The sequence below is a fragment of the Amphritea sp. HPY genome, assembly GCF_050870985.1.
Classification (GTDB): Bacteria; Pseudomonadota; Gammaproteobacteria; order Pseudomonadales; family Balneatricaceae; genus Amphritea.
Window position 1 is genome coordinate 1,087,097 of the sequence record NZ_CP194015.1, and the last position, 113,624, is coordinate 1,200,720.

At 49.5% G+C, this 113,624-nt stretch carries 117 protein-coding genes, 1 pseudogene and 2 riboswitches (2 of these 120 running past the window's edge); of the genes and pseudogenes, 88 read left to right on the forward strand and 30 right to left on the reverse strand.

Annotation, left to right across the window (positions count from 1 at the left end; all coding sequences use genetic code 11):
• The 20 genes from ACQUQM_RS04700 to ACQUQM_RS04795 form a co-directional block, all read left to right on the forward strand.
• Positions 1-37: the 3' portion of a S49 family peptidase gene (locus ACQUQM_RS04700; RefSeq protein ID WP_432473328.1), read on the forward strand. Its footprint begins 926 nt before the window's first position; only the last 37 of its 963 coding nucleotides appear in the window; the start codon falls outside the window, past its left edge; the stop codon is at positions 35-37.
• 79 nt (positions 38-116) lie between these two features.
• Positions 117-1,394, forward strand: coding sequence for a phage major capsid protein (locus tag ACQUQM_RS04705; protein WP_432473329.1), 1,278 nt, complete (start codon positions 117-119; stop codon positions 1,392-1,394).
• Between the two features lie 68 nt (positions 1,395-1,462).
• On the forward strand, positions 1,463-1,642 hold the full coding sequence (locus tag ACQUQM_RS04710) for a hypothetical protein (RefSeq protein WP_432473330.1): 180 nt from the start codon (positions 1,463-1,465) through the stop codon (positions 1,640-1,642).
• A gap of 57 nt (positions 1,643-1,699) precedes the next feature.
• On the forward strand, positions 1,700-2,260 hold the full coding sequence (locus ACQUQM_RS04715) for a head-tail connector protein (protein WP_432473331.1): 561 nt from the start codon (positions 1,700-1,702) through the stop codon (positions 2,258-2,260).
• A gap of 1 nt (position 2,261) precedes the next feature.
• On the forward strand, positions 2,262-2,579 hold the full coding sequence (locus ACQUQM_RS04720; RefSeq protein ID WP_432473332.1) for a phage head closure protein: 318 nt from the start codon (positions 2,262-2,264) through the stop codon (positions 2,577-2,579).
• Positions 2,572-2,997 carry an HK97-gp10 family putative phage morphogenesis protein gene (locus ACQUQM_RS04725; protein ID WP_432473333.1) on the forward strand — a complete coding sequence of 142 codons (426 nt, stop codon included), beginning with the start codon at positions 2,572-2,574 and terminating at the stop codon, positions 2,995-2,997. Before ACQUQM_RS04720 ends, ACQUQM_RS04725 begins: the two co-directional genes overlap by 8 nt.
• Positions 2,994-3,854 (forward strand): hypothetical protein, encoded by an 861-nt coding sequence (locus ACQUQM_RS04730; RefSeq protein ID WP_432473334.1) that lies wholly within the window; start codon positions 2,994-2,996, stop codon positions 3,852-3,854. The genes ACQUQM_RS04725 and ACQUQM_RS04730 overlap by 4 nt, the downstream gene beginning before the upstream one ends.
• 3 nt (positions 3,855-3,857) lie before the next feature.
• On the forward strand, positions 3,858-4,022 hold the full coding sequence (locus ACQUQM_RS04735) for a hypothetical protein (RefSeq protein ID WP_432473335.1): 165 nt from the start codon (positions 3,858-3,860) through the stop codon (positions 4,020-4,022).
• Entirely contained in the window at positions 4,019-5,479 is a 1,461-nt protein-coding gene (locus tag ACQUQM_RS04740; RefSeq protein WP_432473336.1) for a phage tail sheath subtilisin-like domain-containing protein, read from the forward strand. Before ACQUQM_RS04735 ends, ACQUQM_RS04740 begins: the two co-directional genes overlap by 4 nt.
• 11 nt (positions 5,480-5,490) lie before the next feature.
• Positions 5,491-5,856, forward strand: coding sequence for a phage tail tube protein (locus ACQUQM_RS04745; RefSeq protein WP_432473337.1), 366 nt, complete (start codon positions 5,491-5,493; stop codon positions 5,854-5,856).
• Positions 5,857-5,858: 2 nt separating this feature from the next.
• Entirely contained in the window at positions 5,859-6,155 is a 297-nt protein-coding gene (locus ACQUQM_RS04750) for a phage tail assembly protein (RefSeq protein WP_432473338.1), read from the forward strand.
• Positions 6,156-6,272: 117 nt separating this feature from the next.
• A complete protein-coding gene (locus ACQUQM_RS04755; protein WP_432473339.1) occupies positions 6,273-7,754 on the forward strand; it encodes a hypothetical protein in 1,482 nt (493 codons plus the stop codon).
• Position 7,755: 1 nt separating this feature from the next.
• Complete coding sequence (locus ACQUQM_RS04760) at positions 7,756-8,877, forward strand: DNA circularization protein (protein ID WP_432473340.1); 1,122 nt, start codon at positions 7,756-7,758, stop codon at positions 8,875-8,877.
• Entirely contained in the window at positions 8,870-9,931 is a 1,062-nt protein-coding gene (locus ACQUQM_RS04765) for a phage baseplate assembly protein (RefSeq protein WP_432473341.1), read from the forward strand. Before ACQUQM_RS04760 ends, ACQUQM_RS04765 begins: the two co-directional genes overlap by 8 nt.
• The gene (locus ACQUQM_RS04770) at positions 9,918-10,448 is read left to right on the forward strand and encodes a phage baseplate assembly protein V (protein WP_432473342.1); all 531 of its coding nucleotides are present in this window, start codon (positions 9,918-9,920) and stop codon (positions 10,446-10,448) included. Before ACQUQM_RS04765 ends, ACQUQM_RS04770 begins: the two co-directional genes overlap by 14 nt.
• The gene (locus ACQUQM_RS04775) at positions 10,448-10,849 is read left to right on the forward strand and encodes a phage GP46 family protein (RefSeq protein WP_432473343.1); all 402 of its coding nucleotides are present in this window, start codon (positions 10,448-10,450) and stop codon (positions 10,847-10,849) included. The genes ACQUQM_RS04770 and ACQUQM_RS04775 overlap by 1 nt, the downstream gene beginning before the upstream one ends.
• Entirely contained in the window at positions 10,850-11,926 is a 1,077-nt protein-coding gene (locus tag ACQUQM_RS04780) for a baseplate J/gp47 family protein (RefSeq protein WP_432473344.1), read from the forward strand. It begins immediately after the preceding gene.
• Positions 11,917-12,501, forward strand: coding sequence for a YmfQ family protein (locus ACQUQM_RS04785; RefSeq protein ID WP_432473345.1), 585 nt, complete (start codon positions 11,917-11,919; stop codon positions 12,499-12,501). Before ACQUQM_RS04780 ends, ACQUQM_RS04785 begins: the two co-directional genes overlap by 10 nt.
• A gap of 8 nt (positions 12,502-12,509) precedes the next feature.
• On the forward strand, positions 12,510-13,319 hold the full coding sequence (locus ACQUQM_RS04790) for a hypothetical protein (RefSeq protein ID WP_432473346.1): 810 nt from the start codon (positions 12,510-12,512) through the stop codon (positions 13,317-13,319).
• A gap of 1 nt (position 13,320) precedes the next feature.
• Positions 13,321-13,755 (forward strand): hypothetical protein, encoded by a 435-nt coding sequence (locus ACQUQM_RS04795; protein ID WP_432473347.1) that lies wholly within the window; start codon positions 13,321-13,323, stop codon positions 13,753-13,755.
• A 311-nt stretch (positions 13,756-14,066) separates the two neighbouring features.
• Here the strand turns inward: ACQUQM_RS04795 and ACQUQM_RS04800 are convergent, their stop codons facing one another.
• The 11 genes from ACQUQM_RS04800 to ACQUQM_RS04850 all read right to left on the reverse strand — a co-directional run bounded on the left by ACQUQM_RS04800 (position 14,067) and on the right by ACQUQM_RS04850 (position 21,567).
• On the reverse strand, positions 14,067-15,026 hold the full coding sequence (locus ACQUQM_RS04800; protein WP_432473348.1) for a trypsin-like serine protease: 960 nt from the start codon (positions 15,024-15,026) through the stop codon (positions 14,067-14,069).
• Positions 15,027-15,181: 155 nt separating this feature from the next.
• Positions 15,182-15,415, reverse strand: a complete 234-nt coding sequence (locus ACQUQM_RS04805) for a hypothetical protein (RefSeq protein ID WP_432473349.1) — start codon at positions 15,413-15,415, stop codon at positions 15,182-15,184.
• A gap of 24 nt (positions 15,416-15,439) precedes the next feature.
• Positions 15,440-15,646 (reverse strand): cold-shock protein, encoded by a 207-nt coding sequence (locus tag ACQUQM_RS04810; protein WP_432473350.1) that lies wholly within the window; start codon positions 15,644-15,646, stop codon positions 15,440-15,442.
• Positions 15,647-16,123: 477 nt separating this feature from the next.
• Entirely contained in the window at positions 16,124-16,726 is a 603-nt protein-coding gene (locus ACQUQM_RS04815) for a hypothetical protein (protein ID WP_432473351.1), read from the reverse strand.
• A gap of 466 nt (positions 16,727-17,192) precedes the next feature.
• Positions 17,193-17,822 (reverse strand): hypothetical protein, encoded by a 630-nt coding sequence (locus tag ACQUQM_RS04820; protein WP_432473352.1) that lies wholly within the window; start codon positions 17,820-17,822, stop codon positions 17,193-17,195.
• Positions 17,823-18,191: 369 nt separating this feature from the next.
• On the reverse strand, positions 18,192-18,536 hold the full coding sequence (locus tag ACQUQM_RS04825) for a hypothetical protein (RefSeq protein WP_432473353.1): 345 nt from the start codon (positions 18,534-18,536) through the stop codon (positions 18,192-18,194).
• 316 nt (positions 18,537-18,852) lie between these two features.
• Positions 18,853-19,545: an endonuclease gene (locus ACQUQM_RS04830; RefSeq protein WP_432473354.1), complete on the reverse strand. Its 693-nt coding sequence runs from the start codon at positions 19,543-19,545 to the stop codon at positions 18,853-18,855.
• Positions 19,546-19,621: 76 nt separating this feature from the next.
• Positions 19,622-19,795, reverse strand: a complete 174-nt coding sequence (locus tag ACQUQM_RS04835; RefSeq protein WP_432473355.1) for a hypothetical protein — start codon at positions 19,793-19,795, stop codon at positions 19,622-19,624.
• Positions 19,796-19,970: 175 nt separating this feature from the next.
• Complete coding sequence (locus tag ACQUQM_RS04840) at positions 19,971-20,309, reverse strand: hypothetical protein (protein WP_432473356.1); 339 nt, start codon at positions 20,307-20,309, stop codon at positions 19,971-19,973.
• Positions 20,310-20,320: 11 nt separating this feature from the next.
• Positions 20,321-20,698, reverse strand: coding sequence for a hypothetical protein (locus tag ACQUQM_RS04845; protein WP_432473357.1), 378 nt, complete (start codon positions 20,696-20,698; stop codon positions 20,321-20,323).
• Between the two features lie 116 nt (positions 20,699-20,814).
• A complete protein-coding gene (locus tag ACQUQM_RS04850; RefSeq protein WP_432473358.1) occupies positions 20,815-21,567 on the reverse strand; it encodes a hypothetical protein in 753 nt (250 codons plus the stop codon).
• A gap of 231 nt (positions 21,568-21,798) precedes the next feature.
• On the opposite strand from ACQUQM_RS04850, the gene ACQUQM_RS04855 reads away from it, so the two are divergent.
• Positions 21,799-22,086 (forward strand): hypothetical protein, encoded by a 288-nt coding sequence (locus ACQUQM_RS04855; protein ID WP_432473359.1) that lies wholly within the window; start codon positions 21,799-21,801, stop codon positions 22,084-22,086.
• A 4-nt stretch (positions 22,087-22,090) separates the two neighbouring features.
• On the opposite strand, the gene ACQUQM_RS04860 is transcribed toward ACQUQM_RS04855, so the two are convergent.
• On the reverse strand, positions 22,091-22,468 hold the full coding sequence (locus ACQUQM_RS04860) for a Lar family restriction alleviation protein (RefSeq protein WP_432473360.1): 378 nt from the start codon (positions 22,466-22,468) through the stop codon (positions 22,091-22,093).
• Positions 22,469-22,649: 181 nt separating this feature from the next.
• A complete protein-coding gene (locus tag ACQUQM_RS04865; RefSeq protein ID WP_432473361.1) occupies positions 22,650-22,898 on the reverse strand; it encodes a hypothetical protein in 249 nt (82 codons plus the stop codon).
• Positions 22,899-23,017: 119 nt separating this feature from the next.
• Between ACQUQM_RS04865 and ACQUQM_RS04870 the strand changes: the two genes are divergently transcribed.
• Both ACQUQM_RS04870 and murB read left to right on the forward strand, forming a co-directional pair.
• The gene (locus tag ACQUQM_RS04870; protein ID WP_432473362.1) at positions 23,018-23,509 is read left to right on the forward strand and encodes a low molecular weight protein-tyrosine-phosphatase; all 492 of its coding nucleotides are present in this window, start codon (positions 23,018-23,020) and stop codon (positions 23,507-23,509) included.
• A gap of 13 nt (positions 23,510-23,522) precedes the next feature.
• Positions 23,523-24,542 (forward strand): UDP-N-acetylmuramate dehydrogenase, encoded by a 1,020-nt coding sequence (murB, locus tag ACQUQM_RS04875; RefSeq protein WP_432473363.1) that lies wholly within the window; start codon positions 23,523-23,525, stop codon positions 24,540-24,542.
• A gap of 257 nt (positions 24,543-24,799) precedes the next feature.
• Here the strand turns inward: murB and rne are convergent, their stop codons facing one another.
• The gene (gene rne, locus ACQUQM_RS04880) at positions 24,800-27,937 is read right to left on the reverse strand and encodes a ribonuclease E (RefSeq protein WP_432473364.1); all 3,138 of its coding nucleotides are present in this window, start codon (positions 27,935-27,937) and stop codon (positions 24,800-24,802) included.
• A gap of 478 nt (positions 27,938-28,415) precedes the next feature.
• Between rne and rluC the strand changes: the two genes are divergently transcribed.
• From rluC to ACQUQM_RS04900, 4 genes are all read left to right on the forward strand, one after another.
• A complete protein-coding gene (gene rluC, locus ACQUQM_RS04885) occupies positions 28,416-29,396 on the forward strand; it encodes a 23S rRNA pseudouridine(955/2504/2580) synthase RluC (protein ID WP_432473365.1) in 981 nt (326 codons plus the stop codon).
• A 29-nt stretch (positions 29,397-29,425) separates the two neighbouring features.
• On the forward strand, positions 29,426-30,529 hold the full coding sequence (locus ACQUQM_RS04890; protein ID WP_432473366.1) for a DNA-binding protein: 1,104 nt from the start codon (positions 29,426-29,428) through the stop codon (positions 30,527-30,529).
• A gap of 131 nt (positions 30,530-30,660) precedes the next feature.
• Complete coding sequence (cysB, locus tag ACQUQM_RS04895; RefSeq protein ID WP_432473367.1) at positions 30,661-31,635, forward strand: HTH-type transcriptional regulator CysB; 975 nt, start codon at positions 30,661-30,663, stop codon at positions 31,633-31,635.
• Between the two features lie 82 nt (positions 31,636-31,717).
• Positions 31,718-32,698, forward strand: a complete 981-nt coding sequence (locus tag ACQUQM_RS04900) for an RluA family pseudouridine synthase (RefSeq protein WP_432473368.1) — start codon at positions 31,718-31,720, stop codon at positions 32,696-32,698.
• Positions 32,699-32,731: 33 nt separating this feature from the next.
• Here ACQUQM_RS04900 and ACQUQM_RS04905 read toward each other — a convergent pair whose 3' ends face one another.
• The 3 genes from ACQUQM_RS04905 to ACQUQM_RS04915 are packed head-to-tail and all read right to left on the reverse strand — an operon-like array spanning position 32,732 to position 35,909.
• A complete protein-coding gene (locus ACQUQM_RS04905) occupies positions 32,732-33,748 on the reverse strand; it encodes an LLM class flavin-dependent oxidoreductase (RefSeq protein ID WP_432473369.1) in 1,017 nt (338 codons plus the stop codon).
• Complete coding sequence (locus ACQUQM_RS04910) at positions 33,745-34,200, reverse strand: GlcG/HbpS family heme-binding protein (RefSeq protein ID WP_432473370.1); 456 nt, start codon at positions 34,198-34,200, stop codon at positions 33,745-33,747. The genes ACQUQM_RS04905 and ACQUQM_RS04910 overlap by 4 nt, the downstream gene beginning before the upstream one ends.
• A 2-nt stretch (positions 34,201-34,202) precedes the next feature.
• Positions 34,203-35,909, reverse strand: a complete 1,707-nt coding sequence (locus tag ACQUQM_RS04915; protein ID WP_432473371.1) for a sigma 54-interacting transcriptional regulator — start codon at positions 35,907-35,909, stop codon at positions 34,203-34,205.
• A gap of 139 nt (positions 35,910-36,048) precedes the next feature.
• Between ACQUQM_RS04915 and ACQUQM_RS04920 the strand changes: the two genes are divergently transcribed.
• Positions 36,049-36,945, forward strand: a complete 897-nt coding sequence (locus ACQUQM_RS04920; protein WP_432473372.1) for a LysR family transcriptional regulator — start codon at positions 36,049-36,051, stop codon at positions 36,943-36,945.
• 5 nt (positions 36,946-36,950) lie between these two features.
• Here ACQUQM_RS04920 and ACQUQM_RS04925 read toward each other — a convergent pair whose 3' ends face one another.
• From ACQUQM_RS04925 to paaX, 3 genes are all read right to left on the reverse strand, one after another.
• Positions 36,951-37,538, reverse strand: a complete 588-nt coding sequence (locus ACQUQM_RS04925) for a DUF2889 domain-containing protein (RefSeq protein WP_432473373.1) — start codon at positions 37,536-37,538, stop codon at positions 36,951-36,953.
• Positions 37,539-37,656: 118 nt separating this feature from the next.
• Positions 37,657-38,970: an NAD(P)-binding protein gene (locus tag ACQUQM_RS04930; RefSeq protein WP_432473374.1), complete on the reverse strand. Its 1,314-nt coding sequence runs from the start codon at positions 38,968-38,970 to the stop codon at positions 37,657-37,659.
• 106 nt (positions 38,971-39,076) lie between these two features.
• On the reverse strand, positions 39,077-39,997 hold the full coding sequence (gene paaX, locus ACQUQM_RS04935; RefSeq protein WP_432473375.1) for a phenylacetic acid degradation operon negative regulatory protein PaaX: 921 nt from the start codon (positions 39,995-39,997) through the stop codon (positions 39,077-39,079).
• Between the two features lie 277 nt (positions 39,998-40,274).
• On the opposite strand from paaX, the gene ACQUQM_RS04940 reads away from it, so the two are divergent.
• The 12 genes from ACQUQM_RS04940 to maiA all read left to right on the forward strand — a co-directional run bounded on the left by ACQUQM_RS04940 (position 40,275) and on the right by maiA (position 51,947).
• Positions 40,275-41,057 carry a Phenylacetic acid catabolic protein gene (locus ACQUQM_RS04940; protein WP_432473376.1) on the forward strand — a complete coding sequence of 261 codons (783 nt, stop codon included), beginning with the start codon at positions 40,275-40,277 and terminating at the stop codon, positions 41,055-41,057.
• Positions 41,058-41,073: 16 nt separating this feature from the next.
• Entirely contained in the window at positions 41,074-41,469 is a 396-nt protein-coding gene (locus ACQUQM_RS04945) for a hypothetical protein (RefSeq protein ID WP_432473377.1), read from the forward strand.
• Positions 41,470-41,870: 401 nt separating this feature from the next.
• Positions 41,871-42,893 carry a TRAP transporter substrate-binding protein gene (locus ACQUQM_RS04950; RefSeq protein ID WP_432473378.1) on the forward strand — a complete coding sequence of 341 codons (1,023 nt, stop codon included), beginning with the start codon at positions 41,871-41,873 and terminating at the stop codon, positions 42,891-42,893.
• Positions 42,894-42,929: 36 nt separating this feature from the next.
• Positions 42,930-43,445 (forward strand): TRAP transporter small permease, encoded by a 516-nt coding sequence (locus ACQUQM_RS04955; protein WP_432473379.1) that lies wholly within the window; start codon positions 42,930-42,932, stop codon positions 43,443-43,445.
• Positions 43,446-43,512: 67 nt separating this feature from the next.
• Complete coding sequence (locus ACQUQM_RS04960) at positions 43,513-44,841, forward strand: TRAP transporter large permease (RefSeq protein ID WP_432473380.1); 1,329 nt, start codon at positions 43,513-43,515, stop codon at positions 44,839-44,841.
• Between the two features lie 90 nt (positions 44,842-44,931).
• Positions 44,932-45,417: a universal stress protein gene (locus ACQUQM_RS04965; protein WP_432473381.1), complete on the forward strand. Its 486-nt coding sequence runs from the start codon at positions 44,932-44,934 to the stop codon at positions 45,415-45,417.
• Positions 45,418-45,787: 370 nt separating this feature from the next.
• Positions 45,788-46,750, forward strand: a complete 963-nt coding sequence (locus ACQUQM_RS04970) for an MBL fold metallo-hydrolase (protein WP_432473382.1) — start codon at positions 45,788-45,790, stop codon at positions 46,748-46,750.
• 284 nt (positions 46,751-47,034) lie between these two features.
• Positions 47,035-47,949 (forward strand): LysR family transcriptional regulator, encoded by a 915-nt coding sequence (locus tag ACQUQM_RS04975; RefSeq protein ID WP_432473383.1) that lies wholly within the window; start codon positions 47,035-47,037, stop codon positions 47,947-47,949.
• A gap of 269 nt (positions 47,950-48,218) precedes the next feature.
• On the forward strand, positions 48,219-49,895 hold the full coding sequence (locus ACQUQM_RS04980) for an FAD-dependent oxidoreductase (protein ID WP_432473384.1): 1,677 nt from the start codon (positions 48,219-48,221) through the stop codon (positions 49,893-49,895).
• 24 nt (positions 49,896-49,919) lie between these two features.
• Positions 49,920-50,126 (forward strand): DUF2783 domain-containing protein, encoded by a 207-nt coding sequence (locus ACQUQM_RS04985; protein WP_432473385.1) that lies wholly within the window; start codon positions 49,920-49,922, stop codon positions 50,124-50,126.
• A gap of 102 nt (positions 50,127-50,228) precedes the next feature.
• Positions 50,229-51,248 (forward strand): fumarylacetoacetate hydrolase family protein, encoded by a 1,020-nt coding sequence (locus tag ACQUQM_RS04990; protein WP_432473386.1) that lies wholly within the window; start codon positions 50,229-50,231, stop codon positions 51,246-51,248.
• Between the two features lie 60 nt (positions 51,249-51,308).
• On the forward strand, positions 51,309-51,947 hold the full coding sequence (gene maiA, locus ACQUQM_RS04995) for a maleylacetoacetate isomerase (protein ID WP_432473387.1): 639 nt from the start codon (positions 51,309-51,311) through the stop codon (positions 51,945-51,947).
• 61 nt (positions 51,948-52,008) lie between these two features.
• Here the strand turns inward: maiA and ACQUQM_RS05000 are convergent, their stop codons facing one another.
• Positions 52,009-53,235 (reverse strand): EAL and HDOD domain-containing protein, encoded by a 1,227-nt coding sequence (locus tag ACQUQM_RS05000; protein ID WP_432473388.1) that lies wholly within the window; start codon positions 53,233-53,235, stop codon positions 52,009-52,011.
• Positions 53,236-53,515: 280 nt separating this feature from the next.
• Between ACQUQM_RS05000 and ylqF the strand changes: the two genes are divergently transcribed.
• From ylqF to ACQUQM_RS05025, 5 genes are all read left to right on the forward strand, one after another.
• The gene (gene ylqF / locus ACQUQM_RS05005) at positions 53,516-54,475 is read left to right on the forward strand and encodes a ribosome biogenesis GTPase YlqF (protein WP_432473389.1); all 960 of its coding nucleotides are present in this window, start codon (positions 53,516-53,518) and stop codon (positions 54,473-54,475) included.
• Positions 54,476-54,485: 10 nt separating this feature from the next.
• Entirely contained in the window at positions 54,486-54,770 is a 285-nt protein-coding gene (locus ACQUQM_RS05010) for a hypothetical protein (RefSeq protein ID WP_432473390.1), read from the forward strand.
• Positions 54,771-55,207: 437 nt separating this feature from the next.
• Positions 55,208-55,654 carry a hypothetical protein gene (locus ACQUQM_RS05015; RefSeq protein ID WP_432473391.1) on the forward strand — a complete coding sequence of 149 codons (447 nt, stop codon included), beginning with the start codon at positions 55,208-55,210 and terminating at the stop codon, positions 55,652-55,654.
• Positions 55,655-56,024: 370 nt separating this feature from the next.
• Positions 56,025-56,273, forward strand: coding sequence for a CDGSH iron-sulfur domain-containing protein (locus ACQUQM_RS05020; RefSeq protein WP_432473392.1), 249 nt, complete (start codon positions 56,025-56,027; stop codon positions 56,271-56,273).
• A 73-nt stretch (positions 56,274-56,346) separates the two neighbouring features.
• Positions 56,347-57,534, forward strand: coding sequence for an NAD(P)/FAD-dependent oxidoreductase (locus tag ACQUQM_RS05025; protein WP_432474798.1), 1,188 nt, complete (start codon positions 56,347-56,349; stop codon positions 57,532-57,534).
• 336 nt (positions 57,535-57,870) lie between these two features.
• Here ACQUQM_RS05025 and ACQUQM_RS05030 read toward each other — a convergent pair whose 3' ends face one another.
• Positions 57,871-58,803, reverse strand: a complete 933-nt coding sequence (locus ACQUQM_RS05030) for a LysR substrate-binding domain-containing protein (protein ID WP_432473393.1) — start codon at positions 58,801-58,803, stop codon at positions 57,871-57,873.
• Positions 58,804-59,132: 329 nt separating this feature from the next.
• On the opposite strand from ACQUQM_RS05030, the gene ACQUQM_RS05035 reads away from it, so the two are divergent.
• The 13 genes from ACQUQM_RS05035 to ACQUQM_RS05095 all read left to right on the forward strand — a co-directional run bounded on the left by ACQUQM_RS05035 (position 59,133) and on the right by ACQUQM_RS05095 (position 71,965).
• Entirely contained in the window at positions 59,133-59,609 is a 477-nt protein-coding gene (locus ACQUQM_RS05035; RefSeq protein ID WP_432473394.1) for a Na+/H+ antiporter subunit E, read from the forward strand.
• Positions 59,606-59,872, forward strand: coding sequence for a monovalent cation/H+ antiporter complex subunit F (locus ACQUQM_RS05040; protein WP_432473395.1), 267 nt, complete (start codon positions 59,606-59,608; stop codon positions 59,870-59,872). The genes ACQUQM_RS05035 and ACQUQM_RS05040 overlap by 4 nt, the downstream gene beginning before the upstream one ends.
• Before the next feature lie 23 nt (positions 59,873-59,895).
• A complete protein-coding gene (mnhG, locus tag ACQUQM_RS05045) occupies positions 59,896-60,228 on the forward strand; it encodes a monovalent cation/H(+) antiporter subunit G (RefSeq protein ID WP_432473396.1) in 333 nt (110 codons plus the stop codon).
• On the forward strand, positions 60,228-61,205 hold the full coding sequence (locus tag ACQUQM_RS05050) for a DUF4040 domain-containing protein (protein WP_432473397.1): 978 nt from the start codon (positions 60,228-60,230) through the stop codon (positions 61,203-61,205). The genes mnhG and ACQUQM_RS05050 overlap by 1 nt, the downstream gene beginning before the upstream one ends.
• Entirely contained in the window at positions 61,202-61,558 is a 357-nt protein-coding gene (locus tag ACQUQM_RS05055; RefSeq protein ID WP_432473398.1) for a cation:proton antiporter subunit C, read from the forward strand. Before ACQUQM_RS05050 ends, ACQUQM_RS05055 begins: the two co-directional genes overlap by 4 nt.
• The gene (locus ACQUQM_RS05060; RefSeq protein ID WP_432473399.1) at positions 61,558-63,093 is read left to right on the forward strand and encodes a monovalent cation/H+ antiporter subunit D family protein; all 1,536 of its coding nucleotides are present in this window, start codon (positions 61,558-61,560) and stop codon (positions 63,091-63,093) included. Before ACQUQM_RS05055 ends, ACQUQM_RS05060 begins: the two co-directional genes overlap by 1 nt.
• Positions 63,090-64,619 (forward strand): monovalent cation/H+ antiporter subunit D family protein, encoded by a 1,530-nt coding sequence (locus ACQUQM_RS05065; RefSeq protein WP_432473400.1) that lies wholly within the window; start codon positions 63,090-63,092, stop codon positions 64,617-64,619. Before ACQUQM_RS05060 ends, ACQUQM_RS05065 begins: the two co-directional genes overlap by 4 nt.
• Entirely contained in the window at positions 64,620-64,874 is a 255-nt protein-coding gene (locus ACQUQM_RS05070) for a hypothetical protein (protein WP_432473401.1), read from the forward strand.
• Positions 64,867-66,591 (forward strand): Na(+)/H(+) antiporter subunit D, encoded by a 1,725-nt coding sequence (locus tag ACQUQM_RS05075; protein WP_432473402.1) that lies wholly within the window; start codon positions 64,867-64,869, stop codon positions 66,589-66,591. The genes ACQUQM_RS05070 and ACQUQM_RS05075 overlap by 8 nt, the downstream gene beginning before the upstream one ends.
• Positions 66,592-67,626: 1,035 nt before the next feature.
• A complete protein-coding gene (locus tag ACQUQM_RS05080; RefSeq protein ID WP_432473403.1) occupies positions 67,627-68,034 on the forward strand; it encodes a PilZ domain-containing protein in 408 nt (135 codons plus the stop codon).
• Complete coding sequence (locus tag ACQUQM_RS05085) at positions 68,027-68,344, forward strand: hypothetical protein (protein ID WP_432473404.1); 318 nt, start codon at positions 68,027-68,029, stop codon at positions 68,342-68,344. Before ACQUQM_RS05080 ends, ACQUQM_RS05085 begins: the two co-directional genes overlap by 8 nt.
• Positions 68,341-69,324: an AAA family ATPase gene (locus ACQUQM_RS05090; protein ID WP_432473405.1), complete on the forward strand. Its 984-nt coding sequence runs from the start codon at positions 68,341-68,343 to the stop codon at positions 69,322-69,324. The genes ACQUQM_RS05085 and ACQUQM_RS05090 overlap by 4 nt, the downstream gene beginning before the upstream one ends.
• A gap of 454 nt (positions 69,325-69,778) precedes the next feature.
• Entirely contained in the window at positions 69,779-71,965 is a 2,187-nt protein-coding gene (locus ACQUQM_RS05095; RefSeq protein WP_432473406.1) for an OsmC domain/YcaO domain-containing protein, read from the forward strand.
• Between the two features lie 155 nt (positions 71,966-72,120).
• Here ACQUQM_RS05095 and ACQUQM_RS05100 read toward each other — a convergent pair.
• Positions 72,121-72,219: pseudogene (locus ACQUQM_RS05100) on the reverse strand (IS5/IS1182 family transposase); the annotation flags it as partial.
• A gap of 387 nt (positions 72,220-72,606) precedes the next feature.
• On the opposite strand from ACQUQM_RS05100, the gene ACQUQM_RS05105 reads away from it, so the two are divergent.
• Both ACQUQM_RS05105 and ACQUQM_RS05110 read left to right on the forward strand, forming a co-directional pair.
• Positions 72,607-74,172, forward strand: a complete 1,566-nt coding sequence (locus tag ACQUQM_RS05105; protein ID WP_432473407.1) for a Re/Si-specific NAD(P)(+) transhydrogenase subunit alpha — start codon at positions 72,607-72,609, stop codon at positions 74,170-74,172.
• A gap of 11 nt (positions 74,173-74,183) precedes the next feature.
• Positions 74,184-75,584 (forward strand): NAD(P)(+) transhydrogenase (Re/Si-specific) subunit beta, encoded by a 1,401-nt coding sequence (locus tag ACQUQM_RS05110; protein WP_432473408.1) that lies wholly within the window; start codon positions 74,184-74,186, stop codon positions 75,582-75,584.
• A gap of 290 nt (positions 75,585-75,874) precedes the next feature.
• Here ACQUQM_RS05110 and ACQUQM_RS05115 read toward each other — a convergent pair whose 3' ends face one another.
• On the reverse strand, positions 75,875-76,573 hold the full coding sequence (locus ACQUQM_RS05115) for a phosphoribosyltransferase (RefSeq protein WP_432473409.1): 699 nt from the start codon (positions 76,571-76,573) through the stop codon (positions 75,875-75,877).
• Positions 76,574-76,961: 388 nt separating this feature from the next.
• Between ACQUQM_RS05115 and ACQUQM_RS05120 the strand changes: the two genes are divergently transcribed.
• The 3 genes from ACQUQM_RS05120 to ACQUQM_RS05130 are packed head-to-tail and all read left to right on the forward strand — an operon-like array spanning position 76,962 to position 78,511.
• Positions 76,962-77,579: a TetR/AcrR family transcriptional regulator gene (locus ACQUQM_RS05120; protein WP_432473410.1), complete on the forward strand. Its 618-nt coding sequence runs from the start codon at positions 76,962-76,964 to the stop codon at positions 77,577-77,579.
• A complete protein-coding gene (locus ACQUQM_RS05125; protein WP_432473411.1) occupies positions 77,579-77,866 on the forward strand; it encodes a YciI family protein in 288 nt (95 codons plus the stop codon). Before ACQUQM_RS05120 ends, ACQUQM_RS05125 begins: the two co-directional genes overlap by 1 nt.
• A 36-nt stretch (positions 77,867-77,902) precedes the next feature.
• The gene (locus tag ACQUQM_RS05130; RefSeq protein ID WP_432473412.1) at positions 77,903-78,511 is read left to right on the forward strand and encodes a DNA-3-methyladenine glycosylase I; all 609 of its coding nucleotides are present in this window, start codon (positions 77,903-77,905) and stop codon (positions 78,509-78,511) included.
• Positions 78,512-79,073: 562 nt separating this feature from the next.
• Here ACQUQM_RS05130 and bmt read toward each other — a convergent pair.
• Both bmt and bluB (ACQUQM_RS05140) read right to left on the reverse strand, forming a co-directional pair.
• Positions 79,074-80,135 (reverse strand): betaine--homocysteine S-methyltransferase, encoded by a 1,062-nt coding sequence (gene bmt, locus ACQUQM_RS05135; RefSeq protein WP_432473413.1) that lies wholly within the window; start codon positions 80,133-80,135, stop codon positions 79,074-79,076.
• 220 nt (positions 80,136-80,355) lie between these two features.
• Positions 80,356-81,114 (reverse strand): 5,6-dimethylbenzimidazole synthase, encoded by a 759-nt coding sequence (bluB, locus tag ACQUQM_RS05140; protein ID WP_432473414.1) that lies wholly within the window; start codon positions 81,112-81,114, stop codon positions 80,356-80,358.
• Between the two features lie 43 nt (positions 81,115-81,157).
• Positions 81,158-81,348, reverse strand: a riboswitch (cobalamin riboswitch).
• Positions 81,349-81,645: 297 nt separating this feature from the next.
• Positions 81,646-81,812: riboswitch (cobalamin riboswitch) on the forward strand.
• Positions 81,813-81,906: 94 nt separating this feature from the next.
• Between bluB (ACQUQM_RS05140) and ACQUQM_RS05145 the strand changes: the two genes are divergently transcribed.
• The 24 genes from ACQUQM_RS05145 to ACQUQM_RS05260 all read left to right on the forward strand — a co-directional run bounded on the left by ACQUQM_RS05145 (position 81,907) and on the right by ACQUQM_RS05260 (position 108,678).
• On the forward strand, positions 81,907-82,707 hold the full coding sequence (locus ACQUQM_RS05145) for a DUF4198 domain-containing protein (protein WP_432473415.1): 801 nt from the start codon (positions 81,907-81,909) through the stop codon (positions 82,705-82,707).
• Positions 82,708-82,718: 11 nt separating this feature from the next.
• Positions 82,719-83,339 (forward strand): cobalt transporter CbiM, encoded by a 621-nt coding sequence (gene cbiM / locus ACQUQM_RS05150; RefSeq protein ID WP_432473416.1) that lies wholly within the window; start codon positions 82,719-82,721, stop codon positions 83,337-83,339.
• Positions 83,332-83,919, forward strand: coding sequence for a hypothetical protein (locus ACQUQM_RS05155; protein ID WP_432473417.1), 588 nt, complete (start codon positions 83,332-83,334; stop codon positions 83,917-83,919). Before cbiM ends, ACQUQM_RS05155 begins: the two co-directional genes overlap by 8 nt.
• 73 nt (positions 83,920-83,992) lie before the next feature.
• Positions 83,993-84,775, forward strand: coding sequence for a cobalt ECF transporter T component CbiQ (gene cbiQ, locus ACQUQM_RS05160; RefSeq protein WP_432473418.1), 783 nt, complete (start codon positions 83,993-83,995; stop codon positions 84,773-84,775).
• A complete protein-coding gene (locus tag ACQUQM_RS05165; protein WP_432473419.1) occupies positions 84,772-85,464 on the forward strand; it encodes an energy-coupling factor ABC transporter ATP-binding protein in 693 nt (230 codons plus the stop codon). The genes cbiQ and ACQUQM_RS05165 overlap by 4 nt, the downstream gene beginning before the upstream one ends.
• The gene (locus tag ACQUQM_RS05170) at positions 85,464-86,843 is read left to right on the forward strand and encodes an MFS transporter (protein ID WP_432473420.1); all 1,380 of its coding nucleotides are present in this window, start codon (positions 85,464-85,466) and stop codon (positions 86,841-86,843) included. Before ACQUQM_RS05165 ends, ACQUQM_RS05170 begins: the two co-directional genes overlap by 1 nt.
• Positions 86,844-87,031: 188 nt before the next feature.
• Positions 87,032-88,825 (forward strand): ATP-binding protein, encoded by a 1,794-nt coding sequence (locus tag ACQUQM_RS05175; protein WP_432473421.1) that lies wholly within the window; start codon positions 87,032-87,034, stop codon positions 88,823-88,825.
• A complete protein-coding gene (cobO, locus tag ACQUQM_RS05180) occupies positions 88,822-89,409 on the forward strand; it encodes a cob(I)yrinic acid a,c-diamide adenosyltransferase (RefSeq protein ID WP_432473422.1) in 588 nt (195 codons plus the stop codon). Before ACQUQM_RS05175 ends, cobO begins: the two co-directional genes overlap by 4 nt.
• Entirely contained in the window at positions 89,409-90,776 is a 1,368-nt protein-coding gene (locus tag ACQUQM_RS05185; protein WP_432473423.1) for a cobyrinate a,c-diamide synthase, read from the forward strand. The genes cobO and ACQUQM_RS05185 overlap by 1 nt, the downstream gene beginning before the upstream one ends.
• 3 nt (positions 90,777-90,779) lie before the next feature.
• Positions 90,780-91,880 (forward strand): cobalt-precorrin-5B (C(1))-methyltransferase, encoded by a 1,101-nt coding sequence (locus tag ACQUQM_RS05190; protein ID WP_432473424.1) that lies wholly within the window; start codon positions 90,780-90,782, stop codon positions 91,878-91,880.
• Positions 91,877-92,668 (forward strand): precorrin-6A/cobalt-precorrin-6A reductase, encoded by a 792-nt coding sequence (locus tag ACQUQM_RS05195; RefSeq protein WP_432473425.1) that lies wholly within the window; start codon positions 91,877-91,879, stop codon positions 92,666-92,668. Before ACQUQM_RS05190 ends, ACQUQM_RS05195 begins: the two co-directional genes overlap by 4 nt.
• A gap of 58 nt (positions 92,669-92,726) precedes the next feature.
• Positions 92,727-93,368 (forward strand): precorrin-8X methylmutase, encoded by a 642-nt coding sequence (locus ACQUQM_RS05200; RefSeq protein WP_432473426.1) that lies wholly within the window; start codon positions 92,727-92,729, stop codon positions 93,366-93,368.
• Complete coding sequence (gene cbiE, locus ACQUQM_RS05205) at positions 93,368-94,696, forward strand: precorrin-6y C5,15-methyltransferase (decarboxylating) subunit CbiE (RefSeq protein ID WP_432473427.1); 1,329 nt, start codon at positions 93,368-93,370, stop codon at positions 94,694-94,696. Before ACQUQM_RS05200 ends, cbiE begins: the two co-directional genes overlap by 1 nt.
• Complete coding sequence (gene cobI, locus ACQUQM_RS05210; RefSeq protein ID WP_432473428.1) at positions 94,689-95,462, forward strand: precorrin-2 C(20)-methyltransferase; 774 nt, start codon at positions 94,689-94,691, stop codon at positions 95,460-95,462. Before cbiE ends, cobI begins: the two co-directional genes overlap by 8 nt.
• The gene (locus tag ACQUQM_RS05215; RefSeq protein ID WP_432473429.1) at positions 95,459-96,271 is read left to right on the forward strand and encodes a cobalamin biosynthesis protein; all 813 of its coding nucleotides are present in this window, start codon (positions 95,459-95,461) and stop codon (positions 96,269-96,271) included. The genes cobI and ACQUQM_RS05215 overlap by 4 nt, the downstream gene beginning before the upstream one ends.
• Complete coding sequence (gene cobJ / locus ACQUQM_RS05220; protein ID WP_432473430.1) at positions 96,268-97,047, forward strand: precorrin-3B C(17)-methyltransferase; 780 nt, start codon at positions 96,268-96,270, stop codon at positions 97,045-97,047. Before ACQUQM_RS05215 ends, cobJ begins: the two co-directional genes overlap by 4 nt.
• Before the next feature lie 36 nt (positions 97,048-97,083).
• Positions 97,084-97,875, forward strand: coding sequence for a precorrin-4 C(11)-methyltransferase (gene cobM, locus ACQUQM_RS05225; protein WP_432473431.1), 792 nt, complete (start codon positions 97,084-97,086; stop codon positions 97,873-97,875).
• 88 nt (positions 97,876-97,963) lie between these two features.
• On the forward strand, positions 97,964-99,049 hold the full coding sequence (gene cobW, locus ACQUQM_RS05230) for a cobalamin biosynthesis protein CobW (protein WP_432473432.1): 1,086 nt from the start codon (positions 97,964-97,966) through the stop codon (positions 99,047-99,049).
• Position 99,050: 1 nt separating this feature from the next.
• Complete coding sequence (cobN, locus tag ACQUQM_RS05235; RefSeq protein WP_432473433.1) at positions 99,051-103,022, forward strand: cobaltochelatase subunit CobN; 3,972 nt, start codon at positions 99,051-99,053, stop codon at positions 103,020-103,022.
• A gap of 73 nt (positions 103,023-103,095) precedes the next feature.
• Positions 103,096-104,655, forward strand: a complete 1,560-nt coding sequence (locus tag ACQUQM_RS05240) for a cobyric acid synthase (RefSeq protein ID WP_432473434.1) — start codon at positions 103,096-103,098, stop codon at positions 104,653-104,655.
• A gap of 3 nt (positions 104,656-104,658) precedes the next feature.
• The gene (gene cbiB / locus ACQUQM_RS05245) at positions 104,659-105,642 is read left to right on the forward strand and encodes an adenosylcobinamide-phosphate synthase CbiB (protein WP_432473435.1); all 984 of its coding nucleotides are present in this window, start codon (positions 104,659-104,661) and stop codon (positions 105,640-105,642) included.
• On the forward strand, positions 105,639-106,844 hold the full coding sequence (locus tag ACQUQM_RS05250) for an aminotransferase class I/II-fold pyridoxal phosphate-dependent enzyme (protein WP_432473436.1): 1,206 nt from the start codon (positions 105,639-105,641) through the stop codon (positions 106,842-106,844). Before cbiB ends, ACQUQM_RS05250 begins: the two co-directional genes overlap by 4 nt.
• Positions 106,834-107,514: a 5,6-dimethylbenzimidazole synthase gene (gene bluB / locus ACQUQM_RS05255; RefSeq protein WP_432473437.1), complete on the forward strand. Its 681-nt coding sequence runs from the start codon at positions 106,834-106,836 to the stop codon at positions 107,512-107,514. The genes ACQUQM_RS05250 and bluB (ACQUQM_RS05255) overlap by 11 nt, the downstream gene beginning before the upstream one ends.
• Before the next feature lie 42 nt (positions 107,515-107,556).
• On the forward strand, positions 107,557-108,678 hold the full coding sequence (locus ACQUQM_RS05260) for a sirohydrochlorin chelatase (RefSeq protein ID WP_432474799.1): 1,122 nt from the start codon (positions 107,557-107,559) through the stop codon (positions 108,676-108,678).
• Between the two features lie 176 nt (positions 108,679-108,854).
• Here the strand turns inward: ACQUQM_RS05260 and ACQUQM_RS05265 are convergent, their stop codons facing one another.
• Positions 108,855-109,064 (reverse strand): hypothetical protein, encoded by a 210-nt coding sequence (locus ACQUQM_RS05265; RefSeq protein WP_432473438.1) that lies wholly within the window; start codon positions 109,062-109,064, stop codon positions 108,855-108,857.
• Positions 109,065-109,478: 414 nt separating this feature from the next.
• Positions 109,479-111,413, reverse strand: a complete 1,935-nt coding sequence (locus tag ACQUQM_RS05270) for an FAD-dependent monooxygenase (RefSeq protein WP_432473439.1) — start codon at positions 111,411-111,413, stop codon at positions 109,479-109,481.
• Between the two features lie 244 nt (positions 111,414-111,657).
• On the opposite strand from ACQUQM_RS05270, the gene ACQUQM_RS05275 reads away from it, so the two are divergent.
• Positions 111,658-112,047, forward strand: a complete 390-nt coding sequence (locus tag ACQUQM_RS05275; RefSeq protein WP_432473440.1) for a TetR/AcrR family transcriptional regulator C-terminal domain-containing protein — start codon at positions 111,658-111,660, stop codon at positions 112,045-112,047.
• Positions 112,048-112,112: 65 nt separating this feature from the next.
• On the opposite strand, the gene ACQUQM_RS05280 is transcribed toward ACQUQM_RS05275, so the two are convergent.
• Together ACQUQM_RS05280 and fusA are read right to left on the reverse strand one after the other, a co-directional pair.
• Positions 112,113-113,273: an IS30 family transposase gene (locus tag ACQUQM_RS05280; protein WP_432473441.1), complete on the reverse strand. Its 1,161-nt coding sequence runs from the start codon at positions 113,271-113,273 to the stop codon at positions 112,113-112,115.
• A gap of 211 nt (positions 113,274-113,484) precedes the next feature.
• Positions 113,485-113,624, reverse strand: the final stretch of a protein-coding gene (gene fusA, locus ACQUQM_RS05285; RefSeq protein WP_432473442.1) for an elongation factor G. 1,924 nt of this gene lie beyond the right edge of the window; the window shows 140 of its 2,064 coding nt (coding positions 1,925-2,064); its start codon lies beyond the right edge, outside the window; the stop codon is at positions 113,485-113,487.

The following is a 113,624-nucleotide window of genomic DNA, read 5'->3' on the forward strand; positions in this document are numbered from 1 at the left end:
GCGAGCCGCTGCAATTGATAAAGAATCTCAGCTTTAGCCCTGCGGCGGAGCTGAACTAACAAGCGACTTCGGTCGCTTTTTTTATGTCCTACCATCACTAACTAAAGGTGAATACGATGAGTAAAATTGACCAACTCCGCCGCGAGCGTGCAAGCGTAAACGACAAGATTCAGGTGCTGGCTTCTGCAGAAGCAGATGGCACTATTTCAGCTGAACAGGTCCAGGAGTTCGAAACGCTGTCAGCTGAATTTGATCAACTGACAGCATCTATTAGTCGTCTTGAAAGCGCTGAGAAAATGGCGGCATCTGCTGCTCAACCTATCACTGCATACCAGGGTGCACCTGCAGTGCATATTAAGCCTGAGCTGAAGCAGTATGTTGGCGCTACCTTTGCGCGGACGGCAATGGCTATTGCGGCAGGTAAGGGTGATCTGAGTCTGGCAGTTAACTTTGCCAATGCTGAAATCGGTGACCCAAGCATTGCTATGGCAATCGAAACCAGTGCGGGGAGTGGCGGTTCTCTGATCCCCAGCAATGTTCACAGCGAAGTAATCGAGTTGTTACGCCCTAAGACTGTTTGCCGTAATTTGGGCGCCCGTTCAGTTCCGCTGCCAAACGGCAATATGGGACTGCCACGCATGTCTTCCGGTGCAACTTCAGGATATACAGGGGAAGGTGCTGACGTTCTGGCAACAGAAGGCGCTACTGATGATGTTCAGCTGTCTGCCAAGACGATGATTACCCTGGTTCCGATCTCCAATCAGCTGATTGGTCGTGCCGGCTACGATGTCGAGCAATTATTCCTGAATGACATGCTGAACTCTATGGCGGTCCGTGAAGACAAGGCATTCCTTCGAGATGACGGAACCAATAATACGCCTACGGGTTTTAAGACAGTCGCAACGACCGCAAGCCGTACTGTGGCATGGTCTGGCAACGTTGATCTGGCGGGTATTGATACCTATCTCGACAGCCTGATCCTGAAGTTGATGAACAGCGATAGCATGCTGATCAACCCGGGCTGGGCGCTATCTCCCCGTACCTATATGAAGCTGTTTGGTCTGCGCGATGGTAACGGCAACAAAGTGTATCCAGAAATGGCTCAAGGTCAGTTGAAAGGCTGGCCTATCAAGCACACCACAACTATTCCGACGAACCTAGGTGTTGGCTCAAATGAGTCCGAGATTTACTTTGCAGATTGGAATGATGTTGTGATCGGTGAAGAAGGCAATATGAGCGTCGACTTTTCCAAAGAAGCCACCTACAAAGATTCAGGCAACAATCTGGTGTCTGCATTTGCTCGTAACCAGTCGCTTATTCGAGTGGTGACCGAGCACGATGTTGGCTTCCGTCATCCTGAAGGCTTGGTCCTGGGTACCGGCGTTATCTGGTAAATACAATTAGGGCGCAGTTCTCACTGCGCTCTATTTCAGAACATAACAAGATCAGGGGATTTTAAGTTATGGCTAAGCAAAAAGCAGAAGAGAAACTGGTAAGCGTCGAATTTGTAAAGCCCTGGGGACGTTACAGCAAAGGTGATATTGCTGGTTTTGATGCTAAGAAAGCTGGGAAGTTAATTGCCAGCAAGGCCGCAGTTGAGCCAGGGAAAGCTAAGGCTGAAGAAGCAAAGGCTGCTGAATAAGCGATCTTACTAAAGAGCATCTTTGGTGCTCTTCGTTAAGAGTGTTTAGGTGATGATATGCCAATAGTTACAGTAACAAGCCCCGTTGAAGATCCAATTACACTGCCTGATGCAAGAGTTCAATGTCAGATGGATGTTGATCTGATAGATGAAAATCCGCTCATTGAAAGTTTGATTAAGGCGGCAGTGGATTTCTGTGAGAAGCATACGAATCGGCCTCTAATAACGCAGGAAAAGCAATACATTGGTACCTTTAGCTCACTTGTTGAGTTGGTGCCTAATCTCCTGTCAGTTGAGACAATCTCTTACATCGATGATGCAGGTAATCCTAAAACGCTGGACCCCAGCACATATCACGTCGATATTGCTTCAATTGTAGGGCAGGTGATACCGCTGGAGCCATGGCCCGGAGTTAAATCAAACCATCCTCAACCGGTAACTGTCAGCTTTACCTGTGGCTATGGTGATGCGGAAAGCGTACCTGAAAGCATTAAGCAATGTATTCGTTTGTTAGTAGGGCATTGGTTTAGGAATCGTGAGGCTGTTGGCCAATCTAGCTCTGAGATAGATTTATCTGTTCATAGCTTGCTTCAACCCTACAAAGTTGAGCAGGTGTGATATGCAACAGTTCCCGCACCGTGTGACGTTGCAAACTAAAACCAGCGTTAAAAATGAAGTCTCAGAAGATATTGAGTCTTGGGGCGATACCTTCACCAAGATATACGCGAACGTAAAAAACCTATCTGGTCGTGAATCGAAGGATTCTGATCAAACCCAGAACTTTATTACTGTATCAGTGCGGATCCGGAAGCGTCCGGGTGTTCATGATGATATGCGTGTAATCCATGGCGCCCGGAAACTCCGGATTTTGGCGATACTTCCTGATCCTACCGGTGCTTATCTCGATCTTAAATGTGAAGAGTGGACCGATGGCTGAAGAATACGGCGTTGATCTTGCGGATACAGTTGAGGCACTGGAGAAGTTCTCCAACAACATCCGGATAAAGGTTACTCGCCGCGCCAGCCGAAAAGCTGCAAAGCTAGTTGAAGATGCAATGATCCTGATGACGCCCCGGCGTACAGGTGATCTGCTGCAATCGGTTAAGACAAAAACCAAAGTGGATCAGGGCGGTGGTAGGGCCTATGCGCTTATCGGGCCGTTCGGCAAGGTGATGTCGGTCGATCATCACGGAATAGCCAAGAAGCGATCCCAATCCTATAAGGCTTGGTTCCTTGAATACGGCACCGAGAATATGAAAGCCCAGCCTTTTATTCAGCCCGCATTGGACAGAAAACGCCGTGATGTAGAGCGGGTATTTGAAGACGAAGTTGAAAAAGAGCTTAAGAAACTATGATCGAGGCAACGCTTACAACCTGGCTGATCGGGATATCGGTCGAGCTTTACCCTGTGGCTATTCCGGATGATAAGAATGCACCGGGTGTTGTGTACCGTATCGAGAGTGAATTTACTCCGGAAGACGGTCGTGCACCTTATGGCGCCAAAGGTTACCGGGTAAGGGTTACGGTATGGCATACAGGCTACAAGGGCGCAATGGATGTTACCGCTGAAGTTCGGAATGCTCTGGTCAGTGCTCACCCGGGATACTTGGTTTCGGTTGAGGATCGGGGCGATTACCTGGACGGCGATACTGGGATATACGGGATCTCACTCGATGTTGAGATCACGGATCTGCAATCAGTTACTGAGTCTGCTCAGGCTGGGATCAGAGGGGCGGTTAAATCGCTTCTTCTGTCTGGCACGAATGCCGCTGCCAATGTATTTGCCACTCGTATCGGCTTTGCTAACTGCGATAGCCTGCCTTCTATTGGTGTCCGGTTACAGGATACGGATGTTGAAACCGGTAATTCAGATCAGAAACGGAAAGCCCGGGTTGAGGTAAACATCAAAACTCAATCCTCAGTTACATCTGAGAATGAGCTTGAGGCGATTGTTGGTCAGGTTGAGGCTCTGTTACACCCTGATCTGAACATTATCACTGAGTCCCGGCATGATCTGTCTGGCATCAGTACACAGTATTCATCTGTTGGCCGGCTGCATTATGAACACCGCGTTATGACGTTCGATGTTGAATACTACACCGTCATTCCTGATGTTGCGCTGGTACCGCTGAATACGGTCCACGCCGATTGGAACATTGATCAGGACGCTGATCCAGAAGCTGAAGACACCCTTACCATCCCGCAGGAATAACCCATGAAGATAAAAGTTAAAGCCCAGCCGGGGCAGGTGTGCCGGCTGTCTGATTCTGTGTGCGTCACAGAAAAGGAAAAGTCGGTTGAACTGACAACCACTGTCCGCCGCCGTATCAAAGACGGCTCCCTGATTGACTGCTCAAAGAAGCGAGGTAAATCCAAATGACCCAGATCAGTTTTGAGCTGGTACCCAATAATCTGCGTGTGCCAGGCGCTTACGGTGAATTCAATAACGATTTCGCTGTTCAGGGGTTGGTAGGCCAGCCCTATACAGTGCTGATCATTGGTCAGATGCTGGCAGTTGGTACAGCTACTGCGCTTGAGCAGGTTCAGGTAACTTCTCCGCCGCAGGCGGATTCTCTGTTTGGTAAAGGGTCAATGCTGGCCAAGATGGTGAAGCGTTATAAGGATAACGACCTGTTCACCAAGACCATCTGTATTCCGGTGGTTGATGATGTCGCAGGATCTGCCGCAACCGGTACAGTTACCGTTACAGGCACCGCTACTGCAGCCGGTACGCTGTACCTGTATGTTGCGGGCACTCAGGTGAAAGTAGGCGTTGCTAAAGACGACTCTGCAACCACGACTGCAGCTGCTATTGCTGCAGCGATTACCGCTGATAGTTCGTTGTCTGTTACGGCTTCCGCTTCTACTGGTACCGTTACTGTTACCGCTCGCCATAAAGGTGAGAATGGTAACGCTATCGATATCCGGACTAACTACTTTGCTGGTCAGGCTCTGCCTGCTGGTGTAACCGTAGCAATTTCGGCCATGAGTGGCGGCACCGGGAACCCTGATGTTGCTGATGTAATTACAGCAATGGGTGATACCTGGTTCAATGTGCCGGTAATGCCCTGGACTGATGCGGCCAACTTGGCTGCATTGGAAGCTGAGCTGGCTGATAGATTTGGGCCAATGCGGGCGATTGATGGTGTCGCGATTGCGGCTCACCGGGCAAATCATGCTGGTCTGACTACTCTAGGTCAGAGCAGGAATAGCCCGCACGTATCGGTATTTGAGTCATACGGCTATCCAGTCAGCCCTGAAGAGCGTGCTGCAATGATAGCTGCTCAAATTGCATTCTCAGCGCAAAATGATCCGGCTCGCCCGTTTCAGACTCTGGGCCTGAAAGGCGATCTGGCGCCAAAAGAGTCTGACCGATTCATTCTGTCAGAACGTAACCTGCTGCTGTTTGACGGTATCAGCACAACTGCGGTGGATGCCGGCGGTGTGGTTCGCATTGAGCGTGCAATTACGACCTATACCGAAAATGAATTTGGCGCGCCTGACCCAAGCTATTTGGATACGGAGTCGCTTTTTACTCTCAGTTATCTGCGATACACCTGGCGTACTCGCATGCTGCTGAAATTCCCGCGTTTCAAGCTGGGTAAAGATGGATCCCGGGGCGATAACGTTATGACACCAAAGCTGATGAAATCAGAGATGGTGGCGTTGGCTGGTGATTGGGCAGATCTTGGCCTGATTGAGAGCGTGGCCCAGTTTAAAGCGGATCTGGTAGTTGCCATTGATCCTGTAGACCCTAACCGCCTGAATATGATTTTGCCGCCTGATCTGGTTAATCAGCTGCGCATTATGGCATCCCGTATCGATTTCCGTCTGTGAGGTAACGAACCATGAGTAAAAATCGCGTAGCCGGTCGCCTGTATTTCAAGGTAGACGGCCAACAGCACAACGTTAAGGCAGGCCTAACCTATAACTTGGGTAAGCCGAAGCGGGAGGCTATCTCCACTGCTTCCCATAAGCATCTCTACAAGGAAACGCCTAAGGTTCCGTTCATTGCTGGTGAGTTGATCGACACAGGCGATCTTGATCTGGGCGTTTTTCAGGAGCTGGATGGCGTAACAATCACTGCCGAACTGGCAAATGGAAAAACCATTGTGCTGCGTAATGCATGGTACGCGGATGATGGCGATGCTAACTCAGAAGAGGCAACTGTTGGATTCCGTTTTGAAGGCGAATCAGCAGAGGAGGTTAAATAATCATGGCAGATCAAGCAACCGAGTGGCCTAAAAGGATCACTCTAACCAAGCCGGTTCAGGCTCACGAAGACGAAGTGACAGTGCTGATTCTAAATGAGCCAACCGGTGGCGATCTGATGACACTTCCTATGGAAGTTGAAGATGGCACTAAGATGGTTCTTCCAACACTGGAGCTGGCTTCCAGAATGGCGCGGGTACCACCTTCCACAATCAAGTCCCTGAACTATCAGGACGCAATGTTGGTAATGAAAGTGGTAAACCCCTTAGCCGGTCAGTTCCTGGAAACATTGGGGACCTGATCGGCAACATCGCGTACACCTTCAAATTTCCTCCCTCTGAACTCAAATCGTTGACGATGCCGGACATTCTATTCTGGTGTCGTCAATGCGAACGACTTAAATCGGAGCTTTCAAACGATGGCGAATAACAAACGGCTTTCGGTCATTATCGGTGCAATCGATAAGCTGAGCGGTCCTGTCATGCGTATCAATAGCCGTATTGAGAAGCTGAGAGCCCCGGTTGACCGGGTTAACCGATCTTTGAATAAGCTTGGGCGTCAGTCGGGGCTTAAGAAATTTAATCGAGATCTGAAGAAATCAGCCCGCCAGGCTAAGGCAGCTGGCCGAGCAGTAGCGGGGCTGGCAAAAATCGGTGCTGGAATTGGTTTGGCTGGCATTGGTCTAGCTAGCTCATACGCTAATGCTGGTGACAATATTGCAAAAACCTCCCAGCGTTTGGGTTTTGGTGTTGAGGCGCTGCAAGAGTATCGCTTTGCCGCAGACCGCTCTGGGATTGCCGCAGAAACTTTCGATATGGCTGTGCAGCGTTTTGGTCGCAGGGCCGGTGAAGCTGCAAATGGAATGGGGGAAGCTCGAACGGCTCTAAAGGCTCTGGGAGTTGAGCTTAAAGATTCCGGCGGGAATATAAAAGGGACAGAGGAGCTTCTGATAGATGCTCTCAATAAGCTTGGAAAGGTTAAAGATCCTCTTACTCGTAATGCCCTAGCTATGAAGCTGTTCGACTCCGAAGGGGTCAAGATGGTTCAGATGGCTGCGGAAGGGGCTGAAGGGATATCGAAACTGAGAGAAGAGGCTCGACAGCTGGGGTTGGTGATGTCAGAGGCCGCCACAAAAGATGCGGAGGCGTTTAAGGATAAGTTGACCAATCTGACCGGAGTTATGACGGGGTTGAAGAATGTCGTTGGCGGCCAGGTTCTACCGATTATGGCCAGCATGATCGAAAGATTTACAGTGATGGCCAAAGCGAATATTCCACTGTTTAAGGAAGAAGCCAAAAAACTTTCTGCAATATTAAGCAGAATGGGCAATGCCGCTATGTGGATCTCCGAAAACTTTGGGCTAATGAATACTGTGTTCACGGTCCTCGGGGCGGTCATCGCTGGTAAGTTGATAATCGGTGTCGTAGCACTTGCCGGGGCATTTAAGACCCTCGGCATTACTATGATGACAACGCCTATCGGCTGGATTGTTGCCGGTATCGCTGCAGTGGTGGCTGGTGCAGTCCTGTTATACAAGCACTGGGATAAGGTGAAAGACGCTGTAGTCAGCTTTGCCAAGGTGGCGTTTAAATACAGCCCGTTTGCTCCGCTAATTCAGGGAGCTGCTCAGCTAATCAAGATGCTTTCCGGCTTCAATATTCTCGACAGCCTTCAATCAAAGTTGCAAGGCCTGTTGCCCAAGTGGGCTATTGACCTACTGGCTCTGGGAGGTTCTTCCAAACCGGTAACCGCTGCTGTTCCGAACGCTCAGGCACAAGTCGGCGGTAGTCTTCATATCAAGATCGATTCTGAGGGGCGCCCTCGGGTTCAGGATATCCAGAGTGATAATTCAAACATGGGCCTCTCTGTGGATGCCGGCATGATGATGGCAGGGCCTTAGTATGTCTGACTGGTTGAATAAACTTCTGCCCGCTTCTTTTCGAGGGCTTCAGTTCCATCTGATTGAAATCCCTGAAACTGAAGTTGGGCGGCGTACTGCAGACCATGAGTATGCCGGCAGGGATGATCCATACAGCGAAGATACCGGGCGGAAGCAGCGTGTTTACACTGTGCCCGGCGGCGTTGATGGCGCTGACTTTCTCCAGAAAGCTCACGCTTTGCAGGATGCTTTTGAAGCTGAAGGGCCGGGGTTGTTGATTCACCCTTACTATGGTGAGCTCTATGTTACCGTCCAGGCGCGGATCCGGTTCGAGGGCCGCTTTGCATCCTTCATTCTTACCTGCAAGGAATCAGGGCATAACGATCACCCGGTAAAGTCCATCGATAGCCGCCAGGCGATAACTGACAAAGCGATAGCTGCGGAAGCTGCTGCTATTCAATCATTCAATGCCGGCTTTGATGTTAAGGGGCCTGCCTTTATTGGTACTGCGGCGGTAGATCAGATAGCCGGCGTTCTGGATTCGATCAGTACGGGAGCGGCTGGGTCTTCCGGTGAGGTGTCCGGGCTTATCCGGCAGCCGCTGGACTTGGCTAAAAAAGTGTTTGGCTCTGTCAGCAGCATTAGCCAGGTAGCAACAAAGCCGATGGATTCATTGCGGGCCTACGAATCTTTGATAACTGACAATCCTGTAAAGAGTGTTAGCGGCGCTACACCTTCTCAAATACTGATATCAAAGAACCAGGCTGCTTCAGCTTTAGTATTTCAACAGGCCGCGGCTATTGAGTCGGCCAAGACTCTCGTGGATGTAGATTTTGAACATCAGGCGGAAGCTGAGCAAGCAGCTACTGCGGCATATGAGATGCTGGAACAAGTCAGCTGGCAATCTGATGACGCGGGATTTCGTACCTTGTCAGATCTTCGGGTGGCGGTTCAACAGGACATGCAGCTACGAATGCCTGAACTGCCTAAGTTGCAGCAAGTTTCTTTGGCGCAAACTACGCCGTCGCTGGTTGCTTCGTATAAATATACGGGCTCTGCCGATAATGAGCAGCAACTGATCACCCGGAATTCGGTAAGGCATCCAGGCTTTGTTCAGGGTGAGATTGAGGTGATCAATGTCTGACGTCAGGCTCTATGTTAATGGCGCTATATATGACGGATGGAAGGAAGTAACGGTTACCCGATCTATTGAGCAGGCGGCGCCGACGTTCAGTATAGGCTTATCGAGCTATTTTGATGGCGGTAACCGGGTGTTGCCGGTTAGTCCTGGTTCTAGTTGCAAGCTGGAACTGAATAATGAGCTTGTGATTACCGGTCATGTTGATGGTGTTCAGGGCTCATACGGGGTTAAGCAACATAACTATTCCATTGCTGGCCGGTCGGCTATCGGTGATTTAGTCGATTGCACGGCGATTATCGCGGGCGGGGAGTTCAAAGACCAAACCGTTGCTGCCATCGCTTCAGTGCTCTGCAAACCGTTTGGCATTAAGGCTGTCGTTGAGTCAGGCGTAGATGTTGGCGCACCGCTAAGTAAGCATAGATCGGATGATGGTTCTGTTCACGAAGTCATTGAAAGAGCCTGTCGCCGCCGGGGCCTTCTGCTGACCAGTTCAGCTGAGGGTGATCTGGTTATAACGACCGTTGGTTCAGGATCTATCAGTACGCCGCTTGTTTCTGGCGAAAACATCAAAAAGGGTTCGGGCAAGTTCTCACAGCACGAACGGTTCAGTGAGTACCGGGTAAAAGGTCAGGTTGATGACGGCGGTCAGGGCTGGGAGCTTGAGCAGCAAGTTCAGGCTCTGGGCGTTGCGAAGGATCCGAATGTTAAGCGCTACCGGCCACTGGTCATCGATGCTGAGGAGGGTGATACCGACCTCAGTAAGCGTGCGCAGTTCGAAGCGACTACCCGGCTAGGCCGTAGCGTCCAGGTGACGTATTCCGTTCAGGGTTGGGAGCACGATGGCGGGCTCTGGGAACCGAATAAGCTGGTGAGAGTAGTTGATTATTATTTTGATATCGATGGCTGGTTCCTGATCAGCAAAGTTGTTTACCGCTACGGTAAAGGCGGCACGGAAGCCGATATCACTGTAGTGCCAAAGGAAGCGTTCAGTCTTCAGGTTCTCAAGGAGAAGAGTTCGAGTTCATCAGGCTGGGAGAATATCAATGTCTATGATTAAAACCCTGGTGCGCCGGCTGGCCCGTAAGGTTTTGCGGGGCATTGTTACGCTCAGCTATGACGATACTGGCATTCAGCGCCTGCAGGTCAAAACACTCAGTGGTGATGTGTATGAACTGCCCCGGGTCCAGCAGTACGGTTATACCTCTAATCCTCATGCAGGTGCTGAAGGCATTGTGCTTACGCTGGATGATGCTCATGGCGTGGTAGTCGCGGTTGATGATCGTCGCTATCGAATGAAGGGCCTAAAGAATGGAGAAGTGGCTTTGTACGATGACACCGGTAATAAGGTTCATCTGCAGCGCTCCGGGAAAATGCATGTGACGGCCCCGACCCAGATCACCTTTGATAGTCCTTTGGCTCACTTCACCGGCAACCTGACAGCGTTAGGGCAGATCACGGATCTGTCTGCATCAGGCGGCGTGAGTATGGAGGGCATGCGGTCAACCTACAACACTCATGATCATGATGAAAACAACACCAGCGGGGCAACCGATGCTCCTAATCAGGAAATGTAATGAGTGATTTCAAAACGATCTTCACCGATCTGACGAGCGGCACCCAGTACAACATTACTGATCTTGGCATAGAGGAAGACGGCACCCTGGCAACGGCGGTGATTATTTCTCTGTTTACCAATAAGCGGGATCCGAATGCTGAACCGGATGATGCGCAGGGCTGGTGGGCTGATGACATCGGCTCTTTGCGTTGGACGCTTGCCCGGGAAAAACAGCTGCCTGAAGTCGCTCGAAAGCTTGAGCAGTATGATTCTGATGCTTTGCTGTGGGTTGTTAGTACCGGCCTGGCTAAGACCGTTCAAGTTGCTGCTGAATGGGTGGCAATGGGCGTGCTGAAAGAAACTATTTCTATAACGCTGGCTGATGGCCAGTTGATGCAGTATCAGATCGAGGAATCCTAAATGCCCTATGATCGTCCGACTGTTGCTGAATTGATGGAGCAGCAGACAGTAGACCTGTCTTCCATGTTAAAAGTGCCTAAGTCGCAGGTTGCCTGGTCCAATGCTGGGGTGCTTGCTAAGGTGCAGGCTGGTGGCTTACACGGCCTTCACGGCCACCTGAGTTACATCATTGATCAGTCATTTGAAGATACAGCAGAAGCTGAATTTCTTAAGCGGCGCGCTGATGTTCGGGGCATCCCGGCCAAAGCGGAAACAAAGGCGTCAGGCAATCGCGTTATTGCCGGCACTGATGGTGCGGCAGTAGTAGCAAACACATTGCTTCAGAGAGTGGATGGCGTTCAATTCACCGTCACCACCGGAGCCACAATAGTTGCAGGGGCTGCTTCTATCGCTGTTGAGGCGGTTGAGGCAGGTGTAACCGGTAATACCGCTGAAGATGAACCGCTGACATTCGTAACCCCTGTACCCGGTATTAACTCCACCTCTGCAGCAGGAGTGCTGGCAGGCGGTGTAGATGCTGAAACAGATGAGTCTCTGCGAGCTCGCACTCTTGAGGTTATCCGGGAGCCTCCCCATGGTGGCGCAGACCGCGATTATGTGAAATGGGTAAAGGAAACACCAAGCGTAAATATTCACCGTATATGGGTTGAGCGGAAGTGGATGGGCGCCGGAACTGTCGGTGTGTTCTTTACGGTGGATGGTGGGGTTGTGCCGGATGCCGCAACCGTACAGCTGGTTCAGGATTATGTTGCTGATGCCGATGATGGTCAGGCGCCAATAACTGCGGATGTTTATGTTATTGCGCCAACTGCTGTTGCGGTACCTATCACAATATCGGGTCTTTCCCCTGACACCCCGACGGTTCGAACAGCAGCAGAGGCTGAACTGTCTGATTTGTTTGCGAGATCGGCTAATGTTGAAAATGGTAGTGGATCTGGTTTGTTGCCAGTGTCTCATATCCGGGAAGCGGTCTCGATTGCGTCCGGCGAGTACGATCATGTTATTACAGCCCCAGCTGCTGATGTGACATTTAACCCGGGTGAATTACCAGTGCTGGGGGCTGTGACATGGACATAACAGCATATCGGCAACAGCTAGTGGCTTTATCCCCTCCGGGGCTTGCTTGGAATACTGAGCCTAACAGCGACTACAGTGCATGCCTTGATGTCTTTGCCTCTGCGTTGGCGAGGTTCGATAACAATATCGCTATCGCGTTGGAAGAGCTGGACCCGCGGACCGCTACTGCATTGCTGCCAGAGTGGGAGCGGCTACTTGCTTTACCGGATACGTGCACTCCGGCCGCTCAAACGATTCAGCAGCGAAGAGAAGCGGCTCACGCTAAGTACGTGATGAAAGGAGGCCAGAGCAAGGCTTACTTCATCGCACTCGCCGCCAAGCTCGGCTACTCAATCACCATCGATACTTTCAAGCCTTTTATCTGCGGAATATCTCAGTGCGGCTATGAGCTCAATCCTGCAGATATGCGTTTTGTCTGGCGCGTGAACGTGCCGGGTGAAAGATCAATCTATTTTCGAGCTGGTGTATCTGCGCCAGGTGAAGAGCTGCTTCATATTGTTTCGGCTGCTGAATTGGAATGCGTTTTCCGCAAGCTGCAGCCATCCCATACCGACTTATTTTTCAATTACCAGTGAGGTGATTAATGGAATACCAAGCACCTATCGGCGCCGCCGATCCGAATGATCCGTATGTAGATGGCAATCCGGGTACCGGTACTCCGGGCTCCCCTGTGCCGGCTGCTGCAATTGAAGGCCCGATGCGGGAGATAGTCAATGCTATCTCAGCTGGTGGGTTAACCCCTGATCCTAACGACCTTACTCAGCTTTCTACGCTTTTCTCTGCTTTGGTTAAAAAGACTTCTGGAACTGGCGCAATGCAGGTGCCAGTCGGCACCACGGCTCAGCGAGATGGATCCCCATCGGTAGGCGACTGGCGGGAAAATACTACTACAGGCCAGCCTGAGCGATGGAGCGGCACTGAGTGGGCCGCTTTCGGGGCTGCAGACGCACTCCTCCATGTTAGGGATGAGAAGGCTGGCGGCACAGACGCTGGAACATTTACATCGGGCGCTTGGAGAACTCGCACTTTAAATACGGTTGCTACGAATACCATTGCGGGGGCGAGCCTTTCTGCTAATCAGATTACACTTCCCCCAGGAACATATTGGATTCACGTAAGAGTTCCGGCAGCTAAATGTGATTTTCATAAGGCGAAACTTCGAAATATTACTGATGGCACAGACTTATTAATTGGTTCATCTGCGGATACGGCAACCACTGTGGGAGAGCAGTCAGATTCTGTTATCCAGGGGCAGGTAGTTCTAGCTGCAACAAAAACAATAGAGTTGCAGCATAGATGCGCTACAACAAACTCGGGGGATGGGTTTGGCGTTGCCTCGGGATTTGGCGTGGTTGAGGTGTATGCAGAGATTAATGTACGGATGAGGGGTTAGCATGCGATACGCGAAAATCGAAAATGGCACTGTAATCCAGATTCAGCCGAATAAAGAGACTGGGTTTATTGAGGTAGAGGATTCAGTTGTATGCGGGATGCAGCAGGAGGGTGATGATTTTGTTGCGCCCGCTATTGTTGAGCCGATGAAGGATGCAAAGACCATTCGGGCGGAGGCTCTCTCGGGTCTTGTTCATGACTTCGGCGATGGTCGCATTATTCAGGTTCGCCCCCCAGAGTTTGCCGCTGATGAATCTAATATTCGGAACGCTATTGAGCGAATGAAACGGCTAAGTATTGCTGAGCGGGGTTGGTTTATGGCCGACAATACTTGGCATAATGTGACTGCCGCAGAACTGCAGGTAGCGCTGAACTCAGCACAGGATCAGGGCGCTGTTATCTGGGATCAGTTCTTTGCGGATATCGCTACAGCTTAATGGTCTTAACAAACCGCACCCAGGAGTTAGCAATAGCTAAGGGGCGGTCCGGGCTAGACCGGTAGCGCCCCGGGCTGTATAGGAAAAGCTTCATTGTCAGGTCGGCTTTCGACGCAGAGGTGACAGTCAAGTTTGAACAACCAGCCCTATGGCGCATAGAGCAACAAGCAGTATTCCAACCTTGCAACCTGTGCTTGGGCTTCTGTCTGTTTTGATTAGCACGCCGATGTTTCTTTTAGCCGTTTAACTCCACCTTCAGCGGAGCAGACGTACGAGAGACTGCGTCCGCTGGAAGGCTTTGATAGGGTGTTTTAACTATTCGATATTGCAATTTCCAGGTCAGAAAAATCTGGATCTTCTGATAGCCGACCTGGGTTTACTAATGTCCAAAAATATCCCCTTGGACTATTATCACAAGGGATAGAGTCGCCCCATGACAAAACGCCAATGAGGTCATTGTTTGAAGCGACCACGGCAGACCCGGAGTCTCCAGGACAACTAAATCCTCCAGTTGTTGAGAAAACTCTACGGTAGGTATATGCACCTACTCTTATGTTGGTCTGGCCTGTGACTCTACCGGTAGTGTATCCAGTTCTAGCACCATGTTTCTTGATGGATTCCCCGATATTGGGCCTTCTTAGATTATTGAGACGACCTATCGTACGAACCGTCCAATTTGATATGCCAGCTGTATTATGTACCCTAGCGAGGGCGACATCTGTATCAGACCTACATGAAAACGGGATAAGGCATTCAAGCCTTGCCGTATCAGCGCGAAAAGGAGTCCATATAACTTCTCCCTTTCGCCCTGCATCGCTACGACCAATAACATGGTTGTTGCTCATTAATGCCGGCGCAGCACTACATGTTAAATTGCAGCGGCCACTTGCTTCAAGCGTAATACTTTTTGCATAAAGGGTTATTGTTCCATAAGAACCCATGCTATTTGAATTTCTACACTGATCACCACCCATCTCGCCAACTAGCATGTTAGCTTGCTCATAAGGGGGGTGTTCTTCTATGTTGCCAAAAGCTGGAATGATTTCTGGGCCTGATTCATAAGTTATAGGGACTTTGTGAAGTATATTGTCTTTGCTTGAATATACTTCTATATCATTTGGCGCACTTGCAATAAGATAATGCATGTCACGATATCTAACCACAAACTTTTCTTCTGTATATTCTACAGCTATAAACCCGTTGTTTTGGTTATGAGCTTCGGTTATCTCATCGAGCGCTTTCTGAATCTCGTCGCTGGTAAACTTTTTCATCTAGTTCTCCTTCGAGCTTCATTGAGTGATTTTGTGTAATTCAACTTGAGCCTTCTCGCCACATTCCAACACTCCATCGTTAGTTATAAGAAAACGTGTTGCGTCAATCAGTTGAGCCCGCAGCACAAACCGGATAATGTTATATAGGCAAAACCTTAAAGCAGCATCACCTCTATATTGCCATCAGGCAGGGGCTTCCCAATCATGTTAATTGCTTGGACTGTCGAAGTTATCAGAAAGTGATGCTCAGGATAATGCGCCATCCATGGAATTAAATCAGCATCGGCTGGGCATTGGTCAGCGACTATGCCTTCTTCGGTGATCGCGATATACGAGTCTTGGTCTGGCCCGTAGCTATATGATTCAGCTGTACTTGAAAAAGCATTCATTGGACGATCCTTATCCGGTTGAGGTCACGCTATGGGTTTGATGTTTATCGCGTGTATGCCGTTATCCTGTGGCTTTGCTTCGAACTCGACTTCCTGACCGGCTTTCAGGGTTTTATACCCCTCAACCACAATTGCAGAATAGTGCGCAAACAGATCTTCGTTATGGTCCTGGGAAATGATAAAGCCAAATCCTTTCACGTTATTGAACCACTTCACTGTTCCAGTAGGCATAGCCTTGCTCCTGTTCCTTAAGGTACAAAATTTTCCTTGAAGCTAAGTGTTGACGTGCTACTGAAATCTGTAAATAGGAAAAAGTCTTAATTTGGGTCTGAGAGGCCGGCACTGCGAATCCGGCTATAAGAACCGCCCCTGGTGCACTAGGAGGGCTGCGAGGGGCGGTTCGGGCCGAAGCCAGATTCAGTGTAGGCTGGATCTGGTTAAGGCGGTATAGGAAAAGCTTTATTGTCGGGTCGGCTTTCGACACAAAGCGAACATGTCACCAAGGCGGCTTGGACTTCAGCTAACGGTACGAAGCAGTCTTTGGAGGCCGTAACCCTGCGCTCTAGTTAATGGCAGTTTCTGACACTTTGCAGAAGCATATAAACTGAAACAAGTTGGTCGCTCATAGCTATACAGTGGACAGTGTCTGTAAGGTTAAGTCTAAATTTCTACATTTAAACAACACGAAGTGATCAAGGCCAACAATAATTACTGTTCAGCGCTGAAGGGGGCTGAGTCACCCAGCGGCCCTAAGTGGTGCGCACAATACGTCGTGGTCGGGGTATTACTGCCACCCCAGCAATAGCCGCCACTCTTGCGGGTCCATTGCACCTGATACAGAGCTTTAAACACCTGTTGTGCGAACCAGTCAGCATGGGCATCGGTGACCGCGTTTTCATTCGCATGCACCTGCCACTCCAGTATTCGCGCCTCACTGTCTACTCCCACATAATAATACGGACTCCCCAGCGATATTCTAGGACGGTTGATCGTCGTCCAACGAGGGATTTCCTTTTGGAGGGGTACTCGAGGCCGGTAACCTCGGAGCCCAAGACTATAGGGGAAGTAATCGGTCAGCCGATCCATCTCATAGGCACTGAGTTGAAGTGGACGCAGGGCCTCAAGTACCGAGTCCTGCCAGCTGTCCGCCTGCATATGCTCGGAGACCAGTACGGAGTTTACGGCCCACGTGACCTGCTTGGCTAGCCATTGGATGCGCTCATTATAGGCCTGTATAACGGCGCGCCGGAACCGCACAGCCTCTTTGCGGGGCAATACATAATGTCCTTCTTCCCACTGAATCTCACTCATCTACAATCTCCTCCTTGTTGAGTGTAGGTGACGGCCTATCTTTAGGAGTACTGTCCATGACCGCTTTTGGCACAAACTGGACTTGAATTGATCTTGGTAGGCTCAGAGCCTGTTAGGCCAGCTACCGACACGTAGCAGACCATCAGACTGCCTGAAACTTGATTCAGGTCGCCTTTCAACACAAAGCGGACATATACCATTAGAAAAGTATGATCTGCCCCATTTATTCATACCTTGGGATATATCGTGGCAACCTAACCGAACATTTACCATCAAGGTAGCAAATCAGGCAGAAGCAACTACAAAAGTAAATTCGGGAAATATGGCGGGATATTCAAGGGCGTCTAGCGCCAAAGGGAAAATTCATCACTATTAAGCAATTAACAAGACGCACAAGCAAGGACAAAGCTAAGTTTCGCCTCTTTGCTTGGCGTTAGGTTTGGCGTAAACGTTACTCACTCTGTAATTATGCTTCGTTGAACTTTTTGATTAGTGCATCGCCTTGCTCGGTGTTTAGAGAAACCATTGTCATTCTGAAGTTGAAGTTTGATTTGGTTGTATCTTTACAACCTTTTGCTGTCAAAGGTGTCTGCAAGCGTACAAAGTCATTTAGCTTTCGAGCATACCATTCATTTTCGTGACCACAGTGTTCTCTTTTAATTAGCTCTCGGTCCGCTTTACCGTAACCCACAATTCCAACACCGCTCTGGTATAAAAATACAACGTCACCTTCATTTAGGTGAGCTATACTTTCCTTCCAGCCTTGATAGAAAGCGGATGCTTCACCGTTTTCTAGCATTGTGTAGTGGTCTTCAGGTGAGTTGTTATAGTTTGTATTTAACAGGAAGTAGCGAGCTTCAGATGTTGGTGCATCGTTTTCTGAAGGTAGATCTTCGCTTCTCAATTCATCTAACTGTTTTTCTAATTCAACTAAACCTCCTTCAATGAAGGTACTGATAAGTTCAGTGCGAGTTTTGTCCAACACTTGCGCTAACTCTTCCAGCTGGTTTACGGTTGTTGTTGGCAGTCGAATAGACTGTAATTGAGAATCCGTAGGGGTGTTAATCATTTTTTTGATGTGGGTAGCTAAAGACATAGTGAACCTTCTGTAGTTTATTTTGTACTCCAAGATGTAATACAAAATGTATTACACGGCTCTTTCTATGTCAAATTGTATTTCAAAATGTATTACAAGATGGCTGACTCATTGAACCCACAGCACAAAGCGGACGCTGCAGAAGCAGAGAGACTTACTTGCCGAAGCCAGAGACAGTGTAGGCGGGATCTGGTGGCTCCGGTATAGGAAAAAGTCTGATTCTTAGTACGGCTTTCGACACAAACCAGAGACTCGCAGCTCAGGATAACGCCAAAATAACCGGCGGCTGAAAGCGTCTTACTTGATTATCCTATTAGAGCTTTTTTAATTTTTGAGTCCATAGGCTTTTTACCACTTTTTAGTTAGATTCTAATTGTAGTAAGGAGGGTGATCTGAAGGAGGTAAACCGTCTGGATGGTTATGGTACGGATTGTACCCATCTTCGTCAGATTTATCCCTACCGTAACGATCAGCTTTCCGATACTTTTTATTATTGAAATCAATTATTTTCTTGATGGCTTTACCTACCCACCACCAAGCAGCTTCAGATGGTTGCGGGGTAGCGCTTAAGGTGAGGGCAGCTTCGGATGGTTGCGGGGTAGCGCTTAAGGTGAGGGTTAATGCAAAAATAAGTACATTCCGAAATCGGTTCTTACCAGCAGTAGGTCTGCTTTTAACTATTGGGCTACTAGTTTCATTAAGTGAATAGAACATACAAAACTCCTAGCGTACTATGCGCCATTTTGTCGTTTTGTAGTGATTCTGAATATGGTATTAAAGCAGTATAGCCTACAAGCGTTTCAAGTTTCGGGGTGATTGTGGCTGTATAGCCTCCTCCCTCAAAGGACTTTCCCCTTTATTGATTCGAAAAGCCGGTACTGCAGATTCGGCCATAGGAAAAAGTCTGATTATTTCTGCGGCATAAAAAAGCCCTGGGACAATGCGAGCCGGGGCTAAAACCGATGAATCATTACGAAAATCTATTACAGCGTAGACCAGGTTTTCTGATCTGGATGTAGGAAAAGTCGGATTATTTAACGTAAGGGTTTGCGTTACCCTGGATATCAGCCACACGCTGGCTTTTCTCTAGTTCCCACTGATCAATTGGATCTGCTTTGTCCCAGGCTTCAAACAGCATTCTCTGCTGCTTGCTGAGGCTAACTTTGTACTTATCGGACATATAGAAGTAGGTGCGAGCTATATCGCCTCTGACCGCTGGCGCAGGCTCAAAGCGCTTTGCTTTGAAATTGACTTCAGCGTCACACTTTCCGTATACCCTGGCTTCGCCTTCAAGCATCCCGTATTTGAAGTTAGATCGATCCCCGTTTACCTCACCAATCGCCGGTACCAGGTTGTGCATATCGCCTTCCATTGCTCTGAATGTCGGGTCTTTCTTGCAGTTCTTTCGGCCACCGTCGCGCCAGCATTGTAGGTGCTGCCCGAAGTGGTGCGCTGGCATAACGTGTTCCCACTCAATGCGTGATGCGCGTTTTTCTTGCTTACGTGGAGTAAAGCCGCAGGTAGACCAGTCCGGCGCCAGCTTTTTACCCTTGCCTGATTCTTTGGTTACAGAGCTATAGTCGCAGCCGCAGTAAAAAGAGGACTGGTTGTCGCTGTAGAGCTTAGCTAGCCTTTTCTTTGCGCTGCTGAAGGATAGTGGATCAGCATTCGCACTGGCGGTAGCCAGTAGAAGGGCGGCGGTTAAGGATATTAGGCGTTTCATCGATAACGTTCCTTGTTAAAAATAGTGATCTTACCTGCTATAGATTTGCAGGCAAGACCCGGCCTAGATAAAAGTCTTAATAATCTCTCAATTCCATATCGATGCTTTCATAGTCAGCATCGTCGTAGCCTTTATCAGTCAGCTTATCGACGGCTTTCTCGGCTTTCTTTTCAGAATGGAAATTTTGATTCAGATATTCCCTGTCGCCGTCGTCATTGGTGAAGTAAGCCTGATATGTAATGTCGCCCATAGCCTGCTCTCCTATTTAGTCAGTGTCCGAGGACAATAATTAGCAAATATCCATTGCTACTCCCTGACCATTATCAACATTTCCTGTTTAGTCCCTGTTTTTTTCTTACCGGGCTATTGCTGTGAACATAGCCACCCCCTTAAGGGGTGCACCCCTTTTTCACATAATTCCAATATCAAGCCACTAAATCTGGATTACCGATATTCGGCATATCTTCTTTAGGCACAATGTCTGATACGCTGAGGTGGATTGCATCGACCGTGCTCCAGTCGATTGTAACTGCCAGGTTCCCGCCGATCTGCTCAATCAATTTATCATACTGCCAGACAGTGAAATCAAGCTCAGTGCCTTGCCATTCTCCGTCTTTAACGCCAACTTTCAGCTTACGGCCTACCATGCCCTGACTCTGCAGCTGCAAGCAAAAACCCCGTGCTATCGGGTCGAATGTCTGTTTCAGCAATTCGATCTCTGAAACAGGCTCTATATTGATTGTCTTGGATAAAGTCGGTGGCATTTTTTGTTGGCCTAGATTGTTGAACACTTGCCTTGGGAAACTACTGCTATACGCTCATTGCTAACAATTACCGTGAAGAAGATTGTGAAGAAGTTGTTCGTCTGACGAGTGAAGGTGCCGCGATAGCCATCAGAATATTCACAGAAATACTCTGATTTGCACTTATCCAATAGGGGGGGCTCGGTTCCGAAAATCTTTAAGGAGAGCTCACCGTTGTTATCAGACAAGAGAAATCTCTGTTCTTCAATATCCATTTGGGTTGTACCAAGAACTTTTCCGTTTGCGCTACGAATCCCTGTGGATGCATCAGCTAAGCAGAGATAAGACTCTGCATAAGCTGTAGCAGAGGTCATTAAGCCTATAAGTAATAGTGTAATTGCGGTTTTCATGATCCTTTCTTCCTCCATAGATCCATAATCCATCCGTTGTACTCGATATAAGCCCAAGGGTATCCGGCCACTTTATCATAAGCCTCAACCGGCTGAATTCATCTGAACTAATCCAGCTAAGCCCAGTTAAAATTAACAACATGAGATATTTTATTACCATGCTTGGCTTGTATTTGTTTGAATTTCCTAGATAAGAATACATTTTTCCATTCGTCCTGAGTCCCAGGTATGTCTTCAAATGGTACATTCATACCATCAGGAGAAATATCCATAAAAAGAAGAATCCCTCGAAACGAAAACTTAGCGCCATAAATAAATTTATTGTCTTTTATGACTGGAGCGAACTGGACTGCGTCATGTGAATTTATGGTTCCACCTTCTTTATAAGCCACGCGCATACCGTTATTCTCAGAAAATGACTCAAGCCCATAAGCAGCCTTTACGAGATGATCACTAGCGCGGCCAGGATGATCGCTATCATGGCCAATGTAGTATTCCCCACCATAGGAGAAATTGATAAGTGTTTTAAGAAGCCACCTCTCCAGAGCTGTTGCATTAATTGAGAAGGTAACTTTTTTAAATTTTTTATTCGGTTCTTTCGCCCTATCATCGATAAGCTTTGCTTGTTTTCTTAGTACATCAAAGGCATGACTCCCCGCTTGATCTAGAGGAGACAATAATGAGTTATGCTCCTTGCATAGGCATTTTTTTGTTAGGTTAGCTAGCCCTATAAGTTTTGGTTCGTCTTTGCACCAAGAAAAACCTTGCACATTTATTTTTGTGCCAATGAACAAGCTTTTGGAAACGATATGCTCACGACTAATGCCGCCGTCGCAATCGTTAAGTATATTTGCCCAGCAATTATCCATTATGTATCCCTAACAAATTAATAGTATTTCCTTGAGGGACTAAGGGTACTGCCGCAATTTGCTCTCGTAAATTGTATGGTGGCGGAAACAGCTTAAATATTTTTGGCGTCGAGTATTGCCGCGAATATCAACGCTGCCTCCGTATCTTCCGCTTGCCTTTGTTTTGACTTCGGAAAGGGCATAGGGCCAGCACTATAGTGTTATTACATTCTCTATATTTGGAGGCTGGTAATGAACACCAAATCTCTTTTGTTTGTAGCTTTGATCCCCTTGATATCTGTGGCTGCCCCTCCTGAACCAACGGCAACGGAAGTCGTAGTCATCAACTGTGTAGTTAATCCTCCGCATTTAAATATCACAGCATCGGAATCATCGACAGAATTGGATCCCTCTATCTTGGCTACGGGAAACTGTGCTGATGGTCTTTATAATCTGATGATTGAAGGATATGAGTTAGTTAGCTCTACTGGCAGTGGCTATGGCAACACTCTTTTTACGTTGTTTAAACCGGGTAAGTGAAGCTTCATTCTCCCTGAAGCGCTCTAAGCTTCTGCTCAAGGTTGTTGATGCGCTGTTTTAGCAGGCTGATAGTTTCTTTGTCTTTCAGCATTACGCGTTCATAGCCATCAGCCAGAACATGCCAGGCATCGATTGTCTGCGGCATTGGTTCGCCTTTAGGCAACAGGGTAGGCTTCTTAACCAGCACCATGCCTTCCGGAACGTGGCGGGCGTTCCATATCTCAACTGCTTTCTTTGCTGTCCAGTTTTTGTGGCGATTGCTTATATCGCAATCAAGCGACGAGCAACACACATATGCACCTATTGAGGTTTCTGTTAATTCTGCGTCGCTGCCACAGCAAGGGCAGGGTAGTAGCTGATCAGTGTTCGCAACATTATCCATTTGTCATTCCCCAAAGCTAAACACTAAGTAATTGATTTATAAGGGCAGGAATAGGGCGTTTTTGCCCCTGTTTTCGGCCCTGATTTATAGGTTAACCAGTTGATATATTGGAGGAATTAGAGTTATATAAAACGCTGTATGGTGTGCACAGTTCATTGACATTCCTCCTGTGTAGCAGCAATCATTCCTTCCCATAGATTAATAGTATTTCTACAGGTGTCGAGCAGCTCTCCGAATTTTTATGGTGCTGTAAGCTTGGAGTCTTAGGCACTAAAGCCAACCCATCAGGAATACCCATCACCCGATTCCAGTCCTGCTTGCGCAATGAAACGTGACAGTCACGACATTGAACAGATTCAATTCCGTAGGGCTTCAGCTCTTTAAGGTTGGTGCTGCCGCAGCAGCAATTACTCAATTCTTCAGAGTTCATATCTTCCCTATATTCCCTATTTTTCTTTCTGAAAACCATTTGGTAAGTATTTGTTTTATAATGCTCCAAACGACCTATTTTGTTATGGTCAAAAGTACTGTGAATTAAGGTTTAACCTTTTGATAAATAAAGAAAAAACATCTGTTCTATTCGTATGCCTTGGAAATATCTGCCGGTCACCTACTGCGCATGGTGTCTTCAGGGCGCAGGTTGAACGCGCGGGCCTGATTGCTGAGATCGAAATAGATTCAGCGGGTACGGCGGCTTATCATGTTGGTAATGCGCCTGATCAGCGCTCAGCAAGTACGGCCTTGCAGCGTGGCTATGATCTGAGTGATTTGCGGGCGCGGCAGGCGGTGAGGGCGGATTTTAATCAATATGATTATATTCTGGCGATGGATAAGCAAAATCTGAGCGATCTGCGTGATATCTGTCCGGCGAATTATTCCGGCTATCTTGGGCTGTTTCTGGAGTTGGTGCCGGGTAATATTATTGAGGTTCCTGATCCCTATTATGGCGGTGCTGACGGTTTTGATCATGTGCTTGACCTGGTCGAGGATGCTTCGCTGGCGCTGTTACAGCGTATTCAGAATGAGTTGGCGCAGAACTAAATAGGGGGGGGTCATGCAATTATCGCGTAAAGCCTCGCTGAAGGCGTACAACAGTTTTGGTTTTGACGTCAGTGCCGAATATCTGGTGATAGTTAAGACGCTCGATGAGTTGAAGGGTGCGTTAGGCTTTTGTGCTGAAAACAAGTTGTCGCTGCTGGTGATCGGAGGCGGTAGTAACCTTATTCTGACGCAAGATATTTCCGGATTGGTGGTTATTAACAGAATTGTCCTGAAGCAGGTTGAGTCAACCTCTGATGGTGATTTTCTGGTTACTGCGGGTGCTGGTGAAAACTGGCATGAGTTTGTGCGCTGGACTTTGATGCAGGGTTATAACGGGCTTGAAAACCTTTCGTTGATTCCCGGTACTGTCGGTGCGGCGCCGATGCAAAATATCGGTGCCTACGGTGTCGAAATTAAAGATCGGATGGAGTATCTGGATGCTCTGGATCGTGAGTCCGGTGAGCTTTGCCGGTTTGCCGCAGGCGAATGTGGTTTCGGTTACCGGGATAGTGTTTTTAAACGTATTCATGCTGGTCGTTACATTATTATTTCTGTGACCTTTCGGTTGTCGGCTAAGGTCGGGTTGGTGTTGGATTATAGCGGCCTTTCCGCTGTAGTGGAGCGTCAGGGAATTGAAGATCCTACGGCGCTTCAGATTAGTGACCTGATCTGTGACATTCGTCGTAGTAAGTTGCCTGATCCTGAAGCTCTCGGTAATGCGGGTAGTTTCTTTAAGAATCCGGTAATCCCCGAGCAGCAGTGTGCTGAATTAACCCGGCGCTATCCAGGGTTGGTATCTTTTTCTGATCAGCCGGGATTGCGTAAGCTTGCGGCTGGCTGGCTAATCGATCAGTTGGGTTGGAAAGGGCATCGTCAAGGTGCTGTTGGGGTTTATGATAAGCAGGCGCTGGTGCTTATTAATTATGGTAAGGGTAGTGGTGGGGATATTCTGAGCCTGGCGCAGGCTATTCAGGCGTCGGTTGCTGATCGCTATGGTGTGCTGCTTGAGATAGAGCCTCGGACGTATCCTTGACCTGAGCTGTGGTTGAATCAGATTTTTAAAGCCGGCAATTATGCCGGTTTTTTTGTGCGCTTTGATTACTATAATCAGTTTTTAAGCTGCGAATATAAAGACGCATCGGGTGTTGAATTGCCAGTCAGCAGTGGCTGTAATGGTTGTTAGGAAGGTGTAGTAATATGTTGGTTGGTTGGTTGGTTTAAAAATACGATAAAAATAAGATATAAAAAAGCCGGCATAATTGCCGGCTTTTTTGTTTCTGGCAGGGCTTGTTAGCCTGCTGCAGAATCATCACCTGTTGCTTGCTGCTGGTTCGCTCCCCGAGGATCATTTGGGGCGCGGCGCTGGCGGCGAGCGCGTGGTGCAGCAGCACCTTCCGGTGGTGCAGTAGGTGCCGGTGCGCGTGGTGCACGTGCGGCCATTACCGGTTGCTCCGAAGAGGTGCTGGCTTGGCGCGCCGGACGATTGCGAACGCGACGACCGCCGCTGCGAACTGGCTGCTCTGCAGGAGGCTGTTCAGTGGTTTCTGCTTCGGGTGCTGGAGCTGCAGTTTCTTCAGCAGTTTCTGCCTCCGGTGCTGCGGCGACTGTTTCTTCAGCAGTTTCTGCTTCCGGCGCGGCTGCTTCAGTAACTGCTTCAGTAACTGCTTCAGTAACTACAGCTTCTTCAGCGGCTTCTGCTTTCGGTGCAGTAGTTTCAGTAGCGGCAGTTTCTTCAGCTGTTTCTACTTTCGGTGCGGCAGCTTCAGTAACAATAGCTTCTTCAGCGGCTTGAGCTTCCGGTGTGGCTGCTTCAGTAGCTGCTTCAACAGCTACAGCTTCTTCAGCGGCTTCTGCTTCCGGTGCGGTAGCTTCAGTAACGGCAGTTTCTTCAGCTGTTTCTGCTTTCGGTGCGGTAGCTTCGGTAATTACAGCTTCTTTAGCTGTTTCTGCTTCCTGTGGTGCAGCTTCAGTAGCTACGGCATCTTCAGCTTTCGGCACTGCAGTTTCTGGTGCCGCCTCAGTAGAGTTAGTCGCGCTTTCTTCGCTGCGTTCCTGGGCTGGCTTGCGACCACCACGAGAGCGGCGCTGACGACGAGGCTTACGAGGCTTCTCTTCGCTATCAGGCTTTGCGGCTTCTGCAGGCTGTTCAGCGGTTTGAGCTGTTGCTTTATCGGAGGCTTGCTCAGCAGGCTTTTGAGCTGTTGTCGCTTCAGCAGCTTGTTCGGCATTTACAGCTTCTTCAGTTAGCGCGTTATCAGTAACAACGGCTTCGCTGCCGGTGCGACGTGCGCTGCGCTCACCGCGACGGCGACGACCGCGACGACGCTCGCCACGAGCGCGGCCGTCATCGGTCTGTTCAGTTTCCTGAGCAGGTTCGCTGCTTTTAACTTCCAGTTCGGCGCTGCTTTGCTGATCACGAGCTTTCTGATCGCGCTCGGTTCCACGGCGGCGATTTCGGGAGCGGCCGCGGCGGGAATCGTCAGATTTAGCTTCACTCTGTTCCGCGGAATCGCGGGGTTTTCTGCGGCTGTCGTCCTTTGCTTCTGCCTCTTTGCGGCTGTCGCTGTCTTTGCGCTCGCTGTCACGTCCACGGCCGCGGTTGCGGCGGTTGCTGGAGCGCTTCCGGGAGCGAGGTTTTGGCTTTTCCTCTTCCGGCTCCTGTTGTTTCTGTTGCTTCTGCTCTTCCGGCTTAGCGTCATCGGAGCTGCCAAACAGGCTGCTCAGAGCGCTCATGATGCGGCTGCCTAATGATGCTTCTTTTGCGGCAGCCTGAGGTTTTGCTTCAGCAGTAGTTGGTGCAACGACTGGTGCGGAGGTCGGAGCAGGGGTAGCTGGTGCAACGGTGCTGACTGCGGCCTTTTCACGAGCGGGCTGTGTTTTGGTTGCTTCCTGCTCGTCGATTGGTTCGGGTTCAGGCTGTAAAGTGTAGCTGGCATCGTTGGTGTTGATTACGGTGTGGTCGTCACGCAGGCGTACAACTTCGTAATGCGGTGTTTCCATATTTGGATTTGGCACGATGACTACACGAACATCGTGGCGCAGTTCAACTTCGTGTACCTCGCGACGCTTTTCGTTAAGTAGGAAAGTCGCTACGGATACCGGCAGTATTGCACGAATCTGTGCGGTACGATCTTTAGAGGATTCCTCTTCGATCAGGCGCAGGATAGACAGTGCCAGAGATTCAGTGTCACGCACAGTGCCCTGGCCATTACAACGTGGGCAGACTGCACCGCGGCTTTCAATTAGTGATGGGCGCAGGCGCTGGCGAGACATTTCCAGCAGGCCAAAACGAGAGATGCGGCCAAGCTGTACTCGTGCGCGGTCAAGCTTAAGGGCGTCGCGCATACGATTTTCAACTTCACGCTGATTTTTAATCGGCGTCATGTCGATGAAGTCGATTACGATCAGGCCGCCGATATCCCGCAGGCGAAGCTGGCGACCAATCTCGTCGGCGGCTTCCAGGTTGGTGTTGAGTGCGGTTTCTTCGATATCGCTACCGCGGGTGGCGCGGGCGGAGTTGATGTCGATTGAGACCAGTGCCTCGGTCGGATCAATAACGATTGATCCGCCGGAAGGTAGCTGTACTTCACGCTGGAAAGCTGTCTCGATCTGGCTCTCGATCTGGAACCGGTTAAACAGAGGGATCGGTTCCTGGTAAAGTTTGATCTTATTTTGGTAGCTTGGCATGACCTGCTGAACAAAGTTCAGGGCGTCCTGGTATACGTCCTGGCTATCGATAAGCACTTCACCGATATCCTGGCGCAGGTAATCGCGGATGGCGCGGATGACGACATTGCTTTCCTGATAGATCAGGAAGGGAGCCTTACGCTCGCCGGATGCGCCTTTGATCGCATCCCAGAGGGTCATCAGGTAGTCCAGATCCCATTGCAGTTCTTCCGAGCTGCGGCCGACGCCGGCGGTACGGATGATGACACCGGTTTTCGGCGGCAGGGTGACGCCGTCCATTGCTTCTTTTAGTTGCTTGCGGTCGTCGCCTTCGATGCGGCGTGAGATACCGCCGGCCCGAGGGTTGTTTGGCATCAGTACCAGATAGCGGCCAGCCAGGCTGATAAAGGTTGTCAGGGCAGCGCCTTTGTTACCGCGCTCCTCTTTATCGACCTGAACGATTACTTCCGTGCCTTCTGCAAGTACTTCACGAATATTAGGGCGGCCGCCCTTGTCGGAGCCTTTGATGAAGTATTCTCGGGAGATCTCTTTCATCGGCAGGAAGCCGTGGCGATCAGAGCCGTAGTCAACAAAAGCCGCTTCAAGGCTTGGTTCTACGCGGGTAATTTTGCCCTTATAGATGTTGGCTTTTTTCTGTTCACGGGAACCTGATTCGATATCCAGGTCATACATGCGCTGGCCATCGACCAGAGCAACGCGCAACTCTTCAGATTGAGTTGCGTTAATTAGCATTCTTTTCATTATGTTAGCGTTCTCTCATAACACTAACGCATCTCATCCATGGGCTTAACCTTAATAGACAGGAAATATCCTGCTACGAGGTCCAGTCTTCGTAACGACTCATGGTTCTGTTTTAGCCTGGCCGTTTAATTTAAACCGGTCAGGTCTTATCGACGGTGGAGGAAACAGCAGCCTCTATCATTATTTCGTGATCTGGCTGTGGCTGCCTGAATCCAGGCAGGTTCCGGGCTGCTGACATCTCCACCTCCGACTGGTATTGCAGTTATTACTGCACCAGCAGGATGAAATACGTAGTAATTCTATTCTGTTGTATTAAGCTGGACGGGCGATCTTCAACCGTAAAACCGCATTATTTATATTACAGACGGCAAATTTATCGGGAATCTATAAATTAGCTAGAGCCAACTGCCCGCAGCAGCGCTAGAATATAGCAGCTATTATTCACAGCATCAATTGAAAGCGTCCTTATCTTATTAATATGACAGAAAAAAATACAGGTACACTCCGTGCTGTTCAGTGGTTTGAAATTGATCCTGAACTGGCCGGTCAACGAATCGATAATTTTCTTCGCACCAAGCTCAAAGGTGCGCCTAAAACGTTGATTTACAGGATTCTGCGCAAAGGAGAAGTGCGGGTTAACAAGAAGCGTATTAAGCCTGACTATCGCTTGCAGGGAGGGGATCTGGTCCGGGTACCGCCGATTCGTCTGAATGATGAAAAACAGCCGCCTAAAGCCAGCGTCAATCTGGTTGAGTTGATTGAGAAGTCTATCATCTTCGAAGACAGTGATCTGATCGTGCTCAATAAGCCTTCGGGTCTTGCTGTGCATGGCGGTAGCGGTATAAGTCTGGGGCTTATCGAAACAGCCCGACAGATGCGTCCGGAGGTTAAATTCCTTGAGTTGGTACATCGTCTCGACCGGGATACCTCGGGTTGTATCATGATCGCGAAGAAGCGAAGTGCGCTGCGTTTTCTGCATGAAGCACTACGCAGCAAGAAAATTACCAAAATCTATCATGCTCTGGTGGAGGGAAAGTGGTCTGCGCGCAAAACCAAAGTGGATGCGCCACTGCAAAAAAATGAACTTAAATCCGGTGAGCGGATCGTAAAAGCGCATCCTATGGGCAAGCCTTCCCTGACCGAGTTTAAGGTGTTGCAGCGTTTCGGTTCTTGGCTCACTCTGGTTGAAGCGCGTCCGATAACCGGCCGAACTCATCAGATCCGGGTACACTCGCAGTTTGCTGGCCATCCGATCATTGGCGATGAAAAATACGGCACTGATGAGGCAAACCGGGAGATGCGAGGGTTTGGTATTAAACGTTTGTTTTTGCACGCTGCCGAACTTAGAGTGCCGATGCCGTCCGGGGGGCGTCAAATTTTTAAGGCGCCTTTGGGCAATGAACTCGAATCGGGTTTGAAAAAGCTTAAGCAGCAGTTAGAAAAAGAATTCCAGGATTAAAATAGTAACGTTTGTGTAAGGCGTATTTAATGAGCCAGTTAGTCAGTATCGAACAGTATAATTCTCTAGCCGATGGTTTACTGCAGCAAGGTGTTTCCCCTTCTTTGACTCAGATGGCGGACGCGTTACTTTGTGATCCGTCCGAACTTAATGATTTGCATGAGAAGTGGTGGCAGTTGTTGCCGCAGCGGTTGCAGCTCAGTGGTGCTGAGTCAGTGGTTATTCAGGGAATGCCTGAATCGCTGAGTAAAAGCTTTCAGTCATTGTGGGCTCAGGCGGTGCAGGAAGCTCATGCATCCATTCTGCATGATAAAAAATACCAGGATCTCGCTAGTGAGGAATCCCGCAAACATTCGGAGACTGAGCTTAAACGTGCCCATGATTCTCAGGCTGAGTTAGAAACCAGCTTCAGGGAGCTTCGTCATAAGTTGGAGGAAGAGCAGAGCCATGTTCAGGCGCTTGATGCCGAAATCTCGGTGTTGAAAATCAATCTCGCGACGGCAACGACCGAATGTAAAGGCGAAGAACAGCGTCGGTTGAATCTGGAGCAGGAGATGGTTCTGCTGCAGAAAAAACTGGAGGACTCTAAACGCACTTTCGATCAGCGGGTAATCGAAGAGCAGCGTCATAGTCTGGAGCAGGTTGCCAAAGCAGAGGCTGATGTTCGTTACTACCGTAACGGGCTGGAAAAATTGCGTGATGAATCGGGCCGCAAAGATTCTGCGCTGACCAAAGATGTGCACAATCTGCAGGCGTTAGTTGCTAAGAAAGACGTTAAGCTCGATACCCATAAGAACCAGATTAAGACGCTGGAAGCTGAGCTGAAACGATTTAAATCTGAAGGTAGTCACAGTAGTCGTGAGCGTTCTAAGCTGATGGGTAACCTGCTGGCTGAGCAAAATAAAAATAAGCGTCTGGAAGACAAAGTTAAGATGCTTGGCGAAGATTCTAAATCCCAGACCCAGAAGCTTATGGCCAGCGCAAATGAAGCGGCGCGGCGGGAAAGTGTCTTACGGGGTCAGTTGAAAGATATGGATGAGGATCTGATGCGCTCCAATGCCCGTTTTTCCGGTTTGGAAAAGCGAATTACTTCGCAGGATGAAGAGATCCGCAGGCTTAAGTCCCGGGTTTGATGATGCTTTGTTGTGCGGCAGTTTTGATCTAAGTCCCTCTTTGGGCTAATCGACTATTTAATTGCCAAGAATACAATGTATTATAATCAAAAGTTATTAGCAGATATTTTTTGAGTTTGATGGAGATATAAATGAAACTGCAGCAGCTTCGTTACATCTGGGAAGTGGCCAGACATGACCTGAATGTTTCAGCGACCGCGCAGAGTCTTTATACCTCGCAGCCGGGAATCAGTAAGCAGATTCGTTTGCTGGAGGATGAACTTGGTGTCGAGGTTTTTGCCCGCAGTGGTAAACATCTTACCCGTGTTACTCCAGCCGGAGAGGCTATTCTCGAGGTTGCCGGGGATATACTGCGTAAAGTTGAAAGCATTAAGCAAGTGGCCCAGGAGTTCAGCGATGAAAAAATGGGTTCGCTGGATGTCGCCACTACCCATACGCAGGCTCGCTATGCATTGCCGGTGACAATCAACAGCTTTATGCAGGATTACCCGGATGTTTCTCTGCATATGCATCAGGGTACGCCGATGCAGATTGCAGAGATGGCGGCAGACGGTTCTGTAGATTTCGCAATTGCAACCGAAGCGATGTCACATTTCAATGATCTGGTGATGATGCCTTGCTACCGCTGGAATCGTTCGGTGGTGGTACCAAAGGACCATCCGCTGGCTCAGGTTTCGAAGCTGACATTGCAGGATGTAGCGAATTATCCGATCGTAACCTATGTATTCGGTTTTACCGGTCGTTCTAAGTTGGATGATGCGTTTAACCGGGAGGGGCTGGATCCGAAGGTTGTCTTTACTGCAGTAGATTCTGATGTGATCAAGACCTACGTCAGACTTGGTCTGGGTGTCGGAATTATCGCCAGTATGGCCTTCGAGGAAGAGATGGACCGTGATCTGGTGCGTCTGGATGCCAGCCATCTGTTCGAATACAGTACGACTAAAATCGGTTTCCGCAAAGGAACCTTTTTGCGTGGTTATATGTATGATTTTATTCAGAAATTTGCGCCGCATCTTACTCCTGAAGTAGTTAAGCAGGTGCAGGCATGCGGCAACCGGGCAGAGATTGAAGAGATATTTGCGAACCAGGCGCTGCCGGATTTGTGATGAATTGAGTTAGTAAAAAAAGCCTCTTTAGAGGCTTTTTTTGTGTCTGTTGGATGATCGTGGTGATTGAGTGGAGGGGCTATTGAACAGAGAGCAGGGTTTTGGTCTCAGATTTCTGGTGAGGCGGGAGGATGCAGGTAGGCTGTTGGGTTTTCTCCGTCCGCGTATTGTCGAGGCGCATGGCAGCCAGCTCTCTTTGTTGTTCAATGGTGGTCATGTGACCGTTGATGGCCGACTGGCAAGGCCGGAAGATACAATTGTCGCGGGGAGTGAGGTTGAGCTCTTTCTTCCTGATCATAACGAACAGCCTGTAGCTACTAACTGGCAGGTACTATGGGGAAATGATGAGTTGCTGGCGGTTTTTAAGCCGCACATGTTGCCGGTCAGCCGTACTACGCGTAATTTGTACAACACGTTGATCTCACTGGTACGGCGGGAGACGCCTTATGAGGATGCCCGGTTGCTGCATCGGCTGGATACTGAAACCGCTGGTGTTATCTTGTTGGCGAAGAATCGGGCGGCTGATCAGAAGTGGAAGCCCCGGCTGGATCAGCTTATTGTGCGGAAAATTTATCATGCCTGGGTTACTGGTAGGCCTGACTGGCAGGAAAGGCTCTATGAATGTTTTCTGTCAGAGAAACCTGGGAGTCTTATTAGAAGTCAGGTATATGTTGTACCGACTAATGAATCTAAGCTTTATTTGAAGCCTCGCTACAGCAAAACCGCTTTCAGGGTTCTATATAGCGAATCAGGAAGAGCTTTGGTTGAGTGCGAGTTGTATACCGGTCGTAAGCATCAGATACGTGCGCAGCTGGCTAGTCTGGGGCATCCTCTTATAGGAGATAAGCTGTACGCCCATGATGGTCATTTCTACCTGAAACGGATCGATCATGGGTTGACTCAGGCTGATTATGAATCGCTTGGGGCTGAACACCACTTGTTGGAAGCGGTGCAGTGTGTGATTAATCCGGAAGGTAAAGAGGTAATAATCAACTCTAAACCGACTAACGAAAGTGAATCTCCCGAGCAGCCCTTTAAGAAGGTTTGTCTGCTAAGCTCGTAGGTTTACTCCCTGCCTGCTAGTTGGCTATACCGTTTAGTTAAAAGCAGCCATTAGCTTTCTGTAACTGTTGCAGCGATCCTCGAAGTCATAAGTTACGTTAACCAGCATCAGTTCCTCTGCGCTATATTGCAGTGCCAGAGCTTCTAATTGTTCCCTGCATTGTGCCGCAGAACCACTAACTACTGTATTCAGAGTCTCCTGATAGTAGGCCTGATCAGAAGGAGAGAGTTTGTGGTACAGATCCAGAGCCTGTTCCGGGCTGCGGATATGTTCCCGGATGCCGTGCCTGAACGCCATTACTTTCCAATACATATTAGGTGCGGCAAGATAGGCGGCTTCCTCCTTGCTATCAGCACATAAGCAGGCAACAGAGAGGATAGTCTGTGGGGTTTCAGGGCCTTTGCCGTTAGCGCGGAAGCGATCTCTATAGCGCTGAAAAATTTCTGCAGACCGGTCATGGGTGCCAATAAACAGGGCAAGTACAAAGCCGAGTCCCAGTTCTGCTGCAAGGTCTGTGCTGCCGCTGCTTGATCCCAGCGTCCAGAGTTGTGGTGCGGCTGTTCCCATAGGGGTTGCATTGATGCCGTAGTAAGGGTGGTCAGCTGTCAGGTTATCGTAAATAAAACCGCTAAGATCACTCAGCAGGTGGGGGTAAATATCAGCCTGATTCGGCCGGTTGGGAAAAGCTAAAGCTCTGCTGGTTGTGTCCGTTCCTCCGGGAGCCCGGCCTACACCCAGATCGATCCTGCCCGGATTCAAGGCTTCCAGTGTACGAAATACTTCGGCTACTTTGAGCGGGCTGTAGTGGGATAACATGACCCCGCCGCTGCCGACACGGATATTGTTTGTGTTCTGGGCGATGTGAGATATCAATATTTCAGGGCAGGAACTTGAATAGCTGGCGGTATCGTGATGTTCGGCAATCCAGAAACGGTGATAACCGAGATCATCGCAAAGCTTGGCTAGCTTAGTTGCGTAGTGCAGGCCTTCAGTCTGTGACTGGCCGTTATGGGCTGGAGCCTGATCAACAACACTTAGCTTGAGATTCATAGCTGCTCCTCTGGTTGGTAATCGTTAGATATCTGTGTGGTCTGGTAGTGTTTGATAGCAAACAGGGCGATCTCTTTGTCTTGCATGGCGCTGCCCCCGGATATGCCGATACCACCGATTAGCGGCTTTTGTTCTGAATTAGGTTGGTGGCCAGCTTTAAAAATAGGCTCGCCACCGGCAAACAGAATCAGCCCGTTATTGGTTTCGGCAAAACCATGCAGCTGCTGCTCGCTGACCAGTTGGCCAAGGGCATCGGTAGGGGTACCAAAAAAGACTGCGCTGCGAGCCTTTTTGTGGGCTACATCTATCGATCCGAGAGGGGCGTTATCCATGCGTTGGAATGCGACCTGGTTGGCTCCGTTGTCGACTATTGAGATGTTAACTGCAACCTGGAGTTGCGTGGCGCATTGCAGTGCTGCCCGGATCAGGTTCTGGCTGATTATCTGGAGCATTTCTAAACCTCAATATTCTGTTTTTTTAAGCGATAAGCCAGTGTGGGTCGGGTCATCCCGAGTAGCCGGGCAGCTTCTGAAACGTTGTTTTCGGCGCGGTGCATGGCGTGTTTAAGTACCGCTTGCTCAATCTGTTCCATTGAGCCCAGCTGATTGATTGCATCATCAATCCAGAGTGTATTTGCATTCGTTTCAGAGTCATTCTCTGCTGGGGCGCTGCTATCCATTAACAGGCCGGTGCCGGAGATGGTTTGGCTATTCAGATTAATGTTCAGGCTTGGGAATAGGTATTTAGCGTCAATGGTTTCGCCGTTCTCAGCTAAAATAAGACCCCGTTCGATGACGTTTTCCAGTTCCCGGACGTTGCCGGGCCAGGCGTAATTAAGTACCGCTTTCATCGCCAGATCAGACAGTCCCAATGTTTTTCGGTTATAAAAAGCGTGGTATTTCTTCAGGAAGTGCTCGATCAGAAGAGGGATATCTTCACGGCGTTCGCGCAGTGGTGGAATATTGATTGGATAGACATTAAGGCGATAGTACAGATCGGCGCGGAATCGCCCCTCTTCGACGGCCTCCAGCAAGGCCTCATTGGTTGCAGCGATAACCCGGACATCGATTTTACGGGTCTGGTTGTCGCCCACCCTTTCCAGCTCGCTCTCCTGCAGTACGCGAAGCAACGTTGCCTGGGCGCGCGGTGAGAGCTCAATCACCTCATCAAGGAAGATTGTGCCTCTGTCAGCGCGCTCAAAACGACCCGGGCGGGAGTGAGTTGCGCCGGTATAGGCGCCTTTTTCGACACCAAATAGTTCTGCTTCAATCAGGTCCGGAGGGATGGCGGCACAGTTTACGGCGATAAAGCTCTGTTCGGCACGATCGCTGTTTTGGTGAATACCTTTGGCAACAAGTTCTTTACCAACGCCGGTCTCTCCCAGCAGTAGAACTGTAACTTTGCCAGGAGATGCTTTATTGGCCAGTCTGCAGACCTGTTGAAAGCCTTCGGACTTGCCGAGAAAGTTGCCCAGACTGGTGGTGTCATCGATACGATCCCGCAGTACCGATATCTGATCCTGTAATTGATACAGCTCTTCAATGATCGGGGTGCTTTTGAAGTACTCCCGGTAAGTTTGGTAGTCGCTCCATTCTTCAGCAGGGCGGCCTTCAAATAAACAGATATCATCGCCACAGCCGCGACATTTAACTTCCTTAAACAGAATCTCCCGACCTAATAGTTCAGAAGCAAAGCTGCTGGCGTGTCCTACCAGTGCCCAGCATGATGGGCCGTCGATTAAGCCGATATCCGATATAAACATCTCCGCTTCGTAAGAGTCGTGCATTTGCAGTTTGGCGTGAAAGTGTCCTGTAGCAATATCTATCTCAAGGGATTTTTCTTCGACCCGGACCGAACCTTTAAGCGAGTGCAGCTGAAAACCGGTACGAAACAGCTCTTCTGGTGTGATATCGCCGGATAGTCTGCGCACAAGTTCTGCATCTTTCTGACCCAGGCTATAGCCCAGGCGCATGAAGAAGCCTTTTGCTCGTTCCAGTCCGACTGTAAGGATCTGTTCTTTACGGAAATTGGCGAGTGATGCCAGCTGCATCAATAGCATCCGTTGTTCACCAAACCAGACTGTACCGTCGCTCTTCTGAAAGCGTACTTGTTGCGCAAGCTGATCGATGTCTGGCGGGAGGCTCTGGTCTGGCTGTGACATAAGGTTCATTGGGCGCACTCTGGATTTTATTGTAGTAATGAAATCATCATATATGATTGCGTATATAAAACTTACGTCGCTCTGTGTAATATTAAATCCCATAATTGGGATTTGATTATTGAAAAGCTTTTGGGGTGATATGAATTATCAGAACTTGTTTGTTTTTCTAAAGGTGATTGAGCGGGGCAGTTTTCTCGGTGCGTCAGAGTTGCTGGCTATGCCGACATCGACGGTAAGCCGCAAAGTGATGCAGTTGGAGCAGGATGTCGGTTATAAGCTGATGCATCGTAGTGCCCGTAAAATCGTAATGACTGAGGCTGGAGAGAAGTTTTATAACCGTTGTCAGCCCTTATTTACAGAGCTTGAACATACCGCATCCCAGTTGGATGATGAGCTGGCTGATCCTTCAGGGGTGTTAAGGGTTACAGCACCGGTGAGTCTGACGAACGATCTGCTGGCGGAATGGTTTTTTCAATTTATGGAGCGCTTTCCCCGAATTCAGCTGGAGCTGATGGTGGTGAACCGCAATATTGATCTGGTGGAGGAAGGGGTCGATGTGGCGTTTCGGGTGGGTGATATCCGGTTGCAGAACTGGATTTCAAGACCGCTGATGGAATCTACATTTAGCGTTTGTGCCAGTGAGGATTACCTGAGTCGAAGGGGGGAGCCCGATCATCCTGATGAGCTTTACCGGCACACGCTGATTGTGCCGCGAAGAACTCCGGTGTGGTTCTTCAGTGGGCCGGATAAACAGCAAATTAAGATTGAGTGTGATGCGCGGTTGAAAGTAGACGAGCTCAATCTGGCTGCTCGTGCTGCAGAAGCGGGCCTTGGGATTGTTAATTTACCGGATTATGTAGTTAGAAAATCGATCGCAGCAGGGAATTTGCAGAGGCTTTTGCCCGACTGGCAGCCGCGCCCCCGCCAAGTGCATATGTTGTATCCTGAGCGAAAGTATATTCCGGGCAAGGTGCGTCTGTTTATTGAGTTTATTATGGCAAAAGTCGACCAGCTGAAGGTCGATCATCCAGAATAGGTTTGTCAGGCGGAGGCTATGTTCAGCGCTTTGATTTTATCTTCCGCTTCGTAGAAGTGTGGCCAGTACTTTTTTACCACCTCGCCTGAAGTATCGAAGGTATGGCAGGTATTAAGAGTGTGGGGTCTGTTTTCTCCTGTGGACCAGTTTTCCCGATCTTCACGTTCCTGATGGGTTGCCTGGAAGGCGGTCGTGGCGACAGGGCCGAGTAGTTCGAGCAGATGAGTGCAGCCATTTATGCCGCCGAACAGCTCTTTAGATTTTTTGGTAAAGCCGGGTGCTATCTGTATGCCGATCAGCTGCTTATACGCATCGGCAATCGCAGGGCAGATCCTGAAAGGGGTGTAATCCATGCTGGCAACAGCATCGATAATGTTCAGGTCAAGATCGATAGTCAGCCGTATTGAAAGTTGGTGAATCGGTTCGCCCGGAGGCACTGTGCCATCGTTGCGTTCCCGTATAGCGATCGATTTCGCTTTAATATCAGTCAGGTGACCTTCTATGTCCCATAAGCTATCTGCGCGTTTAAAGCCTTTGCAGGTGACTGTCCGGGTATGCTGGTCGGTACGTTCAGCGGGTGGAGGTAAGGGCATCGTATTCGGGTCTTCTATCTGTACAAATGGGTAATGCAGAAAAGTGCTAAAACAGAAAGGGTGATCGCTGTCTTCAGCTTTCACCCTTGTTTTAGTTGAGCTTTTAAAAGAGCGAGAGTTAGTCGATCAATTCAAGCATTTCACTAATGCGGTTAAATTTCTCACGCGGTTTTCCATCAACGGCGCGTGAAATTTCAGCTTCATTAATGGTTTGCCATTGCTGGAATGATACTGTCTTGACGCTGCGTGCTTGCAGTAGCTCATCTATCGCTGCGGAGCCTGGCTTATTGCCCGCTGGTGGTGTGGCTTCAAGATCAGCCATGATCTGTTTGGCAACTGTCATTGAATCGCTGCGGTTAGCAGGAATAACGCCCTGCGGGCCACGTTTACACCATCCAGCTGTGTATACGCCGGTTTCAACCAGGCCTTCATTGTTGCTGACGATACCGCGGTCGCTGTCGAAAGGCATGCCTCCAATAGCTTCGCTGCGATAACCGATTGCAGAAATTACACTTTGAACCGGAAGCTCAAAGGTTTCGCCGGTGGCTTTAGCGCGACCATCAATGATCGTGTTTTTCTCCAGCTTCAGACTGCTGACTTTGCCGTCGCTACCGCAAATCTCAAGTGGTGACGCGCAGAACATGAGATGCAGGCGGACCGGCTTACTATCAGCGTTATTGGCCGCGTATGCGCGTAGTGTGTCGAGGTTTTTTTCGATCGCCTTAGCTTCTTTGGGATCAATCCCTTCCGGCAGGCTTGCTGGCATCTGTGCCGGATCAACCAGGGCGATACAGCGATCCAACTCTGCAAATTCACTCAGTTCAGCGTTGGTAAAACTGGCTTCAACAGGACCGCGACGACCGATCAGATAGATATCGGTAACCGGGGAACTGTCAATTGCAGAAGCGGCCTCTGCGGTAATGTCTGAAGATCCCATTTCAGCAGCGGTTTTGGCTAGCAGGCGGGATATATCCAGTGCGACGTTACCATTACCAATAATTGCAATGCCATTGCAGTTCAGGTCAGGGTTAAGGTCGGCCTGATCCGGGTGGCCGTTGTACCATGCAACAAATTCCCCTGAGCCATAAACGCCGCTAAGGTCTTCGCCTGTAATTCCCAGGTTACGGTCATTCAGGGCGCCGATAGTGATGGCGATAACATCGTAGCTATCTTTCAGTTCCTGATAGCTGATATCGCTACCGATATTGATATTGCCCATAAAGCGGACGTTATCACGACTGAATGTGCGCTCGAATTGACGAATAATGTTTTTGGTGCCCTGGTGGTCAGGGGCAACGCCGGCGCGTACCAGCCCGAAAGGTGTTGGCAGGCGATCATAGATATCAACCTGAGCGCCATCCAGCTTTTTGGAAAGCATATCTGCGATATAGCAGCCGGAAGGGCCGCTGCCTACAATAGCAACATTGATCATGTTTTAGTCTCCGATTAGCGCAAGACAACAGCCGGGAGCTGTTGTTGCCGGTAATTCCTGTTCTGTGGTGATTGCCTGACAGCTGCGGGGGAGACGCGGGCTGGTTTTATAATCCACCAAATCGTTTATAAAAGCGCGGTGCGGGCTCGGGTAGAGCGCCATCCGCTGTTTCCTGTGTTTGCGACAGGTACTGCTCCGCTTTATGCTGGATCAGTCGGTATATGTTGCGGCATAAAAGGCGCGCCGAGGTGCCGGCCCAGTCTGCTGGTAGTAATTTTTCCGGTAGCTGCGGATCGCGAAGCAGAACCCGGCGATAATGATGAATCAGCAGGGTACGCAGCTGAAAGCATTGTTCCGGGTCGAGATCTTCTTCAGCCTCAATCGCTCGCAGTATTGGTCGGAAGCGTTCCAGAAAATCCTGGTAGTCCTCGGTCAGTTTCTGCAGATTCCAGCACTCATGTACCAGCTCTTTTAATGGTGCAGATGTCTGACTTCCAGACAGTTCTGACTCCATATGAATTACATCATTTTGAACACACACATCCTGCAATGTGTTGTTGACCTCCGCCATATCCGCCATTGGGTGAGCCATGACTGAGGGTGATATGTTACCAAAACCAAGCCACTCTAGCTCTTTTTTGACAACCTTTCTTAGCTCATTATCCAGTTGGGTGGTAATAATCAGATCCCATTTTCCATCCCATTCTGGATACAGTTCTGCATAGATCCGGCGGAAGGCGCTCTCGAATCGGCGGCGTCCGGTATCGGTAAGGCTGTAAAAGCTTCGACGCCCGACCTGGGTCGATGTCAGCCAGCCATCCTTTGTAAGACGGAAAATTGAGGTTCTTACCAGGCGCTGATTCAGGCCCAGGGGTTCCAGCAATTTAATCAGGCTACCTAGCCAGACTGTACCGCCACGGGGGGATATAGCATCACCATAGATGGTAATGATCAGTGATCCGCCCCGGATCGGGCGCTGGTTTTTAAACTCTTCTACCAGCTCTTCTATGCAGCGAAGTTTATTCATTAAATGTCACACAATTTTTTGGCTAGAGGGGAAAGCAGCTGATAACTTGCTGAATTACCGGGCTTTAGCAGGATTTTATGTGCAAATCTTCATGTCAGCAACTCTGTCTTTAGTAGTGACTCATATCAAAAGAGTCGCATCAAATGGTTGACATGCTTTGAATGATACACTAATTTTGTCTCAAGCGTCGAATTTTGTGTCATAACGGATGCAGGGTTGGGAGAGCGGCGCTAACCTATTACTAGAGTGCTTAAACTCAATCGGAGACAACAGAATTATGAAAACTTATGACAAGGGCGATAAGCTGCCAGATCACTATAAAGAGTGTCTGATCAACCTGATGACTTTCCAGGCTGACTCTGAGTATGCCGGTGCCCAGCGAGTTGCTGAGAACCACCGTTTCGCTCCCCGCCCTGAAGAAGCGTACCGTCTCTCCAAGAAAGTTATGGAAGAGATGGGTCACGGCTATTACATCTGGAACCTGCTGCGTGATCTGGACGTTGATGTTGATTCACGTCTGCACGAGCTGGCGTCTAACTCTGAAAACCCTGATCCGAAGAAAGTAAATATTATTAACGGTTTCCGAAAGGAAAACTGGTCTGCTTTCTTCGAGTGCTGGGAAGATGTAGCACTGTTCTCTACTGTTGTAACTCCAGCGGCGGTTGCTTTCCTGGGGCAGTACCGTGAATGTTCTTACCTGCCATGGGCACGTGTAAACGTACGTATTCATAAAGAAGAGCATGGTCACCTGGCGTTTGGCGTCTGGGCTTCTAAGCGTTGTATTGAATTCGGTGGCGAGAAAACCCGTGAGTTCATGCAGCAGCGTATCGAAAAGTTCATGAAGATGGGTCTGGGCTTCTACGGTCGTCCGTCTACCGGTGGTACTAAGTCAGAAATGTTTGATATCTACCACGAGTACGGCCTGAAGGTTAAAACGCCTGAGCAGCTGCAAGGTGAATACCTTGAGTTGTTGACTGATCGTCTGGGTGATATAGGCTTTGAAGTACCACAAGGCGTTGAAGCTGATTACGATATGCGTATCGGTTACGGCGTAGAGTGATCAAGAGGAGCTAATCATGATCATCCCATCTCCGGATAAACTGGTTGAAAGCAATGTGAGTGTGCTGGCCAAATTTGGTTATAAGGCATTCGATGGCGAAACAGAAGACTGGTCTGGAATGTGGGCGCTATTGAAGGGGGACTTCGCAGGTGCGGAGTCTTCCAGTGTGCCTGATTTCACAGCCATGACGCCCAGCCAGCAGGAAGCGGCCAAGATCTATATGCGGCGTCGTCTGATTGCCGATCGCTTTTTTGAAGAGTGTCGCGCCTGTCAGGCCGACCTGTATAAAGGCATTGATACAGAGCAGATGGAGCGTTACACGCTGGCTCGGGATGCCTATGAAGACAGCGTTAACCATTTTGGTGAGGCACGTGAAAAGCTTGAAGAGATCATGAAAGGTGTTTACTGGTGAGGTTCTCCTTAAAATGATCAATAAAAAAAAACTAGTTTATACATTAACTAGTTTTTTTTTGTCTGCAATATGGCACACTGAATGCTGAGACTGTTTCTAAACAGGAAATATTCTTGTGCTGTTTTGTCCGGTTATCCCCTTGTTTAAATGGGGTATTGTTTGATCAACATCAATGATACTTGTTGATTAAGGGTATGTCGGTAAATTGGCTTGATACAAATAAAGACGAAAGAATTAGTCGATATGTATCACGTTGTCGGTTATGCTGTCGTTAAGCTTCAACTGTTAAAGTTAAAGTTTGAAGACGCTGAGTACAGGGCTGAGCCCAATCAGTCTCTCATATAAAAATAAAATTGATGCACGAAAAAGTGCGTACATGAGAAAGCCAGGAGATAGAACGAATGACAAATATGAACTTCCTGAAAACTGCAGCAGCAGTAACACTGGGTGTTTCCCTTTCCGCGAGTGCAATGGCTGAAACTACTCTGCGTGTCGCAAGCTGGTTGCCGCCTACTCATCCACAGAATGCTGTCGTATGGCCAACCTGGTCTAAATGGGTTGAAGAGGCGACTGAAGGTCGCGTTAAAGTTGCAATTGAATATGGTATGGGTCATCCGAAAACCATGTTTGAGCTGGTTGAAGATGGTGTAGTAGATGCATCGTTCAGCTATCACGGTTATGTACCTGGTCGTTTTAAACTGACCCAGGCGGTTGAGCAGCCTCTGCTGGGCACCAGCGCTGAAGCGGCTTCTGTAGCGCACTGGCGTACATTCGAGAAGTATTTCTCAAAGGCTAACGAGCATGAAGGTCTGGAAGTAATCGGTCTGTTTACTCACGGTCCGGGTCAGATCCACATGGCTACCCCTGTTTCTTCCCTGTCAGATCTGAAAGGTAAGAAGATCCGTCTGGGCGGTGGTGTTCAGGGTGAGATCGGTCACCGTATGGGCGTAACCGCTGTTGGTGCTCCGGCGCCTAAAGTGTACGAGATGATGCAGCAGGGCGTAATCGACGGTGTTTTCATCCCGATGGGTGAGCAGAAGTCGCTGCGTCTTAAAGAAGTTGCTAAAAACGTGATTGCGTTGCCAGGTGGTATGTACCTGGGTAGCTTCGCAATGTTCATGAATCCTGAATTCCTGGAAGGAATTGATGCTAAAGATCGTGACGCGATCCTGGCAGTGTCCGGCGAAAAACTGTCAGCGATGGCGGGTCGTGCATGGGATGCGGGCGATGCTGAAGGTCTGAAGGCTGCGCAGGAAGCGGGTGTAAACATCACTATGGTTCAAGATGGTGATGCGTTGTCTGCTGAATTTAAAGCGCTGACTAAAGGTATGGAACAGACATTCCTGGATTCTGTAGCAGACCGTGGTGTTGATGCGAAAGCCGCTCTGGCTGAGCTGCGCAGCATCGCTCGTAGCTACAAGTAAGACACGCTAGCTTTAAGTAATAAGTAGGAGTCATCTATGACTTTTAGTGCCTGGATTACAGCGCACTACGAAGAGAAAGGGCCGGTCGCTTGGCTGGCCTTTTTTCTTGAGTTGATCGCTGCCGTAACACTATTTCTCCTGATGTTGCTGACCTGTGCTGATGTATTTGGTCGCTATTTTCTGGATAACGCTGTCGACGGTACTACCGAACTGACAGAGATGGGGATCGCGATCCTCGTATTCGCTGAGATGCCGGTTATTACCTGGCGTGGTGGCCATGTGGTAGTGGATATACTTGACAAGATGATGGGTAGTGCCGTGATTAAGGCGCTGGGATTGCTTGCCGCTTTCCTGATGTCGACATCGTTGTATTTCCTGGCTGTGCGGATCTATGAGCTGGCGAGTCGCTCGCAGCGACGCGGTGAGGTCACTGAATACCTGCAAATGCCTGTCGGTTATATCATTGAATATATCGCCATAATGAGCTGGATTACAGCAGCTGCCATGATCACCTATGGTGTTTATCGGTTGTTGTTTCTGTCACGGGACTAGTTCTGGGAAATAGGTCCTGACCGTTTTTCAAAGATCAATACGTTTGTAACCTTACGGGTATTTCTTAATGATTACTGCATTAATTGGCTTTGCTATTTTGCTGTTGATTATCGTAGTGGTTCGTGTGCCTATCGCGTTTGCGATGGGTCTGGTGGGCTTCTTCGGTTTCGCCTATATGCAGGGCCTGACCTTCGATAACTTTATGGACTTCCGCTGGACTGGCGCACTATCGATGGCATCTAAACGTGTCGTTGATACCGCACAGGAGTACAGCCTGTCCGTTATTCCTCTATTCATTCTGATGGGTAATCTGGTCACCAAGTCCGGTTTGTCCCATGAATTGTATCGTGCCTCTTATGCCTTTTTAGGGCACAAGAAGGGCGGTCTTTCGATGGCGACCGTTGTTGCCTGTGGTGGCTTTTCGGCAATCTGCGGTTCCAGCCTGGCGACGTCTGCCACAATGGCAAAAGTGGCGATGCCACCGATGCGTAAATATGGCTATGCGGATTCACTGGCGACGGCGTCGATTGCCGCCGGCGGTACCCTGGGTATCCTGATCCCGCCAAGCGTAATTCTGGTAATCTATGGCCTGCTGACTGAAACCAGTATCCGGGAGCTGTTCGCCGCCGGTTTTATCCCTGGTTTCATGGGTATTCTGTTGTATCTGATGGCGGTGCGTTATGTCGTATGGCGTGACCCTGCAGCGGGGCCTTGTGGCGAGAAAATGGGCTGGGCAGAGCGCTTCCAGGCGCTGAACGGTGTCTGGGGGGTATTGATCCTGTTTACCGTCGTGATGGGCGGTATCTATGGCGGTATCTTTACGCCGACCGAGGCTGCAGGTATCGGTGCTGGCGGTGCGTTTATGATCGCATTGTTTCGCCGTTCACTGAATTGGGGGAGTTTGTTCGATATTCTGACCGATACTGCACGGACCTCTGCCATGTTGTTTGCGGTATTGATCGGTGCACTGATCTTCTCTAACTTTATTAACCGTGCGGGTCTGCCGGCTGACTTGCTGGCGTTGGTAAATGGCCTGGATGTCCCGCCAATGGTGGTGATCCTGGTTATTCTGGCGATCTATATCGTACTGGGTATGGTGTTTGAGAGTCTGTCGATGCTGCTGTTGACGGTGCCTATATTCTTCCCATTGGTGCAGAGCCTGGGCTTCGACCTGGTGTGGTTCGGTATCGTAGTGGTCGTGGTGACCGAGATCAGCCTGATTACACCGCCCGTGGGTATGAATGTATTCGTTCTGGCGGCTGTGTTACGGGATGTCAAGGCAAGCACCATCTTTAAGGGGGTAACGCCTTTCTGGTGTGCAGATATTGTCCGACTGGCGCTGGTCACTCTGTTTTCTTCGATCGCATTGTTCCTGCCGGAGCTGCTGTACCGATAAATACGCTGAATTACAAAGAGCCCTGACGGGCTCTTTTTGTATCTGTACCTGCTGAAACTGTTCAGTAGTTGAATTAATAGGGGTTAAACAATGCTGCCTGAAGTAAAAAAGATCCTATACGCATCTGATATTGATAAAGGTTCGCGTCCGGCTTTCCGGGCTGCGGTCAGTCTGTGCGGACACTATAATTCTGAGATTACCTTCCTGCATGTACTCGAGCCGCTCAGCTCGTCGGCACAGAGTATCGTTGATACGATGATGAATGATGAGTCGCTGCATGAGTTGCATGATCAGAGTATTATCAATGTCAGCAACAAGCTTAAAGAGCGGGTGAGCCGTTTCTGTGAAACTGAGCTTGAAGAGAATGAGATGCTGACTGATGCCCAGGTGCATGCCCGGGTTGAAGAGGGTACGCCCTGGAAAACTATTCTTAGTGTGGCGGATGATATCGATGCTGATGTGATTGTTATGGGTACCCGGACCCATTCTGCAATGGGGCAGTTTCTGCTTGGTTCTACGGCAAATAAAGTAATGCATAACTCTAAGCGCCCGGTGCTAATCGTACCTCTAAGTTAAGGCGTTGCCAGTACCGGCTTTGCGGGTGATATCAAATGCCTGCTAAGCCGGATTTTATCCGGTCTTCTATTCTGTATTTCCCGCTAAGCATCTCTATTACCTGGCCCTCTATCCTGTATGAGCCACCAAATACTTCTTATATCTTGCTAATCTTTGTCCTAATATTTCTAGCGGGGAAATAATGTTATTCGCTACAGGTGGTTATCTGGCTACTGCTTATTGGGTATCTTAGCGGTAACGAGTAGTGAAAGACTGTACCGCGTTGCATTGTGTTTGTGGCCTGGTCGTTTCATGGTTTCAGAACTGATTTTTACCCTCTATGCTGTCTCGTTTTGAGATTATCAGGGCTTAATAAAATAGGAATTTAAGTATGACGAAGAAGGCTTTTGCGTCCTCTGCGGACCTCGGCGTAAAAACCGAAACACTGGAAATCCTGGGCGATGGTATCTATGCATTGACCGCTGAAGGCGATCCGAATATCTGTGCCGTTGAAGGTGAAGACTTTATCGTTGCATTTGAAGCGCGTGCTACACCAAAGGCTGCTAATGACTGGCTGGAGAAGTTGCGTGAGTACACTGACAAGCCGGTTAAATACCTGGTGCTGTCGCATTACCATGCAGTACGTGTTCTGGGTGCTTCTGCGTACAATGCTGAATCTATCATTGCTCACGAAAACACGAAGTTCCTTATTGAAGAGCGCGGCATGCAGGATTGGGCTTCTGAATTCGGCCGTATGCCTCGTCTGTTTCGTGAGCCGGAAGGTATTCCAGGCCTGACTCACCCTGATATCGTATTCAATGATCGTCTGGAGATTCCGCTGGGTGGCGATCGTGGCAATCTGGTTCTGGAATACTGTGGTCGTGGTCATACAGCCGGTGATATTGTTGCCTGGATTCCGAAACAAAAAATATTGTTTGCCGGTGACCTGGTAGAAGCTGCAGCAGCACTGTATACCGGAGATGCATTCCACTTTGACTGGTCTACCGAGACGCTGGACAAAGTTAAGACCTTTGAAGCAGAAACGCTGGTTGGTGGACGTGGTGCGGTTGTTCATGGCCGTGAAAATGTTGATGCAGCCATCGAACAGACCCGTGGTTTCCTGACCGGTATGATCGACAAAGTCGGTGAGGTTCATAAGCGTGGCGGTACTCTTAAGGAGGCGTTTGAGTCTACCCGTGATCATCTGGGTCCTCAGTTCGGTATGTGGCCGATTTTTGAACACTGTCTGCCGTTCGACGTGCAGCGTCTGTGGGATGAGTTTGATGGTATTGACTGGCCGCGAATCTGGACTGATGAGCGTGATCAGGAAGTATGGGATCAGTTGCAGGACTAATCTAAGCAGGTGCTTGGGGAAGATATAAATATTTCCGTATTACAGAAGGGAGCGATCCCGGCAGCAGAAAGGCGGCACTCGGTGTCGCCTTTTTTATAGCTGATCTCTGGCTACTGTTAACTAAGTGGAATCAATATTGTCTCTTTAACCAACGGCTGCTACTGTTGGATAAAGGCTAACTGAAGGTGGCTACAGTATTTGACGTCCTTTTGGCATCGTGGTTGTTTTCGATGATTGTTATCAAACTAGAATTAATAATGTCTCTTTCAAGGGTGGGGTAAACAATGGATGTTCTTTCGGCAATGGGTGTGCTTGTGCGCGTGGTTGATCGCCAGAGCTTTTCTCTTGCGGCCGCTGAACTCGGTATCTCCAGCTCTTCGGTCAGTAAACAGATCTCGCATCTTGAGAAACATGTGGGAGCCCGGCTTCTGCAGCGTACTACCCGGCGTCTGAGTGTCACCGAGGTGGGCGCGGCTTACTATGAAAAGTGCCAGAAGATTCTTTCTGAAGTGGAAGAAGCTGAGAATCTGGTATCGCAGTTGCAAGGTAAGCCCCGGGGTGTGTTGCGAATCAATTGTAATATGACTTTCGGGCAGTTGCTGTTGGCCAAAGCAATTCCTGAATTTATGGAGCAATACCCGGATATACAGTTTGATCTTACCCTCGATGACGGCGATGTCGATCTGATTCGCGATGGCTTTGATCTGGCATTGCGGATCACTAACCCAGCATTGCCTGATTCAAGTCTTATCGCCCGTGAGATCGCCTCGATTCCGATGTTTATCTGTGCCAGTCCTGAGTATCTGGCGCTCAATGGCTGCCCTGATACACCTGAAGACCTTAAACAACATAACTGTCTCGTATTTATGCTGGCTTCAAATACCAATAGCTGGACACTGAGCAGTGATGATGGCCCACAAACTGTACAGGTCAGTGGAGATCTTAAGGCCAATAATAGTCTTGTGGTCCGGCAGGCGGTGTTAGCCCATCGCGGACTGGCATATCTGGCGTCATTTGTGATCGAGCGTTTTGTCGAGGCTGGACAGATTAAAATTCTGTTTCCCGGATACGAGCCTGAGCGGCTAAGTTTATTTGCGGTTTATCCCGATCGACAATACATGTCACCCAAAGTCAGCCTGTTTATCGAGTTCTTTAAAGACTGGCTGGAAATGAATCTGCAGCAAGAATTTATGCTGTAAGGCCCGAAAACACTAATCATTTCTAAACATAAAAGTGATAGTCGCAATAGCGTAAATAGCAGGGCAGGCCTGTGTCGTGATTGTTTTTTTAATGCTTTGATTTGTAGAGATTTTTATCTTTTATGGTAGTTATTTTTACTGTTTCCATAATTGAAATAATGTTGTGCCCTTAATGTGGCTTATCTACTCTATATAATTAGTTATCTTGAGAATGTCTTAAAGATAAATCGTAGGCCATCGTTGAAGAGCCATATATAGAGTGCGGGATAATGTTCAAGACATACACATACCCAGAGTTTGACTATACTCGCTCCGCCGACCAGGATGCGGCGACTACAGCGCACCACCCTGTGATCGTGGTTGGTGCAGGTCCGATAGGTATGGCAGCAGCTATCGATTTTGCTCAGTATGGAGTTGATGTAGTAATTCTGGATGATAGAAGTACAGTAAGCGTTGGTTCCCGTGCGGTATGTTACGCCAAGCGCTTCCTGGATATTTCCGACCGTCTGGGTCTGGGTCAGCGCGCTGTCAATAAAGGCGTAACCTGGAATCTGGGCCGCGTCTTCTTTGAAGACGATGAGATCTATAACTTCAATATGTTGCTGGAAGAGCATCATCGCCGTCCAGGCTTCATCAACCTGCAGCAGTATTACCTTGAAGAGTACATGGTCGATCGTGTCAACGAATTACCGGCGGCTGATCTGCGTTGGAAGAACAAGGTAACTAAAGTACAACAAACTGTTGATATTGTTCGCCTCACTGTTGAAACCCCTGAAGGCCCTTATGAGCTGAGCTGTGACTACCTGTTAGCTTGTGATGGCGCGACGAGTAATGTACGTTTTCAGTGTGGCCTTGAATCTAAAGGTCAGATTTTCCATGATCGTTTCCTGATCGCTGACGTCATCATGGATCCAAAGAAATTCCCAGCAGAGCGCTGGTTCTGGTTTAAGCCTCCGTTCCATGAAGGCCAGTCAACCTTGCTGCACCGTCAGGCTGACAATCTATGGCGTATCGACTTTGACCTTGGCTGGGATGCTGATCCTGAAGAAGAGAAGAAACCGGAAAATATTATCCCACGGGTTAAAGCGTTCCTCGGCGACGAGGTTGATTTTGAACTGGAATGGGCTTCGGTCTATACCTTTACCTGCCGTCGTATGGATGAGTTCCGTAAAGGCCGTATCTTCTTTGCTGGTGATGCTGCTCACCAGGTGTCTCCGTTTGGTGCCCGTGGTGCCAATTCAGGTATTGAAGATGCCGATAACCTTGTCTGGAAGATCAAGGCGGTTATGGATGGTCTGGCACCGGCAAGCCTGTTAAACAGTTACTCCGATGAGCGTACTTTTGCTGCGGATGAGAATATCCTGAATTCCACCCGTTCAACTGACTTTATCACGCCGAAGAATGTGCAGAATAAAGCTTTCCGTGATGCGGTACTGAAGCTGGCGAAGAACTATACATTTGCCCGTCCATTGGTTAACTCCGGGCGCTTGTCAGTGCCACCAATCCTGACTGAATCGGCATTGAACACAGCAGATAGCAGCAACTTCGAGTGCAAGATTGTACCGGGAGCGCCATGTACCGACGGTCCTATCCTGCTCAACGGTGAAGAGACATTTATGCTGACTGAGCTGGGTAATACCTTCAATGGTCTGTTGTTTATCGATAGCCATGCCAATCTTGATCCGTCAGTTGTTGCGCAGCTGGCTGAACTGGCACAGCAGGCGATGCCGGTTAAGACTTTCATCGTGGCCAGTCATGAGATGGATCTGGATCTGCCGGAAGGCGTTGAATTGGCCGTAGATACTAAGGGTGTTGTTAAACAGCGTCTGGATGCTCAGGCTGGTACGTTTTACCTGACCCGTCCTGATCAACTGGTCACTGCACGCATGCGTACATTCGATAAGGCTGCAGTGGATGCGGCGCAGAATAAAGCGCTTGGAAACTAACAGAGAATTGAGAGAGATAATGTGATGGCTAATCTGATTACTGAGCCGAATCTTCCGGTTCCCGATGATTTTTACCAGGCGCTGACCGATCTGCACCGCAACCTGACTACCGAGCAAAGCCGCGATGTAAACGCCCGACTGATCCTGCTGTTGTGTAACCATATTGGTGATCAGGAAGTTCTAACTCAGGCGATGACGATTGCCGGTGAGCACCTTTCGCAAGATCAATAGAGTGTCAGAAAACAGTGCCCTGATTTGTTCCGGGTTTAGTGGGTTTTATAACTAAGAGCGTGACTCTTAGTTTAAATAAGCGTTGTACCGAGAGAATTCTCTATGAAACTGGGTTCATTAAAACATCGTCGTGACGGGCAGCTGGTCGTCGTATCGAAAGATCTGAGTCGGGCAGTAAAGGTGCCAGAAATTGCACCTACACTGCAGTCTGCGCTGGATGACTGGGACTTGACTGAACCTCAGTTACAGGTCATTTACCGGCAGTTAAATAATGGCGAAACAGCAGGCTTTGAGCTGGATCTTGGGCAGCTTGATGCGCCTCTGCCCAGGGCATTTCAATGGGCTGATGGTTCAGCTTATCTGAACCACTCGGAACTGATGCGCAAAGCGCGTAATGCTCAGTTGCCGCCTGCATTCCTGACCGATCCGCTGATGTATCAGGGTTGTTCCGATCAGTTCGTCGCGGGCCATGAAGCCATTCGGGTAAGCTCCGATAAATGGGGCATCGATTTTGAAGCTGAAATCGCCGCCATCACTGGTGATGTAGCGATGGGTTCGACTCCTGAGCAGGCGTCGACAGAGATTAAACTGTTGATGCTGATTAACGACGTTTCGTTGCGCAACCTTATTCCTGCTGAGCTGGCCAAAGGTTTTGGTTTCTTTCAGGGGAAGCCTGCCTGTTCGGCATCGCCGGTGGCAGTTACGCCGGATGAACTTGGCGAAGCCTGGCGAGGTAGCAAAGTTCATTTGCCGATCGAAGTGCGTTTTAACGACGCTTTGTTTGGTAAGCCTGATGCCGGGGTTGATATGAATTTTAACTTTGGCGAATTAGTCGCGCATATCGCCAAAACCCGGGATGTAGGCGCCGGCACTATCGTTGGTTCAGGTACCGTCAGCAATAAGCAGGATGGCGTATCATCAGTAGAAGAGGGTGGCGTAGGTTATAGTTGTATCGCCGAAGTGCGCATGATTGAAATGATTGAGTATGGCCGTCCGAGTACGCCGTTTATGCGTTTTGGTGACCGTATTCAGATCGATATGAAGTCCAAAGATGGGGGCTCTATCTTCGGTCAGATCGATCAGACTGTCAGTCGTTATAATCCTGAGAAAAATCAATTTTAAATCGTTTCTATGTTGTCCTTTCTAATTAAATTCAGAGAGGCGTTGTATTGAGAGATAACAATGATCTTATTTGATTACTGCCGCTCTTCAGCGGCCTATCGTGTCCGCATTGCTCTGAATTTAAAGCAGATGCCCTATGAGCAGGTGCCGGTAAGCCTTCTTGCTGGTGAGCATGTGGCTGCAGAGCACCTTGGTCGCAATCCTCAGGGGTTTGTGCCGGCGCTACAGGATGGCAAAGCGATGCTGACCCAGTCTCTGGCGATCTGCGAGTATCTGGATGATGCATACCCACAAACGCAACAGCTAATGCCAGCAGATGCTGTAGGTAAAGCTAAAGTGCGGGCAATGGCGCAGCTGATCGCCTGCGACATCCATCCGGTGAATAACCTGCGCATGCTGAAGTATCTGGTGGCTGAGCTGGGTGCCAGCGATGAGCAGAAAACTACCTGGTATCAGCACTGGATCTATAAAGGTTTTGACGCACTGGAACAGATGCTGGCCGATTCTGATACGACCGGCGATTTCTGCTACGGTGATCAGCCGACCCTGGCGGACCTGTGCCTGGTGCCGCAAGTCTTCAATGCCAACCGTTTTAAGTGTGATATGAGTCGCTATCCGAATATTGTCCGGATTAACGATAACTGCCTTAAAGCAAAAGCTTTCACTGATGCCCATCCGGACCTGCAGCCGGGGGCATGATCAGTAGCTGATAGAAAAGGGCCGCAATTGCGGCCCTTGTTTATTGGTTATAAGCATTGGCTTACTCAATATCGTTAAGTGCCTGCATCGCTTCTTTGCTCCAGTCCAGTGCACTGCGGTAACAGCTCTCATACAGGTTGGCATCAAAGTCGGTAGGTAGCAGGTCCCAGTCTCCCGCTTCATAGTTGCCGACGTGCATCAGTACTTCACCCATATCCCCCTCATTAAGCAGGATTGCATCTTTAATATCATCGGCAAGCGGTACTTGCTCGAGCATGGTTTCCTGATCAATATCCAGCAGGATATGCAGATTAGACATCATGCCGGTCATGAAGTAACTGCCACTGTTCTTGTGTCCGGAGTGGGTCGCAATCTCTTCACACATGCGACCCCTTACGAGCAGGTTACGGCATATCTCTTCTGGTTTGCCAGCCTGGTTGGTCATCGCGATCAACGTCGCCCACTTACGGATCTGTGCCATACCCAGCATAACGATCGCTTCGGTGAGTGATTCAACTTTGCGTACCAGTGCGTAGGCGGCAGAATTGACGATTCTCAGTAATTTGTAGGTCAGTACCGGATCCCGGATAATCAGGTGTTCCAACCGTTCTGGGGTGGTGTTGGGGTTTTGTAATTCCTGCACTAATTCAAACAGCGCCGCCTGGTTCGGGTCGACCTTCTTGCCTTTGACAACTTTTGGTTTACTCAGGAAATGGCCCTGGAATAGCTTGAAGCCCAATTTATTACACTGTTCCAGTACTTCAACGGTTTCGATCTTGTCAGCAAGAAGCGTCACTTTGTAAGGCTTTAGCTGCTCTACATGCTGGGCTACCTGTTCTATCGTAGGCTTTGTTACATTGATTCTGACGATATGCGCCATTTTCAACAGTGGAACCAGTTCCGGGGTAAAGCTGAAATCACCCAGAGCGATGCGGTAACCCGCTTTAACAAGTCGATGCACGGCGATGATCATGTTGCGGTCGATCTTAATATCTTCAAGGATTTCCAGGACGATATTTTTCCGCGGTAACTCAGGGAAGTCATCTGACAGTAATAGTTCACGACTGAGGTTGATAAACGCAGGCACTCGTTTAAGGGAACCCTGGTCAGAGATGCTGGTGTAGGTGTTAAGAATAACTTCGCTGGTGGCGCCGGAATTACGGAACAGAGCGTTTTCAGTGTCGTCTTCATTGCGATACAGCAGTTCGTAAGCGATGACGCGCTGAGTACGGTCAAAGATCGGCTGTCGCGCCATTAGTACTTGTGAAGCGGTAGCTTGTGTATCCATGATGCGCCTTAATCCTTATCCGTGTCTGCCACAGTTTTACTGAGCATATAACGAAGAATCAAGGATGTCAGCAGGGCTATATCTCAGAACAGGTACACTTGTTAGCAATAAGCAGCTAAAAGCGGTCGCTGTTTTTTGTGCTAAGGGTATAATATGCCTCCTTTAAACAGGCAGTCGATCGTAATTACAAGACAAACCGGGTAACTGACCGGGTAATATTTCAAAAAAGATGGAGAGTGTTTGTTGAAAACCCTTATAAATCAAATCTTTAGGTCTAGCGATGAGTATTAACTGGTTTCCGGGCCATATGCATAAAGCCCGCAAAGAGATCGCCAAAGTGATGGACGAGATCGATGTGGTGATTGAGGTGCTTGACGCCCGTCTGCCATATTCCAGTGAAAATCCGATGGTGTCACAGCTACGCAAAGGCACGCCGGTTATTAAATTGCTTAATAAGAGCGATCTGGCAGATGCGGTTCGGACTCAGGAATGGATCGAGTATTATAATAGCTTGCCGGATACGCTGGCGCTGACCATAGACTATTCGCAGAAGAAGCTGATCAAGAGTATCCCAGAGCTATGTAAGAAGCTGGTACCTTCGCGCAGTAATCATGGGCGGCCAGTACGGGCGATGATCATGGGTATACCGAATGTCGGTAAATCCACTATGATCAACGCGTTGCTGGGTAAGCGTATAGCTAAGGTCGGCAACGAACCTGCGGTGACAAAAGGGCAGAAGCGTTTTACCCTGAAGAACGGCATGGCGCTGTCTGACACACCTGGAATCCTGTGGCCTAAAATTGAAGATAAGGATTCCGGTTACCGTCTGGCGGCCAGTGGTGCCATTAAAGATACAGCAATTGAATATGAAGACGTCGCTTTGTACGCAGCTGGCTTCCTTCTTAACGATTATCCCGACCTGTTGCAGCAGCGCTATAAGTTTAAGGAATTGCCTGAAACTGCTGATCAGTTGCTTGAAGAGATCGGTCGTAAGCGTGGTGGTCTGAGGCCTGGTGGCGTTATCGATCTGCACAAAGCCTCGGAAATACTGTTGAATGAATTGCGCGGCGGACAGATAGGTCTGATTACTTACGAAACTGTTACCCAATGGCAGGAAAAATGGGAAGCGGCACGCATTGAACAGGAACGGCTTGAAGCGGAAGCGCTGGCTGAGCAGTTAGCTGAAAAATTAGCAGAAGAGGCCGCCGCTGCACGGCGCGCATCGAAGTACAAAGAGTAAGAGAATAGAGATGAGTAGAAAGAAGAAAAAACGTAGCGGCGGCGGTCAGACAGTATTTATTGATGTTCAGCGACGCAGTGAAAAAATGGCCGATCCTGATAGTTATGAAAGCCGTAAGCGCAAGAACCTTGAGCAGAAGCGCAAGGTAAAGTCGGTCTATCAGAAAGAGATCGAGGCAGCTGATAATGGTAATAACCAAGAGCAGCGTAAATCGCCGCTGGCGGATAAGATTCGTCGATTGAAAAAACAGCAGTCTGAACAGGCTGATCAGCCGGAAACCGATAACGAAGAATAATTCAATCCCTGGTTTGATCCTTCGTGTCGACCAGGGCGAGATATTATGCGGTTTATTGATGGGGAAATGACGTTTCCCCTGATATTTTCCCTCCCCATACGCATAGCTTGAACAATTCGCTCCCTAATGCTTTTCTTTTCATACAGCTGATACCCTCGGTGTCAGGCCTGACTCTGGTTCCCGACAGTCTGTTTTGAGGCATAACTATTTCTGATTAAGCTCGAATCCGGCGCTATTGCAGCAATGTGGAGGGTTAAAGGCGTTTAACTATAGGTATTTGGCCAGGCGATAGCAGTGTATATACAGCTGTACAACTGTCAGGTGATTCCAGATTAATTATGAATCGAATGCAACGTCCTTATGGCATAGGACAACTATACTATTGTCAATTGACATTAACTGAGTGAAGGGGGCTCTTAACATCAACGGGGGGATGTATGGCTAACTGCTCCTACTGTAACGGCACGGGTCACCGTACCGTTAAGAACGCTTCCGGAATTGCCGAGTTCGGCGGTATATGTACAGAGTGTGGCGGCTCTGGTATTAAACCGGGAACGCGTTATTTATCCAGTATCAACGATAGTTCATCAACCACTAATCAGGCAGATAATGCCGGTACAGTGGATTCTTCTTCACGCAGATCTAATAATGCGTTCAGCCTGATCGTGGGGGGGCTGGCTGGTATAGGCCTGTTCTTTTTGCTCGGCGATGAGATTAAAGCTCTGTTTGTCGGTTCCGAAGCGGCTGGGTTTTACCTTATGCTTATGGCTGGAATCGTCATCAGCCCCTTATTATTAGCGCGTTTTGTACCGGATGTTACAAAATTCATATCTCTGGTTTTGTTTGGGGCTATTATCCTGATTTTATACCGCATGTTGGTTTAGGTTCCTTAATTCAATACGGTCAGGGCTTTGGTTAGCTCTTGATCGGATAGCTAATGGGTCGGAACTTGTTGTGTGAAAAATATTTCAAGCCGTTTTTAAGGCTGTCGGCACGCTGTCTGCTGCTGGCATTCTTAAGCTAAAACGGTTACCTCTCATTCATTGATGCAACCCGTCCAGCTATTGATGCTCAAAAACAGAGTTAAGTGATTGTTTGATAAAGCCTGAAAAAGACCTGAGGTCGAAGTTTTTTGAGCGCTGAACTTTTGTGTTTAGCTGATTGTTTGAGCGAAGGCTTTGCACTTAGTAAAATCCTAATCTAGGTTTATGGGTGTTTGCAGGCTTAACTGCAGGCTGTAGTGGAGGTCATGTTATGTCCCACTCTGAAGTACATCGCGCCGGCGATGCGCCTATCAAGGTCGATCTGGTTGAGGGTGAGACCTATTGCTGGTGTGCTTGCGGGCGTTCAAATACCCAGCCTTTTTGTGATGGTTCTCATCAGGGGACTGGATTAGATCCTGTGGTGTTTGTCGCTCAAAAATCTGAAACTGTGTTTCTCTGTTGTTGTAAGCAAACCGGTACGCCGCCGTTGTGCGATGGTAGTCACAAGAAAAGGGAATAGTGAGTTTCTGCAGGCGCGCAGAAAGTACTAACAGTGTAGAATACGGCTTTTTTTACGGTTAGGTGTGAGCAGCTTGGAAAAGGTCGATGTAGTTATCGTCGGAGCGGGAGCTTCGGGTCTTATGTGTGCGGCCAGTGCGGGGTATCGTGGGCGTTCGGTGTTGGTGCTGGAGCATACTGCAAAAATAGGTCGTAAGATTCTGATGTCCGGTGGCGGTCGTTGCAACTTTACCAATATCCATAACGCGCCGGATAATTTTCTTTGTGCTAATCCCCATTTTACCAAATCAGCCCTGAGTCGCTACAGCGCAAACGATTTTATCGAGCTGGTGGAGCGTCACGGTATTGAATACCATGAGAAGACGCTGGGGCAGCTGTTTTGTAATGAGTCCAGCAAAGAGATTCTGCAGCTGTTACTAACCGAGTGTGACTGGGCTGGCGTTGAGGTCAGAACCGAAACCACAGTGACCCGGGTCGACAAGCAAGAACAGGAAGAAGCCGGTTTTATTATCACCACCAGTCGCGGCAAGCTGCACTGCCAGTCGCTGGTAATAGCAACCGGCGGTCTCTCAATTCCGAATGGTGGTGCGACCTCCTTTGCCTATGATCTGGCGCAGCAGTTTCAGCTGGAAGTGACACCACTGCAAGCCGCATTAGTACCCTTTACACTACAGCCTGATGATCTCAACCGCTTTAAAGAGCTAGCCGGCGTATCGCATCCGGTTATAGCCAGAATCGGCAAGACAGAATTCAAAGAGAATATGCTGTTTACCCATCGCGGCCTAAGCGGGCCTGCGATTCTGCAGATCTCTTCGTACTGGAAGCCCGGTGCTGAAGTTGAGTTGGACCTGTTCCCTGAGCTGGATCTGAGTCAGTGGTTGATTAAAGCCAAGGCTGAGCGTCCTAAGGCGGATATTCAGACCCATCTGGCGCAGCTGATGAGTAAGCGTATGGCGCAGGTGTTCTGCGAATTGTGGGAGCTGTCAGGCGCTCTCAATCGGTTTGACGATAAAACACTGTCGGCGATTGCCGAGCGCTTCCACCACTGGCGGGTTAAACCCAGCGGCACCGAAGGCTACCGCACGGCTGAAGTCACGCTGGGTGGTATCCTGGTCGACCAGGTATCTTCTAAGACGCTTGAAACCAAACAAGTGCCTGGATTGTACTTCATCGGTGAATGTCTGGATGTCACCGGCCATCTTGGCGGCCACAACTTCCAGTGGGCCTGGGCCTCTGGTTTCTGCGCCGGGCAGTTTGTCTGATGTGTATTGGTGTATTTAAAACCAAGACAGTTTAGCCGTTAATACTTCTGGATCCTGAAAAACTCTCCTAATTAGTTACACGCATATTTAGATCTTTCCGACAATGAATGTTTAGCCAGATACTCCCCCTGTAGTCAGATCATTTAGGGGGGGGCATGGAGACGTTCTTTGTTGTATTCCCGTACCCAGTATTCCGTTAATTCCCGTACTTCATTGCACGACTTTTAGGCTCTAGGTTTCAGCCTCACTCAAAATGAAACTTAATCGCAGGTTCCCTAAGGGCTGTGGATTCAAAGTAATAAACGGTTCGAGAGGTTTTTGTCAAATTCAGTATGGTCAAAAACTCAATTTGGCATCATATAGACTGGTTTTCACTAGTGTGCGAATCAGCTCTGCCAATTGTCTGTAAAAACTACGATTTGGAGAGTTCTGACGCCATGCTAATACATGAGTACGATGCAGATTCAGATTTTCAACATCCCTGACGCTCAGCCCCTGGGGCTGGTGTATTTCAGAATAGATGTAAAGTGAGGGTAAAAAAGTTAACCCCATCCTCATTATCACCATCTGACGTAGGGCATCCAGGCTGCTGCCCTCGTAATCCCTTGCAATCGTTGCACCCAGCTCCGAACACATTAGCTCTATCTGGTGGTAGCTACTGTATTGCTCTTCCAGCGTAAGTATATTCTGACCGCGCAGGTGATGGGTTTTGACTCTCTTTAACTTAGCCAGTGGGTGATCTTCTGGTGTAATTAGTTTAAGTGGTTCATCAAACAGTACCTCGGTGGTCAGGCGAGGGTTGCCAAATGGTCGGGGAATCAGTACCAGGTCCAGTCTTCCCTCAAGCAGATCAAGCTCTAACGCTTTAGGCATGTTTTCCCTGACGTAGAGTTTTAAAGACGAGTAGGTTTGATGTAATCCGGGTAAGATATGCGGAAGCAGGTAGGGGCCGACCGTGGGTGATACCCCCATACGGAAGGTTCCTCCCGGCCCGTTATTCATCATCGCTGCCTGGTCCAGAAGACCGTTCATCTCCTCAAGCACCTGTCGGGCGTTAGCCAGCAATTCCCTACCCGCAGGCGTCAGGGTAGCGCCGCTGCGGCTACGCTCAACCAGAGTCAGGTTTAAGGATTTTTCCAAGTTGTAAATCTGAGCTGTAAGGGTTGGCTGACTGATTTTGAGCTGCTCTGCAGCACCACGGAAAGTGGTGGATTCGGCCAGGCGAACAAAGTATTCCAGCTGTTTTATGGTCGGTGTTTCCAGAGCCATAATTGTAATTCCTCGGGAATATGATCTATAAGATGATAGGATTATGCTATCAATAAAATTAAATAATCTCTATTGAGCTATCAGCTACAGCATCGCTATATTAGGCCGCATATTTAATCTGGAATTATGAAATCAGCCTCAGTGGATTGACTCGTTAAAGGCCTTCTGAAATTCCGGAGAGCACTTTTTGCTGATAACAAAGGTCTGTCTGGTCGGTTTCCATTGATTGTGAACTGCCGTAATACAGGGATGATTGAAGGCCTCAAAGGTCGGTAATCCTAGCTCGTCAAAATAAGAATAATTTCGGGAATAAAGTGGAGCGGTATTACATGCATATCATCAAATGGGCGGTAGTACTTTCAATATTCTGGTTGTTGCTTTCCGGCTTCATCGAACCATTATTGCTAAGTTTCGGTGCATTATCTGTTGTGGTAGTGCTTTTTATCCTCAAGCGTATGGATGAAGTCGAAAATGAGTCAAGGCAGATCGGTACAAGCCTTCGGCTTATTCGATATATGCCCTGGCTGATTGGGCAGATTTTCAGTTCTGGTATCCATGTAACGAAACTAATTTGGGGTTCACCAGACAAGGTTTCACCCGCCATAGCAAAAATAAACGCTAAGGACGTTCCAATAAGCAGTCGTGTTCTGTATGCAAACTCAATAACACTGACTCCGGGTACATTGAGTGTGGATTTGGAAGAGGGTGAGGTGACCGTCCATGCACTGCAAAAATCGTCTCTTGAAGAGCTAGAGGAAGGCTATATGGAGCAGAAAATTACGGGTATCTGGGGTCAAAACAAATGACGGATATTCTTGCGGCGGCATGCATCGCTATTCTGGTCGTTATGGCGATTGCCCTGGCCAGAGCATTTAAAGCTCCTACGGTTTACGACCGTATCCTTGGCGTTAATATGTTCGGTACCAAGACCGTTTTATTTATTGCGGCGATTGGTTTTTTGATGGGGCGACCGGACTTTCTGGATATCGCCATAGTGTATGCGCTTATAAACTTTATAGGGATGGTCGCGGTACTTCGATTCTTCGAATATACCTCGCCAATTGAATGACAACTGATTATAAGTGGTAAGCCATGCATTTCCTGGACATTTTCAGCAGCATACTGCTTCTCGCAGGTGTTTTTTTTGGCTTGAGTGGCGCTGTCGGGCTGTTCAGATTTCCTGACTTTTTCACCCGGGTACACGCGGCCAGTGTCACCGATTCTATAGCCGCCATCCTGATTATTGGTGGTTTGCTGTTACAAACCTCATTCGATCTGAATACGGCCAAGTTAGTGTTTATTCTGCTGTTTCTAATGATTACCAGCCCTACGGCCTCACATGCACTGGCAAAATCTGCTCGTCATGGTGGATTGCTTACATTGGCAGAAACAAGCACAGAAGATAAACAGGAGAAAGCTCAGTAATGGCAGAGTTTATTGATCTGGTGCTGCTGGCAATGCTTGCACTGACCGCCTTGCGAATCATTTTCTTAAAAGATCTGTTTGCCGTCGTAATGTTGTTCGGTATCTACAGTTTTCTATCGGCTTTGATATTTGTGAACCTTGATGCGGTTGATGTTGCCTTTACTGAAGCCTCAGTTGGTGCTGGTATTTCTACAGTTCTGATGCTCGGGACGCTGGCGCTGACTGGCCGAAAAGAGAAACCAAGTAAGCACTCTACGTTACTACCGCTTTTTGTTGTCTTCGTCACTGGTGCGGCGTTAATTTATGGCACACTCGATATGCCTCCTTTCGGGCATCCCGATAATCCAGTGCATCAACATGTCGCACCACGTTATATAGAAGAGTCACCTAAAGAAGTTGGCTTGCCGAATATGGTCACGTCTGTGTTAGCGAGTTATCGCGGCTTCGATACGCTGGGTGAAACGGTCGTAGTATTCTCCGCAGTTATTGGTGTTCTCTCTTTGCTAGGGGTAAGACGCAATAAGAAAAAAGACCTTGAATCGGGCCTGGAATCACACAGAGTGCTGCATGTGGTTGCTAAAATCATTATTCCTCTTGTGATTCTCTTTGCCCTATATGTCCAGTTTCATGGCGACTTTGGCCCCGGTGGAGGCTTCCAGGCAGGCGTAATCGCGGCAGCCGCTTTTATTTTGTACGCTCTTGTTTTCGGGCTAGCCAATGCGTTCGCAGTAGTAGGACCTAAATTCTTACAGTTGATGGCTTCTTTTGGCGTGCTGCTATATGCCAGTGTCGGTTTGTACAGTATGTATAAAGGTGGTCACTTCCTTGATTACAATAAACTCGCTGCAGACCCAATAGCCGGTCAACACTACGGCATCATCATTATTGAGCTGGGTGTCGGTATTACAGTGTTTGCGGTCATGCTGAATATTTTCTATGCCTTTGGCAGTCAGGCTGAGAGGTCAAACGTCCAGTGAGCTTTATTCTCGATTATTACAACTACTGGATCGTCGTTTTTTTGATGATGGCCGGTTTTTACATTGTTATTTCTGCCAACAATCTGGTTAAGAAAATTGTAGGTCTGAATATTTTTCAAACCTCTGTCTTCATGCTCTATATATCCATGGGCAAGGTTAGCGGAGGCACAGCGCCTATAGTCGCTGAGGGAGTCTCTCAATATTCCAACCCTCTTCCCCATGTCCTTATTCTTACAGCCATTGTTGTTGGTGTTGCCACTACGGCAGTGGGTCTTTCACTGATAGTCCGGATTAAACGCGCTTATGGCACTGTTGAAGAGAACGAATTTGAAAACAAGGATGATGCCATCTGATGCTTGAACAACATTTAGCTGCGCTTCCTATCATTCTGCCCCTGATTGCAGCACCTGTAACACTTATTCTGGGTCGATCAATAGTTTCCTGGGGCTTTGCCACCCTGGTCAGTGGCCTCGCATTTCTGCTGTCCTGGCAACTGCTGACAGCAGCACTATCTGATGGTGTGCTCAGCTATGCCGTCGGCGGCTGGGCGCCTCCCTGGGGGATCGAGTTACGAGTTGATGTTGCCAATGCCTTTGTCCTGCTGGCGGTAACTGCTATCTCAACACTGGTGCTGGTTTATTCGAAAGAGAGCATAGAAAAAGAGGTGAAAGCTTCAAATCACTCACTTTTCTACACCGCACACTTACTATGCCTTGCGGGCCTTTCAGGCATACTGATAACAGGCGATGCGTTTAACCTCTTTGTGTTCCTGGAAATCTCTTCACTGGCGACCTACACCTTAGTGAGTCTGGCATCGGACAGGCGTTGTCTGACGGCAGCATTCCGTTATCTGGTAATGGGCACAATCGGTGCGACCTTTATCCTGATCGGTGTTGGCTTGCTTTACATGAAGACCGGCACCCTGAACATGCTGGATCTCGCTGACAAAATTGACCTTTACGATAGCAGTCGTACGATTAACACCGGGCTCGCGTTTATCATGGTTGGTGTCAGCATTAAGCTTGCACTATTCCCATTGCACATGTGGTTACCACCGGCATATACCCATGCGCCTTCGGCAGTGACAGCATTTTTGGCCAGTACCGCTACAAAAGTTGCGGTCTACGTCATGATCCGCTTTATCTTCACCGTCTTCGGCATTGACCATGTATTTGTTGATATGGGGATGGGCCTTATCCTGATGGTGCTGGCGGTTGTGGCTATCTTTCAATGCTCCTACATGGCAACCGTACAAAGCAACGTTAAGACCATTCTTGCCTACAGTAGTGTTGCGCAGATTGGCTATATGATTCTTGGGCTTAGCCTGGTAAGTGTGGCCGGACTCATGGCCAGTATGATCCATATTTTTAACCACGCGCTGATGAAGGGGGCACTGTTTATGGCTGTGGGTGCAGTGTTTTATCGCGTTGGTTCTGTCGATATCAAAGCCTTTGCCGGATTAGGCCGGAAAATGCCTCTGACAATGGCGGCGTTCACCATCGCTGGACTGAGTATTATTGGCGTGCCGCTTACCGTTGGCTTTGTTAGCAAATGGTATTTAGTTACAGCGGCCCTGGAGCAGGGTAACTGGATTGTAGCAGCGTTGGTATTGATCGGTTCACTATTTGCGATTATCTATATTGGCCGGGTTCTTGAGGCTGCTTATTTTCAAAAACTACCTGAATCGCGGAATTCAGAAAGTATTAAAGAGATCTCCTGGCTGATGCTGGTTCCTATGTGGGTACTTGTCATCGCCAACATCTATTTCGGTATTGATACCAGCCTGACGACCGAAGCGGCGAATAGTGCATCTGAATGGCTTTTCCAAACTAACAATATGCTTGAAAGTAAGGTGTTGGAAGGTAATGTGCAGGAGGCTTCTTCATGAATCTCTGGCAAGCACTCGAACCGGCACAGTTAATTACACTATCTATTTGTGTTCCGTTTATTGGTGCGCTACTTGTTATCGCGACAGGAAAAATACCCAATCTGCGTGAAGCTGTAACACTGATAACAGCAGCAATACTGTTCAGTATTGTTCTGGCAATTACCGATTACACTTTCCAGGGAACAACGCTCCGCTTAGATGTGATCGAACTGTTTCCGGGGCTTGGAATCAGCTTTAATGTTGAACCTTTAGGTGTACTATTTGCCCTTGTTGCCAGTTTTCTGTGGATTGTCACCAGCATATATGCCATCGGATATATGCGAGGTCATAACGAAGAAAACCAGACGCGCTTCTTCTGCTGTTTTGCACTGGCAATTAGTTCTGTCATGGGTATCAGCTTTTCAGGAAACCTGCTTACGCTGTTCATTTTCTATGAGGTACTGACCCTCTCCACTTACCCTTTGGTGACCCACGCTGGCAACGATGCGGCGAAACAGGGGGGGCGGATCTACCTGGGTATTCTTCTGAGTACCTCAATCGCATTCCTACTATTGGCGGTGCTTGGCACGTATGCCATGACGGGAACGCTGGATTTTCGTGCTGGTGGTATTTTTGATGACTCACATAGTAAGGTTGTTCTCAGTGTTCTGCTGGTTCTGTTCTGCTACGGCATTGGTAAAGCGGCTATTATGCCTTTTCATCGCTGGTTACCCGCTGCGATGGTTGCTCCTACCCCGGTAAGTGCGTTATTGCACGCGGTTGCTGTCGTAAAAGCCGGCGTATTTAGTATCCTAAAAGTTGTTATCTATATCTTTGGTATTGAAGGCCTGAAGGATCTGGCGACAACCGATATCATGCTGTATATCGGCGCGGCGACAATATTACTGTCATCTTGTATTGCCATGACCAAGGATAACCTGAAGGCACGACTGGCCTACTCAACAGTAAGTCAGCTTAGCTATATCGTGGTAGGTGCACTTCTCGCATCTTCAATCGCCAGTGCCGGTGCTGCCTTGCACATTGCTACTCATGCTGTCGGTAAGATCACGCTGTTTTTCTGTGCCGGTGCCATTATGGTCGCCAGCCATAAGAAAAACATCAGCGATATGGTTGGTTTAGGTCGAAAAATGCCCATTACTTTCGCCGCGTTTACTATCGGGGCAATCAGTATTATCGGTTTGCCACCTATGGCCGGTACCTGGAGTAAATGGTATCTCGCCATTGGCGCATTAGAAACGGATAAGCTCATTATCGTGGCGGTTTTGATGGTGAGTTCTTTATTGAATATAGCTTACCTGTTACCGATTCCTATCAAGGCTTTTTTTACTAAGCCCATTGAAGGTGCAGAGCCCTGGAGCTGGTCGCAGACTAAGGAAGCCCCGCTACCTATTTTGGTTGCCCTGACCATTACTTCTGCCTGTTGCCTGGCACTGTTTTTCTATCTTCAGCCCCTGGTCGAACTCATTAATTTGATTCCGGGAGTTTCAACGGATATGAGAGCTTCAACGAATATGGGGGAAGGCTAAATGTCTGATAACCATGATTCAGATGGCTGGTTTGATAAGCCAGAAAACGTTAGGAAATTGTTAAAAGTTTTCTATGTTATTTGCGGCCTGTTAGTCCTGGTTGATTTTATTGTGCACCGACATATTTACCACGACTGGGAAAACATCCCGGCTTTTTATGCCATCTATGGTTTTGTTGGTTGTGTGGTTCTGGTACTGATAGCTAAAGAGATGCGTAAATTTTTGATGCGTGGGGAAGATTACTACGATGAATAGTGTAATACCGTTTCTTCCTCTGCTGCTTGGGGCCCTGGCAGCAATTGTGCTGCGAGGCTGGTTGCGTAATCTGATAATGTTAGTGGCGCCAATCCTGGGTGCTATCAACCTTATGGGCATGGAACATGGCGTGTTCTGGTCTGTTGAATTTATGGGTTATGCCCTGGAGCCTGTAAAGGTAGATAAACTCAGCCTGATGTTTGGCTATCTCTTCCATATCGCTTCATTGATAGCCGTTATTTATGCTCTTCATGTAAAAGATACGATCCAGCATGTAGCCGGCCTGGCTTACGCTGCAAGCGCTGTAGGCGCAGTATTTGCTGGCGATCTGCTTACTCTATTCGTATTCTGGGAACTGCTTGCACTGACCTCGGTATTCCTTATCTGGGCTCGCCGCACGGATCGCGCTTATTCTTCTGGCGTTCGCTACCTGATCATTCAGGTATTGTCCGGCGTCTTGTTACTCGTAGGCCTTTTGATTTTCGCTCAGGTAAACAACAGTTTGCTGTTCAATCAAATCGGCTTGCAACATGAAGGCATCGCCCAAATTGGTGCCTGGTTGATTTTCTTCGCCTTTGGCATCAAGTGTGCGTTTCCCTTTATGCACAATTGGCTCACCGATTCTTATCCTGAGGCTACCCCAAGCGGTACAATTTTCTTAGCTTCATTCACGACGAAGGTTGCGGTGTACGCTTTTGCCCGTGGTTTTCCAGGTGAGGAAATTCTGGTTTGGATCGGCGTCACTATGGCGTGTTTTCCAATCTTCTTCGCAGTAATCGAAAACGATCTTCGACGCGTACTCGCCTATAGTCTGATCAATCAGGTCGGTTTTATGATAGTAGGTATTGGTATCGGTACTGCGATTGCCTTAAATGGTGCCGTAGCTCACGCCTTTAATGACGTTATCTTTAAGGGTCTATTGATGATGACCATGGGTGCGGTATTGCACATGACGGGAAAAATCAATGGCTCAGAGCTGGGTGGTTTATATAAGAGTATGCCCAAAACTACCATACTCTGTATTGTCGGAGCAGCCTCTATCTCCGCGTTCCCACTGTTCAGCGGTTTCGTATCTAAGTCGATGATCATGGCTGCTGCCGTTGCTGAAGGCTATGATGTCGTTTGGCTGTTGTTATTATTCGCTGCTGCAGGTGTATTCCACCACGCAGGAATCAAGATTCCTTACTTTGCTTTCTTTGCGCACGATTCGGGTATTCGTACAACAGAGCCGCCTAAGAATATGCTTTTTGCCATGACATTAGCCGCAATAGGCTGTGTTGTATTAGGTACTTTCCCGGCACAAACGGTTTACGCCCTGTTACCCTGGGAGCATAGCTATCAGCCCTATGATGTTACCCACGTGTTAACTCAGCTTCAGTTGCTGTTCTTCTCGGCGCTTGCGTTTGTATGGCTGAACCTGCGGAATATGTATCCGCCTGAGTTGCCATCGACCAATCTCGATGCTGATTGGTTATACCGTAGGCTTGCGCCGGCTTTTGCAAAAAGGGTTGCGAGTACAACCTACGGAACTTATGTCAACTTTGAAAAGTCTGTAGCCATTTCTATCAGACAGATGGTCCAGAATTCCTATGATTCAGAGTCAGGCAAACCTAAAGGTTACTTCGCAAGGCTCTGGCCAACTGAAACAATGGTCGTTTGGGTCGCGGTATTGCTGGCGATCTATCTGATATTTTATTACATACCTGATCTGCTCTGATCAATCTGAGTACTTCAGTGTAAGATAAACATTACGGGTTCATCGTTATGGCAAAGGTTTCCTACTGAGCTTTTGAGTCAGATGATCAGAATATTTAATGGAGTATCTGTGATGACTGGAATGCTATTGGTGAACCGGCAGGGTAGAGTTAAGCCGATGGCAAGGTTGCAAAAAAGCTGCAGGATTATGCTGTCTGTTTGCCGAAAGTGAAGCCTGTAATTTGAGGTCATGATGGGCCTGGGAAAAGCAATAACTGAGTATGTTCAGCCCCCGTTATACGGGGCTTGCAGATTGTCTTCGTTTTGACTCCATTATTAGTGTTAAAATACCCGCCAAACCATGGCGGGCTACAGCCTGGCTTTGTCTTCGTTTTAAATACCCCAATACATGATTGTATTTAAAAAATTAAAACCAGGACAATTGGAATGAAAACGAAGTCAGTCCTCTTGGGATACTTCAATTTAAGTCGGTTATCGATTCTGAATAAGCGGTTCCCGGCTTAAAGTAGCAACAATACGCTAGTTCGTTACTGCTTTTGCATGTCTGCATACCAATTCCCTGGCATGCAGGCGCACTGATCCTATGTTCTTATTATCTGGCCCACTCTGACGCTTTTGTCGATGCTCTAAATCGGTAAAACAGAGCTGATATTCTATGCGCTGATCCTGGCTAACACTAAGCTGGGCATTGCCTCATGCGGCGGGACTTAATCGCACCTTTGTATGGGCTCCACTGGTATTGCAAGCGTTTTGTGGTTGGCATTTTAGGTTTAACTGTTTGCTTGTATCCGGTCTCTTACATGAGCCAGCTTACGCTGTTTCAGCCCATATCCAAATACCCATTTTAAGAGGTGAAACTCTTGAGGAACCCATAAGTAATTGCTTTTATAGTATTAGGCTGTGATTTCCGTTTATCTCTGATTCGAACCCTTCACTTTATGCGGCAGTCTTATTTACTTTTTGTGAACAATAGCAAAAAGCTATTGTTGTTTTTTTGCATGTGGGAATACAAGGTCATGTTAATTGAGGTCATTAGATGCAACTTATAAGTGATGACACCTTAGAATTTGAAGAAATTGAAAGTAAACCTGAGTCAGGATGCGTCTCTAGAAAATCCTACCGGTTGCCCTTGAAGAATAAAGAAAATTTTTTGTTGGAATTTGACAGCAATACTTATCCCTTACTTGATATGAGCATTGAAGGAGTCTCTATAGAAGTTCCGGCAATGACGCCTATCTCCCTCGGTGACATCAAGTCTGCATGTAAGATAATTTTTGGAGACAAAATTTTTGCAGGTTTGGTGGGCAAAGTTGTACACACTTCTCTTGATTGTGATGGGAACTGGATATGCGGTATTCATTGGTTAAATATTGATGAAGATATCAGTAATAGCATAGAGCAAGCCTTACTTGCCCTGCGAAAAGAGATGTTTAAATATGCCTGAACAAGAACAAATCGACATTATGGGTTTGTTACTTAACGATGATGTTAATGATGATATTGAAGAGCTGGAGTTGCTTAATAATTTAATTTTCAGTGATGCTGAAAATATCGACAAACGCGAAGCAGGTAAGCATCAGGGTGAACTTGTTTGGCAAGAAGATAGTGACAAGTTTGCAATTTCTATATGGAAACTAAAGGGAAAAATCAGTCTTAAAGTTACTTCCAAGTCGAAGACAGAAGTATCTATTCCAAGACTCGCAAAGGTTGCGTTAAATGCAATCATGGAAGATCTGAAGAAGGCTAAGCTATGACTATTATTGTTTGCCCAAATTGTTCTCGACGGCATCGTGCAGATGCAAGCAAGATTGCTTCAAAGAAAAGATTACTTGTGCGGTGTAAGGCATGCAATCATAGATTTCAGATAAACCTGGATCATAGCGATATCATACAGCCTGTTCCGCCAGAAATTTCTGAACCTCAGAAAAGCCCGAAGAGTACCAGAAAAATTTGTGTATCTTTAAGCAAGGGGGGGGTTGGCAAAACCACAACTGCTGTAAACCTGAGTGCCGGTCTGGCTATGGCTGGGTATAAGGTTTTATTGGTAGATACTGACACTCAGGGTCAATCATCTTTCCTTCTGGGGAAAAAGCCTCAGGCGGGTTTGACAGAGCTTTTAACTGGAGAGCTTAGTGCAGAAGAGGCTATTGTGCAGGCCAGACCAAACCTTTCGCTGCTAAGTGGTGGCAGATCACTTGCGGGGGTTAAGCGTATTATAGACAAAAAGAGTTTTGGCGCTGAGTGGACTCTGACGGAGGCTTTGGATGGCCTGGACAAAGATTTTGATTTTGTAATTATTGATACTTCTCCTGGGTGGGATCAACTGACAGTAAACGTTCTTTTCTATTCCACTGAAGTACTTACGCCAGTTTCGCTTGAGGTAATGTCCCTGCATGGCTTGGCTGAATTCACTAAAAACCTTCATGCTATAAAAAAATACAAACAAATTGATCTGACCTATATCCTTCCAACCTTTCTTGATACACGGGTAGAGCAACCTAAGGATATCTATAGAAAACTACAAAGTCTTTATGGGGATAAGGTATGCACCCCAATAAGGTATGATGAGCAATTAAGTCGCACCCCTTCCCATGGGCAAACAATCTTTGAGTTTCTCCCCGATGGTGATGGCGCTGCGGATTACGCGGCATTGGTAAGAACTATTACCAATGATAAGACTATCCTTCTTGGAGGCGTGATAGGCAATCAGGGAGTAGTCATTCCAACTATGTAAGCGACTGTTTTAAAAGAACATTAAAATATAAAATGACGGATGGAAATCATTCAGCTCATTTGTGCATCGTGGAGTATTTGTAGGAATTTGCAATGGCAGGGGGGGGCAGAGCAGCAGTTGATGCAGATGCTAACGTTTTTAAACTACCTGGGGAAGGTACGATTAAGTCGGTTATCCATTCTGAATAAGCGATTCCCGGCTTACAGTAGTAACAACATGCTAATTCGTGTGGGAGCATCGAGTGCTCTCAGGCTTTGTGATTCGGGGCTTTAAGATTGTCTTCGTTTTAATTCGATTGATAGTGTAAAATTCCCGCCAAAGCATGCGCCCTAAAGACTCACTTTGTCTGCGCTTTAAGTATCGTCGATACATAAATCTGTTGATGAAGCGGTCAGTTCGTTCAGGCTATACTCACCCCCAGTTTTGCATCTAAAGATTCCGAAAGAGTAATTCAATGGAAATCAAAGTTAATTTCTTAGAAAACCTCAGACTTGAAGCTAAGTTTGATGATTTCACCGTCACCGCAGATCAGCCTATTCGTTACAAAGGCGATGGCTCTGCGCCAAGTCCGTTTGATTACTTTCTGGCCTCATCTGCGCTGTGTGCAGCCTACTTCGTGAAGGTCTATTGTAAGGCCCGGGATATCCCGACGGAAGATATCCGACTCTCGCAGAATAATATTGTTGACCCGGAGAACCGATACAACCAGATCTTTCAGATCCAGGTGGAACTGCCGGAAAGCATATCTGATCGCGATCGTGAGGGGATTCTGAGATCAATCGACCGGTGTACAGTTAAAAAAGTGGTTCAACAGGGCCCTGATTTTAAGATTGAAACGGTTGAGGACCTGGACGAAGATGCCACCATTATGGCGATGGGCATGGCCGATGATGGCCATAACACCATGATTCTGGGTAAAGACCTGCCGCTGGAGCAAACCATTGCCAACATGAGTGGTATGCTCGAAGAGCTGGGCATGAAGATCGAAATATCGTCCTGGCGTAATATCGTCCCCAATGTATGGTCCCTGCATATCCGCGATGCCGCGTCACCGATGTGTTTCACCAACGGTAAAGGAGCATCTAAAGAAAGCGCTCTGTGTTCTGCCCTTGGCGAATTTATTGAGCGGGCCAGTTGCAACTTCTTCTATAACGATCAGTATTTCGGTGAAGAGATCGCGAATAGTGAATTCGTACATTACCCCAACGAAAAGTGGTTCAAACTAACCCCGGACGATGCGATCCCCGAAGGGCTGATGGATGACTACTGTCTGGAAATATACAACCCTGATGATGAGCTGCGGGGCTCTAACCTGGTCGACACTAACTCCGGTAACCTGGAGCGGGGTATCTGTGCCTTGCCGTTTGTACGTCAGTCCGATCAGCAAACCGTATACTTCCCATCCAATCTATTAGAAAACCTGTTTCTGAGTAATGGTATGAGTGCCGGCAATAATATTTTCGAAGCTGAGGTGCAGTGCGTTTCGGAAATATTTGAGCGGGCGGTTAAAAAGCAGATCATCGAAGAAGAAATTGTATTACCCGATGTTCCCCGGCATGTTCTGGAAAAATATCCGAACATCCTTGAAGGGATCAAAGGGCTGGAAGAGCAGGGTTTCCCTGTTGTGGTTAAGGATGCCTCGCTGGGAGGACAGTTCCCGGTTATGTGCGTCACCCTGATGAACCCAAGAACCGGCGGTGTGTTTGCATCCTTCGGTGCCCACCCAACCTTTGAAGTGGCACTGGAGCGCAGTCTTACAGAGCTGCTGCAGGGTCGAAGCTTCGAAGGCCTTAATGATGTACCGGCGCCAACATTCAACAGTCAGGCTGTGTCTGAGCCGAACAACTTTGTTGAACACTTTATCGATTCAACCGGGGTTATCTCCTGGCGCTTCTTCAGTGCTAAGCATGATTACGAATTCTGTGAGTGGGATTTTTCCGGCACCAACGAAGAAGAAAATAGCGGCCTTATGGATATCCTGCATAACCTGGGCAAAGAGGTTTATATAGCTACCTTTGACGATTTTGGTGCCTCTGCATGCAGGATCGTAGTACCGGGTTACTCAGAGGTTTATCCGGTTGAAGATCTGGTTTGGGATAACACCAACAAAGCGATCCCGTTCCGCTCAGACATCCTCAATATTCATTCCCTGGATGATGATCAGCTGGCAGATCTGGTTGAGCGCCTGGAAGAGAGTGAGGAAGATAACTATACCGAGATCAAAACTCTGATCGGCATTGAGTTTGATGAAAACACGGTCTGGGGGCAACTGACGATCCTTGAGCTGAAGATTCTTATCTATCTCGCCCTGCAGCAGCATGAAGAGGCGATTGAGTTGGTAGAAAGCTTCCTGCAGTACAATGACAATACAGTAGAGCGAGGCCTGTTCTATCAAGCGATGAATGCGGTACTGGAAATCATGCTGGATGATGAGCTGGAGCTGGAAGATTACCAGCACAATCTACGCAGGATGTTCGGCGATGAAGTCATGGACAACGTTATAGGTTCTGTTACCGGCGAAGTTAAGTTCTATGGCTTGACCAGGACCAGTATGAAACTTGAAGGGCTGGATAAGCACCTGCGGCTGATTGAGAGCTATCAAAAGCTGCATAAAGCCCGGGCAGCCAGAGTGGCAAATTAGTCGGGATAGTCCTGGTCATTTTTGTCCTAATCTTAAACCCAGTTCTTTCGGACTGGGTTTTTTTATGTCCTCCCCCAAAAAAATAAACTCAAACAGAATCAATGACCCTTATTCCTTGAGTTCCCCCTTGAATTACCCTTGAATCTGGAGCCCCACCAAAGGGCACCTAACATCGCAGGATCGCTCATGCTGTACCACTGCTGCATAAAGTAGATATGCAATATCGTCATTAGCGGATAGCTTTGTAATTGACGGTAATCCCTCGTTCAGCCTGTAGATCTTCTATATCACAGTGATTTAAGTTAAATCGATAGTAGAGCCATACTGCGTATTGGATAAATTCTGATGAGAAGTGATGTTGTTTGTGCTTATGCTGTGTTGTTTTCAGTTCTGGATTATCCAGTAGCAGTCGTTAATTTGTCATATCAAGAGGAGCAACAGGTTCCATATGATGCCTGTTGATTTGACAAAAGTGATCACAGCCAAACTACACTACATGAATAGTGGCTATCGGAAATGCGGATATTTCCCCAACTGTAATAATGGTTTAGCGATCCAGGATCGTCTGCACAAGGAGTGAAGTCACGATATTGAAAGTTTTTTTAAGTGCCCAATAACCTTAATCGTCAAGGATAAGAATTATGCGAATTGGTGTCCCTAAAGAAATAGAAGAGGGGGAAAAGCGTGTCGCTTTGACCCCGCAAGTGGCTATTCAGCTACAGGAACTTGGATTTACCGTTGCCATCGAGTCTAAGGCCGGAGAGGCTGCCAATTTCAGCGATGAGCTATATGGTCAGGCCGGCGTAGAGGTTATAGAGGATCCCCGGGAACTCTGGACATCATCAGATATCATTCTGAAAGTACCTCCGCCCAGGCAGCATCCTGAGTTGGGCTTCTGCGGTATCGAGTGGCTTGGTAAAGGTCAGACACTGATCAGCTTTCTCTATCCGGCTCAAAATCAGGAGATGCTCAAAGAGTTGTCTGATCGTGGTGTGACGGCTTTGGCGATGGATTGTGTACCACGAATATCCAGGGCCCAGAAGATGGATGCGCTAAGTTCGATGTCCAATATTGCCGGTTATCGGGCAGTGGTGGAAGCCGCCCAGCATTTCGGCCGTTTCTTTACCGGGCAGATCACCGCGGCCGGAAAAATTCCACCGGCAAAGGTGCTGGTTATTGGTGCCGGAGTAGCCGGTCTTGCCGCCATCGGTGCGGCTAAGAGCATGGGGGCCATTGTCAGGGCTTTTGATACCCGCCCCGAAGTTAAGGAACAGGTTGAGAGCATAGATGCCGAATTCCTGATGCTGGAATTCGAAGATGAAGATGGCACCGGGGAGGGCGGTTACGCCAAAACAATGAGCCCGGAGTTTATCAAGGCGGAAATGGATCTGTTCGCCGCCCAGGCGGCGGAAGTGGATATCATCATCACCACGGCCCTGATACCGGGTAAACCAGCTCCGGAACTGATCACCGAGCGCATGGTTGCCAATATGAAACCCGGCAGTGTGATCGTTGATCTGGCGGCGGAAGCCGGCGGTAACTGCAAATTGACCGAAGCTGACAAGGTAGTGGTCAAACATGACGTTACCCTGATCGGCTATACCAATCTGCCTGGCCGGCTGGCCGCGCAGTCCAGTCAGCTCTATGCCACTAACCTGCGGCACTTGCTTACCGATCTGTGCCCGGAGAAAAGCGGTGAGATCGTAGTGAACATGGAGGACGAGGTAATTCGTGGCGCTACTGTGGTCAATAACGGCGAAATCACCTGGCCACCACCCGCGCCAAAATTATCTTTGGCGCCGAAGCAGGGTGTTAGCCCTCAAATCAGGACCGCCATGCCGAAAACGGAGGAGGTAAAACCAGGCAAGCCATTAACCTTCCTGATCCCTCTGATATTGTGTGGTCTTGCTTTGTATGGACTTGGCTCTGTGGCGCCACCGGCCTTTATTGGCCATCTCAGCGTATTCGTATTGTCCTGCTTCGTCGGCTATATGGTTGTCTGGGGGGTGACACACTCTCTGCACACGCCGCTGATGAGTGTCACCAATGCCATCAGTAGCATTATTGTGATTGGAGCTTTGATACAAATTTCCAGCTCAAATCCGATCGTAGTGGGGTTGGCGGCTTTGGCCGTCTTTATCACCAGTATCAACATCGTTGGTGGCTTTGCCGTTACCCAGCGAATGCTGCGAATGTTCAGGAAATAGGGGCGAATATCATGAATTCAGGTGTCATCGCAGTTTCATATATCAGTGCCAGCGCACTGTTCATTCTGGCCCTGAACGGGTTGAGCCATCAGGAAAAAGCCGGTCGGGGGAACTTATACGGCATGCTGGGCATGGGTCTGGCTCTGCTGGCCACTATTCTAGGCCTTGTTACTAATAACCAGGGGTATCTGGTCGGAGGTATGGTCTCAGGTGGGGCAATCGGTTGGCTGCTGGCCAAGCGGGTGGAGATGACTCATATGCCGGAACTGGTGGCCATTCTCCATAGCATGGTTGGTCTGGCTGCGGTGTTTGTCGGTTATGCTAATACTCTGGAGCACAACACGGTTCTCTCCGGGGTGGAGAAAACCATCCATGACGTTGAGACCTATGTGGGTATCCTGATTGGCGCGCTGACCTTCTCCGGTTCCGTGGCGGCCTACCTTAAGCTAAGTGCCAGGATCAGCAGCAAACCCTTACTACTACCAGGCCGGCACCTGTTCAACCTGGGCCTGTTGATTGCGGCAATCTGGTTTGGCGCAGTCTTCGTCGGGCAGTCCGCTGCCGGTGGTGGTTTAGGGGCTCTGATAGTCATGACCCTCATTGCACTGGTTTTCGGTGTTCATATGGTTGTGGCGATTGGCGGCGCGGATATGCCGGTGGTGGTTTCCATGCTCAACAGCTATTCCGGCTGGGCGGCTGCGGCCATGGGATTTATGCTGGGCAACGACCTGCTGATCGTCGTGGGCGCTCTGGTCGGTAGCAGCGGCGCAATTCTCAGTTATATCATGTGTAAAGCCATGAACCGTAAATTCATTAATGTGATTATGGGCGGTTTCGGTACCGGCTCCAAAGCGGGTGCTGCCGGCCCGGCTGGCGAAGCGGGTGATGTAAGCTCGGTAGAAGCTGAAGAGGCGGCCAACCTTCTGGAGAGCGCCAAAGAGGTGATGATTCTGCCTGGTTACGGCATGGCTGTTGCCCATGCTCAGCACATCGTTTACGAGATTACCAATAAGTTGCGTGACAAAGGGATAAATGTGCGGTTTGGTATCCATCCTGTGGCCGGCAGGATGCCGGGTCATATGAACGTGCTACTGGCTGAGGCGCAAGTGCCATACGATATTGTCTACGGCATGGATGAGATCAACGACGACTTCCCCAACGTGGATGTCTCATTGGTGATCGGTGCCAACGATATCGTCAACCCGGCCGCTCAGGAGGTGCCGGACAGCCCTATCGCAGGCATGCCAGTGCTGGAACCCTGGCGCGGTAAGACCACTATCGTTCTTAAGCGCGGTATGAGTACCGGTTACGCCGGGGTGGACAACCCGTTGTTCTATAAAGAGAACACCCGCATGTTGTTCGGCGATGCCAAAGATAGCGTTGATGCGATGTTGGCGTTCCTGAGTAAGTAACACAGCGTAGGGTTTTAACGCCTGACAGAGGGCTCGTTCAGCTAATCCAAAAAACAAGTATTGCGGTGAATAGAGTTTTCAACACAACCTATGGATAGAGGAAATGATATCAACGAGGGCGCGTAGTTAAATTTTTTTAAAACAGTGGATTAGGATTACCTTCGTATTCCGGTGGCCGTTCTTTGAAATGTGGAGAGGGCCCCTCCACCCGTGTATGCAACCCCGCAACGTGTCGCAAATCGCCGTTTAGGCCAGCCTTCTGTTTATCATAGGTTGGTCCCGGTATTAATCTAAGAGCCAGGGGCTTTCTGCTGCAACAGGCTGATAACCTCGTCATCATCAACATCAGACCAGTGCTGATACGCGTCTGCGACGGCATAGCTCATTCCGCTTCGTACATTTGGGCAAAATAGGCTATCAACCTGCGGCAACAATGGTTCGATTGATTGCTGATAGCCTGTTGGGACAGCGACGATCAGATATTTAGCACCGTGATTACGTAATGCGGCAATCGCGACGCGCATGGTTGCGCCGGAGGCGATGCCGTCATCGACCAGGATGACGGTGCGTTCGGCGAGATCGGGAAAGGGGCTGGAGCCACGAAGCTGCCTGTTGCGCTTGGCAACCTTATGCAGGGTGGCTTTGCGGCTGGCATTTGCCTCAGCATCCGTTAAGCCATGATACCGTCGGTACTCTTTATTGATCCATTGCGTACCATCAAAGGCGATGGCACCAAATCCTGCCTCAGTGGTCCAGGGAAACAACATCTTGCTGGCGATAGCGACATCCAGGGGCAGGTGTAATCGATGGGCTATTTCCGCTGCGACCGGGACACCGCCGGCAGGTATTCCAAAAACAATGGCATTGCTGTCACAGTAAGAGGTCAGCATCCTGGCCAGAATGGCGCCGGCATGCCTGCGATCCTCAAAGACACCCAGACGCCCGACCAATTCTGTTAGTACCTCCATCTTTCCAGTTTGTTTGATCATGGCAGACAATCCTCATTCGGATGAGAGATTACTCTCTTTATCGTGCCTGTAATGCATACACCTTCAGGTTAGCGCATCAGTAATATTTGTACTGTCTGCTTAACCACGACAATCAGGGTGAAAAGAACACGCTAAGCCGTCTTTTGAGGTTATACCTAAAGCCGATCTGCACGACCTTCCGCAATCGGCCTCAAGCAAATATGGCAAGGCCATCTTTCATACACACTTAATTGATTCTTGACGTATTAGGACGATCATCCTATTCTTTGTTTTGATTAGGACGGGTGTCCTATATTTTCAGGTGAGGTTGCGGCGCAGGTTACTCCTAAGTTTTTATATCTAAGATCTCATATATTGCAGTGAGCAAGCTTAAGCAGGAAGTACTTTCATGAGCGGTAAGGCTACACGCGATCACATTGTTGAGGCGGCCGATCAGTTGTTCTATCGGCAAGGATTCGAGCATACCTCGTTTGCGAACATTGCGGATGCCGTCAAAATCTCGCGTGGCAATTTCTATTACCACTTCAAGTCTAAGGATGAAATTCTGGATGCTGTGATCCATCTGCGTTTGGCCAATACTCAAATGATGCTAGATAAGTGGGAAATTGATGGGGAACAACCAGCGGAACGCATCCGCAGTTTTATCAATATTCTGATCGCAAATCAGGCCAAAATTAAAAGTTTTGGCTGCCCTGTTGGTACGCTGACTACTGAGCTTGCCAAGTTAAATCATGCTTCGCAACAGGATGCAAACAAGCTGTTTTCACTGTTTCGTGTTTGGTTGCGCCAGCAGTTCAGGTTACTCGGTTGCAAGGCTGACGCTGATGATCTGGCGATGCACCTTCTGGCCCGCAGTCAGGGGGTTGCCACACTCGCAAATGCTTTTCATGATGAAAAATTCATCACACAAGAGGTGAGCCAGTTACATAACTGGCTGGATTCATGCTTGGAAGGCGTCGCCAGTCTAAGTAAACATTCATTACAGATTGATGGGAGAAAAATCTGATGTTTATCGTACTACTTAAATTTTCAGACAACAAAAGCCAGGCTAGTCAATTTATGGAAGGCCATAAAGAATGGATTAAACGCGGCTTTAAGGATGATGTGTTTTTGATGGTTGGTAGTCTTCAGCCTGATTCAGGTGGTGGGATTTTGGCACATAATACTTCACTGTCAGACCTTCAAAACCGGGTCAACGACGATCCGTTTGTTGCGGAAAATGTTGTAAGCGCAGAAATTCTTGAAATTACCCCTTCACAAACCAATGAACACTTAAAGTTTCTACTCAGCTGAGTAAGCGCCTCGAAACTTTCAAACAAGGAGTAGCGCATGAGTGAGCATTTTATTGCCCCGGATGGAAAAGCCCGTTGTCGCTGGTGTGGTGGCGCGCCGGAATTTCTCGATTATCATGATAAGGAGTGGGGCTTCCCGGTGGGTGATGATCAGCGCTTGTTTGAAAAGCTGTGCCTGGAAAGTTTTCAGTCTGGACTGAGCTGGCGGACTATCCTCGCAAAACGCGAGAACTTCCGTGCTGCTTTTCATCATTTCGATTTTGACAGAGTAGCGCTTTTTAACCAGCAAGATGTCGAACGATTACTCAAAAATGAAGGAATCGTTCGTCATCGGGGAAAAATTGAAGCGGTTATAAATAATGCTCAACGCGCACAGGAACTTGTCAAACAAGAAGGTTCGTTATCAGCCTATCTCTGGCGTTATGAACCAGATCCCAATCAACTTGCGAAACCACAGACTGCCTCGACTTCGACGGAATCGATAGCCTTGTCTAAGGATCTGAAAAAACAGGGTTGGAAATTCGTAGGGCCAACCACGGTGTATGCGTTCATGCAAGCTATGGGGCTGATCAATGATCATGTTGAGGACTGCGTGGCCAGAAGTAAAGTCGAGCTTGCACGCAAGAGTTTTAAGCGACCAAAATAGTTTAGAAAAAAGTGTAGAAAAATAGCGTAGCAAAACGGATCATCAGATATAACTTAGCGGACTGAACAGTCCGTTTTGTGCCGATAGCTGAAGATCAAGCGGTCATGGCTCATAAGGTTGGCGCAGAGGCTTAAGCGACGACTTAGTTGCTACGGCTTGCGTAGTGTACTTCGGTTTGTTTATTTCAAAGCATTATCTATGTCTATTCCCGGATATCGAATGGTGTTTTCAAGCATGGTATGAATCAACCGGCTTGTCGTAGATGCTCTGTTGATTGTGATCTGCTGTTTTTCGAAAACGATGGGAGGCTGGGTTAAGGGTTTGACATTCAGAGGCGAGAGGTCCACATTGTGATTTGTAGCGTTTCGTCAAATCGCCTGCCAGGGGGGCGCTGACGTTAAGATTCACTCCCTGAATAAATGGAGGTGATCGTATGTCTGAGCGACTTATCGAGCAAACTCCAGGGCAAGCTTGTTAGCGCCAGGTTTTGACTGGAGTTTGCTCTAAGAACGAGGCTCCTTCGCTTAGCGAGGGGGCCTTTTTAATACCTGAAAGAGGTCTGCTATTTTACTTTTCTTGGGCTGCGACGTGTGCGGCGTTCCCGGCCACCACTGGCGGAACCACCGGCTACGCTCAGGTCGCCGTTGAGTTGTGCTTTTGCACCTGTGCTGATCGCACCTAGTGCCTGCTCGAGTGTATCAAGGTCCGGCTTATCGCCAGCTTGATAGCCGTCCAGGGCTTCACGCATAGCAGCTATATGGGTTGGAGTTGTACCGCAGCATCCGCCGATGATGCGGGCTCCGGCATCGGCCACCATGCGGGCATAGTTAGCCATCAGTTCAGGTGTGCCACTGTAGACGATTTTGCCGTCGATATATTCAGGGATACCGCAGTTGGCTTTCGCAACCAGTACTGGATCAACCTGGTCTTGATCGGCAGCCGTCTTCATATTCATAATGGCAGCAACGACTTCTGCAGCACCAACGCCACAGTTGGTGCCGCAGGCACCTGGAGGGTGTTCGAACTGGCTACCAAGTTGCACCAGTTCGGCGGGGGTGACGCCCATCATGGTGCGGCCATTGGTATCGATGCTCATGGTATAAACCACCGGCAAGCCGGTACTGACTGCTGCGTCGTAAGCAACTTTTGCTTCTTCACTGGCGGAAATGGTTTCTATCCAGAGTACGTCAACACCTCCATCCTTCAGGGCTTCGGCCTGTTCCTTAAATGCAGCAAAGGCTTCATCGTAGGTCAGTGTGCCTGTCGGCGCGAAGATCTCTCCTGTAGGGCCCATCGATCCGGCAACAATAATTTCCCGTTCGCAGGCATCGGCTTGCTGTTTCAGAATTTGCGCAGCAGCATGGTTTAACTCATGCACACGCTGTTCAGCTTTATGCAATTTCAGCCGGAAGCGAGTGCCACCAAAACTATTGGTCAGCAGGATATCCGAACCGGCATCGATAAACTGTTGTGCAAGGTCTGCAATTCGTTCCGGATAATCGATATTCCATAACTCAGGTGCATCACCGGTCTGCAGGCCCATCGAAAACAAGTTGGTGCCTAAGGCGCCGTCAGCAAGAAGAAAATCTCGTTCATTTAACAGGCGGGTAAACAGGTTGGGCATAGGATATCACTCTTGGTCAGACTTAAAGCTCTTGGGTCGAGCTAAGCTCTAGCGGTACAGGAAATTTTAGCGCGAGAGGTTTTTTAAGGAATGTTGCCCAGGCGTCGTGGTGTGTTCTGTATGCGTCAGATGTTGAGTGGGTGGCGGAGTGCTTAATATCTGCCAGATCATCTCCTGAGTAAGAGGGGATCTGGCAGATAGGTAGGTGTTTTGGGCTTTGTCAGAATTGCTCTGGGAAATCCCGGTCTTTATTAATCTGGGCTATCAGAGAGTCTTGTTCTGGTGTGCGGGTATTCTGCCAGCTATCGAAATGGACTAATTCGCTCAGCGGCTGGCGGGGTAACCAGCCTGCGCTTTCCAGTTCCGGTTTATTATAGAAGTGATCAACGTAACCAATACAGAGGTAGGCTATCGGTATTATTTTGCGGGGAATGCCGAGCAGCTCCTGCAGTTTTCGCTGATCCAGAATGCTGACCCAGCCAACTCCCAGGCCTTCGGCCCGGGCTGCCAGCCATAAATTCTGTACGGCACAGACACTGCTGTACTGATCCATTGTCTTGATATGGGTGCGGCCGATAACGGTCGGACCTGCACTATCGCGATCGCAGGTAATACAGATATTGAGCGGTGACTCCATAATCCCTTCGAGTTTCAGCGAACGATAGGTCTCGCGCTTCTCTTCAGGGAACATTTCTGCTGCTTCATTGTGGGCAACATCAAACAGGTCGTGCACCTGCTGCTTTTTATCATTGTCGCGAATAACCATGAAATTCCATGGCTGCATAAAACCCACGGAAGGTGCGTGGTGAGCGGCGTATAGCACCCGGCTCAGTACTTCATCGGGAATCGGTTCCGGTTTGAACTGGCCCCGGACATCACGACGATTAAACACGGTCTTGTAGAGGCCGTGTTTGTCCTGAGAGTCAAACAGCATGTCGGACTGGTGATCTGGATGGGCATTGTTAACTGCATGTTCCATAGGTATTCCCCTTATATGGAAATTTGAAACGTTGGTCCAAACGTTTCGTATCTGCTTTCAGGCCGGTCTTCTGACTTAGGTTTCTGATCTTTTGGATCATCTTATGCGAACGCCTTCCCGGCAGTTGCCAGTGACTGGTTTAACTTGTCTGCATAATCACCATTACAGCGTTGGGCACGTATCGGATTTCCACCGATTTCCCGATTCTCCCTGACCTGTTCAAATAACGATTTTAGTTAAGAGAAAAGAAAGGGCACCTGTAAGCTTTCTGTTTTGTGCGCTAAAGACTAATCAATCGCTGAATAGGCAGCTATGATCATTATCAATATTTTCAAGGCTTTTATTTCATATGAGTGAAGGTCATAAAACCCTGGGTCGCATTCAGATAAGAGGGTGTCGCGGTGATTTTGGTCGTGGCTTTTGCATTTGATATAGCCGTTGCTCAAGCTGAAATTTATTTAAGATAGTATGAATAAGACTTGTTGACAGTAGTTGATTTTGAGGAGTATCGTGGCTCGATTGTCAGGCCGCATAATCACGGTTATGCAAGGCGGCTAAGGATGTCAGAATCTATCCTTAAGTCGTCTGGGAAGTTGGTGCATCATCAGGATAATCCCAACACTGCCCCCGCAACGGTAAACCGGTAAGCTGTTTCGCTTACCTGTGAGTCCGGTACCAGCCTGGTAAATGTAGTTCATTGGTGTTGCGGAGGGCTTCACCGAGCGGCAATTTTATATTGTGCTTATCCTCCCAACTCCGCCTGTTTTTATGTTTCAGACGGAGCTTTATCACGTGTTTAAATCGTTCACCCTGTCACTGGTTGCTGCCGGTGCAATTCTATCTTCAACTGCTCAGGCGCACTTTCAGATGCTGTATACCCCGGATCTCATTCGTGAGCGTGGTGGTCAGATTACCCTGAAAATGCCGTTTACCCATCCTGCAGCCAGTGGTCACGTAATGTCTGTGGATGCTCCGCAGAGTTTTTACAAAATCCGCAAGGGCAAGAAAATTGATCTGATTGATACTGTAAAACCGATCAGCTGGACCAGTTCTGAAAACACCGGTCCCGCATTTGAGGCTGATGTGAAGCTGCGCGGATTGGGTGATCACGTGTTCGTGATGGAGCCTGCACCTTACTACGAAGAATCTGAAGATAAGTACATTCAGCAGATCACTAAGACAATCGTCAATGTGGGTAGCCTGCCGACTGACTGGAATGAAGAGCTGGGCCTGGCGACTGAGATTGTGCCGCTGACTAAACCTTATGCGATTTACGAGGGCGGTACCTTTGTTGGTGTGGTAAAAAGTGATGGTAAGCCTGTGCCATTCGCTGAGATTGAGGTTGAGTATCTCAACTATAAACCGGATCTCAAGAGCAACAGCTTCAGTAAAACGGCTAATATTACTCCGCCGGCTGATGCCTTCATTACTATGACCATTTTTGCTGATGCTAACGGTACTTTTACCTTCGGTATTCCGAAGGCAGGTCAGTGGGGTTTTGCGGCACTGAATGTTGGCCCTGACACTGAGCATAATGGCAAAGATCTGTCGCAGGATGCGGTTATCTGGGTTCAGGCCCATTCGATAAAGTAGGCGGAAATACTATGCATATTGTCGATGGAGCCCTGTCAGTTCCGGTGCTTGCAACAGGCGCTGTACTCAGTCTTGTGGGTGTGGCGATCGGTCTGAAGAAGATGGACTATGATCATCTGCCGCAAGTAGGCGTGTTGTCTGCGGCATTCTTTATCGCCTCCTACATTCATCTTCCTATAGGGTTTTCCAGTGTCCATCTGATACTCAACGGGCTGATCGGTTTAGCATTGGGCTGGGCAGCTTTTCCAGCTCTGCTGGTCGCTTTATTGTTACAAGCGGTTTTCTTTGGTTTTGGTGGTTTCTTAGTGCTTGGGGTTAACGTGGTTAACATCGCGTTACCAGGGTTGCTGGTCTATTACCTCTGCCGCCATGGGATTGCGACTTCGTCACCCCGGGGTGCTGCAATATGGGGTGCCGTTGGTGGTGCCGGTGCGATATTACTGACCACGATAATGGTGGCAGCTTCTCTGGCGCTGTCCGGTGAGGCATTCCTGTTGGCGGCAAAGGCCACGCTGGTGGCTCATATTCCGGTGATGGTGGTTGAAGGTTTTGTAACTGCAGCCGCGGTGTTACTTATTCGCAAAGTAAAACCTGAATTCCTGAATATCTCAGAGGATTGGGAAAATGCGTAAAACTCTTCTAATACTGCTGGCGCTACTGGCCAGTCCGGCCTTTGCTCACAACATCGTGGGCGGCGTATACGCTATCGGTACTTTGATTGAAGGCGAGGTCGGCTTTTCGGATGGAATAATGGGGCAGTCTGGTGTGCCGGTTATTATCACCGATGGCAGCGGAAATAAGCTCGGGGAAGTGAAGGTTGAAGAAGAGGGGCTCTTCAGTTTTGCAGCGACCAGTCGAATTGATCACCATTTTTCCATTGATCTGGGCTCCGGCCATGTTCTTAAAACTATGTTGCCGGCTGATGAACTGCCTGACAGCCTTGTGGGTGGTGATGGCGCTGCAGCTGAGGCAACTGCTTTAGTTTCATCAAGCACTGCTGCTGCCTTAGCCATGAATGGTGCTGATTCCGCAGCTCTGCAGCAGATGATCGAGCGTTCTGTTTCCAAGCAGATTAAGCCTCTGCGCAAAGAGCTGCAGGCCTACAAAGAGAAAGCCTCTTTGCAGGATATTCTGGGTGGTATCGGCTATATCTTCGGTTTGTGTGGTATCGGTATCTGGCTGCGTCAGCGCAAATCAGAAAGGCAGAGCTGAACATGTCTTATATTTTTTTAACAGCGGTATCTCCTGGAAATGCCAGCGCAAGCTGGATAAGCAGGGCTGACTGATGGCGAAGAACTTCGAGCACAGCGGCACGTCCTGGAAAGGCCAGCGACTAAAGCACGATGAGTCTCTGGTTGATCACCTTGATCCGCGAATGCGCGTGATCACTGTCTCAATCTTTGCGTTGGCGGTGGTTTTGTCCCACGACTTCTTTGTGCTGTTACTAGGATTGTTCTCGGCCGTAGCAATGGCGGTTGTGGCGCAACTTAACTTCAAACGTACCCTGCGTCGGGTGATTGCGATGGATCTGTTTATGATCTTTCTTATCCTGATGCTACCGTTTACTACGCCGGGTGAGGCGCTGTTTACCATTGCTGGCTTACCGGCCAGTAAGGAAGGGTTGTTGCATGCCCTGATGATCGCGCTGAAAGCTAACGCGGTAGTTTTTGCGCTACTGGCGCTGATCGGAACCATGAGTGCGACAACATTGGGGCATGCAATGGCCCATCTGCGGATGCCGGATAAACTGGTGCATCTGCTGCTGTTTACCGTGCGCTACCTGGACGTGATCGGGCAGGAATATAAACGGATGCGCAGGGCGATGCAGGCGCGGGCATTTGTGATGCAGGCCAGTAAGCATACCTGGCGTTCTGTCGGATACCTGGTGGGGATGCTGCTGGTACATTCGCTGGAACGCTCCGAACGAATCATGGATGCGATGAAGTGTCGGGGCTATAAGGGACAGTTTTATCTGATGGACGATATGGTACTGCAGCGTCAGGATTTTCTGTTTATGACGCTCTGTGTACCTTTTTTCTTTGTATTAATCGGGCTTAATTTCTTATGACAGTATTAATGGAAACCCGTGGGCTTAGCTATCGTTATCCCCGTCGTGGTCAGGTGCTGAATGAGGTCGATTTTACCTTAAAGGCCGGAGACCGGGTTGCGCTGACCGGATCTAATGGTGCGGGTAAAACAACGCTATTGCATCTATTGGTGGGCCTGAAGAAAGCTAAAGCGGGTGAGATCCATGCCTTCGGTGCATTGCGTCAGGTGGAAAAAGAGTTCGTTGAAGTGCGTGCCCGAGCCGGTTTTCTGTTTCAGGACCCAGACGATCAACTGTTCTGTCCGACAGTGTTGGAAGATGTGGCCTTTGGTCCGTTGAATTTGGGTAAAACCCGGGAGCAGGCGATGCAGGTCGCTCACGAAGCATTGGCATCAGTTGGATTGGCAGGTTTTGAAGAGCGCATCACGCATCAGCTTTCCGGTGGTGAAAAGCGTATGGTGACTCTGGCGTCGGTGCTGGCGATGGAGCCTGAAGTATTGTTGCTGGATGAGCCAAGTAATGCCCTGGATACCAAGGCCCGTTGGCGCTTAATCAACATCCTGCAGGAGCTGCCTCAAGCGATGATCATCATCTCCCATGACGATGATTTTCTTGGCCATCTGGCCAATCGCTGGGTACGCCTGGAAGATGCCCGTTTGTTTGAAGAGCAGCGCATGATCGTACCTGAGCTGCGAGCAGCCGTAGTCTGATGACGCTTCTGATACCCCTGAAGAATCCTGATTTTCGCTGGCTGTTTCTCAGTCAGCTGGTGTCTTTGCTGGGTACAGGGTTGACTACGATCGCTCTGGCGCTGTTTGCCTTTGACCTGAACCCGCTTAAGGCCGGGTTGGTGTTGGGGGCGGCGCTGGCGATTAAAATGGTGGCCTATGTAGCGGTGGCGCCTATAGTAGGTGGATATATCCACCGATTGCCACGACGGTACTGGCTGGCCGGGCTGAATATCAGTCGGGCGCTGTTGGTGGCGCTGTTGCCACTGGTGACAGAAGTATGGCAACTGTTCGGTATTATCTTTCTGCTGAATGTGCTGGCGGCGGGTTACACTCCGGTATACCAGGCGTTGCTGCCGGATATTCTGCCTGATGAAAAGGAATATACACAGGCGCTGTCACTGTCGCGGCTGGCGATGGAGATGGAGAGCCTGTTGAGTCCTGCACTGGCGGCGGCGTTGTTGTTAGTGATGCCCTATGCAGTACTGTTTGAACTGAACAGCATAGCCTTTGTTCTGGCGACTTTGTCGCTATTGCTGGCCAGAGTTCCGGTCAGCAGGGCAAAGGATCGCAGCGCAGGCGTATGGCAACACGTCAGCTTTGGTGTACGTAGCTATCTTAAAACCCCCCGCTTATGCGGTGTTCTGGCGTTGAATCTGGCTTTGTCAGCTGCCGGCGCGATGATTATCGTCAACACAGTGGTGTATGTTCGTTCTGTGCTTGGTTTGGGCGAGGAACAAGTACCGTTGGTGATGATCGCGGCGGGCGTAGGCTCCATGCTGGCTGCAATTCTGGTGCCCAATCTGCTGGATAAATTTGCAGCTCGAACCATAATGCTATGCGGCGGGTTAGGGTTGAGTCTGGCATTGTTCAGCGGCTTGTTGATGCCAGGCTATGCCGGATTGTTTCCGATCTGGCTGGTGATCGGCTTTGCCAGTTCATTAGTACTGATTCCTACCGGGCTGGTGCTGCGTAACTCCTGTCGGGAGCAGGATCGTAACGATTACTTTTCTGCCAACTTTGCCCTTACCCATGGCATGTGGTTTATCGGCTATCTGTTGGCGGGATGGGTCGGAAGTCTGCTAAGCATGCCCTGGGCTTTTGCTTGCATGGGGATGCTGGCTCTGTTGGCTACCTTGCTGGCGTGGCGGTTATGGCCTGCCAATGATGAATCCGAGATGTGGCATGAGCATGTGGCGGAAGACCATCTGCACCCACATGTCCATGATGAACACCATCAGCATCAACATGAAGGTTGGGAAGGACCGGAGCCTCACGTGCATCCGCATTACCATCCCCGTCAGCGTCATCGACATCGTTTTGTTATCGATGAACATCATGCGCACTGGCCAAAGCAATGATACAGAAGCGACCTGCAGCTGTCGTAACGGCTCAGATTGAGTTTCGTTTGATGAATGTCATCGGTATCCGGGTATGTGCTGTAGTACAAAGACAGATAGTACAACGATTAGCTGCTCCGCTAAGCTTGGCAGGGCAGCGATTTAGAACTGAATTTTGTGGCAAAGAGTTTTATAGGGCAGGGCTATAAATGACGGACCAGTTTTTTCCTTTCAGTGCGGTAGCCGGTCAGGGCCAGTTTAAACTGGCTCTGATGCTGGCCGCGATAAACCCGGCTATCGGTGGTGTAGTGATCAGCGGTCCGCGGGGCTGTGCCAAATCAACGCTGGCGAGAGGTCTTGCCGATCTGTTACCTCCCCACAAAACTGCTGATGATCTGTCTCTGCTGAATGCTGAATTTATTACGCTGCCGCTGGGCGCCAGCGAAGAGATGTTGCTGGGAACCCTGGATCTGCAGCAGGTGCTGAACGAGAAGAAAGTGGTATTCAGCCCAGGACTGCTAAGCAAAGCCAATGGTGGGGTACTTTATGTCGATGAAGTAAACCTGCTGCCGGATAACCTGGTCGATCTGTTACTGGATGTATCCGCCAGTGGGGTCAACCGGATTGAGCGGGATGGTATCAGCCACAGCCATAAAACCGAATTTCTGCTTATAGGTACTATGAACCCCGATGAGGGGGAGCTGCGACCCCAATTGCATGATCGTTTTGGTCTGGCGGTCGAACTGACCAATCAGTATTCTGCAGCGCAGCGGGTGGAGATTGTCCGCAGCCGGGAGCTGTTTGATCGCGATCCGGTCGGCTTCTGTCAGCAATATGCAGCTGCTCAGGCTGAACTGATTGAAACAATCCGGCAGGCCCGCGATCTGTTGCACAGCGTGGACTGTTCCGATGAACTGCGCCTGGAGATCGCCGAGCGTTGTAATGCTGCCCGTGTCGATGGCCTGCGTGGTGATATCGTCTGGTATCGGGCTGCCATAGCCCATGCCGCACTGGAACAGCGTCAGCAGGTTGAGCAGGCGGATATTGATGCCGTTGAAGAACTGGTGCTGGCTCACCGTCGGCACGCAGGCTCGCCACCTTCACTTCAGCCGCCTTCATCCCCGCCGCCCTCATCACCTCCGAAAAACCAGGGCAGTGGCTTTAAGCGCCCGGATGACAGCCATCGTCAAAGTCAGCAGCAAAATCAGCTGGCCCAGGAAAATAAACAGGCCTCAGGTGACTGGGGCAGTATGGCGCCGCAACAGCAGCGCACCGCCGAGGCCGTTATGCTGCCTCTTGCAGAGCAAAATCATCCCTCGCCTTTATTAAAGGGGAAGGTAAAGGGTAACGCTGAAGAGCTAGTGGGCAAAGCCAAAGGCCGTGTAACCGGTGGACAGAGAAAGGGTGCTGAACAGGGCAACAAACCCGACTGGTTCAGCACTCTTGTATCCAGCATGGGTAACTGGCCACCGGCTAAGCTGCGCTTTAAGAAGCAGCAACAGGGGCAGCCGGTATTACATCTGATTCTGTTGGATACGTCTGCTTCGACTCTGGCAGCTGATCAGTTTTCAAATGCCAAGGCAGCAGTGATTGAGATCGCCCGGCCAGCCTATCTGCAGCGCGAGCAGCTGGCTATTCTGGGCTTTGGTAACAATAAGGTTGAAAACCTGTTGCCCCGGGTGCGGGCGCCGAAAGATCTGCGAGACTGGCTGGATAATCTCCCCGCCGGTGGTGGTACGCCAATGGGCGAGGCATTGCAGCAGGCCCAGACATACCTGCAGCAGTTGCAGCGTAAGACGTCGCAGTTGTTGATTCGAACTTACATTCTGACCGACGGTCGCAGTAACGCTCAGTTGCACGGCGTTGCACTGCCGGGCGAAACCGTCTGGATAGATACAGAAGATGCCGCCGTTAAACGGGGCCGTGGTAAACAGTTTGCTGCTCAACTAGGAGCTGAATATATTTCTCTTATGACTCAGACAGCACAGGGAGTTAAAGCATGAAAACCCATCAGGAACGCATGGCCCGTAAAAAGGCTGTAGTAGACGAAAAGATCGCCAAGGCCACCGAAGAGCGTGGCGTGCTGATTCTGTTAAAAGGTAATGGTAAAGGCAAGAGTAGCTCTGCCTTCGGTACCATGGCCCGAATGGTGGGGCACGGTAAAAAAGTGGCGGTCATCCAGTTTATCAAAGGCCGCAAAGAGACCGGTGAATTCAAACTGTTCCGTGATCATCCGCAGATCGACTGGCATATCATGGGGCATGGTTTTACCTGGGAAACCCAGGACAAAGAGAAGGATATTGCCGCCGCAAAGCAAGCCTGGGCTCTGGCAGAGGAATTATTGCAGGACGATAGCTACGACATGCTGGTGTTTGATGAGATGAGCTACATGTTCAAGTACAAGTACCTTGAGCTTGAACCGGTTGTTGAAGCATTGCAAAAGCGCCCTAAGATGCAGAGCGTGATGATCACCGGCCGGGTAATGCCGGAAGAGCTGGAAGAAATAGCCGATACCATCAGCAGCATCCGTGATGAGCGTCACGCCTTCCGTTTGGGAGTTAAAGCACAAGAGGGGATCGAATTCTGATGAGCTTTCAGTCACAGAGCGTTAGCTGTCCGGCACTGTTTTTGTCGGCACCGGGTTCCGGCGATGGTAAGACCACTTTTACCGCGGCGCTGGCGCGCTACTTTAAGCAGCAGGGCAAGGTCGTTCGTATCTTTAAAACCGGCCCGGATTATCTCGATCCGCAAATTCTGGCGCAGGCATCCGGTGAGGCTGTGGAACAGCTTGATCTGTGGATGGCCGGTGAAGAATATTGCCAGCAGAAGTTGTTTGAAGCGGCTCAGGTCGCCGACCTGATTCTGGTGGAGGGCGCTATGGGGATGTTTGATGGCGATCCTTCCAGTGCCGATCTGGCGGCCCGCTTTAATATCCCGGTAGCGATCCTGATGGATGTTAAGGGTATGGCGCAAACTGCAGCGGCCCTGGTAACAGGCATGGCAAATTTTCGCGATGATGTGAAGGTAGCGGGTCTGATCGCAAATAGCTGCGGTACCGAACGGCATGCGGAGCTGATTCGTAACGCCTTGCCGGAAGATCTGCCGTTACTGGCGACTCTGCCAAGAGAACCTGCTGTGGCCCTGCCGGAACGGCATCTTGGTCTGGTTCAGGCGGAAGAGGTGCGCGAAGAGCTGGAGCAGCGTTTCAATGCCGGTGTTGATTGGGTGGCGGGTAACCGTATTACCGAGCTACCTGCTGCGGTTGAATTTCACTCTGCACCAGTGCCTGAAGTTAAGCCGCTTCTTAAGGGCAAGCGTGTAGCGATTGCCCGGGATATCGCTTTCAGCTTTATCTACGATGCTAATTTGCGATTACTGAAAGAGATGGGTGCCGAATATCAGTTCTTCTCGCCTCTCAATGATAGTGAGATGCCGCCAGCGGATGCGCTCTGGTTACCAGGTGGCTACCCGGAACTGTACGCAGCTCAGCTGGGGCAGAACCAGTCTATGCAGGATTCCATCAGGTCATTTCATGACAGTGGTAAGCCGACTCTGGCTGAGTGCGGTGGTTTTCTGTACTGCCTCGAGACTCTGACTGATCTGGAAGAGCATCAATATCCTATGTTGGGGCTGATGCATGGTCACGGAGCTATGCGGGGTAAGCGTGGTTGTCAGGGCATGCAAACCGCCGTTCTGCCTGAGGGTGATGTTCAGGCCCATGCGCACCATCGATCCCGCAGTGAAGGTACAGCAGAACCTATCTCTCATGGCCGTCGCCAGCGGCATCAGGCGCCAGGAGAAGCTATTTACCGGGAGCAGGGGCTGACGGCGAGCTATCTGCATCTGTTTTTCCCATCCAATCCGACAGCTATTGCGGCCATTTTTAATGGGGCGTATGAGATGTCAGATAACGATCGGCTTGAAAGCGATCTACTTAAGAGCATGGCTGGATAAACGGTGTGGCCGGAAAGTTCTGAATCACCCCAGCCGTTACGTAGCGGCTTAACAACAGGCTGTTGTGCAACAGCCTGTTGTGTGGCGGCGGTTCAGGCGCTGCTTAAACAGCGTCGTCCGGATAACGTGGAAGTGCTTTTGCCGCGAGGTAAGACGGTTGATTTAGTCATAGAGGGTTATGAGCCGGTTGATGGCGGCATATCCGCCGGGACTATCAAGGATGCCGGGGATGACCCGGATGTTACCCATGGTGCCAGGGTGTTCGTTGAACTGCGGTTGGTGAGCAATAAAGGTGTGTCCTTTAAAGCTGCAGCCGGTGTTGGAACTGTTACACGTGAAGGCCTGATGCTGGCGGTCGGCGAGCCTGCAATCAATCCGGTGCCGCGCAAGATGATGACCGAGCATCTTGAGAATGCGGCATATACCTACGGTTATGAGGGTGGTTTTGAAGTATCGGTGGGTATCGAAAAGGGCGATCAGATTGCACTGAAAACGATGAACCCCCGTCTGGGTATTTTAGGCGGACTTTCCGTGTTGGGTACTACCGGTATAGTACGACCATACTCCTGTGCTGCCTATATCGCTTCTATCCATCAGGGTATTGATGTGGCCCGGAGCAACGATATACACCATATAGCAGCGACTACCGGTAGCAGCAGTGAGGCGGCAATTAAGGACCATTATGGGTTGCCGGAAATGGCCCTGATCGAGATGGGGGACTTTGTCGGTGCAGTATTGAAGTATTTGAAGAAAGCGCCGGTAAGCAAACTCAGTATCTGTGGTGGTTTTGGCAAGCTGACCAAACTGGCCAATGGCCACCTTGACCTGAACAGTCGCTCTTCGAGTATCGACTTTCAGCACCTGGCGCAACTGGCGGCTCAGGCCGGTGCTGACCGGGAGTTAACCGACTGGATAAAAACCGCCAATACAAGTGTGCAAGTTCTCAAAGCCTGCCAGCTGAAGGGTATCGATCTGGCGAGCGTTGTTTGCCAGACGGCCTTGTTAAAAGCCCGAAGTATTGTGCCAGTAGACGTTGAGCTGGAGATCTGGGCTGTGGATCGGCAAGGTGATTTTGTTGGTAATGCTACTGAGGCTGCATTATGAAACTGCTGTTATTGGGTGGTACTGCGGATGCCCGCAAAGTCACTCGTGAATTGAACCAACAGGGTCTCTTACAGGTAAGTGGCGCTGACAAAGATAGATTACAACTGATCTACAGTATCGCCGGTTTAGTGCGCACACCGCAGGTGCCTTGTGAGGTAATCAGTGGTGGCTTCAGCCAGTACGGCGGCTTGCAGGTATATCTTGAAGAGAACGGGATTGACGCGATCCTCGATGTCACTCATCCCTTTGCTAAGACGATGAGTAATACCGCAGTGGCCGCGGCGCGGCAATGCAATATACCTTGCTGGCGCTTTCATCGCCCGGCGTGGACTAAGCAGGCCGGAGATCGCTGGCAGCTGTTTGACGGTTGGCAGGAACTGGTGCCCGCGCTGACCAGTAAAAAGTCGGTACTGCTAACCGCAGGCCAATTGGATCAGCCGTTATTGGATCAACTGGTGGAACAGGCAGGGGCGCAGCAACCGCGACAACAACTAATATTACGAACCGCTGCGCAACCAAGGGCAGCACTGCCTGACTCAGTGATTTGGATAAAAGCCTTAGGGCCTTTTGCAGAGGCTGATGAACTTGCACTGATGCAGCAGCATCAGGTCGATGTGGTGGTGAGTAAGAACAGTGGCGGCGCCGCAACCGAAGCTAAGTTGGCAGCCGCGCGTAAGTTGGGAATCGAGGTGCTTATGTTACAGCGTCCGGAGTTTGATACTGCGGATGAGCAGTTCAGTACGGTCACCGGTTGTGTTGATTGGTTAAAGCAACAGCTGGCTCAGTAGCTGAAACAGATAAATTTATCAGGGCTGATGTTTTGCAGCCCGAGACAGGAAAACACTAGTGTCATTTGAATATGAGATAAACCCACAAGCTATTGAGCAGGAAAGCTTCCGTCAGATCCGGGCGTTGACTGACCTGTCTGGTCTGAGCCGCGAGCAACAACAGGTGGTGATGCGGGTTGTTCATAGTGTGGGTATCCCGGAAATTGCCGCTCAGGTGCGCTTCAGTGCTAACGCCTGCACCAGCGGTATGCAGGCCCTCGCGAATGATTGTGAGATTTTATGCGATGTTGAGATGGTCAAGCAGGGCATTACTAAACGGATGATCAGCAGCCTGCCCCTTTGTTTCCTGAATGATCCGCAGGCGGCTGCCATAGCCAAGGAACGCGGAGAGACCCGCTCTATGGCTGCGCTGGAACTCTGGCGTCCGAGTCTGGCTGGCAGTGTTGTGGTGATCGGAAATGCGCCGACAGCGCTGTTCCGATTACTTGAGATAATTGAGGCAGGTGCGGATAAGCCGGCACTTGTTATTGGTATGCCAGTGGGCTTTGTGGGGGCTGCTGAGTCAAAGCAGGCGCTGTGGGATTGCCATCAACAGCTGGGTATTGAGTGCATTACATTACTGGGACGCGAAGGGGGCAGTGCAGTTACGGCTGCGACCTGTAACGCCCTGTTACGCTGTAATCGGGGGGAGTGGTACTGATGCAACTTCATATCATCGGTCTGGGCGTAAGTGAAACCGCACATCTGGATCAATCCGCCCTTGCTGCTCTGCAAGCTGCTGATTCCGTTATCGGCTCCGAACGGCAAATAGCCACGGTGCAACATCTGTTGCCATCAGGCCAGGAGCAGATTTTTCTACCGAAGCTGAAGCAGTTGCAAATACAGCTGTCAGAGCTGGCTGATAAGGATTGTTCTGTTGCCGTACTGGCTTCCGGTGATCCCCTGTTATATGGCATTGGGCGCTGGTTTAGCCGTACTTTCAATGATAATGATCTGAGATTTTATCCTGGTATTTCAAGTGTCCAGGCAGCCTGCCACCGTTTGGGTCGGGCTTTTCAGGATCTGAAGGTGCTGAGCCTGCATGGTCGCCCGGTGGTAAAGATTCGTACTGTATTAAAACGCAACCAATCCCTGATTATCCTGACCGATAAGCACAGCACGCCGCAGGTATTGGCACAAGAATGTGTTGCTGCAGGCTTTGCCGAGTCGAAGCTGACGGTTCTTGAAATGCTGGGTTATGAGCAGGAGAAAATCAGCGTCTTTACCGCATCGGAGCTGGCTGAGCACCGGTCCGACAGTGAGCTTACATTTGATCCACTGCACGTCACGCTTATAGATCCACAAGGCTCGGGTGGTGTACTGCCAGAATTCCCCGGTATTGCCGATGACAAGTTTGTCACCGATGTTGGCGCAGGCAAGGGGATGATCACAAAGCGGGAAGTACGCTTATCTATTTTGTCCCTGCTGCAACCCTCCAGTCAGGATTGTATCTGGGATATTGGTGCAGGCTGTGGTGGTGTATCTGTCGAGCTGAGTTACTGGAATCCGGATACAGATGTGCATGCCATCGAATATCACCCGACGCGTCTTGAGTGTTTAGAAGCAAACCGGCAACGCTTTGGCGTGGTCAGTAATCTGCACATCGTTGAGGGGCGGGCACCGGAAGTACTTGTTGATCTGCCAACGCCAAATAAAGTCTTTATCGGCGGCAGTGGTGGTGAGCTGGCTCAACTGTTACAGCAGGCATGGCAGAAGTTGCCGGTCGGCGGCGTTCTGGTGGTCAGTGCGGTAACTGAGACGACCCGGCAACAGGTATTCAGTTTTTACCAGGAACGTCTGACGGCACAAGACAGTGATTTTGAAAGTATGCAGATTGCCGTTAGTAAAGGCGATCTGTTAGCAGGCCAGTTGATGTACCGGCCAACTCTGCCAGTAGTTCTGTCCAGATATGTGAAGCTGACATCAGGTGATAACAGCCTTTCAAATAATGGCTCTTTAAAGGCTACTAAGGATACCTCCGATGACTGAAGCTCCTGTGACAGAAATACCGTCATCCACGGCAATTAAACGGGGCACTTTTTACGGTGTGGGCGTAGGTCCAGGCGATCCAGGTCTGATTACGGTTAAAGCGCTGCGTCTGATTCAGAATGCAGCGGTGGTCAGCTATCTGGTTAATGATCAGGGCCACTCGCAGGGTAATGCAATTGCTCAGGCAGCTTTAACAGAGGACAGCAGGGCGGTGGTAAGCGGTCAGCAGCATATCGAAATCGTTATGCCGATGCTGACAGAACGACGTCTTGCGAACAACGCCTATGATGAGGGTGCAAGGCAGATCAGTGAGCTGTTAGATCAGGGCCGTGACGTGGTATTTCTATGCGAAGGTGATCCGCTGTTTTTCGGTTCTTTCTCCTATTTGCTGGAACGTTTGCAGGATGAGCATGCCTGTCGGGTTGTGCCGGGTATCTCTTCGGTTAATGCTGCAGCTTCAGCGCTGGTACAACCCCTGACTATGTTGACCGAGTCCTTTGTGGTGATGAGTGGACGGCACAGTGATCAGCAGATCCTGCAGGCGCTGAATGAACATGATTCTGTAGTGATTATGAAAGCCGGTCAGGCCCGGCCACGGATTCTGGCTTTGCTGAAAGAGAGCGGTCGTACTGAGGATGCGCAATACCTGGAATATATCGGTCGGGAAAATCAGCGTATCGAGCAATCTGTTTCTGAGCTTGAAGTGGAACCGGGCCCTTATTTCTCGCTTTTTGTGGTACTGCGTAGTGAGCGCAAAACAAGATGAAAGCGCAAATGAGTGGGCTGAAGAACAGTCAGGGAATCCGCATCATTGCACTGACCGAAGCTGGTCATAGGCTGGCCCTGCACTTGCAATCTCAGCTTGAATACGCGCAGGTCAGCTATAAACCGCAGCCCTTTACCGAACAGGTTCAGCAGTTCTTCCAGCAGGGAGAGCGGCTGATCTTCATTTGTGCCACCGGCATTGTGATGCGCAGCCTGGCTCCGGTCATTCAGGATAAACACCTCGATCCCCCGGTACTGGTGCTGGATGAACTGGGGCAGTTTGTTATTCCGCTGTTATCGGGCCATGAGGGCGGTGCTAACGACTGGGCTGCACAAGTGGCTGAGTTGCTTGACGCGCAGGCGGTCATTACGACGGCAAAGCCTTACCTTAAACCACTCTATACGGTGGGGATGGGATGTGAGCGCAACTGCCCCGAAGAGGAGCTGGAACAGCTGTTGCTGAACTGCCTTGAACAGGTCGGACTAACGCTGGAGAAAATAGACAGTATTAGCAGCATTGATATTAAGGCTGATGAAGTGGGCCTGATTTCATTGGCGCAGAAGCTCAATAAAAGTTACCAGACCTGGGATAAACACCAACTGGGCACTGTCGAGCATATGCTGAGTACACGATCCGATTATATTTTTAAAACAGTTGGAGTTTACGGTGTGGCGGAATCTGCTGCCCTGTATACCGCGCAACAGGCAACCGGCGAGAGTGCCGAACTGCTGTTGAACAAACATAAAACATCTAAAGCGACCTGTGCAATTGCGCGCAGCTATCCTGGAAAGAGAGTAGAAGACAGATGAGTCAGTTATTTGTAGTTGGAACAGGGCCGGGCGATGCTCAGCTGGTAGCACCAAAAGCACTGGCAGCGATTAAAGCCAGTACCGATCTGGTGGCATATGGCCTGTACCTGGATCTGTTAGGTGACGTTTGCGATGGTAAGCAGCACCATGACCTGCCTTTAGGAGAGGAGATCGGCCGGGCACGGCTGGCATTGGATCTGGCGGCAAGCGGAAAAACCACAGCACTGATCTCCAGTGGTGATATTGGTATCTATGCGATGGCGACCCTGGTGTTTGAACTGCTGGATCAGCAGTTGCAGGGTAAAGAAGATCACCCTGAATGGCTGGATGTGGAAATTCAGGTCGTTCCCGGTATCTCTGCGATGCAGGCCGGAGCCAGTCGCGTCGGCGCTTTGCTTGGACATGACTTCTGTACTGTATCCCTGTCAGATCTGCTGACACCCTGGGAAACTATTGAAAAGCGTATCCACAGTGCCGGTAGTGGAGACTTTGTTATCTCTTTCTATAACCCGGTATCAATTAAGCGCGACTGGCAGCTGAACCATGCCCGCGACATCCTGTTGCAATACCGTCCCGCCAGTACGCCTGTATTGCTGGGTCGTCAGCTGACCCGTGAAGATGAAACTGTGACTATTACCACGCTGGGTGAGCTGGATGCCAAGGACGTGGATATGTTCACCATGGTCAGCGTCGGCAACAGTGAATCCCGTCATATCGTCAACGGTAGCCGGGAATGGCTGTACACGCCCCGTGGTTACAGTAAGAAGCTCAGCTGATCGAAGCATAGCTACGGATAATAAAAGGATAATCTGATGACTGTATATTTCATTGGCGCAGGACCCGGTGATCCGGAACTGATGACCCTGAAAGGGCACCGGATTCTGCAGCAGTGCCCGGTGGTGCTGTATGCCGGATCACTGATTCCCCGAGAGGTGCTGGAAACCGTTGAGGACAGCGCGGAAAAAATTATCGATACCGCCTCTACCGATCTGGAAGAGATCACGGCGCATATTGTTCAGGCGCACAAAGAGGATAAGGATGTTGCCCGACTGCAGTGCGGTGATCCGGCGCTGTATGGCGCTATTGGTGAGCAGATTCGCCGGTTGGAAGAAGCTGGCATCGATTACGAAGTGATTCCGGGTGTTAGCGCGGTGGCAGCTTCCGCTGCTTATCTTGGTAAAGAACTGACCCTGTCCGGGGTATCCCAGACCGTGATCATGACCCGTTACGAAGGCAAGACCCCGTTCCCTGAGCGCGAGCGTCTGCCGGAACTGGCTCGCAGCGGTGCAACTTTGGCGATCCATCTGGGTGTGACCCGGATCCATAAGATCGTTGAAGAGCTGCTGCCTCACTACGGGGAAGATTGCCCGGTCGCTGTCTGCTACCGCACATCCTGGCCGGATCAGGACAAAGTGACCGGTACCCTGAAGGATATCGTGGCCAAAGTTCGTGAAAAGGGCTTTACCCGCACCTCTCTGATTTTAGTGGGACCGGTACTGGATTGTGATGATTTTGCCGATTCCTACCTGTATCACAAGGATCAGGCGCATGTGTACAGGCCCCGGGTTAAGCCGGAACAGCCGCGTTCGGTTAAGCGTGACTGAATCCTCTGTTAAACAGATAGCCTGATTGAATAAAAAGACTTTTGAATAAGAAGCTTTTGAATAAAAAGAATAGCGAAGAGATAACAAGATGCAGCTAAATAAAATACCTACTACTGTTGTTACCGGTTTTCTGGGTAGCGGTAAAACGACGTTATTGTCCAGTGTTCTGAAGCAGGCTGCAGGAAAGCGTATCGCCGTGATAGTGAACGAATTTGGCGAACTGGATATCGATTCCGACCTGCTGCGTAGCTGTCCCCTTGATTGCGAGGATGAGAACGCAACCGCAGCAGATGGCGAGAATGGTTTCTATGAACTGGCCAATGGCTGTATCTGCTGCACCGTGGAAGAAGAGTTTCTGCCGGTTATGCAGCAACTTGTAGAACGCCGTGATGATATCGACCATATCTTAATCGAGACCAGCGGCCTGGCGCTGCCAAAACCGCTGGTGCAGGCGTTTAACTGGCCGGGCATCAAAGAGTATTGCACTGTTGATGCGGTAATCACCGTAATTGACGGACCGGCAGTAGCGGCGGGTCGATTTGCCCACGATACCGATAAGGTTCAGGAGCAGCGCCTTAGCGACGAGAGCCTGGATCACGATCCAAGCCTGCAGGAATTGCTGGATGATCAGCTGAGTGCGGCAGATCTTGTTGTGGTAAGTAAAAATGATCTGCTTGATGCTGCGCAACGTGAACTGGTTCAGCAAGTGGTTACGGCGAAAGTACCGAACGCAGTGAAAACCACTTACATCAGCAACGGTGAAGCTCAACTGGATATGCTGATGGGACTGGATGCGGCGGCCGAAGAGCGTATCGATCACGTACATAACCATCACGATCACCACCACGCACACGGTGCGCACCATGATCACGCCCATGATCATTTCGACTCGTTTGTAATTACGCTGGGTGAAGTGGACAGCGATAAACTGCAAGCGGCGCTCAAGTCACTGTTAAGTGATTTCAATATTTATCGTGCCAAAGGTTTTGCCGCATTGTCGGGTAAACCGATGCGTCAGGTTTTCCAGGCCGTGGGCAAACGTCTCGACGTTTATTTTGATCGCCCCTGGGCAGCAGATGAAAGTCGCGCTACCTCATTAGTATTTATCGGCAAAGGTATTGAAGAGTCGGTAATTAAAGCGGCGCTGGAAACAGCACTGGTAGACGCACCTTAATATGCATTTGTTGGCGGCCCAGCCGGGCGGATTTGTCGATGATGAGGGTATTATCGATCTGGATCAGTCCCCGGCTGATATTGTTATATTTTCTGCTGCGGATAGCTCTTTGGCAGCGCTCGCGACTGGTGTGGCGAGCTTGCCGGATGGGGCAACTGACGAAACTCAGTGGCCCAGTGTACGCTTAGCTAACTGGATGCAGTTATTAAAACCTGCTGCCTACGATCTGTACGAACATAAGGTTCTGGAGCAAGCTAAGGTAGTGGTGCTGTCGTTACTGGGCGGACAGAATTACTGGCAGTATGGCTTTGAGCGCTTGCGGGCCTGGGCCCGTGGCGGCTCAGCAGCGCAGCCACGGCAGCTGATTGTCGTGCCCGGCGATGATGCAACTGATCCTGATCTGCTGGATGCCTCTACTGTTGAACAGCAGCACTGGCAACGAGCCTGGCGTTATCTGCGCGAAGGCGGTGTTGAAAACAGCCAGCAACTGTTACGTTTTCTGGCTGCAGAATACCTTGGCGCTGAGTGCCGTTGGCATGAGCCACGCAGTTTGCCGCGCTGCATGATGTATATGCCGCAGGATTTGCGCTCAGCAGGTACTGGTGGAGTTAGCTCTTCCTTCAGTACGGGCCAGGCCAGCTTTGCCGAATGGCAGGCACGCTGGCTGCAGCAATCATGCAGTGACCGTGGTAATGACACTGAGCGACCTGTGTGTGTGCTGTTGTTCTATCGCAGCCATCTGCAGAGTGCGAATACGGCGATGTTTGATGGCCTGATTGCTGAGCTGGAGAGCAAACAGCTGAATCCGTTACCTGTTGCGGTGGCGTCCCTCAAAGACCCTGAATCCATTTCGCTGGTGAATGCTTTAATAGAGCAGAGCAGTGCCAGCCTGATAATTAATACCACCGGCTTTGCCAGTAATACCGTGGCCAGCCCGGACCTGTCTTCCGAGCCGACTGAATTTTACTCTCCCTTTACCCGTAAACTGCCGGTATTACAGCTGGTGTTGTCCAGTAGTACCGAAGAGGACTGGCAGCAATACAACCAGGGATTGCGCAGCCGGGATATCGCAATGCAGGTTGTGCTGCCAGAGATGGATGGTCGAATCCTGACCCGGGCTGTGAGTTTCAAGGCGGAGAGCTATTTTGACCCGCGCTGTGAAATCTCAGTAATACGATATGCGCTGCATGCAGAACGTGCTGCATTTATTGCTCAATTGGCGATGAAATACTGCGCTCTGGCTGAGAAACCGAACCATGAAAAACGACTTGCCCTGATCCTGGCCAACTATCCCACTAAGGACGGCCGGATCGGCAATGGTGTCGGGCTGGATACGCCGGCATCAACGATCAATATTCTTAATGCTTTGCAGGCTGCAGGCTATCCGCTGGAGAATATCCCGGCAGATGGCACCGCGCTGATTGAGGAATTGTTGGGGGCGGTAACCAATAATCCTAATACACTACACCAGTTGCCTTGCTGGCAGAGTATGGCGCTGGATGAGTATCAGCATCACTTTGATCAGCTGCCTGAAGAGAGTCAGAAGGCGGTTTATGAACAGTGGGGCAGTGCAGAGCAAGACCCTAAGTGCCGCGACGGTCGGCTGATGCTGTCCGGCATACGTCTGGGTGAAACCTTCGTCGGCATTCAACCAGCCCGCGGTTTTAATATGGATCTGGTGGCGAACTACCACGACCCGGACCTGATTCCACCGCATAACTATCTGGCATTTTATTTCTGGCTGCGGCACTGCTATCAGGTAGATGCGGTCATCCATGTCGGCAAGCACGGTAACCTTGAGTGGTTACCGGGCAAAGGTACTGCACTGTCAGATCGCTGCTGGCCTGATATCACGCTGGGGCCGATGCCACATTTCTATCCGTTTATTGTTAACGACCCTGGCGAAGGTGCGCAGGCTAAACGCCGCACCCAGGCGGTGATCATCGACCACCTGATGCCGCCGATGACCCGCGCCGAAAGCTATGGCGAGCTGGCTGAGCTGGAAGGTCTGGTCGATGAGTATTATCAGGCGATGGGTATGGATACCCGCCGTGAAGAGTGGCTGCGGGCAGAAATTCTTAAGCAGGTTCAAAGCAGCAATGTGCTGCAGGAGCTTAGCGGCATTCAAACTGCTGTTGAGGCTGTAGTTGATGAGAGAGCTGAAGGCTCTGATTCAGCTGCTGATGAAGATTATGAAGAGAAAGTCCTGGCCGAGCTGGATGCATATCTCTGTGATATCAAAGAAGCCCAGATCCGTCATGGCCTGCACATTCTCGGAGAACTGCCGGAAACTGACAAACTGGCGGACACATTAGTCGCGCTGTTGCGCTTGCCCCGTGGCGTGGACGATAGCAGCCAGGGAATTCTGCATAACCTGATCGCTGATCTGGACCTGCGCGTTAATGGTGAACTGTTTGACCCGCTGGCTGCCGCAGCAGAGCCCTGGCAGGGCGCGCAGCCTGAGCTTTTGCAACAGATCTCTGATCAGCTCTGGCGTACTGAAGCGGATACCCGTGAACGGCTGGAATTGCTGGCAAAACAGCTGATCCAGGATTATGTCCTGAGTAACAATGGCACTCAGGAAGGATTAGCGCTGCCCCATACCATGGCGCAGCTGGAATACGCCCGGCAGACGCTGCATAAAGCGTTGCAGCAGAGCGTTGAGCTTGAGATCGGGTCGCTGATCAATGGCCTGCAAGGTGAGTTTGTGCCACCGGGCCCGAGCGGCGCGCCTACAAGAGGGCGGCTGGATACTTTGCCGACCGGGCGTAACTTTTTCTCAGTTGATAACCGGGCGATCCCTTCACCGGCGGCCTGGGTTATCGGCGAGCGTTCCGCGCAGGCACTTATTCAACGCCACTTGCAGGAACACGGTGACTATCCAAAGCAGTTGGGCTTGTCGGTCTGGGGTACTGCCACCATGCGTACCGGCGGTGATGATATCGCCCAGGCATTTGCCCTGATGGGGGTGCGGCCGATCTGGGCACCGGGTTCCAATCGGGTAGTGGATTTCGAAGTGATCAGCAGCCAGTTGCTGGGACGTCCGCGGGTTGATGTAACCCTGCGGGTATCAGGTTTCTTCCGCGATGCTTTTCCTAACGTGATGAAGCTTTATGACGCAGCGGTGCAGGCGATCGCAGAGCTGGATGAGCCGGGTAATGGCAATACCATACAGGCCAATATTCAGGCGCGCCAGGATGAACTTATCGCGTCCGGTATGGCGGCTGAAGAAGCGCAACGACAGGCCAGCTATCGGGTGTTCGGTAGCAAGCCGGGCGCATACGGTGCCGGTTTACAGGGGCTGATCGATGAACGTTGCTGGGAACAGGCCAGCGATCTGGCGGAAGCGTATCTGAACTGGGGTGGTTATGCCTACGGTAATCAACATGGCGACGGTGTTGATGCCCGGGAAGCCTTTGAACACCGGTTATCTAAGCTGGAGGCGGTGGTTCAGAATCAGGATAACCGCGAACACGATCTGCTTGATTCTGATGATTATTACCAGTTCCAGGGCGGTATGACCAACGCGGTGACGGTCTTTAGTGGTGCAGCTCCCGCTGTATATCACAACGACCATTCCAACCCGATGGCACCTAAGGTACGCACCCTGAAAGAGGAGCTTAACCGGGTGATCCGCTCTCGGGTACTGAATCCGAAATGGATCAACGGGATGCGGGAGCATGGCTATAAAGGCGCGTTCGAGATGACCGCCAGTGTGGATTATATGTTTGCCTACGATGCCACTACCAACCTGATCGCAGACTATCAGTATGAAAAAGTGACCGATACGCTGCTGTTTGATGAGCAGAACCGGGCGTTTTTAGAACAGCATAACCCCCACGCCCTGGAAGAGATGGCGGAACGTTTGCTGGAAGCAACCCAGCGAGGGTTATGGCAAGAGCCGGGTACATACGCGGATAAACTGCAGGATCTGCTGCTGGAACTGGATCAGCAGCAGGAGATGGCACAATGAACGATGTAGTTAAATGGATGGTTAGCCTGTGAATTGCTTTAAGAGCAAATGTTTTAAAAATCAGCAGACTTTAATGGTGCAGGGCACAACGTCTGATGCCGGAAAGAGTATCCTGGTAACGGCCCTGTGCCGCATTCTGGCCAGAAAGAAAATAGCCGTTGCACCATTTAAATCACAGAACATGGCGCTGAATAGTGCTGTCACAGCAGAAGGTGGTGAGATCGGCCGGGCGCAGGCGGTACAGGCTGAAGCCTGCTTTTTGCCTCCCTCGGTGGAGATGAATCCGGTACTGCTTAAACCCAACAGCGATCTGGGTGCTCAGGTGATTGTTAATGGTAAAGCCATTGGCAATATGCAGGCAACGGAGTATCACCACTACAAACCGGAATTGTTACAGCAAGTGGTGCGCAGCCATTCGGCACTGCAGGAAAAGTATACCGCGGTGATTGTTGAAGGCGCGGGCAGCCCGGCAGAAATTAATCTGCGTGAGCATGATATCGCCAATATGGGCTTTGCCGAGGCGATCGATTGTCCGGTGATTATTGTTGCGGATATCGACCGTGGCGGTGTCTTTGCTCACTTATATGGCACCTATGAACTACTCAGTGACAGTGAAAAGGGGCGTATCAAAGGGTTTGTCATCAACCGCTTTCGCGGCGATGTCAGCCTGCTGCAATCGGGCCTGGACTGGCTTGAGAAGCGCACCGGAGTTCCGGTGCTGGCGGTGATCCCTTACATCACCAACCTGCATATCGAAGCCGAAGACGCGGTTAACAGTCAGCAGAAATCGGCGTCGGGTTATCAGCAGTTGAAGGTGGTTGTACCGATGTATCCCCGGGCCAGCAATCACACCGATTTCGATGTTTTGCGAATGCATCCGCAGGTGGATTGCGAATTTTTGCGTGACCTGCAGCAGTTCAAGGGTGCCGACCTTATCGTGTTGCCGGGCAGTAAAAATGTCCGTGGCGACCTGCAGTGGCTGCAGCAATCGGGCTGGGCCGATGCAATTAAGCGCCATCTGCGATTGGGTGGCAAAGTAATTGGTGTCTGCGGCGGATACCAGATGTTGGGACAGTGGATACATGATCCGGACGCTATCGAATCCAGCGCCGGTTCCACGGCGGGCTTAGGCTTGCTGGAGATGGACACAACGCTGACCGATAACAAGGTGCTGCGTAACGTGTGCGGTCAACTACTGGACACTTCAATACCGGTCAAAGGCTACGAGATCCATGCTGGTATCAGCAGTGGTGCGGCATTAGACATACCACTGTTTACAATCACAGCTGTTACACAGGACCAGCAACCGGAGTTTTCCAGCAAAAGCTTTAACGACGGTGCTCAGAATTCGGATGGCACAGTGCTGGGGTCCTATATCCACGGTATCTTCGATGAAAAGGCCCTGTTGGAGCACTTGCTGCAGTGGGCAGGACTCAATCAGGTGGAGCAGTTTGATTACCTGGCTTTTCGTGAGCAGCAGATCGAGCGGCTGGCCGATGCGGTGGAAGAGGTGATGCCATATGCATCCTTGTGCCGCTTGCTTGGCTTATCTGAATTGGAGGGCTTATCCGGCTTACCTGAAGAGCGTGGTTTCCCTGAACAAGGATGCGTGCCGGAAAGGGAGGTCGTGTAACCTATGTTGTTAGTCAGCTGTCTGTTACTGGCTTTACTGCTGGATCTCTTGTTTCAGGAGCCTGCGCGTTATCACCCGCTGGTGGGGTTTGGTAATCTGGCCAGCTGGCTGGAGAAACAGCTGAACTCTGACTCAGTTAAGAGAGAGGCAGGATGTCTTAAAGGACGCTTTTACGGCTTAGTCGCCTGGTGTCTGGCTGTAGTACCGCTAACACTTCTGTTTTTCTGGCTGGAGAGTCTGATCGCTGATTCCGAAGCGCTACAGTTGCTGCTGGGTGGCCTGATGCTCTATCTGGCTGTGGGTTGGCAGAGCCTTCTGAGCCATGGTTTGGCCATCGCTAAACCTCTGGCAGCAGGGCGACTTGATGATGCGCGGCAGGCAGTCGGAATGATTGTCAGCCGTGATACGCGAGAACTGGGTGAGCACGATATCGGTAGTGCGGCGACGGAGTCGATGCTGGAAAATGGCGCCGATGCAATATTCAGTGCCATATTCTGGTTCTGCCTGCTGGGTATTCCCGGCGTTGTCCTGTACCGCCTGAGTAATACTCTGGATGCGATGTGGGGCTATAAGAACGAGCGTTACCTGCAGTTTGGTTGGGCCGCGGCGCGGATCGATGACCTGCTGAATTTTATTCCCGCCCGGTTAACCGCGCTGAGTTACGCCCTGATGGGGCAGACCCGAATCGCCTTTGCCGCATGGCGGCAACAGGCGGGCAACTGGAAAAGTCCGAACGCGGGGCCGGTAATGGCTGCCGGTGCGGGGGCTATCAATGTCTCCCTGGGTGGTGCGGCTGTCTATCATGGTCAGCTCCAGCAACGGCCTCAGCTGGGGCCGGAAACCGGTGATTCTGCAGGCGCTGAAAGTATTCGCAATGCCTGTACGCTGGTTAACCGGGTGTTGTTGCTCTGGGTTTTTGTGATCCTGATTGCAGGGTTAATTATGGCGCTTGCCCCTTCGATCACAGCAAGGGGAGTCAGCTTGTGAGCCTGTTAAGTAATGAACTATTAAGTAATGAACTATTAAGTAATGAACTATTAAGTAATGAACAAGCGGTTACCGGTTCTGCAGTGACAGCTCGTGGTTTTAAAAACGTGACGATTGCGACTGATACTGAAGCGACCGATACTGCGTCGCCACTGCACGGCGGTGACATATACAGTGCCAGTGCCCGCTATGACATTCCTGCTGAGCAGTGGCTGGATCTCTCGACCGGACTTAACCCTGATGCCTATCCGGTAGCGGATCTGGAGCCACAATCGTTTCAGCGCTTACCTTACTTGCGACCAGACTTTATTGCCGCCGCAGCAAGTTATTATGGCAACGACCAGTTGATGGCCAGCAATGGCTCCCAGTTGATTATTCAGGCTTTGCCCGAGTGTTTGGAAGAGGAGTGTCTTGATATGCTCCCGGTGTTACTACCTGAGTTTGGCTATCAGGAGCACCGTGATCACTGGCAGCGCCATGGTAATAATATTTGCACCTATCCCGCCTTTGATTCTGCTATGGCAGCAGCAGCAATCGAAGCGGCACTGGACCGGGCTGAGCCTTTTCATCTGGTGATTATCAATCCGAATAACCCGACCGGTCTCTGCTTTACCCCGCAACAGTTGAAAAACTGGGCCGGGCGCATGCCTGATGGCGGTTACATGGTGATAGATGAAGCTTTTATTGATGTAGCCCCTGAGATGAGCGTGTTGGCCAGTAATTTTTGCGATAACATGCTGGTGCTGCGCTCCTTTGGCAAGTTTTTTGGTCTTGCCGGTATCCGCCTCGGTTTTGTTTTTGCGCAAGCTGAGCTGCGTGCTAAATTGCAGCAGCGTACCGGAATCTGGATGGTGAATGGCCCGGCTCAGGCATTGGCTACCCGGGCTATGTTGGATCGCAACTGGCAGGCGAATGCGCAACAGGGTATTCGTGACTGTGCGGTGCTGACCAGGCAATTGTTCAGCCCGCTGTTTGATAGGCTCAGGCCGGTTCAGCAGATACATACACCCCTGTTTTCCAGTTATCAGTTAAGCGCTGAGCAGGCGAACAAATTACACAATTATTTTGCCAGTCAGGGAATTTTACTCAGGGTTATTACGCTTGATCAGCAATTCAGTTTGTTGCGTATAGGCGTGATCAATGCAGCAGATAAAATCCTCAGTAACAGGGTACGGGAGGCAGTAGTAAATTATGTCGGATAGCAAAGCCTACTCTGCAACAGAAAGAGAAGCTGTCTACCGGGTCATTGCGGAAAGGCGGGATATGCGCCACTTCCGTTCGGATGCGGTCGATCCGGATATTATTAAACGCATGCTTATTGCCGCACACCAGGCGCCCAGTGTCGGATTAATGCAACCCTGGCGCTTTCTGCAGGTCTCCGACAGTGCGTTACGCCAACAACTGTATGAGTTAGTAAACGATGAACGTTTGCGTACTGCAGAAGCGATGGGGGAGCGTAAGAGTGAGTTCATGAAACTTAAGGTGGAAGGGATTCTCGACTGCGCTGAAATTATTGTGGCAGCGCTGCCCGATGGCCGGGAAAAGTATGTCTTCGGCCGACGTACCTTACCGGAGATGGATCTGGCTTCGGTTTCATGTGCTATCCAGAATATGTGGCTGGTGGCACGTGCCGAGGGAATCGGTATGGGCTGGGTTTCAATGTTTGACCCGCAGGCCCTGGCGCAGTTGTTAAAAATGCCGGCCAGTAGCAAGCCGGTGGCAATTCTTTGTATCGGTCATGTAGATGAATTTTATGATCGACCGATGCTGGTTGAAGAGAATTGGACGCAGGAGCGTCCGTTAGAACAGTTTATTTATCAGAATTACTGGCCTGAAACTGCTGAAGAGCAGGGAACCACAAGTTCCGGCTAAGCTATTTACGAGTGGAGAAGAGTTGTGTCTAAAAAAGGTATTATGGTTTGTGGCCACGGCAGTCGTGACAAAGATGCCGAACGTGAATTTGGTCTGGTTGCGGCTGGATTGAAAAAACGCTTTCCGGATATGCCGGTTGAGTACGGCTTTCTGGAGTTTTCTGCGCCTAATATCCATATGGGGCTGAACTCGCTGATAGAGCAGGGGGTTGAAGATATCTATGCGGTGCCGGGTATGTTGTTCGCTGCGACCCACGCGAAGAATGATATCCCTTCCGTGCTGACTACATTTGAGAAAGACCGCTCAGACGTACAGGTACATTATGGCAGTGAGCTGGGCCTGCATAATGCCATGATCGAAGCTTTTCAGGCGCGGATCTATGAGTCCCTTGGCCTGGATCCTGAAAATCCACCGGAGAATCTTTACGATACCCTGCTGGTGGTTGTGGGGCGCGGAACATCGGATACGATGGCCAACGCAGAGGCTGCGAAGCTGACCCGCATAGTGAATGAGAATATGGGCTTCGGCTGGGCCGATACGGTTTATTCCGGCGTGACTTATCCATCAGTAGGTGTGGGTCTGGAGAAGCTGCTTAAGCTGGGTTACAAACGTGTCGTTGTGGCGCCGTACTTCCTGTTTACAGGTCGTTTGATTAAGCGTATCTACGGTTATGTTGATAAGGTTGCAGAGCAGAACCCTGAAGTAGAGTTCATTAAAACGCCGTATCTGAATGATCATGAAAAAGTGATCGATGCCTTTGAGGTGCGGGTGCGCGAGATCCTCGAAGATGAACTGCCAGCGGAAACCCTGATGAGCTCCTTTAAGCGCCGCCTGGCGGCTGGTGAAGTCGATGTGCATCATCACCATGCTGAGTTTACGCCAGAGAGTGAAACTGATTCTCATGAGCATGAACATTCTCATGAACACAGCCATGAGCATTCTCATGAACATAGCCACGATCATGGTCACTCACATGATCACTCTCACGGGCACGGACATTCCCACGGTGTGTACAAACACATCGGTCATCCGTTAGGGCCCCGTACTATGATCGGTGAAGGTATCTGCTGCTGCTTTATGAGCCAGTTCCCGCAATCGGTACTGGATGAAGAGCAGGACAAGATCGCTGGCTGCAAGCCTGAAGATGCTATTGCGCATAAGTAAACGTGATCATTAAGCAAAAAAACCGGGCATAACTGTCCGGTTTTTTTTGTAAAATATCAGCACGGTGCCAACTCCAGACATAGCGAGGTACGATAGGATTTAGACTTTTATCGACATCAAAGAAGACCTATGAGGCATATCTGCTTGAATTTCAGCTAGGAGGGTAATCCAGACCATCACTCGGTCTCGATCTTATGGTCCATCTCGCTATCCAGAATGAGGTGGGCATCGTCTGCATCTTTATGTGCATGCGCGTGAATTTCTTCAGCGTTTCCAGCAGTAATTAGAATATGGCTCAGAATATCATTTTCAGACTCATCTTTGCTTTGACGTCTTGCCACAATAGCGGCGTATACGTCATTAGAAACTGTAATGGTTTTGGACATGAATAAACCTCCAACTCAATTCAACGCCATCAGCATTTCGCTCCCTAACTATGGTTGATAGCGTCTATAAATCAAGAATCGCGTGAATGATATGTTGCCGGTCTGGTCTTATGGCTAACGGTGCGATTCGTGACTTGCCTTACAGAGTCTGTTGTTGGGCGAGAATCATCATTTACTTAAGCAACATAGTTATGACGGCAATTGCCGTTTGCTGCAACGATCCACTGAATTAACAGCCAAAGGCGGATATTATAGTCCGCTCAGAATATCTAGACATGTCTACACTTGGTTTGTAGTTGTTTCAGCATGAAAGTTCGGTGTTCCGAGACTTGGGCTTCTCCAGCGAGGGATTAAAAAACCCGCCAAATTAGAACCGGCGGGCTTAGAGGTGCATTTGATCACGCGATGAGGTTATTACCTCTGGTCAATCATAAAGATATTAAAGAACTTCGTAAGCTCTTCGTGTGCCGTGACGGGCATGATAGAGGCTATGTGCTGGTCAGGCCTCACAATCACTATGCAGCCAGCGGAACGATCAATCCCGCGCAGGTCATAGATGTCATTGTTTTCTTCAGCGTGGAATACCTTTTCATAGTCCCGCAGCCCGTACTTGCCTTTCGCAGGCCACAGGTAGTCATGCATGTCGTGCATTGACAAATCCTGTTGCTGGAATACAGCATAAGTATCAAAGACCGAGTCAATATCAGAGTCCTTCGGTGTGTATTTTTGCACCGGTGAAGACTCATCGTTGGCCAAGAAGTCGATGAATTGATATGCAGCTGACGAAGGGTCTGTAGGGTCTTGCGTATCGCCAAACAGGAAGATCCTCCAGCGACCATCCGCTTTGACTAAGTGCCCCAAGTGCTGGCTTCTACCGTCGGCTACGCGAGTTGCTTCAGCCGAGTGGAAGCGCTGGCCAATGTTAAAGCCAGTGGCCAAATGCTGGTTCTCCTGACCTGTGCAAATGTACGACGGATAATATTCAATCGATGTTCCGGAGACAAAACCGCTTTGTCGTTTCATAAAGGCCTCGATCTTGGCCGTGTCAACTCTTGCCTGCTCTGAGTCATCACCTGAAGTGGGGCGAGTAGCTACCAGCCTGGACAGCTCACGGTCGGCGTCGATCAACTGCTGCGCCACTTTGCGTCGCTCCGTACCGTAGGTGCTCAGCAACTTTGGATGGCTTCTGCCCTGAAGTACGGCAGCCAGCTTCCAGCCCAGATTAAAGGTGTCAGGTAGCGAGGTATTCAAACCCCAGCCGCCTTTGGGGCTGTGCGTGTGACAAGCGTCGCCGGCAACAAATGCACGAGGAATAATATCCTCTGAACTCCCTGTTGGGCGATTATCAAAGCGCTCCGCAATACGTTGGCCGACCTCATAGATTGACCACCAAGCCACTTCTTTTACATCCAGTGTATAGGGGTGAAAAATCTTCTGAGCTTTGGCGATGAGGTCTTGCTCGGTCAGTTTGACATCCTTAGCACGCTTGTCTTTGCCGAGCAGGTCCAGCTCTACATAGAACCGGCATAGATAGCCGCCTTCGCGCGGGATGGTCATAACCGCACCGTGTTTTTTTGACTGAATAAAGCTCTTAACGCGGATGTCTGGGAAGTCCGTGTTCAACAGAATATCCATGACGCCCCACGCTTTGTTGGCAGAATCGCCTTCCAGAGGGATATCCATGCTTCTGCGAACGTTGCTTCTAGCACCGTCGCCGCCAACAATGTAACGCGCTTTAACCGTTTCGGTTTTACCGGCTCCTGCGTCGTCGACTCTCTTGAAGGTTGCCGTTATAGGGTAGGCATCAAGATCCTGGGTGAGGCTTTCGTCAATATTCATCTCAACCAGTTCACGGCTGTAATGAGGGCTGAGGTGGGTGACCGATCTTTCCATGCCATCAACCAGCAACTCATGCAGGCGCGCCTGATTAACAATGCCGTGTACAAACTCGGAAAGCCCTGCTCGGGCATCGGCGATCTTGTGCGTAAGCTTGATGTTCTCAGGATTGGCCTCATCCGGCTCCCAGAATGTGTTTTGTTTCAGTTGGTAGGTCTCTTTAACCACCATTTCACTGCTATTAAAGGCCTCCATTATCTCCATAGTGCGACAGGAGATCCCGTCTGCGCGTCCAAACAGCAAGGGGCCGGGTTCCATGTCAACAACGCATGTTTTAATGTCAGAAAACTCAGATAACTGCCTTGCCATGGTCAAGCCTGCAGGGCCGGTGCCGATAATCAGGACATCAACTTCATTAGGCAGGTCTACAATCGGTGGCTCGGGGTAAGGCTTTCTAGCCTCATCGGGAACCTGGTAATTACCGGGTTTGAACCCATTCAGATGATATTGCATTACGCGATCCTCCTAGCTTTTGGTCCTGCTGTTGATGTACTGACCAGTAGTTAATATATTAATAATATTCAGATAACGCGACCCATGCAAGAACATTTCGAGCAGAGGTACATCAGAAAGTGTGGTGTCGCACAGGACCAGGACTAATAAGGGAAGCCGGCTTTTTTTTTCTAATCACCACTCGCTCAAGAGGCTTCTCTCGCATGGCCTCAAGCTTCGTATGGGCTGCTATGCCCGCAGCAGCATGCTTAACTTTTCAAATAAGTCGGAACTGCTTGAAGCAGTAACCATTTCTCTGATCGAGAACATCAATGAGCCAAAAGCAGGAGGTAAGTGGCAAGCTGAGTTGGAGCGGCTGTGCAAAAGCTACCTAGAGCTATTGGGAATCTATCCAGGATTGTTAGAAACCTTGCTGTCTATGGACACCTTCGGGCCAGCGCAGTTGTTCAATCAACGTTTGGCGATTGCTCTAGCTCCACTTCAGCTTACACAAACAGCCTTCACGCAAGCTCTGGGTTTATTAGTTGATTATATACATGGGGTGGCTTTAGCCATGCAGTGTAAACCAGATGCTTTATCGTCGGATTGCATTGAAGGCCCCCTTAGCTTGATTTGTTCAGCTATAGAGGACTGAAGGTGAGGGGGTAGAAAGAATCTACTTTTCTGCTCTATCAATGATGTCCGCTTTGGGTTGTGAATTCAGTGGATCGTTGCAACACACTCGTTAAATTTATCAGCAGGTGTTACATAGTCCAGTGTTTTTCTAGGTCGTTCGTTTAACTGACGCGCAACTTCATTTAAATCTGATTGTGAGTGAACAGACAAGTCAGTGCCTTTTGGTAAATATTGACGTAATAAACGGTTGGTATTTTCATTCGAACCTCGTTGCCAAGGGCTTTGAGGATCACAGAAATAAACCTGTATATCGGTCTCCATGGTAAATCGCTGATGAGCTTTCATCTCTGTACCACGATCCCAAGTTAACGATTTATAAAGTTCATCTGGTAATTGTTTTGCTTGCTCGATCAGCGCAGAGACAACGGTTTCTGTTCTTTTATTTTCCAGTTTAACCAACATCACATAACGAGAGTGCCTTTCCACCAATGTTGCTATACAGCTATTTTTAGAGCCTTCTATGAGGTCACCTTCCCAATGTCCTGGTACTGCGCGATCTTCAACTGATGCAGGTCTTTCACTGATAGGTACAGCATTGGGGACTCGTCCTAAACCATCACCCTTTAAGCTCGAGCTTTTAGCCCGACGGATAGTTCGCTTTGAACGCAGGTATTGTTGAAGCTCTTTCTTTAAAGCCCCACGGGCTTGTACAAATAGGCTGCGATAAATGGTTTCGTGCGACACTTGGCTACTCTCTTCATCAGGGTACTCCCGTTTAAGCCACCCCGAGATTTGTTCTGGAGACCACTGTAGTCTGAGCTTTGATTCCACAATTTTCCCTAATTCGGGATGAACTGCCAGCTTACACCGTTTTGGGCGAAGTGCCCGATCCCAAGCATTTTGATCAGCTTGTGTTGCTCGGTAGCTGTCATAATCACCATTGCGATTAATCTCACGGCTGATAGTTGAAGGTGATCGTCCTAGATTTAATGCAATGGTACGGATTGATAGGTTCGCGACGATACCCCGAGAGATCTCTTCTCGTTCGGTCATAGAGAGTGCATTCTTTGATCGTTTCCTTTCTGGAGGTCGGATTCCACCAGTGGGGGCAAGTTGGCGGTAGATCGAGGAGGATGAGCGATCAATCGAACGAGCGATAGACCACAAAGAATATCCTGCCTCGTATCTATCCCATATCTCCGCCTTCAGTGAATGCGTGTACTTTAATCTAGGTCTTCTCGCCATATTCCAACACTCCATCTTTCAATTAAAGATAGGTGTTGCATTGACTCATTGAAACCACAGTCGTTTGCGGAAGTTCGACGCTCCAAGCTATAAAGACCGCTATGTGTCATCAGCTGACTTCTGATTAGCTCTCCTAATATTTTGGATGCTCGCTATAGTGCTGATGATATCAATTAATTTGCTCAGCTAGATTCAATAGCACTTATTAGTCTCATCGCGGGTTTATGTCCACCCGGCTTACGGAACTACTATCTGCAATCAGCCTGTCCTGCACTTTATCAGGTACCGGGTCATAGTGGCTCAGCGCCATGGTGAAACTGCCTTTGCCTCCCGTTATGGATTTCAGCCGCG

Coding starts and splice junctions, on each gene's coding strand:
- ACQUQM_RS04950 (WP_432473378.1), top strand. CDS start 41,871: ATGACAAATATGAACTTCCTGAAAACTGCAGCAGCAGTAACACTGGGT.
- ACQUQM_RS04705 (WP_432473329.1), top strand. CDS start 117: ATGAGTAAAATTGACCAACTCCGCCGCGAGCGTGCAAGCGTAAACGAC.
- ACQUQM_RS04845 (WP_432473357.1), bottom strand. CDS start 20,698: ATGAAAACCGCAATTACACTATTACTTATAGGCTTAATGACCTCTGCT.
- ACQUQM_RS05085 (WP_432473404.1), top strand. CDS start 68,027: ATGCCTGAACAAGAACAAATCGACATTATGGGTTTGTTACTTAACGAT.
- ACQUQM_RS05090 (WP_432473405.1), top strand. CDS start 68,341: ATGACTATTATTGTTTGCCCAAATTGTTCTCGACGGCATCGTGCAGAT.
- ACQUQM_RS04965 (WP_432473381.1), top strand. CDS start 44,932: ATGCTGCCTGAAGTAAAAAAGATCCTATACGCATCTGATATTGATAAA.
- ACQUQM_RS04980 (WP_432473384.1), top strand. CDS start 48,219: ATGTTCAAGACATACACATACCCAGAGTTTGACTATACTCGCTCCGCC.
- cobN (WP_432473433.1), top strand. CDS start 99,051: ATGCATTTGTTGGCGGCCCAGCCGGGCGGATTTGTCGATGATGAGGGT.
- ACQUQM_RS04710 (WP_432473330.1), top strand. CDS start 1,463: ATGGCTAAGCAAAAAGCAGAAGAGAAACTGGTAAGCGTCGAATTTGTA.
- ACQUQM_RS05175 (WP_432473421.1), top strand. CDS start 87,032: ATGACGGACCAGTTTTTTCCTTTCAGTGCGGTAGCCGGTCAGGGCCAG.
- ACQUQM_RS04715 (WP_432473331.1), top strand. CDS start 1,700: ATGCCAATAGTTACAGTAACAAGCCCCGTTGAAGATCCAATTACACTG.
- ACQUQM_RS04860 (WP_432473360.1), bottom strand. CDS start 22,468: ATGGATAATGTTGCGAACACTGATCAGCTACTACCCTGCCCTTGCTGT.
- cysB (WP_432473367.1), top strand. CDS start 30,661: ATGAAACTGCAGCAGCTTCGTTACATCTGGGAAGTGGCCAGACATGAC.
- ACQUQM_RS05015 (WP_432473391.1), top strand. CDS start 55,208: ATGGCTAACTGCTCCTACTGTAACGGCACGGGTCACCGTACCGTTAAG.
- ACQUQM_RS05280 (WP_432473441.1), bottom strand. CDS start 113,273: ATGGCGAGAAGACCTAGATTAAAGTACACGCATTCACTGAAGGCGGAG.
- ACQUQM_RS05070 (WP_432473401.1), top strand. CDS start 64,620: ATGTCTGATAACCATGATTCAGATGGCTGGTTTGATAAGCCAGAAAAC.
- ACQUQM_RS04765 (WP_432473341.1), top strand. CDS start 8,870: ATGTCTGACGTCAGGCTCTATGTTAATGGCGCTATATATGACGGATGG.
- ACQUQM_RS05155 (WP_432473417.1), top strand. CDS start 83,332: ATGCGTAAAACTCTTCTAATACTGCTGGCGCTACTGGCCAGTCCGGCC.
- ACQUQM_RS05110 (WP_432473408.1), top strand. CDS start 74,184: ATGAATTCAGGTGTCATCGCAGTTTCATATATCAGTGCCAGCGCACTG.
- ACQUQM_RS04865 (WP_432473361.1), bottom strand. CDS start 22,898: ATGAACTCTGAAGAATTGAGTAATTGCTGCTGCGGCAGCACCAACCTT.
- ACQUQM_RS05095 (WP_432473406.1), top strand. CDS start 69,779: ATGGAAATCAAAGTTAATTTCTTAGAAAACCTCAGACTTGAAGCTAAG.
- ACQUQM_RS05115 (WP_432473409.1), bottom strand. CDS start 76,573: ATGATCAAACAAACTGGAAAGATGGAGGTACTAACAGAATTGGTCGGG.
- ACQUQM_RS04940 (WP_432473376.1), top strand. CDS start 40,275: ATGAAAACTTATGACAAGGGCGATAAGCTGCCAGATCACTATAAAGAG.
- cobO (WP_432473422.1), top strand. CDS start 88,822: ATGAAAACCCATCAGGAACGCATGGCCCGTAAAAAGGCTGTAGTAGAC.
- ACQUQM_RS05105 (WP_432473407.1), top strand. CDS start 72,607: ATGCGAATTGGTGTCCCTAAAGAAATAGAAGAGGGGGAAAAGCGTGTC.
- maiA (WP_432473387.1), top strand. CDS start 51,309: ATGATCTTATTTGATTACTGCCGCTCTTCAGCGGCCTATCGTGTCCGC.
- ACQUQM_RS04805 (WP_432473349.1), bottom strand. CDS start 15,415: ATGAATGCTTTTTCAAGTACAGCTGAATCATATAGCTACGGGCCAGAC.
- ACQUQM_RS04825 (WP_432473353.1), bottom strand. CDS start 18,536: ATGTTCTATTCACTTAATGAAACTAGTAGCCCAATAGTTAAAAGCAGA.
- ACQUQM_RS05170 (WP_432473420.1), top strand. CDS start 85,464: ATGACGCTTCTGATACCCCTGAAGAATCCTGATTTTCGCTGGCTGTTT.
- ACQUQM_RS05195 (WP_432473425.1), top strand. CDS start 91,877: ATGAAACTGCTGTTATTGGGTGGTACTGCGGATGCCCGCAAAGTCACT.
- ACQUQM_RS04910 (WP_432473370.1), bottom strand. CDS start 34,200: ATGCTCCAGATAATCAGCCAGAACCTGATCCGGGCAGCACTGCAATGC.
- ACQUQM_RS04890 (WP_432473366.1), top strand. CDS start 29,426: ATGAGCCAGTTAGTCAGTATCGAACAGTATAATTCTCTAGCCGATGGT.
- rne (WP_432473364.1), bottom strand. CDS start 27,937: ATGAAAAGAATGCTAATTAACGCAACTCAATCTGAAGAGTTGCGCGTT.
- ACQUQM_RS04960 (WP_432473380.1), top strand. CDS start 43,513: ATGATTACTGCATTAATTGGCTTTGCTATTTTGCTGTTGATTATCGTA.
- cbiE (WP_432473427.1), top strand. CDS start 93,368: ATGCAACTTCATATCATCGGTCTGGGCGTAAGTGAAACCGCACATCTG.
- rluC (WP_432473365.1), top strand. CDS start 28,416: ATGACAGAAAAAAATACAGGTACACTCCGTGCTGTTCAGTGGTTTGAA.
- cbiQ (WP_432473418.1), top strand. CDS start 83,993: ATGGCGAAGAACTTCGAGCACAGCGGCACGTCCTGGAAAGGCCAGCGA.
- ACQUQM_RS04830 (WP_432473354.1), bottom strand. CDS start 19,545: ATGAAACGCCTAATATCCTTAACCGCCGCCCTTCTACTGGCTACCGCC.
- cobW (WP_432473432.1), top strand. CDS start 97,964: ATGCAGCTAAATAAAATACCTACTACTGTTGTTACCGGTTTTCTGGGT.
- ACQUQM_RS05065 (WP_432473400.1), top strand. CDS start 63,090: ATGAATCTCTGGCAAGCACTCGAACCGGCACAGTTAATTACACTATCT.
- ACQUQM_RS04760 (WP_432473340.1), top strand. CDS start 7,756: ATGTCTGACTGGTTGAATAAACTTCTGCCCGCTTCTTTTCGAGGGCTT.
- ACQUQM_RS04855 (WP_432473359.1), top strand. CDS start 21,799: ATGAACACCAAATCTCTTTTGTTTGTAGCTTTGATCCCCTTGATATCT.
- ACQUQM_RS04955 (WP_432473379.1), top strand. CDS start 42,930: ATGACTTTTAGTGCCTGGATTACAGCGCACTACGAAGAGAAAGGGCCG.
- bmt (WP_432473413.1), bottom strand. CDS start 80,135: ATGCCCAACCTGTTTACCCGCCTGTTAAATGAACGAGATTTTCTTCTT.
- ACQUQM_RS04810 (WP_432473350.1), bottom strand. CDS start 15,646: ATGCCTACTGGAACAGTGAAGTGGTTCAATAACGTGAAAGGATTTGGC.
- ACQUQM_RS05010 (WP_432473390.1), top strand. CDS start 54,486: ATGAGTAGAAAGAAGAAAAAACGTAGCGGCGGCGGTCAGACAGTATTT.
- ACQUQM_RS05035 (WP_432473394.1), top strand. CDS start 59,133: ATGCATATCATCAAATGGGCGGTAGTACTTTCAATATTCTGGTTGTTG.
- ACQUQM_RS04925 (WP_432473373.1), bottom strand. CDS start 37,538: ATGCCCTTACCTCCACCCGCTGAACGTACCGACCAGCATACCCGGACA.
- ACQUQM_RS05120 (WP_432473410.1), top strand. CDS start 76,962: ATGAGCGGTAAGGCTACACGCGATCACATTGTTGAGGCGGCCGATCAG.
- ACQUQM_RS04735 (WP_432473335.1), top strand. CDS start 3,858: ATGAAGATAAAAGTTAAAGCCCAGCCGGGGCAGGTGTGCCGGCTGTCT.
- ACQUQM_RS05165 (WP_432473419.1), top strand. CDS start 84,772: ATGACAGTATTAATGGAAACCCGTGGGCTTAGCTATCGTTATCCCCGT.
- mnhG (WP_432473396.1), top strand. CDS start 59,896: ATGCATTTCCTGGACATTTTCAGCAGCATACTGCTTCTCGCAGGTGTT.
- ACQUQM_RS04745 (WP_432473337.1), top strand. CDS start 5,491: ATGAGTAAAAATCGCGTAGCCGGTCGCCTGTATTTCAAGGTAGACGGC.
- ACQUQM_RS04800 (WP_432473348.1), bottom strand. CDS start 15,026: ATGAAAAAGTTTACCAGCGACGAGATTCAGAAAGCGCTCGATGAGATA.
- ACQUQM_RS04905 (WP_432473369.1), bottom strand. CDS start 33,748: ATGAATCTCAAGCTAAGTGTTGTTGATCAGGCTCCAGCCCATAACGGC.
- cbiB (WP_432473435.1), top strand. CDS start 104,659: ATGTTGTTAGTCAGCTGTCTGTTACTGGCTTTACTGCTGGATCTCTTG.
- ACQUQM_RS05000 (WP_432473388.1), bottom strand. CDS start 53,235: ATGGATACACAAGCTACCGCTTCACAAGTACTAATGGCGCGACAGCCG.
- ACQUQM_RS05020 (WP_432473392.1), top strand. CDS start 56,025: ATGTCCCACTCTGAAGTACATCGCGCCGGCGATGCGCCTATCAAGGTC.
- ACQUQM_RS04785 (WP_432473345.1), top strand. CDS start 11,917: ATGGACATAACAGCATATCGGCAACAGCTAGTGGCTTTATCCCCTCCG.
- ACQUQM_RS04750 (WP_432473338.1), top strand. CDS start 5,859: ATGGCAGATCAAGCAACCGAGTGGCCTAAAAGGATCACTCTAACCAAG.
- ACQUQM_RS05040 (WP_432473395.1), top strand. CDS start 59,606: ATGACGGATATTCTTGCGGCGGCATGCATCGCTATTCTGGTCGTTATG.
- ACQUQM_RS05125 (WP_432473411.1), top strand. CDS start 77,579: ATGTTTATCGTACTACTTAAATTTTCAGACAACAAAAGCCAGGCTAGT.
- cobM (WP_432473431.1), top strand. CDS start 97,084: ATGACTGTATATTTCATTGGCGCAGGACCCGGTGATCCGGAACTGATG.
- ACQUQM_RS04990 (WP_432473386.1), top strand. CDS start 50,229: ATGAAACTGGGTTCATTAAAACATCGTCGTGACGGGCAGCTGGTCGTC.
- ACQUQM_RS05030 (WP_432473393.1), bottom strand. CDS start 58,803: ATGGCTCTGGAAACACCGACCATAAAACAGCTGGAATACTTTGTTCGC.
- ACQUQM_RS04815 (WP_432473351.1), bottom strand. CDS start 16,726: ATGAGTGAGATTCAGTGGGAAGAAGGACATTATGTATTGCCCCGCAAA.
- ACQUQM_RS04840 (WP_432473356.1), bottom strand. CDS start 20,309: ATGCCACCGACTTTATCCAAGACAATCAATATAGAGCCTGTTTCAGAG.
- ACQUQM_RS05215 (WP_432473429.1), top strand. CDS start 95,459: ATGAAAGCGCAAATGAGTGGGCTGAAGAACAGTCAGGGAATCCGCATC.
- ACQUQM_RS04835 (WP_432473355.1), bottom strand. CDS start 19,795: ATGGGCGACATTACATATCAGGCTTACTTCACCAATGACGACGGCGAC.
- bluB (WP_432473414.1), bottom strand. CDS start 81,114: ATGGAACATGCAGTTAACAATGCCCATCCAGATCACCAGTCCGACATG.
- ACQUQM_RS04970 (WP_432473382.1), top strand. CDS start 45,788: ATGACGAAGAAGGCTTTTGCGTCCTCTGCGGACCTCGGCGTAAAAACC.
- cobI (WP_432473428.1), top strand. CDS start 94,689: ATGACTGAAGCTCCTGTGACAGAAATACCGTCATCCACGGCAATTAAA.
- ACQUQM_RS05275 (WP_432473440.1), top strand. CDS start 111,658: ATGCTTAACTTTTCAAATAAGTCGGAACTGCTTGAAGCAGTAACCATT.
- ACQUQM_RS05270 (WP_432473439.1), bottom strand. CDS start 111,413: ATGCAATATCATCTGAATGGGTTCAAACCCGGTAATTACCAGGTTCCC.
- ACQUQM_RS05050 (WP_432473397.1), top strand. CDS start 60,228: ATGGCAGAGTTTATTGATCTGGTGCTGCTGGCAATGCTTGCACTGACC.
- ACQUQM_RS04985 (WP_432473385.1), top strand. CDS start 49,920: ATGGCTAATCTGATTACTGAGCCGAATCTTCCGGTTCCCGATGATTTT.
- paaX (WP_432473375.1), bottom strand. CDS start 39,997: ATGAATAAACTTCGCTGCATAGAAGAGCTGGTAGAAGAGTTTAAAAAC.
- cobJ (WP_432473430.1), top strand. CDS start 96,268: ATGAGTCAGTTATTTGTAGTTGGAACAGGGCCGGGCGATGCTCAGCTG.
- ACQUQM_RS04775 (WP_432473343.1), top strand. CDS start 10,448: ATGAGTGATTTCAAAACGATCTTCACCGATCTGACGAGCGGCACCCAG.
- ACQUQM_RS04795 (WP_432473347.1), top strand. CDS start 13,321: ATGCGATACGCGAAAATCGAAAATGGCACTGTAATCCAGATTCAGCCG.
- ACQUQM_RS04780 (WP_432473344.1), top strand. CDS start 10,850: ATGCCCTATGATCGTCCGACTGTTGCTGAATTGATGGAGCAGCAGACA.
- ACQUQM_RS04770 (WP_432473342.1), top strand. CDS start 9,918: ATGTCTATGATTAAAACCCTGGTGCGCCGGCTGGCCCGTAAGGTTTTG.
- ACQUQM_RS05080 (WP_432473403.1), top strand. CDS start 67,627: ATGCAACTTATAAGTGATGACACCTTAGAATTTGAAGAAATTGAAAGT.
- ACQUQM_RS05185 (WP_432473423.1), top strand. CDS start 89,409: ATGAGCTTTCAGTCACAGAGCGTTAGCTGTCCGGCACTGTTTTTGTCG.
- ylqF (WP_432473389.1), top strand. CDS start 53,516: ATGAGTATTAACTGGTTTCCGGGCCATATGCATAAAGCCCGCAAAGAG.
- ACQUQM_RS04820 (WP_432473352.1), bottom strand. CDS start 17,822: ATGTCTTTAGCTACCCACATCAAAAAAATGATTAACACCCCTACGGAT.
- ACQUQM_RS04740 (WP_432473336.1), top strand. CDS start 4,019: ATGACCCAGATCAGTTTTGAGCTGGTACCCAATAATCTGCGTGTGCCA.
- ACQUQM_RS04915 (WP_432473371.1), bottom strand. CDS start 35,909: ATGTCACAGCCAGACCAGAGCCTCCCGCCAGACATCGATCAGCTTGCG.
- ACQUQM_RS04720 (WP_432473332.1), top strand. CDS start 2,262: ATGCAACAGTTCCCGCACCGTGTGACGTTGCAAACTAAAACCAGCGTT.
- ACQUQM_RS05265 (WP_432473438.1), bottom strand. CDS start 109,064: ATGTCCAAAACCATTACAGTTTCTAATGACGTATACGCCGCTATTGTG.
- ACQUQM_RS04975 (WP_432473383.1), top strand. CDS start 47,035: ATGGATGTTCTTTCGGCAATGGGTGTGCTTGTGCGCGTGGTTGATCGC.
- bluB (WP_432473437.1), top strand. CDS start 106,834: ATGTCGGATAGCAAAGCCTACTCTGCAACAGAAAGAGAAGCTGTCTAC.
- ACQUQM_RS04920 (WP_432473372.1), top strand. CDS start 36,049: ATGAATTATCAGAACTTGTTTGTTTTTCTAAAGGTGATTGAGCGGGGC.
- ACQUQM_RS05240 (WP_432473434.1), top strand. CDS start 103,096: ATGGTGCAGGGCACAACGTCTGATGCCGGAAAGAGTATCCTGGTAACG.
- ACQUQM_RS04730 (WP_432473334.1), top strand. CDS start 2,994: ATGATCGAGGCAACGCTTACAACCTGGCTGATCGGGATATCGGTCGAG.
- ACQUQM_RS04725 (WP_432473333.1), top strand. CDS start 2,572: ATGGCTGAAGAATACGGCGTTGATCTTGCGGATACAGTTGAGGCACTG.
- ACQUQM_RS05260 (WP_432474799.1), top strand. CDS start 107,557: ATGGTTTGTGGCCACGGCAGTCGTGACAAAGATGCCGAACGTGAATTT.
- ACQUQM_RS04790 (WP_432473346.1), top strand. CDS start 12,510: ATGGAATACCAAGCACCTATCGGCGCCGCCGATCCGAATGATCCGTAT.
- cbiM (WP_432473416.1), top strand. CDS start 82,719: ATGCATATTGTCGATGGAGCCCTGTCAGTTCCGGTGCTTGCAACAGGC.
- ACQUQM_RS05130 (WP_432473412.1), top strand. CDS start 77,903: ATGAGTGAGCATTTTATTGCCCCGGATGGAAAAGCCCGTTGTCGCTGG.
- ACQUQM_RS05075 (WP_432473402.1), top strand. CDS start 64,867: ATGAATAGTGTAATACCGTTTCTTCCTCTGCTGCTTGGGGCCCTGGCA.
- ACQUQM_RS05060 (WP_432473399.1), top strand. CDS start 61,558: ATGCTTGAACAACATTTAGCTGCGCTTCCTATCATTCTGCCCCTGATT.
- ACQUQM_RS04930 (WP_432473374.1), bottom strand. CDS start 38,970: ATGATCAATGTTGCTATTGTAGGCAGCGGCCCTTCCGGCTGCTATATC.
- ACQUQM_RS04945 (WP_432473377.1), top strand. CDS start 41,074: ATGATCATCCCATCTCCGGATAAACTGGTTGAAAGCAATGTGAGTGTG.
- ACQUQM_RS04850 (WP_432473358.1), bottom strand. CDS start 21,567: ATGGATAATTGCTGGGCAAATATACTTAACGATTGCGACGGCGGCATT.
- ACQUQM_RS04755 (WP_432473339.1), top strand. CDS start 6,273: ATGGCGAATAACAAACGGCTTTCGGTCATTATCGGTGCAATCGATAAG.
- murB (WP_432473363.1), top strand. CDS start 23,523: ATGCAATTATCGCGTAAAGCCTCGCTGAAGGCGTACAACAGTTTTGGT.